Below are 113863 nucleotides of genomic sequence, written 5' to 3' on the forward strand. Positions count from 1 at the left end.
TGCGCGGAGAAAGGCGGACGGATGCCTGCTCCTGCGAAGCCGCTGTGCTCATCGCGCCAGTGTATCGGCGCGCTCGTCGCGCACCGCTACGGCGCGAACCTCAGATCAGTGCGAGTTCGCGCAGCTTCGCCTCGACGTCGGCGTTCGACGGCTCGACGTGGTGCGAGGAGTCCGGGTAGAGGACGACCGGGATGTTCATGCGGCCCGAGATGTCCTTCGCGATGTCGGCGGCGGCCGGGTCCTCGGCGAGGTCGATGTAGGTGTACTCGATCCCGAGTCCGTCGAGCTGCTTCTTGGTGCGGCGGCAGTCGCCGCACCACTCGGCGCCGAACATCGTGATCGTGTCAGAAGCGGGAGAAGTCATACTTCAAGGTTAGAGCCGTTCAGCAGGGTGGGCGCTGAGAGCGAGTGCGCGGGGCACAGCCAGACATGGAACGATGGATGCCGAGCATCGGCCGATCGGAGAGAGCACACGTGAGCACAGCGGTCACGGTCATCGTGCCGACCTTCAACGAGCGCGACAACGTCGCCGAGCTCGTCGCGCGTACCGCGGCCGCGCTGCACGGGTGGGATGCCGAGATCCTGTTCGTGGACGACAGCGCCGACGGCACGACCGCCGAGGTCGAGCGCATCGCCGCGGACGCGCCCCTGCCGGTGCGGGTCATCCATCGCACAGAGAACACCGGCGGACTCGGCGGCGCGGTCGCCGTGGGGCTCGCCGCTGCATGCGCCGACATCTGCATCGTGATGGACGGCGATCTGCAGCACCCGCCTGAGCTGCTCCCGTTGCTGCTGGAGCGGCATGCGCTGGGGGATGCCGATGTCGTCGGCGCCTCGCGCTACGTCGGCGGCGGGGACTCCCGCGGGCTCGGCACCGCGTTGCGCTTCGGAGTCTCGCGGGCGGCGACCTGGCTCACGAAGGCGATGTTCCCGTTGCGGCTCGCCCGCAGCACCGACCCGATGACCGGATTCTTCCTCGTCGACCGCAGCCGCGTCGACCTCGCCGGCCTCCGCCCCCAGGGCTTCAAGATCCTGCTCGAGGTCCTCGCCCGCTCCGACCTGCGCATCGCCGAGATCCCGATGGAGTTCGGTGAGCGCCGTCACGGCACCTCCAAGGCGAGCCTGCGTCAGGGAGCGACGTTCGTCGCGCACCTCGCCCGCCTGCGCTTCGGCAAGATGTCGTTGTTCGCCCTGATCGGGCTCGTCGGCGCGATCGCGAACCTCGGCATCATGTGGCTGCTCACCGTCGCGGGGATGGACTACATCTGGGCGGCGATCTTCGGCGCCGCGGCCACCATCGTGGGCAACTTCATCCTGCAGGAGCGGTTCGTCTTCGCCGACATGCGCACCGATGCTCGCGGACTCGGCATCCGGTTCGCCACCTCGGTCACGTTCAACGGTGTCGAAGCGGCGCTGCGCATCCCGCTGATGGCGCTGATGGTCGAGACCTGGCACATCTCGAGCGTCGTCGCCACAGGGATATCCCTCATCGTCGCGTTCTTCGCGCGGTTCCTCTTCCATTCCCTCGTCGTGTACGCCCCTCGCGGGCGGAGGACGACGGATGCCGCGGCAGAGCCGCCCGTCGACACGGCGGCGCAGCGCATCATCCGCGCGATCGACGCGGAGGCGATGCGCCCGGGGGAGCTCTAGATCCGGCGCCCGTGCGGCCAGGCGCTAATTGTTGCTGGCCATGAGGTTATTGACGGCGTCGCCCCGACTGCGGTATCTCTCCGACCCTGTGCCTTGGTGGTGGCGTCTCAGACGAATGCTCGTCGAAGTGCATCGGCCTCTCCGCGGAGTTCACCTGCATCGAGCGCTTGGTCGACGGTGAGCGCGCCGGCGACGAGGCCCACGACGGTATCGGCCTCGGCCGCCAGAACGGTCTCCGGCAGGTGGTCGTTGCCGATGCGCGTGCTCGGGCCGTCCGCGTCGATACGGAGAACGATGAGCAGGCCCTCCACCTCGAAGCCGACCTCCACGGGCGTCGTTGTCGTTCTGCCGCGGAGGATGGCGGGCAGGGCAAGAGTCAGCCATCGGGGCCGGAACTCGTCATCACCCCGCCCGGTAGCCAGGAGGGGGACGCCCCATCGCCCCAAAGCCTCCATTGGCTCCTGGAGTTCCGCTCCCCAGCGCGTCAGCCCGTAGAGGATGCCCGCGTCTCCCAGCACTCGCTCCACGACGCCGGTGTCTTCCATCGTCCGCAGTCGTTCGGCTAGGAGGTTGCTCGCGACTCCTGGCAGGGAGGCTTTCAGCTCGCCGTATCGGAGGGGCCCGGGCAGAAGCTCTCGCACGATCAGGAGATTCCAACGGTCTCCGACGATGTCGAGCGCGCGTGCCAGTCCGCAGAACTGGCCGTAGCTTCGACGCGACATGGGATTGACAGTTTCAACCATGCTTGATTATATCAAGTGATGATCGTCGTTGCCAGGGCTGACCGTGCCCTGGGTATCAGGGAGGTAAGTGGCATGGAGATCAACTGGATTGGTGTACTCCTCGCATTCGTCGCGGGGATGGTCGTTGCGATGGTCTGGTACTCAAAGGGTGCCATCGCCGACGCCTGGGAAGCTATGACTGGCATTACGCCGGAAAAGAACAAGCCCGTCCGAACGCGCAACCTGATCCTGCTCGCCGTGTCCAACGCCGCAACCACTGTCGGGCTCGCGTTCGCCGTCGGGCTCGCATCCGCGGCGACCGGCAACGACTCCGTGTGGATGGCCGTGACGGTTGGGGCCGTCGCGTGGATGACGCTGTCGGCATCGACCCTTCTTCAGCACAACTCGTTCGAACAGAAGCCTCTGAAACTGACGATCATCAACACTGGCTATCAACTGGCGCTGTTCCTGGCCATCACGCTGGTGCTGGGGCTGTTCTAGGCATGTCGATCCGTGACGGGATTAGCGCATCCTTCCGCTGAGCATGAGTTCGAGTCCGAGTTCGTCGATCCGCGACAAGCCACGCAGGCGTAGCCACAAGAATGCGCCACTCACTCCCGAAGGCCGCCAGCGGCTGATTGAACGCTGCCGTACCCGTCCGATCGCACACGTCGCGGCCGAGATGGGCATATCCCGCGCAACTGCATCGAAGTGGGTGAACCGATACCGTAAGTTCGGCGAAATCGGCCTGCTTGACCGCTCGTCTGCTCCAGCCCGGCAGCCAGGCGCGATACCTGGCGAGACAGTAGCGCGGATCGAGGAGCTACGGCGCGAGCACAAGTGGTCGGCATCCCGCATCGCCTTCGAACTGCATGCGGACGGTGTTGTGGTCAGCCGGCGCACCATCACCCGGCACCTGGCACAGCTCGGCCTGAACCGCCGCCGATTCATAGACCCGAGTGGTGAGACAAACCGTGAGGTCAGGACGATCACCGCGAAGTATCCCGGGCACATGGTGCACCTTGACGTGAAGAAGGTCGGACGGATCCCCGACGGCGGCGGTTGGCGCGTGCATGGCAAAGGCAGCCCCGAAGCCCGTGCTGCCGCCCGGGCGAAGGCCCGCGGCGCACGTGCCGGATACGCATACCTGCACTCCGCCATCGACGGGCACACCCGCCTGGCATACACAGAATCGCTCGAGAACGAACAGGCCGCGACCGCCGTCGCATTCCTGAACCGCGCCCGCGACTGGTTTGCTGCCCACGGCATCACCCGGATCGAGCGAATCATCACCGACAACGGCGCTTGCTACCGTTCCGGGGCGTTCGCTGCCGCTCTGGACGGCGCGGAGCACCGCCGCACGAAGCCGTACACGCCCAAGCACAACGGGAAAGTCGAACGCTACAACCGCATCCTCGCTGAAGAGTTCCTCTACGCAAGGACCTGGACCTCAGAAGGCCAGCGAGAGAGAGCGTTGGAAACCTGGAACGTGCACTACAACTACCACCGGCCCCACGGTGTGCACGGCGGAAAGCCGCCCGCATCCGCGACGCCGTCACGCGTCAACAACGTCCTAGCCTCATACAGCTAATCTGTCCCGGTGACTGACACCGCAACAGCCCCGCGCTTCCGGCTGACCCGCATGCACCCGCGCGACCCCCATCAGGGACACCGTGCGGCGACCCCGCTCGAGCTCTTCTTCGATCTGGTCTTCGTCGTCGCGGTGAGCACCGCGTCGGCCCAGCTGCACCACGAACTGTCGGCGGGACATGTGCAGAACGGCCTCATGTCCTACGTGTTCATGTTCTTCGCCATCTGGTGGGCGTGGATGAACTTCACCTGGTTCGCGACGTCGTTCTCGACCGACGACTGGCTCTACCGCGTCCTCACCTTCGTGCAGATGGGCGGGGTCCTCGTGCTCGCGGCGGGAATCCCCGGCGCATTCCACGGCGACTTCACCGTCACGGTCATCGCCTACATCGTGATGCGCGTCGCGATGATCGTGCAATGGCTGCGTGCATCCCGGTCCGCGGGCACAGCGCGCACGGCGACGCTGATCTACGCTGCGGGCATCGCGGTCGTCCAGGTCTTCTGGGTGGCCTTCCTCTTCGTCCCCGCCGAGACCAAGCCGGCATTCTTCGTCGTGTTCCTCGTCTTCGAGCTCCTCGTGCCGATAATCGCCGAGACGCGCAGTCAAGGAAGGACGCCCTGGCATCCGCATCACATCACCGAGCGTTACAGCCTGTTCACGCTGATCGTGCTCGGCGAGAGCCTGCTCGCCTCCTCCAACGCGATCATCGAGGCGCTCGACGAGGTCGAATCACTCGGACCGCTCATCTCCATCGCGGTGCTCACGCTCGTCGTCACCGCGTCGCTGTGGTGGATCTATTTCTGGCCGCCGCACCACCGCGCCATCACCACCTTCGCGCGCTCGCTGCGATACGGCTACACCCACTTCTTCGTGTTCGCCGCCGCCGCGGCGTTCTCCTCCGGCATCGAGGTCGAGATCGACCGATTGACCGGGCATTCCGAGCTCGATGCAGTCCAGGCCTCCTTCACCGTCACCGTGCCGATCGCGGTGTTCCTGCTCGGCATCTGGTGGATCGCGATCCGCGACAACGCCGACAGGGTCGTCAACACCGTCATCCCGATCGCTGCCCTGCTGGTGCTGCTCGATCCGCTGCTGCCGACTCCCGTCGTGTTCACGGCGATCGTGCTGGTGGCCGTCGTCGTGCTCCTGGTCGTGCGGCCGCCGGTGGCCCAGGAGGCGGCCAGATCTCAGTCCTGAGTATCAGAAGGATCACCCCTGCGTATGCCCGAACTCGCATACGCAGGGGCGTAGCCTGACGTGAAGCCTTCGGCATCCGCCATCGGCTTCTCGCAGCTCCAGGGCTCCGCACGGGAAGGAGAGCATCATCTCCATCACCCAGGTCGCATCGACCACCAGCACACTTGGCCCGGTACGCCAGACGTACGCGGGTACGGCCGACATCCCGCCCATGGCCCAGGCATTCAAGCAGGTTTCGCAAGTTGTCCGTGAGACCGGGCTTCTGCGCCGCGCGACCTGGTTCTACATCGCTGTCGCCTCCGGCATCGCCGTCGCCCTCGGCGGTTTGATCACCGGCTTCATCCTGCTCGGCGACAGCTGGTTCCAGCTGCTCATCGCCGCCGGACTCGGCATCGTGCTCACGCAGATCGCCTTTCTCGGACATGAGGCCGCGCACCGCCAGATCCTGACGTCGGGGCCGGCGAACTTCAAGCTCGCCCGCATCGTCATCGCCAGCATCGGCATGAGCTACTCCTGGTGGGACTCGAAGCACACCAAGCACCACGGCAACCCGAACCAGGTCGGCAAGGACCCCGACATCGAAGTCGACACGATCTCGTTCCTCGAAGAGGATGCCGCGAAGGCCAAGGGCCTGATCAAGCTGATCACCCGCAAGCAGGGGTGGTTCTTCTTCCCGCTGCTCACGCTCGAGGGGCTGAACCTCCATTACCTCGGCCTGAAGTACCTCATGACGACGAAGAACGTCAAGGGACGCTGGATCGAGCTCAGCATCATCGCCGCTCGTTTCGCGCTCATCCTCATCCCGGTGTTCATGATGCTCCCGCTCGGAATGGCGTTCGCCTTCATGGGCGTGCAGTTCGCCGTCTTCGGCGTGTACATGGGTGCCGCGTTCGCGCCGAACCACAAGGGCATGCCGATCATCGATCCGAACGCCCGCCTCGACTTCTTCTCCAAGCAGGTGCGCACCTCCCGGAACGTCACCGGTGGATGGCCCACCACCTGGCTGATGGGCGGCCTGAACTACCAGGTCGAGCACCACCTCTTCCCGAACATGCCGCGCCCGCATCTGTCCAAGGCGCGCGAGATCGTCCGTGACTACTGCGCCGCGAACAACGTACCGTACACCGAGACGACCGTCCTCCAGTCGTACAAGATCGTCATCGAGTACCTGAACCGCGTGGGCCTCGCCGCGGGCAGCGACCCGTTCGACTGCCCCGCAGCCGGGCAGATGCGCCGGGCGTAACCCCACGCAGAATTCAAAGAGCGCAAACGGCTCCATCCCTCGGGGATATCGAGCCGTTTGCGCTCTTTGAACGTTAGGCAGTCGTCAGATCGACGACGAAGGCGCGAACGGAAACCCGTTCGCGCCTTCGTCTGAGAACGGCGTTCAGCGCGCTGCGTGCTCTTCGTCGGCCTCGACGACCTCGATGGTGATCTTGTTGTCGACGATGGACTCATCGTCGCTCAGCTCGTCCTCGAGAGCCTCGTCGCCGAGGAAGTCGTCATCGCCGGCGAGCGGATCCGGAGCGGTGGTCTCTGCCTCGACCGTGTCGTCGGCGTTCGCTGTCGCGGACGCGCCGGCCACTGTCGGCTCGGGCGCGAGGATGCCGTCGGGGCGGATCAGCTCGCGCACCTCCGACATGAAGCTCGACAGCTGCTGCTGCTGCCAGCGCAGCTGACGGGTGCGGTCCTCGGCGTCGTGCAGCACGCTCGTCGCGTGCTCCATGACGGTGTCGACGATCTTCTGCGACTTGAGCCGGGCGCGGTCGAGGGTCTCGCGGGCTCGCACCTGCGTGTCGGCTTCGATCGCCGCGGCCTGCGCGCGCATCAGGCGCTCGTAGTCGTCTGCCTTGCCGGAGATGCGCTGGGCGTGCTCCAGCGAGGCGGCGACCTGCTCGTTCGCGTCGGTCGTGATGCGCTCGGCGTGCGCCACCGCCTGGTTGTGCAGCACCAGGAACTCCTGCTGCGCGTCGTCCTGACGGCGCGTGAGCGTCTCCTCGAACTCGAGAACGCGGGCGTTCATCTCGCGGACCTCGCGCTCGGCATCCGCCCGCAGCTGTGTCGTCTCCCGTGTCACCAGCGAGCGCAGTGCGGCGGCGCCCTTCTCCGCCTCGGTGCGGATCGCGGTGGCCTCCTGAGCGGCCTGCGCGACCTTCTCGTCGGCGTGCGCTGCTTCGCGCTGGATCCGTGCCTCGTGCGCGGTGTACTCGGTCTCCATCTTCAGGCGCACCTGGTCGGCGTCGCGCTGCGCCTGGGCGGTGATGCGGGTGGCGTCGGCCTCGGCCTCGGCGCGCTGGGCGGCCACCTCTTCGCGAGCGGCTGCCATCAGCCGGTCGGCCTGCACGGCGGCGTTCTGGATGAGCACGTTGGCCTGCTCCTCGGCGACCCGGAGGATCGCCTCGAACTGCTGACGCGACGGTGCCTCCGTGCCTTCGGGGCGCGGTGCGTCGACGAGCTCGGAGGTGAGGGTGCTGACCTGCTGCTCGGCATCGGCGGCCTGCGCCTTGGCGGCGGCGATCTGCGCCTCCAGGGCTTCCTTGACGGCCTGTTCCTCGGCGCGCACGGCCTCGAGCTCGGAGGCGTGGCGTCCGTTGACGTCTTCGAGGTCGGCCGTGACCTGCTGCAGCTGCTGCCGCAGAGCCGCGAGTGCGGCCTCGACCTCGCCCTTGTCGTAGCCGCGGAAGCCCACGGTGAACGCGGACTGCTCGCGGGCGTTGCCCTGGGGGTTGCTCTGGACCAGCTGGTCGAAGAAGTCGTCTCCGCGATCGCCGGTGCCGGGGGAGTCGCTCATGTGCTCAGGCCTTTCTGGGGTAGCCGCATCCGCCGAACTCGGCCCGCCCGGATCAAGCGGCAGGGACGGAGCGATTTCGCGGGGGCCAGAGGATGTCGTGGGGGAACACCGCCGCGTCGTCCTGCCTGAAGCCGGTCGGAGCGATGGCGCGCACTCAGCTTATCTTCGCGCGCCGGGATTCGGGAGGGAGTCTTCCCACGGGCTTGCCGGCTGGAAGCTAGTTAGCACTGGTGCTATATTGCGAACATGGACGACGCAACCACGGTCTTCGAGGCACTGGCACATCCGACCCGCCGGCAGATCCTGCAGGACCTGAAAGAGGGTGAGCTCGCCGCCGGTGAGATCGCCGGGCGGTTCGCGGCGACGGGGCCGACCATCTCGCGCCACCTCCGCGTCCTCCGAAGCGCGGGGCTGATCAGCGAACGGCGCGAGGCGAACCGCATCCTCTACTCGCTCGTCAGCGGGCGGCTCGCGCTCACGGTCGGGGACTTCCTCTCCACGGTGTGCCCAGAGCAGATCGTCGTGCGCGAAGTGCGCAAGCGGCGTTCGGCGAATGCGGCGAACAATGGGGCGATCGCATGACGCTCGTGCGCGAGGTGCGGGCGCACCTGCGCCGGAGGCTCCTTCTCAGTTATCGACTCGACCCGGTGGTCGCACGTGGGCTGCTCCCCGAGCGGTTCCGCCCGCAGCTCGTCAACGGATATGCGCTGGCCGGGGTGTGCGTCCTCGGGATCGAGGACATTCGTCCGAGGTGGTTCCGCGGCCGGTGGGGCCTCCGCTCGGAGAACGCGGCGCACCGGATGGCCGTGGAATGGGACGAGAACGGCGAGATCCACCGCGGCGTGTACATCTTCGAGCGGCACAGTTCCGCGTGGAGCCCAGTGCTGCTCGGAGGGCGGCTGTTCCCCGGGGTGCATCGGAAGGCGCGGTTCACGATCGACGAGTCCGGCGACAGGTACGCGTTGACGATGGACGCGAAGGGTGAGAGCCTCGCCGCCGATGTCGAGATCGGCGGCGAGTGGCGCAGTGGCGTCTTCGCCACCGTCGAGGAGGCCTCGGACTTCTACCGCGCCGGCCGGATCGGCTGGTCGCGACGGCACGACGGCGAGACCTTCGAACCGGTGACGCTCACGTCTGAGGAGTGGTCTGTGGAGGGCGCGCGGATGCTGAGTCTGCGCTCGTCGTTCTTCGACGCACTGCCGCCCGGTGCGGCCGAGTTCGACAGCGTCGTCGTGATGCGCGACCTGCCGCTGACGCTCTCGGCGCCGCCGCGCCGCTGATCAGTCGAGCCGGAACACCCGACCGGTCTGCACTCCCTCGACCGACTTCGCGAATGCCTGGCCGACGGTGGCGGCCGACACCGGGATGAACCCGGGGAACGCGTCGTGGTAGCCGGTGGCCTCCTCGAGCACGGTGGGGCTGACGGCGTTGATGCGGATGCCGCGGGGCAGTTCGGTCGCGGCGGCGAGCACGAACGACTCCAGCGCACCGTTCGCCATCGAGGCAGCGGCGCCGGTGGCGATGGGTTCCCGCGCCAGGATGCCGGTGGTGAGGGTGAACGAGCCGCCGTTGGACACGTAGGGCGTGCCGATGCGGACGACATCGATCTGGGAGAGGACCTTGCCGGCGAACGCCTGGCGGTAGTCGTCGGCTCCCAACTCGGCCAGCGGCTTGAACGGAACGGATCCCACGGCGACGACGACGGCATCGATCTGGCCGACGGCCTCGAACAGCGCGGCGATCGATGCGGCATCCGTCACGTCCACGCCCGGCGATGTGGAGCGCCCTGCCGGGATGACGGTGTGGCGGGTCTCGAGTGCGCGGGATGCGCCGACGCCGACGTGTCCGCTCGCGCCGATCAGCAGAATCTTCATGTGGTCCTTCTCGTCGGTGCTTCCGGTCGCTCGCTGCAACCGGCGACGAGTCGGAGCTATTCCGGGGTCAGGTCAGCCCCGATGGGGGTCCAGGCGGATCCGCCCGCGGAGGAAAGGCAGCATCGGTGCGCGGTACACGAGGGCCGGCGCGTGGTCGGGCTGCAGCTCGAACTCGGCCTGGCCGAAGCGCCACAGCCGATTGAAGAGGAACACCCCGATCGTCACGGTGCGATCGGACGGAACCTGCCATGTGCCGAGGCCCCACTGGGTCGGCTGGCCGCGTCCGCCGATGACGAGCGTCGGCTTGATCCCGGCGTAGAGCGCGAACCACGGCTTGACGAGCGTCAGCTCGATGCGGCGGGAGACCGGGGCGTCATCGCTCACTGGTGCGTCGACTCTCGGGCGATGGATGTCGGGAGGGCAAGTGCCACGTTGTGCTCATTCCTCGCGTGATTCCGGGGGCGGAAACCCGACCGTGCGCTGAACGTTCGATGCCGGCGCCGGAAAAGCAAAACCCCCGCCATGTAGAAGCTAGGCGAGGGTTTCTGGGATGACTGTAATGATCATCCGTGTGGCTCCGACGGGCGTCGATCCCGTGACCTCTCGATTTTCAGTCGAACGCTCTACCAACTGAGCTACAGAGCCGCGCGACCGGCGAACCTGTCGCGTCCTAGACGAAGAGCCTCCTCGAAAGAAGGCTCAACGCGTGGAGCGACCCTGACGGGACTTGAACCCGCGACCTCCGCCGTGACAGGGCGGCACGCTAACCAACTGCGCTACAGGGCCATACTTGTATTCAATTATATCGGTGTGAGTGACCCCAACGGGATTCGAACCCGTGCTACCGCCGTGAAAGGGCGGCGTCCTAGGCCGCTAAACGATGGGGCCGTTGCGCTTCCCAGAGGAGCACTCCTTGCCGACGCTCAAGCATAAACGACGATCGAGGCAAAACGCGAATCGAGGGCGAGTCCACCCCCGAACTGCCCCGAACAGGAGGACGATGAGAGCGTCACCATGCCACCTCTTCCGCATCCCACCCTGGTGTGGATGTGGTTGTTGTTGTTAGTGTGACATGTGTGAATCCGGCGAAAGGGGCCGCGTGAACGACAGGAACACGCTGGATGCTGCTGCTGCGGCATCCGCCGAATGCGGGTGCGCGCCCACTCCGGTGGAACGCAAAGCGCTCTGGAATCGCGGATCCATCAGCCGACGCGGCGTCCTTGGCCTCGGTGCACTCAGCGTCGTCGCGCTCAGCGCGTTCGGCGTCTCATCAGGTGTTTCCGCCGCTCATGCCGCCTCGTACCCCAGCTGGGACGACGTGCAGGCCGCGATGCAGAACGAGGGCGCCAAGGCTGCCGAAGTCACGCGCATCGAAGGCCTGATCCAGTCGCTGACGCAGAAGGTCGCCGACGCCCAGGCGGCTGCCAAAGTCGCCGGCGATGAGTTCTACGTCGCGCAGCAGGCCTTCTTCCAGGCCGTCACCGACGCCGAGGAACTGCAGGCCAAGGCCGACGAGCAGGCCGGCATCGCCGACGAATCGGCCCGCAAGGCCGGTCAGGTCGCCGCTCAGCTCTACCGCAACGGCGGCGACGACACGTCGCTCGAACTCTTCTTCGCCGGCTCCGCCGCGAACGCCGACCAGCTGCTCACGCGCCTCGGCACGATGGACAAGCTGCTGCAGTACAACCAGTCCATCTATGACGACGCCGTCGCCGCCCGCAACTCGTCCCAGTCGCTCAGCGATCAGGCCGTCGTCGCCCGCACCGAGCGCGACCGCCTGCAGCAGGTGGCCGAGCAGAAGATGATCGCGGCGCAGCAGGCGGCGCAGGCCGCGCAGGCCGCGCTCGACGAGCAGGCCGCGAACCTCACCACGCTGCAGGGACAGCTCGCTGCGCTGAAGGACGCCACGGCCACCACGGTCGCCGGCTACCAGGCCGGTGTCGCGGCGCGGGAGGCCGAAGAGCAGGCGCGGAGAGAACGCGAGGCTGCTGAGCGCGAAAACGGTTCCGGAGGCCAGAACGGCGGCGGTGGCGGTGGCGGTAGCGCTCCTTCGTCGAGCGGCTGGGCCCGCCCGCACGGCGGATTCAAGTCCTCCGACTACGGTCCCCGCGATTCGCAGTGCGGCTCGCAGGGATGCTCGTCCAGCTTCCACCGCGGCGTCGACCTCGCGAACGGCTGCGGCGCGGCGATCTACGCGGCCTACGCCGGGACCGTCGACGCGGCCTTCTACAACGGGGGCTACGGCAACTACATCCGCATCCAGCACGGCGGCGGCCTCGCCACCGGCTACGCGCACATCGACTCGTACGCGGTCGGCTACGGCCAGTGGGTGGAGGCCGGTCAGGTCATCGCCTACGCCGGCAACACCGGCGGCTCGTTCGGCTGCCACCTGCACTTCGAGGTGTACGAGAACGGCGGCACCATCAACCCCCAGTGGTTCATGGCTGACCGGGGCATCTACTTCTGAGCATCCGCTCGCTGAACACCGCCGGAAAGACCCCCGGCCGCTGAATCACTTCGAGGTCGAGGTCGGCTGCTCCCGAGTGAAGTAGGCCCTCGACGGCGGCGCGAAGATCAGGACAACGGCCGCACCGGTGAGCACGGCCGCAACGATGAGAGCCGGGAAGAAGCCTTCCCACGTGGACATCGCCACAGCGGCCGCCGCGAAGGAGACCGGGAACAATGGCGTCCCGTATCGAGCCCACGACTTGCGAATCATCACGAGGATGGTCACCGCTGCGTATGCGACGAGCAGCGCGAGTGGAAGCAGGCCACGCCACCCTCCCCAGGCGCCCATGAAGAGAGCAAGCCCGAGGAGGGGTGTCGCGATCAGCGCCGTGACGGCGCCCAGAATGGTGAAGGCCACGCGAAGGGTCAGCGGCATGCGATCCTCACCGGAGTCGGTGCGAACGATCAGTGACCCTGCTCGCCGAACCGCACGATCGCCTCGTCGAGGATGCGCTGCGCTTCAGCGGCGTCGCCCCACGCGTCGACCTTGACCCACTTGTTGGGCTCGAGATCCTTGTAGTGCTCGAAGAAGTGCTCGATCTCCTTCTTCGTGTACTCGGCGACGTCGCCGATGTCCTGGATGTGCGCCCAGCGCGGGTCCTTGGACAGCACGGCGACGAGCTTGTCGTCGCCACCGGCCTCGTCGCTCATCTTCAGGACCGCGACGGGGCGGACCTCGACGACGACGCCCGGGTAGATGGCGTGGTCCAGCAGCACCAGCACGTCCAGCGGGTCGCCGTCCTCGCCGAGGGTGTTGTCGAAGTAGCCGTAGTCGGCCGGGTAGCCGAAGGTCGTGTACAGGACGCGGTCGAGGTGGACTCGCCCGGTCTCGTGGTCGACCTCGTACTTCACGCGGCTGCCGCGCGGGATCTCGATGACGGCGTCGTGTGCGCCCATGCGTGTGCTCCTCAGAAAGACGGTTGGATGCCGCCGACCAGCCTACCGGGGCAGTCGCGTCAGAATCCTGGTGACGGGTCCGGTCAGCGCGATCAGCAGGAGGGCGTAGTACCCGATGGGATGCACCCAGGCCGCGATCGGCAGGGCTATCGCGAACAGGATGATCGCCGCGACGTCGCCGAGTGCGCCGTGGCGCATCTCTTCAGCCGGGAAATCGTGAAGCTCCGGATGCCGCAGCAGATAGAGCTTCGCGGCGAGGGTCGTCACCTGCGTCAGGATCAGGGTGCCGATGTAGAGCACGGCCTGCACGGCGTCGCCCTCCATCTGGCCGAGCATCGCCGTCGGCACCGGAAGCCAGACGATCGTCAGCAACCAGCCGGCGTTGATCCACAGCAACGGACCGGTCATGCCCTCGACCCGCGAGTACATGCGGTGGTGCTCCATCCAGAACGCGGCGATGAGGACGAAGCTCAAACCGAAGCTCAGCAGTTGCCCGCTGTGCTCGCCGAGGAATTCCGCCGTGCCGAGTCCTTCGCTCGCCGCTTCGGACACCGACTCCAGCAGCGGCAGGATGAGCAGCGTCATCGCGATCGCAACCACCGCGTCGACGAACGCCTTGAACCGCTCGGCCTTGAGCGGGTGGGGCGTTCTCTCGTCGGTCACGCGCTCAGAGTACGACTGCGCACCCGGCTCGCGCCACCTCTGGGCGCGGCGGTTCGCGGCGTCAGTGCTCCAGCGGCACGATGCCGAGGAGTGCGTCGTGCACGGCGGCCGTGCGGCGACGCAGCGCGTCGGCCACCGCCGCGACGGCAGGCTGACGCAGCGAGTCCGGTCGCAGCACCATCCAGTAGGGCAGGCGTTCGGCGAAGTCGTCGGGCAGCAGGCGCACCAGATCAGGATGCCGGCCCGCCATGAAGCACGGAAGGAAGCCGATCCCGGCTCCGGCGCGGGTGGCCTCGACGTGGACGAAGACATTCGTGGAACTGAGCGAATCCAGCATCCCCGGAACCAGACGCCGTGGTGCGTCGAGGTCGTCGACCTGCAGCATCGAATCGACGAAGTACACCAACGGATGCGCGCTCAGCTCTGCGATACCGGTGGGAGTGCCGAACTCGTCGAGGTAGTCGCGCGAGGCGTACATCCCCAGCGTGTAGTCGCCGAGCCGGATCGCCTCGGCGCGGTGCACCTGCGGCTCGCCGACCACGACCTCCAGATCCAGCCCCGAACGGTGCTGGAGGGCGCGGCGGGTGACGTTGACGATCTCGACGCTGAGCCTCGGGTGCCTCCTCCGCAGCTGCGCCACGGCCGGTGCGACGATGAATGCGCTGAATCCGTCGGTGGCGGAGATGCGCACGACGCCCGCGATCTGATCGGCCTCCCCGTCGCCTTCGTGGATGGTGGCGACCGCGGTCTCGACGTCTTCGGCTGCGCGCACGGCCCGGCGTCCGAGGTCGGTCAGCTCCCACCCGCCGGGTGTGCGGGAAAGAGTGCGGCCGCCGAGCGTCGTCTCCAGGGCGGTGATCCGGCGCGACACCGTGGTGTGGTTCAACCCCAGGCTCTCGGCCGCGGTCGTGAAGCGTCCGGAGCGTGCCACGGCGAGAAGGATGAGGAGATCGTCGGGGTTCGCGGCAGCGGCGCCACGGAGCGGGATGTTCATATCTGCAATTGTGCACACGATCTCTGCTCGACTGGTCATTGATGCACACGCTTGGGCGTGCCCATACTGACTGAGGCCGCCCGGCCGGCGAGTGCACGGGCGCCGCACGCCGACGTCAACGCGGACGTCGGCAGGACACGAAGGAGTGAGCGTGAGCGCCGAGAAGACGACCAGCGTCCCGGAGACGAAGACATCCGGACTCAAGAAGATCGTGGCCGCCTCGATGGTGGGCACCGTGGTGGAGTGGTACGAGTTCTTCCTCTACGCCACCGCCGCCTCACTGGTGTTCGGCACCTTCTTCTTCCCGAACGCCGGTACCGAGCTGGACGGCATCATCGCCGCATTCCTGACTTATGCCGTGGGATTCGTCGCCCGGCCGCTCGGCGGCATCGTGTTCGGCCAGATCGGCGACAAGCTCGGCCGCAAGCACACGCTGCAGGTCACCATCATCCTCGTCGGCGTCGCCACCTTCCTGATGGGCTGCCTGCCCGGCTTCACGTCGATCGGCTACTGGGCACCCGCGCTGCTGGTGATCCTGCGATTCGTGCAGGGCTTCGCCGTGGGCGGCGAGTGGGGCGGAGCAGTGCTGCTGGTGGCCGAGCACAGCCCGGACAAGTCACGCGGTTTCTGGTCGAGCTGGCCCCAGGCCGCTGTTCCGGTGGGCAACCTGCTGGCGACGCTGGTGCTGCTGGGCATGTCCTGGATGCTCCCCGCGGACCAGTTCCTCAGCTGGGGCTGGCGCGTGGCCTTCTGGGTGTCGGCCATCGTCGTCATCATCGGCTACTACATCCGCACCCACGTCAGCGAGGCGCCGATCTTCCTGGAGGCCCGCGCCCAGGCGGAAGCCGAGAAGGCCGTCAGCTACGGCGTGCTGGAGGTCGTGAGGAAGTACCCGCGCGGCATCTTCGGAGCGATGGGACTGCGCTTCGCCGAGAACATCCTCTACTACATCATCGTGTCCTTCACCATCGTGTACCTGAAGACCGTGCACGCGTACGACACGAGCCAGCTGCTGCTGGCGCTGCTGGTGGCCCACGTCATCCACTTCATCGTGATCCCGCAGGTGGGGCGGCTCTCCGACGCTTTCGGCCGCAAGCCGGTCTACCTGGCCGGCGCGGTGCTCGGAGCATCCTGGGCGTTCTTCGCCTTCCCGATGTTCGACACCCTGAACCCGTTCATCATCACCGCGGCGGTCGCCATCGGCCTGTGCTTCCACGCTCTGATGTACGCGGGGCAGCCGGCCATCATGGCCGAGATGTTCCCCACCCGGATGCGCTACTCCGGTGTCTCCCTCGGCTACCAGGTCACCTCGATCGTGGCGGGCTCGCTGGCGCCGATCATCGCGACAGCTTTGCTGCAGGACTTCGGCTCCTGGCTGCCGGTGGCGCTCTACGTCGCGGCCGCCTGTGCCGTCACAGCGGTCGCGGTGATCACCCTCAAGGAGACCCACGGCATCTCCCTGCACGACATCGATGACGCCGACGCGCGCAAGCACGGCCTGAACACCGCACGGGTACGCAGTTGAGTACGGCAGCGGAGCCCCTCTCCGGGATGCGGGCACTGGTGACCGGCGGTGCCAGCGGGATCGGCGCGGCCGCCGTGCGGGCGCTGGCCGCGCGTGGTGCACACGTCATCGTCGCGGACAAGGACCGAGCCGGTGCGGAAGCACTGGCGGCGGCGGTGGGCGGGTCCAGCTGGGTCGTCGACCTGCTGGACCCCGCCGCCCTCGCCGACGACCGGCTCTCGGAGGCGCTCGCCGGAGTGGACATCCTCGTGAACAACGCCGGCATCCAGCACATCAGCCCGATCCAGGACTTCGATCCTCAGGACTTCCGACGGATCATGTCGCTCATGCTCGAGGTGCCCTTCCTGCTGATCCGGGCGGCGCTGCCGAGCATGTACGCGCGGGAGTTCGGCCGGATCATCAACATCTCGTCCGTGCACGGCCTGCGCGCTTCGCCCTTCAAGTCGGCCTATGTCACCGCCAAGCACGGACTCGAGGGTCTCTCGAAGGTCACCGCGCTGGAAGGCGGCGAGCGCGGGGTGACCAGCAACTGCATCAACCCCGGGTACGTCCGGACCCCGCTGGTGGAGAAGCAGATCGCGGACCAGGCCCGGGTCCACGGGATCCCGGAGGCGGAGGTGCTGGCGAGGATCATGCTCACCGAGAGCGCCATCAAGCGGCTCGTCGAGCCGGAAGAGGTCGCCGCCCTGGTGGCGTGGCTGGCCGACGCCGAATCCGCGATGGTGACCGGTGCCAGCTACACGATGGACGGCGGCTGGTCCGCCCGGTAGTACTACCGTTGTGCTGTGCCTTCCCTGTCGCCGGCCATCGCCGAGATCCGCCTCGCGGTGCGTACCGCGCTCGCCGCACTGCCCGACGGCGCGACGGTGATCGTCGCCCTCTCCGGGGGCGCCGATTCGCTCGCGCTCGCCGCGGCCGTCGGCTTCGAGGCGCCCAAGCGGGGTCTGCGTGCTGCATCGGTGACCGTCGATCACGGACTGCAGGAGGGGTCGGATGCGGTCGCGGCCCGTGCCGGTCGAGCCGCCGCCGGCCTCGGCGTCGACCCGCTGATCGTGAAGGTCAAGGTCGGTACCGAAGGCGGTCCCGAGAACGCGGCGCGTGAGGTGCGCTACGGCGTGCTTCGCGATGCGGCTCTCGACGTGCGCGCGTCCGCGGTACTGCTGGGGCACACCCTCGACGACCAGGCCGAGACGGTGCTGCTGGGCCTCGCCCGCGGCTCGGGCGCGGCCAGTCTGCAGGGCATGGCGCCGGTCCGCGAGGATGAGGACGGCATCCGCTGGCTGCGTCCGCTGCTCGGCGTGCGACGTGAGACGACCCGGGCCTTCTGCGCAGCATCCGGTCTCGAGGCGTGGGAAGACCCGCACAACCTTGAGGATCGTTTCGCCAGGGTGCGCGTGCGCGAGCGGGTGCTGCCGGTGCTCGAGGCCGAGCTCGGCCCGGGGATCGCCGAAGCTCTCGCACGCACGGCGGAACAACTGCGCGAAGACGCCGAAGCCTTCGACGAGATGATCCACGAGACCATCGAAGACATCGTCGAGCATGCCGAGGCGGGCATCTCCGTCAGCGCGGCGGCGCTCGCCGCGAACCCCGCCGCGTTGCGCAACCGCGTCATCCGCCTCATCGTCGACAGCGAGTTCGGAGTGAGCCTGACGCGCTCGCAGACGCTGGAGGTCGCGCGCCTCGCCACCGACTGGTCCGGTCAGGGGCCGATCGATCTGCCCGGTTGCTCAGCGCAGCGCCACGGCGGACGGATCACCTTCACGGCCCGCCGTTGACGCACGCCGTCTGACTACTTCTTGCCGCCGAGCAGGCCGCCCAGGAGGTCTCCGAGGCCGCCCCCGCCGGAGCCGGAGCCGCTGCCACCGCCCAGGATGCCTCCGAGCAGGTCGCCGATTCCGCCGCCGCTCTTCCCCGAGCCGGTGCTGTCGCCGCCGCCGAGCAGCCCGCCGATGAGGTCGCCGATTCCGCCGCCGGACTGCTCCGGTGCAGCCTCGGTCGTGCCTGACTTGCCCTTGGTCGCGTTGGCGATCAGGCCCATCACGATCGGGGCGAGGATCGGCAGGAGCTTGCCGAAGTCGATACCGGCGGTCTCCTTGGACTCGGTGAGCGTGGTGGTGACCTCCTTCTCCTTCCCGCCGAGGATGTGCGAGACGATCTTTCCGCCGTCGGCCTGATCGATGTCGTCGACCTTCGTCGCGCCCTTCGCGCCCTTGTGCTTCTTGAGGGCGTTCTCGATCGCGGTCGATCCTTCCGGGGTCTCGGCGTTCTTCGCGAGGCCGCCGAGCAGCACTGCTCCGCCCTGTTCCACCGCCTTCTTCGCGACGTCGGGCGAGACGCCCAGCTTCTTCGCGATGTCGTCGATCGGCACCTGGTTGAGGATGTCGTCAAGAGCCATGGGTGAGTCCTTCCGTCGGTGGGCGTCAGCGCCTCTCTCCCGATCACAGTAGTGCGGATGCCGGCCGCGGAGGAGGGTTCGCGGAATGCGTTCATCCGGGCTGTGACCGAGCATCCGGTCAGGTCACCTAAAATCGATCCATGCGCGCCGCGGAAATCCAGGATGACCTTGCCCAGATCCTCGTCACCGAGGAGGAGATCCGCGCGAAGCTCGACGAGCTCGCCGCCCGCGTCGCCGTCGACTACGAGGGCAAGGACCTGATCCTCATCGGGGTGCTCAAGGGCGCGATCATGGTGATGGCGGACTTCTCCCGCGCCCTCCCCTTCCACGCTCCGATGGACTGGATGGCCGTGTCCAGTTACGGCGCCAGCACGAGATCCAGCGGCGTGGTGCAGATCCGCAAGGACCTCGACGTCGACATCAACGGCAAGCACGTCCTGATCGTCGAGGACATCATCGACTCGGGCCTCACCCTCAGCTGGCTGCTGGAGAACTTCGAATCCCGCGGGGCGGAGTCGATCGAGGTGCTGGCGCTGCTGCGCAAGCCCGAGGCGGCGAAGGTCGAGATCGACTGCCGCTACGTCGGCTTCGACATCCCCACCGATTTCGTCGTCGGCTACGGGCTCGACTACAACGAGCGCTATCGCAACCTGCGCGACGTCGCGGTGCTCGCCCCGCACGTCTACAGCTGACGCCCCGACGAGCTCAGCGATCCGACTTTCGAAGGGTACGCCGTGGGTGAACGCACAGCGCCACCAAAGAAAGCCCGCGATACGCTGAACGGATCATGGATGTGAAGAAGATCACCCGGAATCCGCTGATCTACGTGGCGCTGATCGGAGTGCTCCTGTTCGGCGGCTTCCTGCTGATCTCGAACCTCGGTGCTCCCAAGCAGATCTCCACGCAGGAGGGCCTCAAGCTGCTCGCCGGCAGCTCGGTCACCGAGGTGGTGAACACCGACGGCGACCAGCGCGTCGACATGACGCTGTCGAAGCCGTTCAAGGGCGCCGAGAACGTGCAGTTCTACTACGTCACCGCACGTGCCGACGAAGTCGTCACGGCGATCAACGAGGCCGACCCGAAGGACGGCTTCAACGATGCCGTGCCGCGTGCGACCTGGTTCGACGGCTTCCTCTCGCTGCTGCTCCCGCTGGTGCTGCTCGGGCTCCTGTTCTGGTGGCTGCTGTCGTCGATGCAGGGCGGCGGCAGCAAGGTCATGCAGTTCGGCAAGTCCAAGGCGAAGCTGGTCAACAAGGAGACCCCGACGGTCACCTTCGCCGACGTCGCCGGCGCCGACGAGGCCATCGAGGAGCTCCACGAGATCAAGGAGTTCCTGCAGGATCCGGCGAAGTTCCAGGCCATCGGCGCCCGCATCCCGAAGGGCGTGCTGCTGTACGGCCCTCCCGGAACCGGTAAGACCCTCCTCGCCCGCGCCGTCGCCGGCGAGGCCGGAGCACCCTTCTACTCGATCTCGGGTTCGGACTTCGTCGAGATGTTCGTCGGCGTCGGAGCGTCCCGAGTCCGTGATCTGTTCAACCAGGCCAAGGAGAACTCCCCGGCGATCATCTTCATCGACGAGATCGACGCCGTCGGCCGTCACCGCGGCGCCGGCATGGGCGGTGGCAACGACGAGCGAGAGCAGACGCTGAACCAGATGCTCGTCGAGATGGACGGCTTCGACCCGAACGCCAACGTCATCGTGATCGCGGCGACGAACCGCCCCGACATCCTCGACCCCGCGCTCCTCCGCCCCGGCCGGTTCGACCGGCAGATCGGCGTGGACGCCCCCGACCTCAAGGGTCGCCAGAAGATCCTCGAGGTGCACGCGAAGGGCAAGCCCCTCGCGCAGAGCGTCGACCTCGAGATCGTCGCCCGCAAGACTCCTGGTTTCACCGGTGCGGATCTCGCCAACGTGCTCAACGAGGCCGCGCTGCTGACCGCGCGCTCCAACGCGCAGCTCGTCGACAACCGTGCGCTCGACGAGGCCATCGACCGCGTGATCGGCGGCCCGCAGCGCCGCACCCGCGTGATGAAGGACAAGGAGAAGCTCATCACGGCGTACCACGAGGGCGGACACGCGCTCGCGGCGGCGGCGATGAACTACACCGACCCGGTCACGAAGATCACGATCCTGCCCCGTGGCAAGGCCCTCGGCTACACGATGGTGCTGCCGCTGGATGACAAGTACTCGGTCACCCGCAACGAACTGCAGGACCAGCTCGCCTACGCCATGGGCGGCCGCGTCGCCGAGGAGATCGTCTTCCACGACCCGACCACCGGAGCGTCGAACGACATCGAGAAGGCGACGTCGATCGCACGAAAGATGGTCATCGAATACGGCATGACCACCGAGGTCGGTCCGGTCAAGCTCGGCCACGAAGGCGGCGACATGTTCGTCGCCCGCGACGTCGGCCGCGGCCGCGAGTACTCCGAGAGCGTCGCCGAGCGCGTCGACGCCGAGGTGCGCGCTCTCATCGAGCAGGCGCACAACGAGGCCTATCAGGTGATCAGCGAGAACCGCGACATCCTCGACCGGCTCGCGCTGGCGCTGCTCGAGCAGGAGACGCTGGACCACAACCAGATCGCCGAGATCTTCACCGAGGTGCGCAAGCTCCCGGAGCGTCCGCTGTGGTTGAGCAGCGAGGACCGTCCGGTGTCGAAGCTGCCTCCGATCGAGGTGCCCAAGCGCGATGTCACGCTCGCCGCCTCCGTCGAGGCGCCGGCGGATGCGGCGCCGTCGCGCACCCAGGCCGGAACAGCGAACGCGACGGGTCACAGCCGGCCAGCGACGGCGTGACTGTGACCGTCGACAGGGCGCGTGTCGAACGGCTCACCCGTGAGCTGCTCGAGGCGATCGGCGAGGACCCGGACCGCCCCGGCCTCAAGCAGACGCCTGCCCGGGTCGCCGAGCTGTATTCCGAGTACTTCGCCGGCGTCGGACAGGATGCCGCGGCACCTCTCGCACACACGATCAGCGTGACCCGCGGCCCCGCCCCGAGCACGCTTCCGTCGGGCGCCGTGCTGCTGCGCGACATCCGCTTCCGCTCCGTGTGCGAGCACCACCTGCTGCCCTTCGCCGGTCACGCGCACCTCGCCTACCTTCCCGGCGAGCAGGTCGTCGGCCTCGGCGCGCTGGTGCGCGTCGTGGAGACCCTCGCAGCCCGGCCGCAGGTGCAGGAGCGACTCGGCGAGCAGATCGCGGACACGATCGCGGAGCACCTCGACACCCGCGGCGTGCTCGTCGTCCTCGACGCCAGCCACGGATGCGTCACGATGCGCGGTGGCCGTCAGCCCGAGGCATCCACCCTGACCATCGCGGCCCGCGGCGAGTACACCGATCCGGTCGCCCGTGCGGAGCTGATCACGCTGATCGGCAGCCGATTCGGCGCACCGGCCGGATCGGGGGCCCAGATCCGATGACGGCGATCTGGGGCATCCTCAACGTCACGCCGGATTCGTTCAGCGACGGCGGGCGCTATCTCGACGTCGAGCAGGCCGTCGCCCACGGCCTGCTGCTGCGCGACCAGGGCGCGTCCATCCTCGACATCGGCGGCGAATCGACCCGCCCCGGAGCGGAGCGCATCGGCGCCGACGTCGAGCAGCAACGCGTCATCCCCGTCATCGAGCGGCTCGCCGAGGCCGGTGTGCCGATCAGCATCGACACGCTCAATGCCGCCACCGCGACCGCTGCGGTACGCGCCGGAGCGCGCATCGTCAATGACGTATCCGGCGGACTGGCCGACCCCGGGATGCTCGCGGCCGTCGCCGACTCCGGCGCCGACTTCGCGATCGGCCACTGGCGCGGCCCCTCCGCCGACATGTACGCGCGGGCCGCATACGTCCGCATCGCGCGCGAGGTCGCGGGGGAGCTGCAGGAGCGGATCGGCGACGCTGCGGCGGCCGGCATCGCGCCGTCCCGCCTCATCGTCGATCCGGGCATCGGGTTCTCCAAGGCCGGTGCGCAGAACTGGGACCTGCTGCGCGGCCTCGACGATATCGTCGCGCTGGGCCCGCGAGTGCTCATCGGCACATCACGCAAGCGCTTCCTCGCCGAGACCCTGCAGGCGGATGCCCACGACGACGTCTCGGAGGCGCGCCGCGATCTCGCCACCGCCGTGACCAGCGCGCTCGCCCTGCGGGCGGGAGTCTGGGGCGTGCGGGTGCACGATGTCGCCGGAACCCGCGATGCCCTCGCCATCGCTCACGCCTGGGAAGGATAGGACTCATGTTCGAGCTCGATCAGATCGTCCTCACGGGACTCACGGTGTTCGGACGCCATGGCGTCTACGCACACGAACGCGAGAACGGCCAGGAGTTCACCATCGACCTGCGCCTGACGGTCTCGCTGCAGCGGGCCGCGGAGTCCGACGACGTCACCGATACGGTGCACTACGGCGAGCTCGCGGAGAAGGTCGCGGCGGTGGTCGCGGGCGAACCGGTGAACCTCATCGAGACGCTCGCCGCGCGGATCGCCGACGTCGCCCTCGAAGACCCGCGCGTGCAGCACGCCGCGGTGACCGTGCACAAGCCGCACGCCCCGATCCCGCTCACGTTCGCCGACGTCGCGGTGACGCTGCACCGCGGCCGCACCTCCGACAGCGCATCGACGTCGGAGTGGCCCGCATGAGCCGCAACCTCACCATCCCGCCGCCGTCACCGGCCGTACGCCCTGGGCGACCGGATGCCGTCGCCGTCGTCGCGTTCGGGGCCAATCTCGGCGACCGGCAGACGACCATCCGGCGCGCCGCCGAGCGCATCGGGCGTCTGCCGCTGGTGAGCGATGTGCGCATGTCCTCGCTCTTCGAGACCGTCGCGGTGCGCCTCGACGGGCCGGATCCGGATGCTCCGGGCTACGTGAACGCGGTCGCTCTGGTGACCACGCGTCTCGCGCCGGAGATCCTGCTCGGCATGCTGCACGCGATCGAGGACGAGAACGGCAGGGAGCGTCATGAGCGCTGGGGCGACCGCACACTCGACCTCGACCTGATCGCCTACGGCGAGGTCGCCTCCGACGACGAACGCCTGCAGCTGCCGCATCCGCGCGCCGCTGAACGGCTGTTCGTGCTCGAGCCGTGGCTGAGCCTCGACCCGGACGCCGAGCTCGCCGGCCATGGCCGCGTGGCGGACCTGGCGATGCGACTGCGCGCAGAGGGCACGGAATGAGACGCACCTCGGCCGGTCTTCTGGCGGTGCTCGCACTCCTCGGAACCGGCGCCGGGTTCGTGCTCGACCAGGTCCTCACGGCGACGGGCCGCGTGACCTTCACCCCGTCGCTACTGCTGCCGGTGCTCCTTCTTCTCGTCGGCGCCGCATCGCTCGGGGTGGCCTGGCCGGTGCGGCGCAGTGTGCGCGGAGCCGGACGCATCGACCCCTTCCGCGCACTGCGGGCGGCGACTCTCGCCCGTGCGTCGAGTCTGCTCGGCGCGATCATGGCCGGGTTCGGCGCAGGACTGCTCGTGTTCCTGCTGACCCGTCCGATCGATCCCCCGGTAGGGTCGACAGTGGCGATGCTGGCGCTGATGGGGAGCGCGATCGTCCTCGTGATCGCCGGCCTCATCGCCGAACAGTTCTGCACCCTGCCGAAGGATCCTGATGACTCAGAACCCAGAGACCGCGCCCCTGAACCCTACGGAGGGCGCTGACCGCACGGCCCTGGACCAGGGCACGTACGAGCAGCTGCGCACGGTGCGCAGTGAGAACCGGCTCGAACTCGACGGCACCTGGCACCAGATCTCGCCGCGCTATGTCGTGTCGCAGGTCGTGCAGAACGTGATCTTCATCGTGGTCGTCGCGATCGCGGCATCCGTTCTGGCACTCGGATTCGAGCAGACGTGGGCATGGATCCCCGCCGGTGCGATCGTGCTGGTCACGCTGATCACTCTCATCATCCTGCCGCGTCAGGCGAAGGCGATCGGCTACATGCTCCGTGCCGACGACATCGTCTTCCGCAAGGGCATCCTCTGGCAGCGCATGATCGCCGTCCCCTACGGGCGGATGCAGCTGGTCGACATCACCCAGGGCCCGCTGGACCGCGCGTTCGGGGTCAGCCAGCTGAAGATGGTCACCGCCGCGGCGACGACAGGCGTGCAGATCCCCGGACTCACGCAGGCGGCCGCCGAGGCCCTCCGCGACACCCTCATCCAGGTCGCCGAGACCCGCCGGACCGGCCTGTGAGCGAGCCGCAGTTCCCGCAGCCTCCCGCCGTGGCGTCGGCGCCGCCTGCCATGGAATCGTCGTCGCTCGCCGACGGCGAGTGGCACCGGATGCATCCGCTCACCCCGCTGTTCAAGGGCGGCCTGGCGCTGCTCATCATCGCCGGCATCGTGATCACGAACATGCGCGACCGGGTCATCGCCTGGCTCGTCGGCCTGTTCACGCCCGAAGAGGCGCACTACGACTATAGCGGCGGCGACCCCGTCGACTGGGTGCTTGAGAACAACCTGATCCTGATCGTGCTGCTCAGCGTGCTGGGACTGGTCGTCGTGCTGGTCGCCGCATTCTGGCTCGTCTGGCGTTTCCAGGAATTCCGCATCACCGGCGAGCACGTCGAGGTGCGCAAGGGCATCATCTTCCGTTCTCATCGCCGCGCACCGCTCGACCGGGTGCAGGGCGTCAACCTGACCCGCCCCTTCCCGGCGCGCATCATCGGGCTCGCCAAGCTCGAGGTCGTGGGCGCCGGCACCGATGCGAACGTGCCGCTCGAGTACCTGGCGACCCCGCGGGCGGAGTCGGTTCGCGCCGACATCCTGCGTCTCGCCTCGGGGGCGCGTGCGGCTCGGCATGCGGCGGCGGATGCTGCGAGCGGTATCGCGGGTGCGCCCGTGGTTCCCGGTGCTCCCGCCGTCCCCGGCTCGGCGCGGGCGCAGCTCGTCGGATCGGTGAACGCCGGCGTGACCGGCCTCATCGAAGGCGTCGACCTCGCCGATGTGGCGCCGGAGAGCGTCGTCAAGATCCCCACCGGCCGGCTGGTCGGATCGCAGCTGATCGCCGGCGTGCTCTGGCTGCTGTTCTTTGGAGCCATCTTCGCGGTCGCCATGGGCAGCGCGGTCATCGGGAGCATCGCCGACGGCGATGGTGAGACGGGGGTCGTCGTCCTCGCCATCGGTCTGGGAATGGGAATCCCCCTGATCATCGCCGCCGTCGGTATCACCTGGGCGCAGATCTCCAAGTCGCTGCGGTACTCGATCGCCCCCACGCCCGACGGCGTGCGCATCACATACGGCCTGCTGACCACGGTGACCGAGACGCTGCCCCCCGGCCGCATCTTCGCCGTCGAGGTGTCGCAGTCGCTGCTGTGGCGTCCGTTCGGCTGGTGGACGATCAAGATCAACCGGATGAGCGGCAAGAGCGTCGCGCAGCAGTCGTCGGGGAGTGCTCAGCAGTTCAACATCGTGCTGCCGGTGGGCAAGCGCGCCGATGTCGAGCGCGTGCTCGCGCTGATCCTTCCGGATGCTCCGGTCGCCGACATCCCGCTGGTCTGGGAGCACGGCATCCTGGGGCCGGTCGAGGGCGACCCCTATCGCACGATGCCGGCCAGAGCCGGGTGGCGCCGTCCGCTGTCGTGGAAGCGTCACGGGTACGTGCTCACCGAGTTCGGGCTCGTGCTGCGCCGGGGATTGGTGTGGCGGAAGCTCGCCGTCTTCCCGCTCGCACGACTGCAGGGGGTTTCGCTCTCGCAGGGTCCGATCGACCGCGCGCAACGTGTGTCCGGCGCTCAGGTGCACACGGTCCCCGGCCCGATCCACGGGTACCTCTCCGGTCTGGAACGCGATGACGCCCTCGCCCTCATCAGCGCCGTCGGCCGCGCTGCGGCTGAGGCGGCGAACCGGGACCACACGCACCGCTGGGGCGAATACGCACCGCAGGTGCAGGCGCCGGCATTCGCTCCCGCCCCGCCGGCCTTCCTGCCCCCGCCTCCGGCGTTAGCTCAGCCGCCCCAGGCGTTCGCTCAGCCGCCGACGCCGGCCGGATACAGGCAGCCGCCGGTCGCGCAGCATCCGGTTCCGCCGGTGTACGCGCCCGCGCCGCCGGTGTACGCGCCTGCGCCTCCGGCGTACGCGCCCGCGCCTCCTGCACCGCCCGTGGTGGCGCAGCCTCCCGCTCCTCCCGCGTCCACGCAGGCACCTGCGGTGACGCCTCCCGCGTTCACGCCGCCAACCGCGCCGCCCGCCAGGGATCCGGATACCGCGGCTCGGCCGACGTCGGAGCCCGCGCCGCCGATCACGCGCCCGCCGGCTCCGCCTGTCGCCCCGCCTTCGGGGGAGTAGCCGTGCCGCGGGACGGACGCCTCGGCGTCGGCATCATCGGCGCGGGCCGGGTCGGACCGGTCATCGGCGCAGCCCTGGCGGGCGCCGGACATGCGATCACGGGAATCACCACCGGATCCGATGACGATCGCGCATCAGCCGTGCTTCCCGGCGTGCCCGTGCTGGACGTGCTGGAGGTCGTCAGACGCAGTGAGCTCGTCGTGATCGCCGTCCCGCATGACCAGCTTCCGTCGCTCGTCGCCGGCATCGCCGAGATCGGCGGCTGGCAGATCGGGCAGCTCGTGCTGCACACCGACCCTGCCTACGGCATCGAGGTGCTGCGTCCTGCGGCCGAGCGCGGCGCGATCCCGCTCGCGGTGCATCCGGCCATCACGTTCACCGGTACGTCGATCGATCTGCGTCAGCTGCAGGCGGGTTTCGCTGCGGTGACCGCCCCGGCTGCCGTCCTGCCGATCGGTCAGGCGCTCGCCGTCGAGATGGGCTGCGAGCCGGTGGTGATCGCGGAGGCTGATCGGGTGGCGTACGCCGACGCGATCCAGACCGCGACCGAGTTCTCCCGCTCGATCATCGGCCAGTCGACGAGCCGGCTGCGTGAGATCGGCGTGGAGAATCCCGGGAGCTATCTCTCGGCTCTCGTGCAGTCCACGGTCGAACGCGCGCTGCGCGAGGCATCCGGGCCCATCGATCCGCTCCTCGGCATCTGAGCGCGTCGCCGATCCGATGGAAGAAGGAACTCGTCGGTCATCGGACCGCATTCTCGACGTCTTCCTCCTTCCACGGGGCCGCCGTCGGCCGACGGCTCCATCCGGAGAGCTGCGCTCACCGCCCGCCTGAGAACCCGCCGCCTCCGCCGCCCCCGGAGAACCCGCCGCCGGACGATCCGCCGGAGCTCGAGGAACTGCTCGAATAGGTGGCGGCCGCGTGCGACGACACGGCGAACGCGGCGAGATGGGTGCGGAGGTACGGAGAAGAGGGATCCCCGATCCACCCCGGCCCACGTTGCTCCCGTACGTAGGCGGATTCGAGCACGCCGCCCCACTCGTCCTCCTGCCCGAACAGCATCGCGTAGGGGAGCAGGCGCTCATAGAGCAGGACGACGTTCACGCTGCCGTCCTGCCGCCGCTCGGCGCCGGTGTACGACTGCAGCATCTGCAGCCGGTCGGCTTCGGCGACGCGGATGAACTCGCGCACGCCGAGGAGGTACTCGTGTGCAACGGCTCCCTCTGGGGTGAGGACGGTGTGCTTCGAGAAGGTGTACAGGCTCGAAGCGAGCACGGCCAACGCGCCGAAGCAGACCGCGACGAGGGCTGGGATGGCCGTCACCCGACCGGATACCGCACCCCACAGGCTCAGACCGAGCCCGGCGGCGACGACGGCGATGGCGCACCACTGCAGGATCATCGCCCCGCGGCTGCGCGCCTTCGTGGTGAGGCCGCGCGACGTCGCCGCGCTCTTGCCGCTCTGGATGAGGGCGTTCATGCGCCCGGCGAACGCGTCGTCGGTCAGAGGGAGGCTCACCACGCCCGCGGCATCCGCCCCGAGGAACAGCGCATCGAGCGACTCCACGTCCAGCTGATCGGGAATCCGGCCTCCGGGTGTGCGCCGCAGTTGCGGCTGCCCGGCGGTGCCGGGCTCTTCGCCGCCTCCGGATTCCTCGATGCGCAGGGTGCCGCGCACCGCGAGGTGCACGATCTCGGCGGGGATCGGGTCCTTCGCATTCGGCGTGATCGCGGCCGCGAGCAGCGGCGGCATCCAGTCGGGGACGTCGTACTGTGCGATGACCAGGCCGGTGGCGGTGCGGCGACGGCGCTTCAGCAGGGTCACGGCCAGGCATCCGCCGGCCGACAGGCCGAACGCGCCGACCGCCGCGAGCGCCGGCACGGTGTCGGTCACGGTGTTCGGCTCGCGCGCGGAGGGCTGCGCGGCGGTGCCCGGCTCGAAACCGATCGCGACGGTCACGCCGTCCCCGGCGGCCCGTTCGCCGGACTCGACACGGAATACGGCCGCATCGCCCTCCGCGTCGGGCCCCTGCAGCGCGCACTCCTCGGTGGAGCCCGAGAAACCGGTGTAGCACCGTGCGGAGCCCGTGAGCCGCGCGGCCATCGCCGCGTCGAACGTGATCTCGGCCTGGAACGACTCGATCGCCTGGGAGCTGTCCAGCGGCAGCAGATCCCAGTAGAACTCGTCGGCGCGGCCGTCGTCGCGGTGCAGGATCACATCCGACATCTCGTACTCGATGACGTAGGTCGTGAGCCCGCGCACATAGTCGTCGTCTCCGGTGAGGACGAGGAGGAAGCCGTCTTCCTGCTCGGTCTCGAACGGGACGGCCGCGCCGGTCTCGTCGGTCACGGAGAGCACACTCGTCTCCAGGTGCGCGTTCTCATAGGTGAGGGGGAGGCCGCGGACGATGCCCCGGTTCTGGTCGAAGTCCGGGAAACGGGCGACGAGGGTCTCGGTGACGCGCAGCTGCGACCGGCCGTCCTCGTCGAGCCCGACGTCGTAGTGCGCATCCCACGACGCGTAGGAGAAGTCGTCCACATCGGCGGTGGAGGCCACGGGCGCCGTGTGATGCGTATCGGCGGCGGATGCAGCGGCGGGAACGAGCAGAACCGTGCCGGCGACGGCGACCGCGGCGAGGGCGTGGAGCATCCGTGTGGCGAGCATTCTCCGAGGCTACCCAGCGGCCGCCATCGTCGGCGGAAATCGCCCCGGTAAACTGGGACCGACTTTCCAAGGAGCCCCGAATGACTGACGCGTCTGCCGCGCCCGCTGAGAACCCCGCCGAGACCCTCGAGGACGACGTCTTCGAGCAGAAGGCGGTGCGCCTGGCGAAGCGCGAGCGCCTGATCGCGCAGCGGACGGATGCCGGCGGCGGGGCGTTTCCCGTGGCTGTTCCGGTGACGCACACCATCCCTGCCCTGCGCGCCGAGTACGGCGAGCTCGAGCCCGACACGGCGACGGGCCTCATCGTCGGCGTCGCCGGCCGCATCGTGTTCAGCCGCAACACGGGCAAGCTCTGCTTCGCGACACTGCAGGCCGGCGACGGCTCGCGCATCCAGGCGATGATCTCGCTCGCGAACGTCGGCGAGGAGTCGCTCGCGGACTGGAAGGCGCTCGTCGACCTCGGCGACCATGTGTTCGTGCACGGCGAGGTCATCTCCAGCCGCCGCGGTGAGCTGTCGATCATGGCCGACACCTGGACGATCGCATCGAAGGCGATCCTCCCCCTGCCGAATGCCTACTCCGAGCTCAGCGACGAGGGGCGCGTGCGCAGCCGCTATCTCGACCTCATCGTCCGCGAGCAGGCCAGGACCACCGTTCGCGCTCGGGCCGCGGTCAACGCCAGCCTGCGTGCGACGTTCACCGGCCACGACTACCTCGAGGTGGAGACGCCGATGCTGCAGGTGCAGCACGGCGGAGCATCCGCCCGGCCGTTCATCACCCACTCGAACGCCTTCGACACCGAGCTGTACCTGCGCATCGCGCCGGAGCTGTACCTCAAGCGCGCCGTCGTCGGCGGCATCGAGCGGGTGTACGAGATCAACCGCAACTTCCGCAACGAGGGCGCCGACTCCACCCACAGCCCCGAGTTCGCGATGCTCGAGGCCTACCAGGCGTATGGCGACTACAACCAGATGGCAGAGCTCACGCAGGAGCTCGTGCAGCAGGCGGCCATCGCGGTGACCGGTTCGACGACCGTGACCTGGGCCGACGGCACCGAGTACGACCTGGGCGGCGAGTGGGACCGCGTCTCGATGTACGAGTCGCTGTCCGCCGCATCCGGCCGCACCGTCACCCCGCAGGACGACGTCGCCGATCTCATCGCGTTCGCCGAGGCATCAGGTGTCGACCTGCCGCCGCACCCCACCCACGGCAAGCTCGTCGAAGAGCTCTGGGAGCACTTCGTGAAGGGCGATCTCGTGCGCCCGACGTTCGTGATGGACTTCCCCGTCGACACCTCTCCTCTCGTACGCGAGCACCGCTCGATCGCCGGCGTCGTGGAGAAGTGGGACCTGTACATCCGCGGCTTCGAACTCGCCACCGGATACTCCGAGCTCGTCGACCCCGTCATCCAGCGTGAACGCTTCGTCGAGCAGTCGAAGCTCGCTGCGCGTGGCGACGTCGAGGCGATGCCCGTCGACGACGAGTTCCTGCGGGCGCTCGAGCACGGGATGCCGCCGTCCGGTGGCATGGGCATGGGCATCGACCGGCTGCTGATGGCGATCACCGGCCTCGGCATCCGCGAGACCATCCTCTTCCCGCTCGTCAAGTAACAGCCTCACCCTCGCTGGAACGCCCATTCCGGCAGCATGGCGGCGCTGATCATCGAGCCCAGAAGTGCGGCCAGCCCGTATTCGGGATCGATCTCGCGCACGAGGTCGAGGTAGTGCGCGGCGTGGCTGGAGCGTCCGAGCGCCCAGGACAGCCAGGCTGCAGCGGTGAGCGGGCCCGGTCGTGAGTCCCGTGGTGCCCGGGCGGCTGCATGGCGGGCGATGGTGAGCGCGCGCTGCAGGCGGGAGGGGTCGGGCTTCGGCCCCTGCCCGAGGAACACGGCGCCGAGGTCGTCCGGGATCGCCGTGCCGCTGTGCGAGTACGCGAGCTGCGCCTCGAGGGTGCCGATGCCGTGACCCACGTCGGTCGCCCACTGGGTGAGCGCCACGTCGCGGAAGATCGGTCGATCCAGGCACCACAGCAGCGCCGCGGTCGCGAACGGAGGGAGATTCTCCGGCTCAGCCAGGAGCATCTCGAAGAAGGCCGGGATGTCGTCGAGGAGTACGGCGGCGGCGAGCGCCTGCGGATGCTCGCCACCGGTCAGCCGGCCGGCGGCATCGTGGGCGAGAACCTCGTCGAGACCGCGGAGGGCGGTGCCGACACGTTCCTTCTCGGCCAGGTCGACGTGCGGAAGCTCTGCGCCGGCGAGCTGGTCGACGGCGACGTCGCCCGCGCGCGCGGCAGCCGGTGGCGCAGGGATGTCTCCGAGCGGGGCGAGCGCCGGCTCCGCATCCAGATAGCTCGCCCACCCCTCCGGCGTCACGCAGAGCGCGTCGACGATGCGCAGCCCGACGTCTTCCGCGCAGTCGAGGAGATCGTCGACGGCTACAGCCACCGGGAGCACGAGCCCGTCACGCGTCGCCAGGGCGCGCTCGTCGGTGTAGACGACGACGGCGACCGCATCCATCGCCGTCACGCGGGAGACGAGGGCGATGGCCGTCTCGACGTACCGGTCGAGGTCGACCTCATCGGAGGGAAGGTCGAGGCGCATCGCGCCATGGGCGCGTTTGCCCCGGAACGGAAGCAGGACGATGCTCTCGTGCGGGGTGAAACCGGCGAGGGCGGGGACGAGGCCGAGGAACTCGGCGGAGCCTGAGGCGGTGAGAACTGTGGTCATCACGTGAGTGTGCTCGACCGCTTCACCGCGCGGGGGCCGAAAGGCTCGATGTGGATGGATTCTCGAGGAAGCCCCGATTGTGCAGGAGGAGTCGAGGCCGCGCGCGGCCGCGTACCATGGAGGCATGGAGAACTTCTGGCTCGCCGCGGCATGGTCGATCCTGCCGACCATCGGTGTCAGCGCCGTCTTCTTCATGGTGATCCGCGGCATCCTGCGCTTCGACCGCACCGAGCGCAAGGTGCACGCGCAGATCGAGGCCGAGGAGCGCGCTGCGCGCGGCCTCCCGCCCCGTCTCTGACGCACCGGCATCCGCTACTGTGAAGCGAAGCGCCGCGTATGGCGCGACACCGTGGCGACCGCCGTCGTGGCGAGGAGAGGTCGAGGGGACGCGATGATTCCGGAGGCCTGGCCGTGGTGGGTCATCGCCTTCCTGCTGATCCTCGACATCGCAATCCGTGTCACGGCGATCATCGTCATCCCGCGCAATCGCCGGCCCACATCTGCGATGGCCTGGCTGCTCGCGATCTTCTTCATCCCGTATGTCGGAGTGTTCCTCTTCCTGCTGATCGGAAACCCGCGACTGCCGCGCGCCCGTCGTCGCAAGCAGGACCAGATCAACGAGTACATCAAGGAGACGAGCGAGAATCTGCACTTCGGCACCCTGCGGCCGAATGCTCCGGAGTGGTTCCAGGCTCTCGTGCAGATGAATCAGAACATGGGCGCGCTGCCGTTGTCGGGCGACAACGGCGCCCGGCTGATCTCCGACTACCAGGAGTCGCTGGATGCGATGGCCGACGCCATCCGCAGGGCCGAGACCTATGTGCACGTGGAGTTCTACATCCTTCAGACGGATGCCGCCACCGACAACTTCTTCCGTGCACTGGAAGAGGTCGCGGCGAGAGGCATCCCGGTGCGCGTACTGCTGGATCACTGGGCGAACCGGTGGAAGCCCCGCTACCGGAAGACCATCGCACGGCTCGACGCGATGGGCGCACGCTGGCACCTGATGCTGCCGGTGCAGCCGCTCAAGGGCCGGATGCAGCGGCCCGATCTGCGCAACCACCGCAAACTCCTCGTCGTCGACGGACGCGTCGGGTTCCTCGGTTCGCAGAACGTCACCGACTCGACCTACAACCTGCCCAAGAACATCAAGCGCGGCCTGCACTGGGTCGACCTGATGGTGCGCGTCGACGGTCCGGTCGTCGCGAGCGTGAACGCGGTCTTCCTCGCCGACTGGTACAGCGAGACCGGCGAGGTCCTGACCGACCTCGACATCACCAAGGTCGAGACCGGTACCGGCGATCTGGACTGCCAGGTCGTGCCGTCGGGGCCGGGGTTCGAGACCGAGAACAATCTGCGCCTCTTCCTCGGCCTGCTCTATGCCGCCAAGCAGCGGATCATGATCGTGAGCCCGTACTTCGTGCCGGACGAGGCGTTGCTGATCGCGGTCTCCGCGGCGTGCGATCGCGGCGTCGCCGTCGAGCTCTTCGTCTCGGAGGAGGGCGATCAGGCGGTCGTCTACCACGCGCAGCGCAGCTACTACGAGGCGCTGCTGAGGGCCGGCGTGCGCATCTGGATGTACCGCCAGCCGTACATCCTGCACACCAAGAGCCTCACCATCGACGACGAGACGGCGGTCATCGGCTCCAGCAACATGGACATGCGCTCGTTCGGCCTGAACCTCGAGGTCTCCATGCTGGTGCGCGGCGCGGAGTTCGTCACCGGGATGCGGAAGGTCGAGGATCGCTACCGCGCGCTGAGCCGCGAGCTGACGCTGGAGGAGTGGATGCAGCAGCCGCTGCGCTCCACCGTGCTCGACAACCTGGCCCGGCTCACCTCGGCATTGCAGTGAGCGAGGGTACCCTGGGGGCATGACCTCCCCCCAGCGTCTCGCCACCGCACTCTCCGCGCTCGCCGCCACGGCGCTGCTCATCGCCGGCTGCACGGCGACACCCGGTTCGGCAACGCCGACCAGCACCGCCACGACGCAGCCGTCGAGCTCGCCGGATGACGACTTCGGCGACATCGAGGGCACGCTCCTGGACGGCGGGCGCATGTTCGCCGTCGTCACCTGGGGATCGTCCACCTGCGTGCCGGCCGTCGACACCGTCACGGCCGAGGGGCAGACCGTCACGGTCACGCTCGTGGACACGGACGCCGATGCGGTCTGCACGAAGGACATGGCGCCGCGAGCGAGCGCCGGAATGCTGCCGGAGGGCGTCGATCCGACGCAGGACATCACGCTGAACGTCACCTACGGCGACGTCGTCGACGACGTGGATCTCGACGGCGACCCCGCGCTGGCGGGCGCGGCCGGAACGCCGACGGACTACCAGCCCTCCGCCGGCTGGGTCGGCGACGGCGGACTCGTGCTGCTCACCTGGGGCTCGTCCGGCTGCCCGCCGGTCATCGAGTCGGTGCAGGGTGCGGGCAACGCCGGCACTGTGACGTTCTCGACCGATCCGGACCAGATCTGCACGATGGACATGGCGCCGCGCGCGACGCTGATCAGCTTCGGCGATGACGCCGTCGAGGAGGACGGTTTCACCCTCACGCTCGTCGGAGACAACCTCGACGGCACCGTGGCCGTCATGGGCGACTGACGCCCGAGCCTCAGAGCGCGTCGACCGGGTGCCCGGCGGGCAGCGCCAGCAGGAGCGCCTTCGGCTCGACACGGCAGCGGATGCGGATCGCCAGCCCGAACTCGTCGCCGTCGAGCTCGATGGGGGTTGGCCCGTTCCCGGCCACCTCGGCGCTCAGCCCGCGCAGGTAGTGAACGGATGCGTCCTTGCCGCGCCGCTGCAGCACGAGCCGGCCGGCACGGAATCGCCGGAGCACGGAATTGTCCCACCAGATCTTTCGCCACACGCCCAGCCAGCCGAGCACTCCGGTGGGCTGGATCACGGCGATGTCCATGATGCCGTCGGCGATCGAGGCATCCGGGATGAGCGCGATCCCGGCAGGGAGGGTGCCGCAGTTGGCGAACAGGATGCTGTGCACCTTGGTCGTGTGCAGGCGGCCGTCGTCGATCTGATACATCGCTCGGAACGGCTTCGCCCCGGCGAGGGAGCGCGCAGCGCCGTCGACGTAGGCGATCCAGCCGACGGACTTCTTCAGGTCGGAACGGGTGTTCGCGATCATGTCGGCATCCAGCCCGATGCCGGCCAATACGACGAAGGCGTGCTCCGAGGTCTCGCCGCCGGTGCGGGTGAGCGCCGCCCAGCAGACGTCGATCGGGTGCGTGAAGTCGCCGAGTGCCGCCCTGATCATCTCGGCGGGGTCGCCGAGGGGCAGGCCGAGGTTGCGGGCGAGGAGGTTGCCGGTGCCGCTGGGCAGGATCGCCAGTGGCACGCCGGTGCCGCTGATCGCCTCGGCCACGGCCCGGACCGTCCCGTCGCCACCGGCGACGAGCACCACGTCGACGTTGCGGGCGAGCGCCTGTGCGGTCGCCCCCTGGCCGGCGTCCTCGATCGTCGTCGGATAGAAGGCGGGGTGGGCCCACCCGGCCTTCTTCGACTGGTCGCGGAGCAGGGCGCGCAATCGCTTCTCGTCGACCTTGACCGGGTTGTAGACGAGGGCCGCCTGGCGCTGTGCTGCGGCAGGCTTGGTCATGGCGCTACTCTAATCCCGGCATCCGGTCCGTACTCGCGCGCGCCCTAGACTTGACGGATGATCGACCTCGCACTCCTCCGCGACCAGCCCGAGATCGTCCGCCGTTCGCAGGCCGCGCGCGGCAACGACCAGGGATCCGTCGACGCAGCGCTCGAGGCCGATCGATCGCGCCGCGCGGCGCTGGCCGCATTCGAAGAGCTGCGGGCCGAGCAGAACGCTTTCGGCAAGCAGGTCGCGAAGGCGCCGAAGGATGAGAAGGCCGCGCTCGTCGCGCAGGCGAAGGGACTCGCCGATCGCGTCAAGCAGGCCCAGATCGCCGCGAACGAGGCGGCGGATGCCGCATCCGCCGCTCTCGGCCGCATCGAGAACGTCGTCATCGACGGCGTGCCCGCAGGCGGCGAGGCGGACTTCGTCGAGCTGCGCCGGGTCGGCGACGTGCCCGCGTTCGACTTCGAGCCGCGCGATCACCTGGAACTCGGCGAGATCCTCGGCGCGATCGACATGGAGCGCGGCGCGAAGGTCTCCGGCGCGCGCTTCTACTTCCTCCGCGGCATCGGCGCCCGCCTCGAGATCGCACTGATGAACCTCGCACTCGACAAGGCGCTGCAGAACGGCTTCGTGCCGCTGATCACGCCGACGCTCGTGCGCCCGGAGATCATGCAGGGCACCGGCTTCCTCGGCGAGCACGCCGATGAGGTCTACCACCTCGACAAGGACGACGACCTCTACCTCGTCGGCACCAGCGAGGTCGCGCTCGCCGGATACCACAAGGACGAGATCGTCGACCTGTCCAAGGGCCCGCTGCGCTACGCCGGGTGGTCGACCTGCTACCGCCGCGAGGCCGGATCGCACGGCAAGGACACCCGCGGCATCATCCGCGTGCACCAGTTCAACAAGCTGGAGATGTTCGTCTACACGACGGCCGAGGAGGCCGAGGCAGAACACCTTCGCCTGGTCGCGCTGCAGGAGGAGATGCTCACCTCGCTCGGGCTCGCGTACCGGGTGATCGACGTCGCCGCCGGCGACCTCGGCTCGAGCGCCGCCCGGAAGTACGACATCGAGGCGTGGGTGCCGACGCAGGGCGCGTTCCGTGAACTCACGTCGACCTCGAACTGCACGACCTTCCAGGCCCGCCGCCTCGACATCCGGCACCGGCCGGAGTCCGACGCGTCCACGGCCTCGGGCGCGAAGACGCAGCACGTCGCGACGCTGAACGGCACGCTTGCCACCACCAGGTGGATCGTCGCGCTGCTGGAGACCCACCAGCGCGCCGACGGCTCGGTGCGCGTGCCGGAGGTGCTGCAGCCGTATCTCGGCGGCCTCGCCGTGCTGGAGCCGGAGGCGTGACCGCCGCTCCGGTCGGCACCGGAACCGCGTGGCTCGTCGGGCTCGACGTCGACGGCACCATCCTGCTGCAGGACGAGACGATGAGCCCCGGCGTGCCCGAGGCGGTCGCGCGGCTCCGAGACGGCGGCCACGAGGTCACCATCGCGACGGGACGCAGCTGGATGGGTACGCAGCGCTACGTCGAGGAGCTCGGGCTCACCGCGGAGTACGTGGTGTGCTCGAACGGCGCGGTGACCATGCGACGCGCAGGTGACGGGTGGGAGCGGTGGCACGTGGAGACGTTCGATCCGTCGACGGTGCTGTCGCTGCTGCGCGAGCGCCTGCCGGATGCGCGCTACATGGTCGAGCTCGGCTCCGGGCAGCGGCTGTACACCGCCCAGCTCGACGACTGGACGCTCGACGGCGGGCGTCAGGTGCTCTTCGAGGAACTCGCCGCGGCGCCCGTCTCGCGCATCGTCGTGGTCTCGCCCGGGCACGATGAGGAGGACTTCCACCGTCTCGTCGCGGATGCCGGACTCAACGAGGTCTCGTATGCCATCGGCTGGACGGCCTGGCTCGACATCGCCCCGCAGGGCGTCGACAAGGGCACGGCGATGGAACGGGTGCGGGCGCGGCTCGGCATCGACGGCCGGCAGGTGCTCGTCGCCGGCGACGGCCGCAACGACATCGGCATGTTCGGCTGGGCGCTCGGCGTCGGCGGCCGCGCGGTGGCGATGGGCCAGGCGCCCGATGTGGTGAAGGATGCCGCGGGTGAGACCACCGGCGACGTGGTCGACGGTGGGCTCGCGACGGCGCTGGACACCGTTCCCGCGCCGATCGACGTCGGCGCCGGCGAGGTGGCGTCCGCCTAGATCGATCCGCGCAGGACGCCCGTCCACGAGCTCGGCGGGCTAGATCGTCGTCATCCCTCCGTCGACGGCGAACAGCGCACCGGTCGCGAACTCGGCGTCGTCCGACGCGAGGAACACCATGATGCCCTCGACGTCCTCCGGTCGCCCCGCGCGGCCCAGAGGAATGCGGCCGATGATCGCCGCCCGGGTCTCCGGGTCCTCAGAGATCGTGCTCACGAGCGCGGTCTCGGTGTACGCGGGCACCACGGTGTTCACGCGGATGCCGTCGCCGGCGTATGCCGCGGCGACGGTGCGGGCGAGTCCGTGGATTCCGGCCTTCGAGGCCGAGTACGCCGTGAAGTCCCGGCCCTCGCCGTTCACGCCGGTGGGACTGCCGGTGAGGATGATCGACCCGCTGCCGGTGGCCAGCATCGCCCGCACCGCATGTTTGACGGTGAGGAACGTGCCCGTGAGGTTCACGTCGATCGTGCGGCGCCACACCTCCAGATCGAGATCGGCGGCCCTGGCATCCCGACCGAACAACTGCACGCCGGCGTTCGCCACGACGACGTCGGGGCTCCATCCTGCCGCGACCACCTCGGCGAAGCCTGCTTCCACGGATGCCTCATCCGAGATGTCGACGATGACGGCGCGCCCGGCGTCTCCGATCGCCGACGCGACCGCGGAAGCGGCATCCGCATCTCGATCGGCGATGATGACGCGGGCGCCCTCACGAGCGAAGCGCTCAGCCACGGACCGGCCGATTCCCGCGCCCGCGCCGGTCACCAGGGCGGTCTTCCCGCGCAACCGCGTCATCTCGATGCTCCATCGACGCGCGTGGCCCGCACCGCCATGAACTGCCTGCCCGGCAGCTCGACGCGCAGCGATCCTTCGGAGTGCGTTCCGGGCACCGGCTCTACGCTCATGTTCCAGGTGTCGATCACGTCGATCGCCCACTCGCCCTCGCCGAGCAGGATGTTGCGGAAGCGCGGTCGGTTGAAGCCGAAATAGCCCACGCGCACGCGCCCCTCGACGCCGCCCCAGGGGACGTCCCAGTCGCTCGGCAACGGATCCCACACCCCGTCCGGAGCCTCGGCGAGGAGCTGGTCGAGGAAGCGGATGCGGTGAGGGGAGGTGCCGTGCAGTTCGCCGCCCTTGGACCACCACAGGATCTCGTCATCCCTCCCCGCTGCCTCCGGGTAGTAGGTCTCGCCGTGACCGACGTACCCGCCGCGGACGGCGCCCTCCCAGAAGCGGCGGATCATCTCCTCCCCGGTGATGTTTCCCCAGCCCTGGTCGATGTCGCCCTCGTACGCGCATTCGTCGATGACCACCGGCTTGCCCCAGCGCTCACGCCAGTCGTCGGTGTTCTCGGCCGTGCGATAGACGTCGACGCGCTGGATGCTCACGTGGGTGATCCAGGGTGCCGAATAGTCGTAGAAGGGACGGCAGTTGTGGATCGAGTTGAGATGGCCGACCGCGTCCTCCTCGCCGACGATCGCGGCGAGACGCTCCCAGTCGGCCACGTCCTTGGCCCAGAGCAGGTCGTACTCGTTCGCCATCGACCACCACACGTTCGCGAACGCCGAGAGGCGCCGCACCACGTAGCGCAGGTAGCGCTCGTCGACGGCGGGCCCCAGGTCGGCGAATCCCCACCGGTCGTAGGCATGGAACAGGATCAGGTCCGCTTCGATGCCGAGCTCGGCGAGCTGAAGGATCCGCCGTTCGAGCCTGCGGAAATGCTCCGGGTCGAACCGTTCGAGATCGAATCCATCGGCGAGCGATCCGGGGAAGGGGAAGTCGGCCGGCTCGTTGGCGTTGTACAGGTACGACTTCGGGAACACGCACATGCGCATCTTCGTGAAAGGAGCCGCCGCGAGAGTGGCGAGGGTCTGCTCCTGCAGGCCCTCGGGCTGATGCGTCCATGCGTACGCCGTCGTTCCGAGCGGGCGGTGCCGGGTGCCGTCGGCGTGCCGGAAGTGGAAGCCGTCCACCCGTACCGGACCGTGCGTTCCTTCCAGGGGAGCCCCCACGGTGACCGTGCCGGAGAGACCGTCGAGCGAGCGTGCCGTCGAGCGGGTCTCGAAGGTCCAGTCGCCCTCGACGTCGGCGAGAGCGCGGATGAGGTACACGCCGTCGCCGTCGTAGAACCCGCCGACGCGCAGCTGCTCCCCGGCGCGGGTGAACACGGCATCCAGCTCGACGTCGACGAAGGGGTTGCCGTGCGACGGGCCGGCGATGCGCACCTCCAGCACACCCCATCTCGGGGTCGACTCCGGCAGGATGACCGTCGCGGACGCGCGCGCGACCGTGACATCCTCGTAGGCGGCGTCCGGCTCGATCGCCGGAGCATAGGGTGGGCGCTGCACGTCGGATTCGACGGCGGCGAGCTCCTCCCACAGCGCCTGCCGTGCCGTCTCATCCTCCAGCGCAGGCACCAGCGCGACGAGCGAGCCGAGGTGCCCGTCCCGGAACTGAGCCGCCATGGGCGACGCGGCGATGCCGGGCATCAGCCGCTCGAGGACGGCGCGCGCCCCGGCGTGATCCAGGGCTTCGCCGAAGGTGGAGCGTCGATCGAACATGAGGGTCTCCCGTGGGGTCAATCGGCTGTCGCCGAGCGGATGGCCGCATCGACGTCGGCCAGGATGTGCGGCGGTGTGAACATGAGGGCGTTCGCCACGCGCCGACCGCGGCCCCAGAGCGTTTCTGTGCGCAGGGCCTCAGCGCGGTCGGTGTCGAAGGCCGAGACGGTGTCGAGCATCGCCCGGTACGCCCGGGGGTCGTCGATGACGTCTGCCAGGGAGGCGTCGAGGCCGGCCAACTGCGGTCGGGCCGGCGGTGCTTCCGCGGTGAAACGCCACTCGAAGGTCCCCGAACCGATGACGAACTCGTCGCGACCCGGGAGCGCCACCGTCGCCGTCGTGTTCGCCGGCACCGTGGCCGTGACGACGATGTCGGCGCCTTCTCGCCGCCACCCCGATGACGCCGAACCATAGGGGGTGAGGTGCCGCGCGGATGCGTGCTCGAGCTCCGTGATCGGCCTCGGAGCGATGCGCAGTTCGCGGTAGCCGGGTGATGCCGTGGCCAGACCCGCGACCGAACGATGCAGCCAGTCGGCCACTGCCCCGAGCGCGTAGTGGTTGAACGACGTCATCTCGCCGGGGTTCACGGTCCCGTCCGGAAGCAGGCTGTCCCAGCGCTCCCACACCGTGGTCGCGCCCATCGTGACCGGGTACAGCCAGGACGGGCATTCGGTCTGGGTCAGCAGACGGCCGGCCTCCGCCAGACGACCGCCGCGGGTGAGCGCATCGGCGACGAGCGGAGTGCCGACGAAACCCGTGCCGATCCGGTAGCCGCCCTCGCGGACGAGATCGGCGAGTCGGTCGGCGAGCGACTGCCGCAGGGCGGTGTCAGTCACGAGATCGAACTCCAGAGCCAGCGCGTATGCGGTCGGCGCATCGCTCATCATCCGCCCGGCCGGTGTCACGTACTCGTCGACGAAGGCGCGGCGGCTCCGCTCCGCGAGTGCCGAGTAGACCGCCGCATCCCGGTCATGGCCGAGGACGGCCGCGGCATCCGCCACCAGCCGGAGGGACCGGGCCAGATACGCGGTCGCGACGATGTCCCCGTCGACCTTCGCAGCTCCCGGCTTGTCCGGCGGTGCCGCGGGGTCGAGCCAATCGCCGAGCTGCATCTGCCCTGCCCAGAGGCCGCTGTCCCCGGCGACGTTCAAGACCGCGTCGACCCAGGCCCGCATGCTCGGGAACTGATCGCGCAGCAGGCCGAGATCGCCGAAGCGCTCGAACAGCACGCTCGGCACGACGGCCGCCGCATCGCCCCACGCCGCGATCGGTCCGCCCCCGCCGAACCCCGGCAGGGCTGCGGGAATGACCAGGGGCACGTCTCCGTCTCGCCGCCCCTGTTCGACGGCGAGGTCGCGCAACCACGACGTGAGGAAGCCGTCGCAGTCGTAGAGGAAGCTCGCCGTCGGTGCGAACACCTGGATGTCGCCGGTCCAGCCGAGCCGTTCATCGCGTTGCGGGCAGTCGGTGGGGATCGAGAGGAAGTTGCCTCGCATGCCCCAGACGACGTTCTCGTGCAGGCGGTCGATCAGAGCGTGGGACGACGCGAACCAGCCCGCGCGCCGCATGTCGGTGTGCAGCACGACGGCTTCGACATCGTCCGGATCGACGTCGAGGCCGGTGAGCTCGGCGTAGCGGAAACCGTAGAAGGAGAACCGGGACTCGAGCACGTCGTCGCCGCCGGACAGGTCGAAAGTCGCGGTCGCCGCGGCGTTGCGCAGTGGACGCAGGGCCAGTTCGCCCACCTCGAGCACCTCGGCGTGGCGGATCACCAGCCGGTCACCGGCGCGTCCGCGGACGCGGATGCGCAGGCGCCCCACGAGATTCTGCCCGAAGTCGAGGATGCGCCCCCCGGAGGGGGACTCGAAGACGGATGCGACCGGGATGCTCTCGATGCGCCGCACCGGCGGGGCGATGCGGGCCTCCGGCACCGGCACGTGCTCGTATCCCGGGAGAGCGGCCGCGCCGGCGCGGGCCGGCGCCCAGGTCGATGGGATCCGGCGCAGGTCCTGATGCTCACCCGCATAGACGCCGCTGTCGACGATCGGGCCGTCTCCCGCGGCATCCCAGCCTTCGCCGGTCGCTGCGAGCGTCTCGACCGTTCCGTCGACGTAGGTCACCCGCAGCTGGGCGAGGAACGACGGCTGAGTGCCGTACAGCCGGTCGGTGAAGGTGAAGAACCCGTATTTCTCCGTGTACCAGGCGCCGGCGATCGTCGCCGACAACTCGTTGTCGCCTTCGCGGACCAGGGCGGTCACGTCGACGGTCTCATGCACGAGGCGGTCGCGGTACGCGGTCCAGCCCGGTGCCATGACGTCGTCGGATACGGGAGTGCCGTTGACCTCGGGTTCGGCGACGCCCAGCGCGGTCCAGAACAGCAGCGCCCGCCGGGCAGCTCGGTCGAGGCGGAACGCCGTGCGCACCACGGCGGGCTGCGCTTCGCGCTCTGCATCCGCCAGCCCGATCGGCTGCGCGACCCACTCGTCCACCTCGAGGAAACCTGCCTCCACCCGCAGGGGCGCGCTCCAGCCGGTTCGGCCTCCGTCTGCCGACAGCGCCCGCACCGTGATGTCGCGCGTTTCGCCGGCTGCGAGCGGCTCGAACGGCCAGGGCACGAGCACACTGTCCCGCCCGGGGAGCGCGATCGTCGTGGAGCCGTCGCTGAGCTCGGCGGATCCCTGGATCCAGCCGTGCGCGTCCCCGGCCACCGTCCAGGTCAGCCGCGGCTCCGGCGTCGCGACGAACGCCGTGTCGTCGCGGAGCTCGGCGCGCAGCGTGTCGATGCGCCATTCGGCGCCTGCGGCATCCGTCATTCGTCGTTCCCTTCTGCCGTCCAGCTCTCGACCGCCACGTCTCCGGAGCGGGCGTACACCCCGATGACCCGGCCGGTGAACGATTCGCACGTCTCCGAGGAAAGGAATCGCCCGTCGACCTCGGCCAGTTCGACGCGCGCCCGATCGACCGTCGCACCGAGACGGAACACGTCACTCGTGCGGGCGAACCCGGCTTCCGCCTCGGGCTTGACCGAGTCGATGTGCAGGAGCAGGACATCGGACGACAGTGGAGCACTCCACTCCTGCACGAGATCGCCGACGACAGCCCGCGCGGTGACCGCGCCGCCCCCGGCCTCGACCTCGACGTGGAACCTCTCGTCGTAACGCACCGCCAGCCCTCCGATGCCGGCGCTGACGTCGATGCGCACCGTGACGGAGTTGGTCAGGTGCTCCTGTCTGCGGCCGACGAACACCGGACGGGGGTCGTCGAGAGTCGTGCCCCGGCCGTGCAGCACGAGTGCGCCGGGTCGGGAGGTGAGGTCGGCGAGCGAACCGGGAGTGGCGCGCACGGCGATCCACTCGCCGTCGAGAGGCCGGTCCTCGGCGAAAGAAACCTCGACGCGGGTCCCCGGTCGCGGATTGAGCAGGACGGGGGCGATCGCCGGCCATCCGTCGTCCTGCCAGCGCACCGGGGTCACGAACGTCTCCCGGCCGAGAGCCGAGAAAGCGCGGGTCATGCTCCGCGGACGCACCCCGAGCAGCACGCACAGCCAGTCGTGGTCCGGGCCGATCACGAGGTCGCCATGACCGGTGTTCTGAACCGGGCGGATCGTCGATCGTGCGGACACCAGCGGATTCTGCGGCGCCGTCTCGAACGGCCCGCGAGGCGAGTCGCCGCGCGCGATGGAGACGGCATGGCCGCGCTCGGTCCCCCCTTCCGCGATCATCAGATACCAGCGTCCGTCCACCGCGTACAGATGAGGGGCCTCGGGGAACTGCCCTCCGGAACCGGACCACACGGACCGCGGCTCCTCGAGCGCGACGTGGCGATCGAGGTCGACGGCCACCTGCTGGATGCCCAGGTGCGTGCCGGCATCCGGCCCGTCGAGGATGAGACCCGAGAACGTGATGTACACAGTGCCGTCATCATCCCAGGCGATGTCGGGATCGATGCCGTCGAGCGAACCGGATCCGTCCTGCTTCAGGATCAGTTCACCATCGCTCCAGCGGCCCGCGGGGTCCGTCGCGGTGAAGTGCAGCATGCCACGGCCCATGGCATCGGTGATGACGAGATGGAAGACGCCGTCGCGGTGGCGGATCGTCGGAGCCCACGCACCACCCGCCGTCCGGACGCTCTCCACGCCGAGCTGACCCTGGCGCGTGGCGACGTGCCCCACCAGCTCCCACGTCTCGAAGTCACGGGATCGATGGATCGGGATGCCGGGGAGGTACTCGAAGCTCGAGGTCGCGAGGTACCAGACGTCTTGGCCCTCCTCGCTCACTCGTACGACCGAGGGGTCGGGGTGGAAGCCGTTGATCAGCGGGTTGTACAGCGTGGTCACGATAGGCGCCACTCCACGCTGAGCGGGAGGTCCATGACCGACGAGCCGATGCGCAGCGTGTACTCGCCCGGTTCCACCACCCACTCACCGGCCCAGTGGGCGAGCCGTCGTCGCGGGACGGGGATGGTGACCTCGACGGCCCGGCCCGGCTCGGCGTGCACGGCGGCGAACCCGACGAGCCATCGCGTGGGTCGCTCGACCGTCGAGTCCGCGCGCTCGGCGTAGACCTGCACGACCTGCTTGCCCGCCCTGGATCCGCTGTTCGAGAGGCTCACCTGAACGATGTCGTCGTCGCGCCGGGCGCCGTCCCACGACCAGGTGGTGTAGCCGAGACCGTGGCCGAACGGATACGCGGGTGTCACGGCATCCTTCAACCAGGCCCGGTAGCCGATGTGGAGGCCCTCGCGGTACACCAGCCGGCCGTCCGCCGGCATCACCTCCGTCACAGGGACGTCTTCGAGCGACGCGGGCCAGGTGGTCGGAAGCCGCCCGCCGGGCTCGACGGTGCCGGTGAGCACGTCGGCGATCGCATGGCCGAACTCCTGCCCGCCGAAGTAGCCCTGCACGATCGCGGCGACGTCGCCGGCCCAGGGGAGCACCACCGGAGAGCCGGCGTTCACGACGACGACGACCGGAGTGCCGGTCGCGGCGACCGCGCGCACGAGGTCGTCCTGACGGCCGGGCAGATCGAGGTCGACGCGGTCGTAGCCCTCGGACTCGACCCTCGAGTTGGTTCCGACGACGACGACCGCGACCTCTGCCCCGCGCGCCGCGTCGACGGCGCGGGCGATCAGGGCATCCGGATCTGTGCGCTCCGGGGCGATCCCGAGCGTCACGCTCAGTGCGCCGGCCAGCGCTCCGTGCCGACTGCGCGCGAACTCGCCGCGGATGTCGATCGGGCGGCCCGCCTCGACCCGCACACCGGTGGTCAGCGACGGCGGGTTCAGGAATGCGGCGCCGAGGTCCGTCCCCTCGAGCTTCGGGGTGTCGTCGAGCACCAGCCGCCCGTCGACGAACACCTTGCCCGGGTTGGCGCCGGCGAAGCCGAGCTGGATCTCACCGGTTTCGTCGGGCGTGAAGCGTGTCTCGAGGACGATCGTGCTGCTCGCCCCGATGGGGGCATCGCCGCCGAACCAGACCAGGGCTGTGGCCCGGCGATCCTCGGTGAACAGCGCGGTGCCGTCGGCGTCGCGGAAGGTGACGCGCAGACCGGGCGTCCCCGTGGCCGGGTTGACGATCGAGTGGAGCGGGATCTCGGCGACGCCCTCCTGCACGATGGCGCCGATCTCGTAGCGCACGCCGGCGCCGGGCAGCGCGGCCCGGATCGCATCGAGCGGCGAGACGACCTCCTCCGGCAGGACGGTGGCCGATCCGCCGCCCTGGGTACGGGCGTCGCGGGCGTTGTGCCCGATGACGGCGACAGTGCGCAGCTGCTCCGCCGCCAGCGGAAGGATGCCGTCGTTCTGCAGCAGCACAGCGCCCTCGGTCGCGGCCGACCGCACGAAGGCGGGCCCGTCGATGGGTGCGGGCTCGGCCGCCGTCGACCCCTCGAGCGCGCCGACGCGCTCGGCGAGCAGCAGGATGCGCAGCACCTTGCGGTCCAGATCGGCTTCCTGCACGCGTCCATCGCGCACCGCCGCGACGAGCTCCGCCCACGCCGGAGCAGGCCCGGGCATCGCGAGGTCCTGGGCGGCGGCCACGGCACCGAGGGAGCGCACGGCGGTCCAGTCGCTGACCACGACGCCGTCGAAGCCCCACTCGCTGTTGAGCGGAGACTCCAGCAGGTCGTTCTCCGTCATCGTCACGCCGTCGACCGAGTTGTACGCGCTCATGAGGGACCAGGCGCCGGCTTCGACGGCGCGCTCGAACGGAAGCAGATAGAGCTCGCGGAGAGCGCGCTCACCGACCTCGACGTCGACCGTGAACCGGTCGGTCTCGGAGTCGTTCGCCACGTAGTGCTTGGGAGTCGCGGCCACGCCGTTGTCCTGAAGTCCGCGCACGTATGCTGCGGCGAGTTCGGCCGTGAGCTCGGGGTCTTCGCTGAAGCACTCGAAGTGGCGGCCGCCGAGGGGGGAGCGATGCAGGTTGATCGTCGGGCCGAGCACGACGTCGACACCCTTGCGGCGGGCTTCGGACGCCGCAGCCGCACCGTAGCGGTACGCGAGGTCCACGTCCCACGACGCTGCCAGAGCAGAGCCCGAGGGCATGTTCAGTGACGGCTCGCGTTCGTCCCATCGCGGGCCCCGTACTCCCGCAGGACCGTCCGAGAGCGTGAGGGCGCGCAGGCCGATCTCCGGCAGCGGCACCGTCGTCCAGAAGTCGGCGCCCTGCACGAGAGACGCCTTCTGCTCGAGCGTGAGGCGGTCCAGCAGCGGCAACAGGTGCGTGGCCGCCTCGGGATGGGCGGCAGTCTCGGGGTGGGCGGCGGTCATGCGACGGCTCCTTCAATGCTCTTGTGCGCATCGAGAAGAGCGCGACGATCGGCCCGGCGCTGTTGTTGCGCGTCGGGGTCGGGCACAGGGGCTGCGAGGAACAGCCGCTGCGTGTAGGGGTGCTCGGGACGGGCGGTGACCTGGTCGCCATCGCCGGTCTCGACCAGCTCGCCGCGGTACATCACCGCGACGCGGTGGCTGATGTGGCGGACCACGGCGAGGTCATGGGAGATGAAGAGGTAGGCGACGCCGGTGCGCTCCTGGATCTCGATGAACAGGTCCAGCACCCGGGCCTGCGTCGACAGGTCCAGCGCCGACACCGGCTCGTCGCAGACGATGAGCCGGGGATCCAGCGCCAGCGCGCGGGCGATCGCCACGCGCTGGCGCTGCCCGCCCGAGAACTCGCGGGGCAGCCGGCGGGCAGCATCCGCCGGAAGACCGACGCGGTCGAGCAGGTCGGAGATACGGGCGTTCGCCTCTTTGGCGGCCGTGCCGCGTGCGGTGAGCGGCTCCGCGAGGATCTGAGCGATCGTCATCGACGGGTTCAGCGAAGAGTAGGGGTCCTGGAAGACGACCTGGATCTCACTGGAGAGCCCCCGGCGCGCGCGGCGGCCGAGGTGGCCGATCTCGCGGCCGTCGTAGCGGATCGAGCCGCCGGTGACCGGGGCCAGTCCGAGCACGGCTCGCCCCAGCGTCGTCTTGCCCGAGCCGGATTCCCCGACGAGGCCGACGGTCTCGCCGGGGCGGATGTCCAGTGAGACGCCCTTCAGCGCGTGGAACGGCTGAGCTCGGAATCCCTTGCCCGGGTACGTGACGTGGAGGTCCTCGACCTCGAGGAGCATGTTCATGACCGGCCTCCTTCGGCGGTGACGAGTGCGCCGCGGGCTGGACCCTCATCGAGGATCGCATCCAGCAGCGACTGCGTGTAGGGGTGCGACGGGGCGCGCAGGATCGTGCGGACGGGGCCCTGCTCCACGAACAGCCCCTGCTGCATGACCGTGACCCGGTCGCAGAGGTCGGACACGACGCCGAAGTTGTGCGTGACCAGCAGCATCGCCATCTGCCGTTCGCGCTGCAGATCGCGCAGCAGGTCGAGAACCTCGGCCTGAACGGTGACGTCGAGGGCGGTGGTCGGCTCGTCGGCGATGATGAGGTCGGGATCGGTCGAGACCGCCCCGGCGATGAGTACGCGCTGCGCCATGCCGCCGGAGACCTCGAACGGATATGCCTCGAACGTGCGCTTCGGGTCGGGGATGCCGACCCGGTCGAGCAGCGCCAGCGCCCTCTCCGTGGCGTCCTTCTTCGACAGCCCCAGGTTCTTGCGCAGCGGCTCGACCAGCTGGTAGCCGATGGTGAAAGACGGGTCGAGGTTGCTCATCGGCTCCTGAGGGATGTACCCGATCCGCTTGCCCCGGATGCCGGCATACGCCTGCTCCGAGGCGTCGGCGAGCTCGGTGCCCTCGTAGTCGATCGACCCGGCGGTCACCCGTCCTCCTCGCGGCAGCAGGCCCAGCACGGCGAACGCGGTCTGCGTCTTTCCCGAACCGGACTCACCGATCAGGCCGTGCACCTCGCCCTTGCGTATCTGCAGCGAGACGCCGTGGACGACCTCGATGTCCTCGCCCTGCGCCTGCTCGTAGGCGACGCGGAGGTCGGAGACCGTGAGGATCGGGGATCCGGAGATCCGCGCGGTGCGCTCGTCATCCGGATGCACGATCGTGTCGCCCACGACGGGAAGAGGAGCGGAGTCCTCCATGGCGTCGAGATCCCCGCCGGACAGGCTGAAGGATGTGGTCACCGCAGCGATCGAGCCGGTCGCGGTCGTGACGGCGCGGCGGCGGCGCCGACGGGCGGGGGTCGTGCGCTCGAGTGCATCGCGCATGCCGTTGGCGAGCAGTGTCAGGGCGATCGCGGTGAAGGCGATGGCGAGCGAGGGCCAGAGCATCAGCAGCGGCTGCTTGTAGATGTTTGTGAATCCGTCGTTCAGCATGCCGCCCCAGGTCGGAACGCTCATGTCGCCGAGTCCGAGGAACTCGAGGCCGGACTGGATGGCGATCGCGATGCCCGTGATGATGGCGGACTGGATGATGATCGGCGCCCGCACGACTGAGAGGATGTGGCGGCCGATGATGCGCAGGTCGGAGAGCCCTGACACCCGCGCGGCGTCGACGTACAGCTCGCCGCGCACCGCGCTCACGGCCGCGTACACCAGCCGGAAGTAGGCGGGGGCGAGCATGATGCCGAAGATGAACATCGCCAGCCATACGCTGGGCCCGAGCACCGCGCGGGCCGCCAGCAGCACGACGATGCTCGGCAGCGCCATCACCAGCGAGGTCACCCACGAGGCCACCGAATCGAACCATCCCCGGTAGTACCCGGCGATGAGTCCGGAGATGACTCCGATGAGGATCGCCGTGACGACGGCGACCAGCGCCGCGGCCAGGGTGATCTGCGTGGCGGCGAGCAGCCGTGAGAGCACGTCGCGGCCCGCGCTGTCGGCACCGAGCAGGTGCTCTGCGCTGGGCTTCGCGAGCACCAGCTGCAGCGAGGCGAAGTTCGGATCGTAGGGAGCGATCCAGCGACCGGTGATCGCGATGGCCGCGATCACCGACAGGAAGATCAGCGAGACGAGGGACACCGGGCGGCGGACCAGCCGGCGCAGCAGGGAGGTCCCCACCACGGGGCTCGGCACCGTCACCGGAACATCGATTGCGGTCATGAGAGTCGCACCTTCGGGTTGAGCGCTGCCTGCGCGAGGTCGATGACGAGGTTCACGATGAGGACGATCAGGGCGAAGACGATCACGAGCCCCATCACCACCGGGATGTCACCCTGCGTGGTGGCCGAGACGGTGAGTTGACCCATCCCGGGAAGGGCGAAGACCTGCTCCACGACGACGGCGCCGCCGAGCAGGCCGATGAACTGCACCGCGAGCACCGCCAGCGCGGGCCCGCCGGCGTTGCGGAGCACGTGCTTGTAGACGACGCTTCCGCTGGAGAGACCGCGGGACCGCAGCGTGCGCACATAGTCGCGGGACATCGCGTCGAGGACCGAGCCGCGCACCTGCTGCGCCACGGCAGCGATGGCGCCGATGGAGAGGGCGATGATCGGCAGCGTGACCGACGTCAGCCATCCGGCGAACGACTGGGTGATCGGGATGTACCCGGTCGCCTTGAACCAGTGCAGGTTGATGGCGAAGAGCAGCACGAGATAGAGCGCGATGAGGAACCCGGGGATCGCGAAGCCGATGACCGAGACGAACTGGACGACGGCGTCGACCCAGCCGCCCCGGCGGGCGGCGAGCACGCCGAGGACGATCGCCAGGACCGCCGAGATCACGGTCGCCCCGATGACCAGCGACAGGCTCACGCTCAGACGACCGCTCAGGCTCACCGAGACGAGCTGGCCGTTGAACCACGACCGGCCGAGATCTCCGGTCAGAGCGGAAGTCAGCCAATCCCAGTACTGCGCGGCCAGGGGCTTGTCGAGGCCGAGTTCGACGGACTTCTGCGCGACGAGCTCGGCCGTCGCGTTCTGTCCGAGGATGCGACGCGCGATGTTCGCGCCGTCGAGGAAGAGGAGCCCGAACGTCACCACGGAGATGACGAAGAGCAGGACGATGCCGGCGAGGACCCGGCGCACGATGAACATGAGCATGCTGCGCTCCTGTGTTGAGAGGAATGTGGATCCGGCCCGCCCACCGCGGCGGGCGGGCCGGGGAACCGGATCAGGCCTTCGGAACGAAGTCGTAGATCGCGGGGTACACGTTCGTCGGGAGCATCTCGACAGTCGTGTTCGCGTCGGTGGCGAAGCTGCCCTGCACGCGGTAGAACGGTGCGAACCAGGCTTGCTCGACGAGGTAGGTGTTGAGTTCCTTGGCGACGGATTCCTGCGTCGCCTCGTCGCCGAACTGGATCTGCGCGATGAGCTCGTCGACCTTCGGGTCCTCCGACTTGAACGGGTTGAAGATCGCCGTCGGGGCCAGCATGAACTGCACCAGCTGCCAGTCCGGGTTCTGCTCCAGTGCCATGAACGCCGCCGGGAACTTCGGGGCCAGCATGTCGGCGATGAAGTTGGTGCCGGGGTCGGTGTACTCCGCCTTCACGCCGATGTCGGCGAGCTGCTGCTCCACCAGCGTGTACGTCGTGGCGCCCAGCACGGTCGACGACGGCATCGAGAGCGTGAATCCGTCGGCATAGCCGGCCTCGGCCAGCAGCTCCTTCGCCTTCTCGGGGTCGTAGGTGTAGTACTCGTCCAGCTCCGGGTCGTACGCTGCGGACGACTCGGGGAAGACCTGAGTGGTCACCGATCCGTTGCCGGACTGCAGGGCTTCCAGGAGCCCCTCTCGGTCGAAGGCGTAGTTCAGTGCCTGGCGCACGCGCACATCGGCGAGGGCGGGGTTCATCGTGCCCGCGCGGTCCAGGAGGAGCAGGCCCTGGAAGTCGAGCTCGTTCGCGTTGACGGTCCAGCCTGCGCTCTCCACCTCGGCCAGGTTGTCGTTGCTGGCGAGCTTCACGCCGTTGGCCTCGCCGGCCTTGATGGCGTTGAGGGACGCGGTGGCGTCGGCGAGCACGTTGATGACGAGCTTGTCGTAGTGCTGGACATCGGGGTTCCAGTACTCCGGGTTCTTCGTGTACGTGTAGCTCGTGCCGCTGACGGTGGCCGCGGTGTCGAGCATGTACGGGCCCGATCCGATCGGGTTCGTCGCGATGTCCTCGTTGCCGAGGGACTCGCCGCTCGCGACGAGGCCCGGGTCACGGGTGAGGTAGTTCAGCAGTGCCGGGTTGGGAGCAGCGAGTGTGATCACCACGGTGCTGTCGTCGGGTGCGGTGAAGCCGGTGACATCGGCGAAGTAGCTCGCATCGGGGGAGGTGCCCTCTTTGAACCGCTGCAGGTTGTCGACCACGACCTGGCCGGTGAGGGCCGAGCCGTCGGTGAAGGTGACATCGTCGCGGAGAGTGAGGGTGAGCTCGGTGTTGTCGTCGTTGTACGACCATTCGGTCGCCAACCACGGCTCGATCGTGCCCTCCGGGGTGGCGAGGAGGAGGGTGTCGAACACGGCCTGGTAGAACGGCGCGCGGTTGCCCCACTCCGAACCCGCCGGGTCGAACGTGGTGGGCGGAGTGATCGCCCCGAGGGTGAGTGTGCCGCCACCGGCGTCGCCCGTGCTGCCTTCCGTCGCACCGGCGCAGCCGGTGAGAACGAGAGCGGCGATGGCGATGGTGGCTGCTGTGGCCTTCCAACGGAACATCCTTGGTCCCTTCATCGGGAGGCGATACCCCTGCGGATCACCTCTGACGGGAGAAGCTAGCAGCAAAAGCGAGCGAGCGCTAGGTTTTTGAAGCAAAAAGCTAGCGGAGGCTCGGAATTGGTGTAGAACGGTAGCGAGACGGTTGCACTCGCGCCCGATGGTGGTCGCGAGAGACGGGGGATACGGTGACACTGATGACGAACACGACGAAGAAGAGCCCCCGGGTCGTCCGGGGGGCGCGCGGCGAGTACGCCAAGACCCGCGAACGGCGCAAGGCCATCCTGGATGCGGCGCTGGAGGTGTTCGCCGAGGGAGGCTATCGTTCGGGGTCTCTCCGGGAGATCGCGCAGCGCGTGGGAATCAGCGAAGCCGGGCTCCTGCATCACTTCTCCAACAAGGTCGCGCTCCTGGAGGCCGTGCTCGATCATCGCGACGACAGGTCGCGGGAGATGGTCCCGCTCGGAACCGATGACGGTGCCGCCACCCTGCGCGGCCTCGTGCGGCTCGCGGCCTACAACGCTTCGGTCCCCGGCGTCGTCGAGCTCTATTGCACCCTCTCGGCCGAGGCCACGTCCGCAGACCATCCTGCCCACGACTACTTCGTGCGCCGCTATGCGTTCACGCGCACGAACGTCGAACTCGCCTTCGCGAACCTCGAGGCGGAGGGCCGTCTGCGGCCGGGGATGACGCCCTACCGCGGGGCTGTCATCCTCATCGCCATGATGGACGGACTGCAGGTGCAGTGGCTTCTGGACCGATCCGCGGTGGACATGGCGGAGGAATTGCGGGTGCTGATCTCCGGCATCGTCGACATCGACTGGGACGTGATCGACGAATCGCTCGACGACGAGGCCGTCGGGCCGTGACGCGCGTCCCGTTCGGCGACGGCTGGACCGTCGGGGCCAAGCTCGGTGCGTTCGAGGCGCGCGACTCGTCGACCGCGGCGGTGCCCGTGCGAATCCCCCATGACGCGCTTCGCGACCTGCCGCGCTCGGCCGACAGTGTTCAGGGTGTGCACAGCGGATACATCCCGGGCGGTGTGTTCGAGTACACGAAGCTCTTCGACGTGCCTGCGGATTGGCGCGACAAGACCGTGCGCATCGAGTTCGAGGGCGTCTACCGCGACGCGACCGTGTTCATCAACGGCGACTTCGCCGCGCACGAGGCGAACGGATATTCCGCCTTCGTCATCGACGCCGATCCCTTCCTGCGCTTCGGCGAGACCAACACGATCGCGGTGGAAGCACGTGTGCACCGCGACAGCCGCTGGTACACCGGCGGAGGCATCTACCGCCCGGTTCACCTCATCGTCGACGAGCCGGTGCACATCGCTCTCGACGGCACTGTGGCGACGAGTTCCGACATCGACACGGAACGGGCGATCGTCGAGATCGCCAGCCGCATCGAGAACCGGACGAGGCACACCGCCACTCGCCGGATCGCCTGGGCCATCGTCGATGACGAGGGCGCCGAAGTCGCGTCCGGAGCCGCGCCGGTCACGGTCCTTCCCGGCGCGACCGCCGTCGCCCGTATCCGTCTCGCCGTTCGGTCGCCACGACTGTGGGGGCCGGATTCTCCGCACCTGTACGGGGTGCGCACCGTTCTCGCCGACGCCGAAGGGGTCGATGCCGGTGGGCAGACGACCGTCTTCGGCATCCGCCGCCTGCAGCTCGACCCGGTACGCGGGCTGCGGATCAACGGTGTCCGCGTCGACCTCAGGGGCGCCTGCATCCATCACGACAACGGCCCACTCGGGGCGGTGTCGACGGCGGATGCCGAGGAGCGGCGCATCCGCCTGCTCAAAGCCGCCGGCTTCAACGCGATCCGCAGCGCGCACAATCCGGCCAGCCGCGCGCTGCTCGACGCCTGCGACGCGCACGGCATGATCGTGATGGACGAGCTCTCGGACGTATGGACGAAGTCGAAGACGGCGTTCGACGGCTCGCTCGGATTCGACGAACGCTGGCGACGCGACGTTGCCGCGCTCGTGCGGAAGGACGCCAATCACCCCAGCGTCGTGCTGTACTCGATCGGCAACGAGATCCTCGAGCTGGCCACCCCGCACGGGGCCACGTGGAGCAGGCGCATCGCCGAGGAGTTCCGCACGCTCGATCCGCACCGCTTCGTGACGAACGGCATCAACGGGGTCATCGCGAACCTCTCCGCCATCGCCGGCACGATGGCGGAGAACGAGGCATCCGATCCGAACACGATGATGGCCGGCATGGGCGAGCAGATGGCGCTCCTGAACGCGTCGTCGCTGGTGACGGATTCGACCGAGGAATCGGCGGCCGTTCTCGACGTCGTCGGGTTCAACTACGCCGACTCCCGTTACGATCTCGATGCGGACCTCTTCCCGAACCGGATCATCGTCGGATCGGAGACCTTCCCCGATCGCATCGCGTCGCTGTGGGCCGACGTGCGCCGGCTGCCGCACGTGATCGGCGACTTCACCTGGACCGGCTGGGACTACATCGGAGAGGCCGGCATCGGCCGGGTGGACTACACCGACGTCGACGGCTATCACCCAACCGGCACCTCCGGACCGTTCCCGTACCTTCTGGGCGGATGCGGAGACCTCGACATCACCGGTCATCGCCGTCCGGCGTCGTACTACCGCGAGATCGCGTTCGGGCTGCGGGCCGAGCCGGCGATCGCCGTGCACCGGCCGCAGCATCATGGACGCCCGACGGCGAAGACGCCCTGGTCCTGGGACGACGTGGTCAGCAGCTGGACCTGGGGCGTGCCCGAGGGCTCTGCGGTGACGGTCGACGTGTACACGGATGCGGAAGAGATCGAGCTGCTCCTGGACGGCGTCCTGATCGCACGCGCCGCCGTCGGGGCTCCGCGACCGCTGATCGCCCGCTTCGAGACCGAGTACCGCGCCGGTGCGCTCACCGCCGTCGCCTACGACAGTGGCGCCGAAGTCGCCAGGACCACGCTGCGCACGGCCGGGCAGCCGAGACTCGTCGCTCGTGCAGAGCGACCCGAGATCACCGGCCGGGACGGGCTCGGCTACGTGGTCGTCACGATCGAAGACGACGCCGGCATCGTCGTCTGCGATATGGATCGTGCGGTCAGCGTCGAGGTCTCCGGCGGCACGCTCGCCGGGATCGGCTCCGGGAGGACACGCACCGAGGAGAGCTTCGCCGGCCCGCGCTGCACGACGTACGACGGACGCGTGCTCGCCATCGTGCGGCCCAGCGGGCCGGGCGAGATCCGTGTGACGGCGACGGCCGATGGCTTCGTTCCGGCAGAAGCCGTCATCGTCGCCGGATAGACAGCGCAGCTTCAGCGCCGGTGCGCCGAGGATCAGCGCCGCGGGTCGTATCGTGCGGGCGGGTGCGTGGCGGCGACGAGCGCACGCAGCTCATCCAACGTCGCCGGCGCGGCGCCCAGCGCACGCGCCTGCACGAGCACGTTGCCCAGAGCAGTCGCCTCGACGGGACCCGCCAGCAGAGGAAGCCCGGAGCGATCCGCCGTGGCCTGGCAGAGCGGCCGGTTCAGCGATCCGCCGCCGACGAGGTGGATCGCGTCGATGTCGCGGCCCGACAGCCTTCCGGCTGTGCGGATCGCGTCGGCGAACGCCTCGGCGATGCTCTCGACGATGCTCCGGACGAAGCGGGCTCGAGGCGCCGGGACCGGGCTGCCGGCCGCCTGCAGCAGCGCGGTGATGCGCGCGGGCATGTCGCCCGGTGCGCTGAGGGTGGAGTCGTTGGCATCGAAGAGAGGGATGTCGCCGGTGACCTCCGATGCCGCGGTCAGGAGCTCGGGCAGATCGATCGCGGACCCGTCCTCCGCCTCCCACGCCCGTACGCTCTCGCTGAGCAGCCAGAGACCGGTGACGTTGTGCAGGAAGCGGATGCGCCCGCCGACGCCGCGTTCATTGGTGAAGTTCGCGTCGCGCGCAGCATCCGACAGCACCGGCTCCGCCAGCTCGACGCCGACGAGTCCCCAGGTGCCGCAGGAGATGTACGCCGACTGCGGGGAGGAGAGAGGTGCGGCGACGACCGCGGATGCGGTGTCGTGCGAGCCCACGGCGATGACGGGAAGCGACGCGCCGATCCGAGCGGCGACCTCGGGGCGCAGCATTCCGAGCACGGTTCCCTCGTCGACGAGGGTGGGAAGCAGTCGCTCCGGGATGCCCAGGCGCTCGGCGAGCTCGAGATCCCACTCGCCGGTGCGGACCCCGAGGAGCCCCGTCGTCGAGGCGTTCGTCCGCTCGGCGGCACGGGTTCCGGTGAGCAGGAACGTGATGAGATCCGGGATGAGGAGCGCGGTGTCGGCGTCGTGCGAACGCCCGTCTGCCCGGTACTGGTACAGCGTGTTGAACGGCAGGAACTGCAGGCCGTTGCGGGCATAGAGCTCGGCGAACGGCACGGCCCCGTGCACGTCCGCGGCACCCCGCTCGGTGCGCCCGTCGCGGTAGTGGAACGGTTCCGCGAGCAGTTCGCCGTCGCGGAGCAGGCCGTAGTCGACCGCCCACGAGTCGACGCCGATGCTCTCGATCGCAGGTTCCCGCCGCACCGCTTCGGCGAGACCGTCGAGGACGTGCTCGTACAACGCCGCGAAGTCCCAGTGCAGGCCGTCGTCGCGCTGCACCGGACCGTTCGGGAACCGTGAGACGAGTTCGAGATCGAGCCGGTCCGCACCCACGCGGCCGATCATGACCCGGCCGCTCGTGGCGCCGAGGTCCACCGCCGCGACGGCGCGCATCGTCACGAGCGTCCCGCCGCCGTCGAGTGCACGGCATCGCCGCGAGTGCACGGCCTGTCGGCGTCGACGACCCGTGCACTCGGCGACATGCCGTGCACTCGGCGGTCCGCCGGTGCGCGGGTCATCGCAGGAACGCGGCGGCGACGCCGGAGTCGACCGGGATGTGCAGGCCGGTGGTGCGGCTCAGCTCGGGGCCGGTCAGCACGTACACGGCATCCGCGACGTTCTCCGGCACGACCTCGCGCTTGAGGATGGTGCGGTTCGCGTAGAACTGGCCCAGGTCCTCTTCGGCGACGCCGTAGGTGGCGGCGCGGTTGGCGCCCCAGCCGGAGGCGAAGATCCCGGATCCGCGCACCACCCCGTCGGGGTTGATGCCGTTGACGCGGATGCCGAACTCGCCCAGTTCCACAGCCAGCAGCCGCACCTGGTGGGCCTGGTCGGCCTTGGTCGCGGAGTAGGCGATGTTGTTCGGGCCGGCGAAGACGGAGTTCTTCGACGAGATGTAGATGATGTCACCGCCGAGCTTCTGGTCGATGAGCACCCGGGCGGCCGCCTTCGACACCAGGAACGAGCCCTTGGCCATCACATCGTGCTGCAGGTCCCAGTCCTTCTCGGTGGTCTCCAGCAGCGGCTTCGAGAGCGAGAGCCCGGCGTTGTTGACGATGAGGTCGACGCCGCCGAAGGCGAGCACCGCCTCATCGAGCGCCGCCTGCACGGCACCGGCGTCGGCGACGTTCGCGGCGACGCCGATGGCGACATCGGTGTTGCCGAGCTCGGCGGCTGCGGCCTTCGCCTTCTCGAGATCGAGGTCGGCGATGACGACGCACGCCCCCTCGGCGGCCAGGCGAACGGCGATGGCCTTGCCGATGCCGGACGCCGCGCCGGTCACGAAGGCGATGCGTCCCTGGTGGGACTTCGGCTTCGGCATCCGCTGCAGCTTCGCCTCCTCCAGCGCCCAGTACTCGATGCGGAACTTCTCGGCGTCGGAGATGGGGGAGTACGTCGACAGCGCCTCGGCACCGCGCATCACGTTGATCGCGTTGACGTAGAACTCGCCCGCGACCCGGGCGGTCTGCTTGTTCGCGCCATAGGAGAACATGCCGACCCCCGGAACGAGCACGATGAGCGGGTCGGCGCCGCGGATCGCCGGGGACTCGGCCGTGGCATGCGCGTCGTAGTAGGCCTGGTAGTCGGCGCGGTACTCGGCGTGCAGCTCGTGCAGTCGGGCGATCTGCTCGTCGACGGATGCCGTGGTGGGCACGTCGAGGATGAGCGGCTTCACCTTGGTGCGCAGGAAGTGATCGGGGCAGCTGGTGCCGAGGGCGGCGAGCTCGGGGGCGCGCTCCGATGCGAGGAAGTCGAGGACGACGTCGGAATCGGTGAAGTGGCCGATCATCGGCCGGTCGGTCGAGGCGATGCCGCGGATCGTGCCGGCGAGGGAGGCGGCGCGCTCGCGGCGCTCGGCCTCGGGGAGCGCCTCGAAGCCGACGCGGGTAGCGCCGAACGGGTCGGCCGCGCCGTGCTCGGCGATGTAGGCCGCAGCCGTGTCGATGATCCACAGCGAATTCGCCTCGGCCTCCTCGGACGTGTCGCCCCACGCGGTGATGCCGTGGCCGCCGAGGATGCAGCCCACGGCCTGCGGATTCTTCGCCTTGATCGCCGCGATGTCGAGACCGAGCTGGAAGCCGGGTCGCCGCCAGGGCACCCAGACGACCTTCTGTCCACCGGCGCCGTCGCCGAAGATCTCGGCCGTGAGCTCCTCGCCGTCCGCGGCGGTCGCGATCGCGATGCCGGAGTCCGGGTGCAGGTGGTCGACGTGCGCGGCATCGACGAGCCCGTGCATGGCCGTGTCGATGGAGGGGGCGGCGCCGCCCTTGCCGTGGAGGCAGTAGTCGAACGCGGCGACCATCTCGTCCTCGCGGTCCAGGCCGGGGTAGACGTCGACGAGGGCGCGCATGCGGTCGAGGCGCAGCACCGCGAGCCCCTGCTCGGTCAGCGTGCCGAGGTCGCCGCCGGACCCCTTGACCCACAGCAGCTCGACGGGCTGCCCGGTGACCGGGTCGGTGTCGGTGCCCTTGGCAGAGGTGTTGCCGCCGGCGTAGTTCGTGTTCTTCGGATCGGCGCCGAGGCGGTTGCTCCGCGAGATCAGCGCTGCGGCTGTGTGGTTGGTCATCGGTGATCCTCGGGTCAGGGGGTGAGAGTCTTCAGGCGGGCAGCGATGCGCGCGGTCGTGCGTGTCGCCGCCTCTTCGTCGGGCCGGTTGAGGTGGCCGTGGTGCGTGCCGGGCTCGGTGACGACCTCGATGTCACGGCCGGCGGAAGCGAGGGTCGCCGCGAAGTGCTCGCCCGACACCCGGAGTTCGTCGACCTCGCCGTTGATCATGAGCGTCGGCGGGAAGTCCGTCAGGTCGGACGCGGTCGCAAGTCCGGGGATGGCGGTGAGAGGTGCCCCGTCGACCGGACCGCCGAGATAGTTCTCGTACATCCACAGCACGGCGGCGGGGCCGAAGCGATCCGCCTCCGGATCAGCATCGAGGGCCGCGCGCAGCGCCGCGTCGGGAGCGGGCTGCACCGCGAGCAGGGTCGGATAGGCGAGCACGACGAGCGCGGGCGCATCCGCGCTGCCGGACAAGCGCAGGGCGGCACCGGCGGCGAGGTTGCCGCCGGCGCTCGTGCCGCCGATCGCGAGGGCGTCGGCGCGAATACCGAGGTCGTGTGCGTGCGCGTGCGTCCAGCGGAAAGCGGCGACCATGTCGTCTGAGCCGGCCGGGAAGTGTTCGCCGGGACGTTCGGCGACGTCGTCGAGACCGGCCGGAACAGGCGCGAGTCGGTAGTCGACCGACACGACCGTCGTTCCGCGCGCTGCGAGCTCGCGCGCGACCCGGTCGGATTCGGGCATGTCGAGGTCGCCGAAGGCGAAGCCGCCTCCGTGCGCCCAGACGAGTCCGGCGCCCCCGGCATGTGCGGCCGGGTACACACGGACGAGTCCGTCCGCCGCCTCGTACGGCTCGCTCACCGCATCCGCTCCACTCCTGCGAAGACCCTCGCTCACGCGCCCCAGCCCGCCTGCACGCCGCCGACGCGGTCGACCGCGATCGTCTGCTGGTAGCCGGATGCGGCGTACGCCGCCATCGGGTCGCCGGCGAGCCCGCGGGCTTCGCGCCACTCGGCCAGTGCCGGGCGCACGTCGGTGTAGAACGCGTCCATGAACACGGCGTTGGCCGCGAGCACATCTCCCGACTTCTGCGCCGCGGCGAGGGCATCGCGATCGACGAGCAGCGCGCGCGCCGTCATCTCCTGCACGTTGAGCACCGAGCGGATCTGGCCGGGGATCTTGTCCTCGACGTTGTGGCACTGGTCGAGCATGAAGGCCACGTCGGGGTTGTTGAGGCCGTCGCCGCGGATGACCTCGAAGAGGATGCGGAACAGCTGGAACGGATCGGCGGCGCCCACGATCAGGTCGTCATCGGCGTAGAAGCGCGAGTTGAAGTCGAACGAGCCCAGCTTTCCGAGGCGCAGCAGCTGCATCACGATGAACTCGATGTTCGTGCCGGGTGCGTGGTGGCCGGTGTCAAGACACACCATGGCCCGGTCTCCGAGGGCGCTCACCTGGGCGTAGGACGTGCCCCAGTCCGGAACGTCGGTGTGGTAGAACGCAGGCTCGAAGAACTTGTACTCCAGCACCAGGCGCTGGTCGCCGGTGAGGCGAGCGTAGATCTCCTGCAGCGACTCCTGCAGCCGGTCCTGGCGGCCGCGGAGGTCGGCCTGCCCCGGGTAGTTCGAGCCCTCGGCGAGCCAGATCTTCAGGTCTCGCGAGCCCGTGGCATCCATCACGTCGATGCAGGCCAGGTGATGATCGATCGCCTTCCGCCGCACGCCCGCATCTTCGTGCGTGAGCGCGCCGAACTTGTAGTCGTCGTCCTGGAACGTGTTGGAGTTGATCGTGCCGAGAGAGACACCGAGGTCTTCGGCATGCGCACGCAGGTCGGCGAAATCGCACATGTCCCACGGGATGTGCAGCGCCACGCTCGGGGCGAGTGCGGTGTACCTGTTGACCTGCGCGGCATCCGCGATCTTCTCGAACGGATCGCGCGGGGTGCCGGGAGTGCCGAACACCTTGAAGCGGGTGCCGGAATTCCCGAACGCCCAGGACGGGAGCTCGATCGCCTGCTGCTCGAGAGCTGCCAGGGTGTCGGGGGAGAGGATGCTCATGGGGCACTGCCTTCGTCGTCGATGTCGGATGCGGTGAAGCCGCCGGCGGCGGCGAGTTGGTCTTCGAGGTGGAAGACCTCGGAGAGCGGAGTGGCGGCCTGATCGGGACGGCCGTCGAGATCGACGAAGAAGCGGGCCATCTCGGCCTCCCACCGCGTGGCGACCTCGGAGCCGGCGAGGTACGCGCGGGCGGCCGCGTCGTCATCGGTCTCGTAGTAGCCGATGAGACGGCCCCCTTCGGCGAGGAAGAGCGAGTAGTTGCGGCGGCCGGCCGCCGCGATCTCGGCGAGCATCTCGGGCCGGACCGGGGAATGGCGAGCGACGTACTCCTCGAGCAACTCAGGACGGACCTGGAGCTGGAAGACCACGCGGATCATTGGATGCACCTCATTTGAATCGTTTCACTACGTTGAGATTAGGTCGCGCAGCGCCCGCGTGTCAAGCGCGGTCAAGGCGATCCCCGATGAGCGCGAGGTTCTGTATCGCGGCCAGTCCGTATTGCGCGGCATCGTTGGTGGATACGGTCGGCACCTCGTCGACCGGATGCAGCGACTGGGGCGGGGTGATCCGGATGAGACGGAGATCGCGGCGATGCACCAGCCACTCGCCCGTCCCGTCGAAGGCGCGCCAGGCGTCGTCAGCCAGCTTCGCATCCTGCGTCGCCGCTGCCGCATACGCGGCCAGCCGGCTGTGCGCCTGCTCCAGGTGGATGCCGGTGAGCGGCCTGCCCACCGCGCGCTGCTGCTCGTCCGGGGTGGCGAGGTACAGGCGGCAGTACTGGAGCCAGGCGTCGCGGAACCCGGGCATGTCGACGAGCGTGATCAGCTCACTGCAGATCTCGGCAAGCCCGAACACAGCACTGAGATGCGACACGGCGATCTGATCCCGTCGGCTGTCCAGGCGACCCGTGTCGATGTCGTACAGCGCCTCGCCCGTGAGGAATCCGTTCGGCAGCGCTGCGATGTCGGCCATGGTGCCGAGCAGCCGGTCGCGGGAGCGCTCGTTGCCCGTGCGCTCCCAGTCGCACAGCCACGTCGCGGCGAGCGATCCCCAGTCCGTCCCCAACCCGATGGCGAGGGCGTTGCGGGCCGGACGGTAGGTGGCCGCGTCCGGGCGGACCTTGCGCGTGGGGTCGGTGTCGAGGAACCGCGTATCGCTGTCCCGCAACTCGGTCAGCAGGTCACCCACACGCTCGTCGGCGGTGAGGTAGTGGAAGAAGCGCCGGTATGCGGGCGTGCTGATACGCAGCTGCTTCGCGCTGCAGCCCCAGTGCTGGACGTTGTGCCGCGACCCGAGCCCCTTCCATCGCCCGAGGTGGTACACGTCGACCTCACCGGTGTGGCGGGTCATCGCCTCGGCGAACCGGAAGATGTCGGCTCGGCCGCTGCGGAGATAGGAGTACCAGAGCCAGAGGTCGGGGGACAGCTCGCTGTTGTCCCATGCATATCCTCCGACGTCGTACCGCCACACATGGCGGTCGCTGTCATAGGCGTGCATCACGTCGCCGTAGTTCCAGAACCCGTACCAGCTGCGCTGGTCGACCTGATCGAGATAGAAGCGGGTCAGGAAGTCCAGGCTGCCCTCGATCTCGGCGCGCGCCGGCGTGGACCGGTCGATCAGGTCCCAATCGCCGAACACGCCGACGGAGCGGAGGTACTGCGGTGTCGGCTGCAGCAGCGCCGGTCGCTGCACGTCATGCACGCCCGAGGAGATCTCGGTCGGAGACGGCGTCGTGGCGTAGGCGAACAGGGTCAGCTCGTGGGTCCGGGCGATCCCACGCGCATCTCCGTATCCGGGCTCGTAGTCCTCGTAGGTGATCTCGAGCGCTTCGAGCTGTGCGGCGTAGTCGTCCTGGCCGAGGCCATCGTGGTAGAACCGCATGTCCATCGGCGGCGCCTGAGGCGAGTAGAGCCAGGCGGTCAGTTGCGCCCGGTCCGACGCGGCATCCCGGATGTCCAGCTGTGCCGGATGCGACTCCCAGAACGATCTCATCCCGATGCCGAGGCCGCCGTCGGGCGAAGACAGCGAGACGAATCCCTCAGACCGCGCCCCGGCGGCCGCATCGATCCAGCTGTGTCCCGGCTTGGTTCTCTTGCGGATCGTGAAGCCGTCGGCGCTGAGCTGCGCGAGCGAGAAGTCCGCCCAGGACGGGATGAGCGCCAGGCGGCCCGAGACCGCCGGATCCCAGTCCTCGAGGGGCGGTGTGGCATGTCCCGCGATCTGTGCGGCGCGGACCTCAGCGCCGGGGTCGCGGCGCAGACCGGTGATGCCGCGCACGGCTTCGGCGAAGAAGCCGTCGTCGGCACCGCTGAAGCGCACATGCCGGTCGTGGAGTGCGGAGGACTGCGGAGCGTCGATCCGCAGGCCGAGGCCGGCGAGGAAATCCTGTGACGCATCCCCGTCCCAGATGAAGGAGTGCACCATCCGGACAGAGCCCGAGCCCGCCATCGCCACGAAGCGCACGGCGAACGGGAGCCAGGTGCGGTCTCCATCCTCGGCGCGGTGAACGCCCTCGACCCGGATGACCGCGCGAACGGGGCCGCTCTGCTCGACGTGTACGGTGTGCACCTCGGAAGTGTAGGAATGGCGCTCGGATCGGCCGTCCTCTTCGACGATCTCGTGCTGGAGGAGACTGATGAGCCGGGCCCGTTCTGCGACGATGCGTCCGTCGCGGAGCAGACGATGGAAGAGCACCGGCGAGACCTCGCCATCTCGCAGGGCGGGGAACTCCAGACGCATCGGCCCCGTGTCGACCGCGATCACTTCGTTCTCGACGTCGACGCGAACAGCCGCATCACCGGGACGTGGTGCGCGTGCCTCCGCCCCCACGACGACGGCGTACTCTCCGGGATCGGACCCGCGGGCGCCGAGCGCCGCCCCGACCCATTTGAGGGAGCCGTCGGGCCAGGTGGCAAGAGGCCAGAACTGCGCGGGCTCATTTGAATCCGGAAGGCGGCGCAGGCGCAGCGAGGAGATGTCTCGTACGCGCCCCCGCGTGAGCGGGAAACCCCAGGTGGTCCCGTTCGGCAGCGTGCCGGGAGTCTCGTCATCCAGCCATCGCAGGGGAACCAGATCATCACTGTTCACAGGGCGTGCACCTCCAGGTTGCGGTAACAGGCGACCAGCGGCGACATCTGCCGGAATCCGATGCGTCCGGATCCGACCAGCGGGCCGGTCGAGCGGTCGTCCTCCCACGTGAACAGGAGGAGGTCGTCGATCGCGAATTCCACGCGGCTCTCGTCCTTGACGACGCTGATGCGGTAGAAAGCCTCGCGGGCGTCGACCACCGGCGGCAGAGGATCCGCCCCCTGTGCGACGAGATGGAAGCCGGGTGATTTACGCAGGTTGCACGTGTGGAACGCGCGCTCCTCCTCCCACCGCCGACGGAAGTACGAGACGTGGAGGGTGCGGATGTCACCGGAGTGGTACTGCGGATACGCGCCGCTGCGGGTCGCCAGGCTGGGATCGAAGATGTCCCCGCCCTCGTGCGAGGTCGAACCGAAGAAGAGCATCGCGAGTCCCGGCTCCGCACGCGGTGAGAACTCCCAGGTGATGCGGATGCGGTCGGGGAAGGTCTCCGGGCACCACATCGTCCAGTGGTCGTCGAAGCCCCCCGCCGAGGACAGGATGAGCCCGTCACTCGCGGTCGTCGCATCCACGGGGCCCTCCTTCACCCATCCGTCGAGGTCGTCGGGAGTGCGCAGCGGGTTGCTGTAGATCAGCATCCGGGTCATCCCTTCACAGAGCCGATGAGCATTCCCTTGGCGAAATGCTTCTGCAGGAAGGGGTAGAACAGCACGATCGGCAGAGTCGCCACGATGATCACGGCGAACTTGATGCCCTGCGCCGGGGGCAGTTCGGTGGCGCTCTGGTCCACGACCGAAAGGTCGGATGCCGCCGTCACCTGGCGCAGGAACATCTGCAGCGTCCACATCGAGTTGTCGTTGAGGTACAGCAGGGGCGACATGAAGTCGTTCCAGATTCCGACGGCGTAGAACAGTGCGAACGTCGCGAGCACCGGTTTCGAGAGCGGGAGGATGATGCTCCAGAGCGTCTGAAGTTCGTTCGCGCCGTCGATGGTCGCGGACTCCTCGAGCTCGTTGGGCAGCTGCTGGAAGAAGTTCTTGATGATGATGAGGCTGAACGGGTTGATCGCGGCGGGCAGGATCAGCGCCCAGTAGTTGTCCAGCAGCCCGAGGTCCTTGACGACCAGGAAGGTCGGGATCATGCCACCGGAGAACACCATCGTGAACACGACGAGCGTGATGATCACACGGCCGCCCGGGAGCTGCGCCTTGCTGAGCGGATACGCCATCGTGGCGGTCAGGAAGAGCTGCACCGCGGTGCCGACGGCGGTGACCAGGACGGTGGTGACGAGTGCGCGCACGAACGAGGGGCTCGTGAAGATCGCTTCGTAGGCGTCGAGGGAGAACGTCTCGGGCCAGAGGAAGAACGATCGGCTCGCGAGTTCCGCCTCGGTGGCGAACGAGCCTGCGAGCACGAAGACGAACGGGATGAGCGCGATGACGCCGACGATGACCATCAGCGCGACATTGAAGACGTCGAAGACGCGTCCGCTCGGGGTGTTGAATCGGTCCTTCGGTCGAGTCATCAGAAGATCCCCGTCTGGTTGGTGCGTCGCGCGAGCCAGTTGGCCCCGAAGATCAGAACGACTCCGACGACGGCTTTGAACAAGCCGACCGCGGTCGCGTAGCTGTACGAGCCCTGCGTGATGCCCATGAAGTAGACGTACGTGTCGAAGACATCGGCGACCGAACGGTTCAGCGCGTTGGTCATGAGATAGATCTGCTCGAAACCGGTGTTGAGCACCTGGCCCATCTGCAGCACGAGCATGACGATGATGGTCGGCATGATCGACGGGAGCGTGATGTGCCACACGCGCTGGAACCGTCCGGCGCCGTCGATGATGGCGGCTTCGTACTGCTCCTGGTCGACGGTGGCGAGAGCCGCGAGGAAGATGATGGTTCCCCAGCCGGTGTTCTTCCAGATGTCCTGCAGCACGATGATCGGGCGGAACCAGGAGGGGTCGGCCAGGAAGTCGACGTCTGTGCCCAGCACCCCGTTGATGAGCTGGAAGAGCGGCCCGACGTCGAGGGCGAAGAGCAGATAGGTCAGCGAGGCGACGACCGTCCAGGACAGGAAGTGCGGCACATAGAGCAGGGTCTGCACCGTGCGCTTGAGGACGATCACGCGCAGTTCGTTCAGCAGCAGCGCCGCGACGATCGTCAACGGGAAGGCGATCACGAGGCTGAGCAGCGCGAGGATCAGCGTGTTCGTGAGCAGGCGGGGGAAGTCCGGACTGGAGAAGAAGTCCTCGAAATGACTCGTGCCGACCCAGGGGCTGTCGTTCACCCCGAGGAACGGGATGTAGTCCTTGAACGCGATGAGGGCGCCGTACATGGGCCAGTAACGGAAGACCAGGAAGTAGGCGACTCCCGGGACCAGCAGCAGGTACAGCCACTTGTATCTGCGGAAGTGCGCTGCGCTGGATCGTCGTCGTTGCTTCTTCGGCAGGACGAGGGTTTCGGTGACGGTTGCCGCCTGCAGCGTCGAGGTATCAGGGATTGCCATGATCTTCTCTTCTCGAATACGTCGGGCCGGCAGTGACCCTGCCGGCCCGACCGGACTCAGGAGCCGGCTTCGGCCAGTTCGTTGATCTCCTTGATCACGTCGTCACCGCCGCTCGAGCGCCAGAGCTCGATGGCCTTCTCGACGTCACCGAGGGTGATCTGGCCCGCGAGGAACTGGATCCGGGCATCCGCCACGATCGTGTCGAGCTGCGCGCCCTTCGAGATGTACGTCTCGGACACGAACGGAGCGGACGGGTCGAACTCCGCATGCTCGAGGTCGGCCGCCTCGATCTCCTTGCGCTTGTCGTACATCTGCTGCTCGTACTCGGACGGCTGCTTGGGGAGGTAGCCCTTGAACCCGTTGACGTTCATGCCCAGCTGCGAGTAGCTCAGCACGGCGTCTTTCAGCTCCTGCGGGACGCCGTCGACGGCGACAGCGAGATCGCCGTCGAGCGTGTAGGTGGTGCCTTCGATGCCGTTGTTGAGGATCGGCCCGGCCTCATCCGAGTTCAACTTGTCGAGCACCTCCAGGACACCGCGGAGTTCCGCCTCCGTGCGCACCGACGACTTCGGAATCGCGAGGAATCCGCTGTAGCCGGCGGTGGGCAGCGCGTGAAGCTCACCGTCCGGCCCTTCGAGGTTCCCCGTGATGTCGACGTACTCGCTGAATGCGTCGGGCTGCGACTGCTTCAGCAGGGAGATCAGCTGGCCGGCGCGCGAGTGCACGTCGAGGATGATGCCGCCCTTGCCATTGAGGAAGGGCTCGTTCCAGGTCGCGGAGTCGAAGGTCGCGAAGTCCCGGTTCACGAGTCCCTCATCGACGAGCCGGCGCTCGAACTCGACGGCTTCCAGCCATTCATCGGTGGTGAAGTTCGGCACGAGTTCGCCATCGCGTTCCGTCCAGCGGTTGCCTGCGCCGTACCAGGTCTCGATGGCATCCCATGGGCTGTTGGTGCCGATGGTCCCCGGCCACTTCGGGACGATGATCCCGTAGGTGTCGTCGACGCCGTTGCCGTCCGGGTCGTTCTGGGTGAACGCCTTCGCGACCTCGTACAGGTCTTCGGTCGTCTTCGGAAGTTCGAGGCCGAGGTTCTCCAGCCAGTCCTTGCGGACGATGACCGCTTCACGCATCACGTCTCGCGCACGGAAGATTCCGTAGACCTTGCCGTTGACGCTGGCCGCCTTCTGAACCTCGGGGAGGTTCGTCTTCAGGTTCGGGTAGTCGCCGAGATAGTCGGTGAGATCCCAGAAGGCACCCGCCTCGGCGTTGCGGACGAAACCCGGGTCCTTGCCCTGCACGACCATCACCTGAGGGAGGTCGTCGCCGGCGAGGGTGATGTTCACCTTGTCGCCGTAGGACGCGTTCGGGACCCAGTTGAGCTTGAGGTCGACCCCGGCGACCTCTTCCAGTGCCGTCTCGATCTCGTTGCCCTCGGTCGGTGCATTCGTGACCAGGTACGGAGCCATGATCGAGAGGGACTCGAGCTCGGCGCCCTCCTCGGGCGCAGCGGCTCCGGAGCCGCAGCCCGTCAGAGCGATCGTGATCGTGGCGGCAAGCGCAGTGGCTGCAAGGGGTGTGCGTTTCATGGGGGAACTCCTTCGTCGGGGTGCCGGATCGGTGGTGTCGGATGGCTCTGCCGGCCCGTGGACGGATCGGCTGATGCCTCGGTCAGTGGGTCAGGTCCGCATCGATGCGTTTGTCGTTGGCGGTGAAGAAGCCGACGGCGAGCACGGTGTTGATGACGATCCACGCGCCCATCGTGAGGAAGGGGACGATGCCGGGCACCGCGCTGCTGACGGTGACGATCACGACGGCGCTGAGTAGCAGGAGGAGCACGTGCGGGATGTTCCGCAGCGACCATCGCCCGGCCACCGAGATGTAGGACCCCAGGGGAACGTCGTAGTGCGCGTAGAGGGGGATAACGACGCAGGCGTTGGCGAATGCCAGGACGAAAGCCGCCAGGAAGGTCACGCGCAGCGCAGGGTCCGTGGTGCCGGCTGCGGCGACGCCGAGCACGGTGCTCGCCCAGATGGCCGGGCCGGCGGTGGCGTTCGCGCGGAGGAACTCGCGTTTCCACGTGCGGGCGAAACCTCGGAGCAGCGGGACGGACTCACCGCGGAGTCGTTGCCGGGTCATCGTCGTCGCGGCCACGGAGGCCGGGGCTGCGCCGAGCACGCCGGCTCCGGCGAGGGTGAACAGCCACCAGAGCACGTTGATCCGGGCCACCCAGAAGATCCAGTCCATCGCGTCGTGGAGACGTATGGCCCAGCCGGCGGGTGCAGCGGTGGTGCTCATCTGCCCCTCCTTTGGGACGAATCATGGCGACGGCGGTACTGGTCGCGCTCCACAAGTAAGCGCTTTCCACGACAGTACGCGGACCATTGAATCGTGTCAATAGCGGGTCTGCTCAGCTGACGAGGGTGCCGCCTCGCGGGGCGCCATCGCCGTCCTTGCGCTCGACGGCACGCAGGGAGCGGGCGACGAACGCCGCGATCCGCTGCGCTCCCTCCCACCGGAAGTGCGTATCGTCGACGAGGCCGTCCGGCCACGCCGACGTCTCGCCGGGCGCGTAGTGCGACAGGAGCTTCGCCGAGCCCTCGTCGCCGAGGTCCTCGTACAGCCATGTCGTGAACACGGTGAGATCGATCAGTGGAGCGTCGAGTTCGCGGGCGAGGTCGCGCACCGCGTTCGGATAGTCGCCGTGCGTGGGGACGACCCGGCCATCGGCGAACCAGCGCCGCTCGCACGACGTGCACAGCACTGCGGTGGCGCCGTATTGGCGGGTCTCGGCGACGAAACGACGCAGTCGCTCGGTGTAGCCGCCGCGCGCCGCCAGCAGCTCCGGATGCTTCTGGTCGTTGTGGCCGAACTGGATGACCACGGTGTCTCCTGGTTTCACCTCGGCGATCAGGCGATCCCACGAGCCGGAGGCCAGGAAGGACTCGGTCGTCGCGCCGCCGAAGGCCAGATTCCGCACCGGGGCGTCCACGCGCTGCGCGAGCGCCTCACCCCAGCCGGACATCGGCTCCTCACCGGGCTTCATCGGCGCGACGGTCGAGTCGCCGGCGAGGTGATAGGTCATCGTGCCGTCCTCTCCGGCAGACGCAGCTCGCCGTTGCGGCGGTGCGGAAGCGAGGTGATGCTGTCGTCGCGCAGCGGCAGCGGGAGCAGGTGCTGCGGTGCGTCCTGGAAGGCGATCGGGCGCAGGAAGCGGCGGATGGCCGTCGCGCCGACGGAGGTGTGCACCGACGTGGTCGCCGGCCACGGGCCTCCGTGCTGCTGAGACCACGTCACGGCGACTCCGGTCGGCCATCCGGCGAACAGCACGCGGCCGGCGTGCTGCTGCAGCAGGTCGAGGATCTCCGAGACATCGTCGGATGCTTCGGAGTGCAGGGTTGCCGTGAGACTTCCGGGAACAGCGCGGAGTGCCGCGCGCAGTTCGTCCTCGCCGGAGTACCGCACCAGCAGCGTGACCGGGCCGAAGCACTCTTCGAGAAGCACCTCCGGGCGGGCCGCGACCGCGGCGGCGTCCGTGGTCAGCACGACGGGGCGGGCTCCCTCGCCGTCTGCGCCGAGCGCGACGATGGAGACGGAATCGTCGGCCTGCAGGTGTGCGATCCCCTCGGGGAAGGCGGCGGTGATCCGGTCGGTCAGCAGCCGCCCGCCCGCGGCGCTGGTGACGGCATCCGCAACGGCATCCTCGAAGCCGGCCTCAGCGGGCACGAACACCACGCCCGGCTTGGTGCAGAACTGCCCTGCACCCAGCGTGAACGATCCGACCAGGCCGGCGGCGAGGTCGCCGCCGCGCGCCCGGGCGGCCGCCTCCGTGATGACGACGGGGTTGACGCTGCCGAGCTCTCCGTAGAACGGGATCGGGTCGGGACGCGAGGACGCGAGATCGAACAGGGTCCGCCCGCCGGACAGCGACCCGGTGAATCCGGCGGCCTGAATCGAGGGATGCCGCACGAGGGCGTTCCCGGCTTCGCGGCCCTCCACGAGCCCCAGCGAACCCTCCGGTGCTCCCGCGGCGTGCAGCGCTGCGCGCACGATCTCGGCGGTGCGCTCGGAGAGGCGCGGGTGGCCGGAATGCGCCTTCACGACGACCGGATTCCCCGCCGCCCAGGCCGAGGCGGTGTCCCCGCCGACCACGGAGAACGCGAACGGGAAGTTCGACGCCGAGAACACGGCCACCGGCCCCAGCGGCACGAGCAGGCGGCGCAGCTCCGGCCGTGGCGGTGTCGCCGCGGCATCGGCGTCGTCGATCGTGAGTTCGAGGTAGGAGCCCTCCTCGACCACGGTCGCGAACAGCCGCAGCTGTCCGCTGGTCCGGCCGACCTCGCCAGTCAGCCGGGCTTGTCCCAGATGCGTCTCCTCGTCGGCGATCGCGACGAGTTCAGCCGCGTTCGCGTCCAGGGCGTCGGCGGCGGCGCGCAGCCACGCGGCGCGCTCGAGGGCCGTCGAATGGCGCCAGACGGGAGCGGCGGATGCCGACTCGGCGAGGATGGACTCGAGCTCTTCGATCGTGGTCATGGCAGTTCCTTTTCGGAGAGGACGGGGGAGAAGCGGATGCCGAGACCGGCGTGCGCGGTTTCGGTGAGGTGGCCGTCGGCGATCATGACCGGTGACGGATCGGCGAGCGCGCCGAGCGCACCGAAGCCGGCATCCTCGACGTCCTCGGCCATCGGGTCGCCGGCGAGCGTCAGCGCGAGCTGACCGGAGAGTTCGGGTAGCAGGTGGGGGTGCAGGGTCGCGCCGTACGAGGCCGCGATCTCGGCGATCCGCAGGAACGGGGTGATGCCGCCGACCCGGATGATGTTCGGCTGCACGATCTGCGCCGCGCCGGCCCGGAGGAAGTCGGCGAACCGGTGCGCGGTGTGCAGATTCTCTCCGAGCGCGATCGGCACCGTGATGCGCCGTGCCAGCTCGGTGTGCCCGGCCAGGTCGTCCGCGCGCAGGGGCTCCTCGATCCACGCCGGGTCGAAAGCCGCCAGCGCCTCGATCGACCGGCCGGCTCGTGCCAGATCCCAGCGCTGATTCGCGTCGAGCATCAGGGTGCGGCCGGGGCCCAACAGATCGCGCACCAGAGCCACGCGATCGACGTCCTCCGCGAGATCCGGCCTCCCGACTTTGATCTTGACGGCGTCGAAGCCGGCGTCCAGCCAGCGCCGGACCTGTGCCGTCAGCTCGTCCTCCGAGTAGTGCAGGTTCACCCCTGAGCCGTAGGCGTGCACGCGCTCCCGGCGCCGGCCGAGCAGAGCCGAGACCGGCAGCCCCCGGGCTCGGGCCTCGGCATCCCACAGCGCGAGGTCGAGCCCGGCGAGCGCGATCGTGGTGATGCCTCCGCCACCCGCCTCGTGCAGGTGCTCCCACACCCTCTGCCAGCAGGCGCCCGGACTCGCGGGCAGGCCGATGGCCGCCGCCGTGATGTCATGGGCGAGCAGCGCGTGCACGGCTTCGGCACCGATCTGCGGGGTCCACGAGAAGCCCCATCCCTCAGCACCGTCCGAGCGCACGACGTGCGTGGCGATGACGCCGACGGAGGTCACCTCGGCGGCCCACGGGCGTGTCAGCGGCACGCGCTGCAGTCGCGTCTCGAAGCGGGCGATCGTGCTCACAGCAGCGCGCGCCCCGCCTCCAGGATCTCCGCCAGCCGCCGTTCCTGCGCTGGTGTCGGGTCGACGAGGGGCGGCCGCACTGAGCCGACGGCGAGCCCGGAGAGTCGCAGTCCCGCCTTGATCAGCGAGACGCCGAACCCGGGGGTCTCGTCGCGGAGGGCGACGAGCGGGCGGTAGAAGCCGTCGAGGAGGGCGAGACGGCGCACCTCATCGTCGTCGGCGTACGCGCGGTAGTAAGCGTTCGCGACCTCGGGGATCATGGCGAACGCCGCCGAGGAGTACAGCGGAACGCCGATGCCGCGGTAGGCGGCCTGCGTCAGCTCGGCGGTGAGCAGGCCGTTGAAGAAGGCGAAGTCGTCACGGCCGGCCTCGGCGACGGCGCGGACGATCAGCTGGGTCGTGCCGATGTCGCCGGTGCCGTCCTTGAAGCCGACCACTTTCGGGTTCTCGGCCAGCCGCCGCGCCGCGGCGACGGAGTACTGGGCTGTGCCGCGGTGGTACACGATGACCGGGAGATCGGATGTCGAGAGGATCTGCTCGACGTAGGAGACGAGGCCCTGCTGCGTGCCTCCGACCAGGTACGGCGGCAGCACCAGCAGCCCGTCGGCACCGGCATCCGCTGCCGCCCCGGCGATGTCCCGCGCGTGCCCGAGCGGCCCGCCGGTACCGGCGACGACCGGAACCCGTCCGCCGGCCGACTGCACGGCGGTGCGCGTGACGGCGCTCGCCTCGGCAGCGGACAGAGCGTGGAATTCGCCGGTGCCGCATGCCGGGAAGACTCCTCCCGCCCCTGCCGCGACGCCTGTGTCGATGTGGGCGGCGAGCAGGTCATGGTCGACGACGCCTGCGTCATCGAACGGGGTGACGGGGAAGAACAGGATTCCGCGGAAGTCCATGCCGGTCCTTTCAATCGGTGTGGGTCGCCGAGCCCGGGGCACGAGTCGACACGGCGACGGCGAGTTCGGTGCGCCAGCTGCGGCTCGGATACCAGCCGAGCACGCGCGCGGCCTTCGCCGAGCTGAAGGCCGGGGCGTCACCGGTGAGGGCGAGCGCCGCCCTGGCTGCTCCGGGGTGGAACCGGGGGATCAGGTCGCTGAGCTGCTCCCGTGCAAGCGCGTCGTTGGCGCCCACGAAGAACACCTCGCCGTTGGGGATGTCCCCGATACCCCGCAGCAGCGTGTCGGCGAAGGCCGCGACGTCGCGGGCATCGACATAGTTGAACAGTGCGGGGGCGGCGAGCGCCGGGTCGTCGAGGCGCTCGAGCACGGTGTGACCCTGCTGGGTCGGCGCACCCGCCCATTCCTCGGGGGCGATCACATAGCACGGGCGGAATGCGGCGAACCGGGTGGCGTCGCCGGTCTGGCGCTGCAGCATTCCCAGGGTCTGCTCGATCACGAGCTTCGACAGGCCGTAGGCGTTCCACGGGTGCGTCAGCGACTCCTCGTCCAGCGGCAGACGCTCCGGAACCCAGCCCGCCGGTGCGCCGTAGCCGATCACGGTCGGGCTGGAGGCCGCGACGATGCGCGGGATGCCGGCCTGAACGGCACCGCCGAGCACGGACATGGCCAAGGCCGCGTTCGTGCGCATGATCACGTCCTCCGGAGCGCTGAACGGCACCGCGATGGCGGCGAGATGGATCAGCGCGTCGGCACCCGAGGTGGTCAGCGCGTCGAGGGCGGCCGCGGCATCCGTCAGGTCGACGGACACCTGCTCGATGCCGTCTCTGACGAGTTCGTTCGACGGCGTGCGATCGAAAGACACCAGCTCGTGACCGGCATCCGCCAGTTCCGCGACCAGCGATCTGCCGAGGCGGCCCGAACCGCCGGTGACGACGATCCTCATCGCCCGCGCCGTTCGGAACCCTGCAGCAGGGCGATGCCGAGATCGTCGACGGAGACCGGCATCCCGCTCTCCAGGGAAAGGTTGCCGGCGATGCCGACCGCGATCGAGCGGATGCCGTCCGTCCAGTCCGCTGGGCGCGCCAGCGGATCCTCTCCAGGGCCGGCGAAGACATCCGCGAGAAGCAGCGCATCGCCGCCGCCGTGGCCGCCTCTGTCTGACTCGATCGGGACGTCGTACGCCGGTTCCCAGTGCTTCTGAACGATCAGGCGCTCGCCCTCCGATCGCGGGCTCACCGGGCCGGTCGCGCCGGCGAGGCTCGGATCGACCGCGCGGTGGAGTCCGTCGCCCTCGAGCACTGCGCCGCGCTCGACGACGTCGAGTTCGGCGCGGCCGAGGGTGCCGTTCACGGCGACGCGGTACCCCTCCCAGGGGGCGTGCGCGTTCAGCGAATAGGAGAGCGTGGCTCCGGAGGCGTAGTCGACGACGAGGGCGAGATTGTCCTCGATCGTGATGCCGCCGCTGAAGACGTCGAGGTCGCGGCGGTATCCGTCGTGCTGCTCGGCGTCGAGGTAGAGCGCCGACAGGCGAGCGTCGGTGCGGAGGTCGAGTTCGAAGAGGTCGCCGCCGTCGTGTGTCCCGCGCTCGGGGCGCGCGCCGAGTCCGCGCGCCTCGGCGTTGGCTGCGCCGTAGAACCGCAGCCCGCCTGAGGCGTACACGCGCGTCGGTGTCGAGCGGATCCACCAGTTCACGAGATCGAAGTGGTGACTGGCCTTGTGCACGAGCAGTCCGCCGGAGTTCTTCTTCTCGCGGTGCCAGCGGCGGAAGTAGTCGGCACCATGGCTGGTGTCGAGCACCCAGGAGAAGTCCACCGATGTGACTTCGCCGATCGTGCCGTCCTGGATCACGCGGCGCAGAGCGCTGTTGCGGGGCGAGTAGCGGTAGTTGAACGTGAGCACCACGCGGCGGCCGGTGCGCTCGACGGCCTGTTCGATGCGGTGCGCGCTCGCCGCATCGATGGTCAGCGGTTTCTCGACCACGACGTCGGCGCCGGCCTCGAGCGAGCGGATGATGAGCTCGGAATGCAGGTCGTCACGTGCGCAGATGATGACACGGTCGACGCTCTCCTCGCGGATGAGCTGCTCGAGCTCTGCCGGGGCTCCGATGCGGGGAGCGGGGAGGCCGGCAGCGGTGACGATGTCGCTGTGATAAAGGGCGCGCGTCGGGTTGGGTTCGCAGATCGCGACGAGCTCGGCGCGGTCGCGGTGAGTGCCGATGATGGCGTCGACGTACATCTGCGCGCGGTGCCCGGCACCGGCGATGGCATATCTGGTCTTCGTCATCTCGCTGTCTCTTCATCGACTGCAGCAGGCGGGCATCGCTGCCCGGGAAACGTTTTCTCAGACAACATAGCACGACAGCCGGACGCGCGCGATCGAACGATCACGCGCAAGGATCACCTCATTCCGGCGCGTCTCCGGTGCTGCCGCGTGCGATCAGGGAGGGCACGAACGTCCGCATCTCGGTGGGTGCCTCGCCGGAGAGCTGGTCGTGCATGGCGCGCCACGCGCTCGCCCCGATCTCGGCGGCCGGAACGGCCGCCGTCGTCAGCGGCGGCGTGGTGTACGCCGCGAACGGGATGTCGTCGAATCCGGCGATCGAGATGCGGCCGGGCACGTCGGCGCCGCGCGCGGTGAGCGCCGAGAGGAGGCCCATCGCGACCAGATCGTTGAACGCGAGGACGGCGGTGGCGCCGGATGCCAGCACCGGATCGGCGGCGGCCGTGCCACTGTCGAAGTCCACTCCGGCCGCCAACTCTTCGACGACGAGGCCGTCCGTCGCCGCGACAGCCTCGGCGATCGCATCTCGACGGGCGCGGTTCGAGACGCTGCGGGGAGCGCCGGCGAGATAGGCCAGCCGTCGGTGGCCGAGTCCGACCACGTGGTCGATCAGCATCCGGAGCCCTGCGCGATAGTCCGCCGCGACGACCGGGGTCTCGGGCTGCGGATCACGGTTGATCACCACCGCGGGGCTGAGCTCGGGGAGCAGAGCCCGCAGTTGCTCCTCGGACATGCGGGGTGCGCACAGGATCACGCCGTCGGTGCGCAGCCGGGTGGTCCGCGCGAGTGCGAGCTCCTCGGCGTGGTCCTCAGCCGAGTCCGCGACGAGGATATGGAAGCCGTCGGCCGCCGCCGCGCGGCTGAGTCCGCGCAGTATCGCCTGGAATGTCGGATTCGCGAGATCGGGGATCACGACGGCGACCGTCTGGGTGCGGCCCAGGACCAGGCTGCGTGCGACGGGGTTCGCGGTGTAGCCGAGCTCCGAGGCCGCGGCGCGCACGCGCTCGACGAGCGAGGGATCGACGGTGGGATTGCCGTTCATCGCACGGGAGACGGTCGACAGCGAGACGCCGGCGAGGCGGGCGACGTCGGTGATGCCCGGTCGTGGAGAAGCGCGTGTCATCGCTGTACCTTCCGAGCGGTCATCCCGCAGGGGCTGCGGTGCTGCAATCCTACGGCGAGGGCTGCGGAGCCGGTGGCCTGGCGCGATCGCCCGGTTGAGGGGAAGAGGTGCCATACTGGCCGAGAAAACGTTTTATGGAGGATGGATGCCGGGCTCGGAGCAGGATCGAAGAGTGAAACGGGCGCGATTGGAACGGCTTCGCTCGAACCGGGGCCGGGATCTCGTGCTCACGTCCCACGAGGCTCTCGCGTGGTACCTCGAGGGGGTGCGCACGCATGTGTCGCTCGCGGGACCGGCCGCACTCGCCGTCCGAGTGCGACCGGACGGCGACGTGATCTACGTCGCGGACAACGAGGCCGACCGCCTGATCGCCGAGGAGTTCCTGCCCGATGACGCGGATCGCGTCATCCGGGTGCCGTGGCAGGTGTCGCCGGCGGTGGCGGCCGCCGAGCAGGATGCCGTGCCGGAGGCCTCTGTCGCCCGCGAGCTTCGCGCCGCCCGTGCGCCGCTGCTCCCGGGTGAGCGGGACCGGTACCGGAGGCTGGGTCGCGACTGCGCCGAGGTGCTCACGGACGTGCTGCGCGGGGCTCGGCCGGAACGGACGGAGCAGCAGCTCGCAGCGACGGTCGTGGGCGGATTGGCCGCGCGCGGGATCGATCCGCTCGTCGTACTGGTGGCGGGCGCGGGGCGACTCGCGTTCCGGCATCCGCTTCCGACTGCGGCGCCGCTGGGTCAGCGGGCGATGGTCGTGGTGTGCGGTCGGCGCAGCGGCCTGATCGCGAATGCCACGCGATGGGTCGGCGCTCCGGTCGAAGAGGCGCCGATCCTCGACGTGGAGCGCGTGTTCCTGGACGCCACGGTGCCTGGCTCCCGCCTCGACGACGTGTTCGAGGCCGGCGTCGCCGGGTACGGGCGCAACGGGTTCGACGCCGAGGAGTGGCGGCGGCACCACCAGGGCGGACCGGCCGGGTACGCCGGGCGTGACCCTCGGGCCATGGCGGGGGTGGACGACCTCATCGTGACGGATCAGGCCTTCGCGTGGAACCCGACAGCCCCCGGTGTCAAGGTCGAGGACACCATGCTGCGCACTGCGGACGGATGGGAGGTGCTCACCGAGGACCCGCGCTGGCCGTCGGTCGAGCACCGCGGGCTTCGGAGGCCGGTGACGCTGCCGTACGGCTGAGATTCACTCCCCGAGCAGCACGACGACCTCGGCGTCGGTGAGCCGGCCATCGGCCACGGCGCCGCGGAACGACAGCCTGACGTGCTCGCCCTCATCGAGCCGCACCGGTGCCGACCAGGCGAGAGCCGATCCGATTCCCGGATAGTCCGCCACGCGCACGAACCACGGGTCGCTCCGAGTGCGCAGGTCATCTCCGGCGACGGCGACGGTCGCCTCGCCGTCGGTGAAGCGGGCGCTGAACGCCAGCCACGCGGATACGGAGCCGTGCACGGATTCCTCGCCGTGAGCATCCGGGGTGCGCACGTCGACATCGGATGCCGTGGGGAACCGCCAGGTGAAGCCGCCGTAGCCGCCGCCCGATCGCCCGTTGCTGCCCGGGCTCCCGAGCTCGACGGGCCCGCCCGCTGCCCGCAGCGTCGTGGTCGTCCGGAACAGCCAGGCGCGCGGGTCGGATGACGGGCGCAGATGCCAGGCGGTCGTCTCCTCAAGCAGGACGCCGCCGTCGGGAGCGACCCATTCGGCGTGCACATCGAATCCGTCGTCGCGCGGTGCGAACGAGGTCACCCGGATGCGACCGGCATTGTCGAGCCAGCGATACCCCTGATCGCGGACGTAGGTGGGGCCGCCCCAGAAGTTCACGCCGTTGACGTGCTGGAGCGCCACCGAGGCGCCCAGGTGCCAGTCGTGATCGGCAGGGTGCGCGTCGGTCACGACGGTGCCGCCCGGCGTGCGCACGGGGTGCAGGAAAGGCCGCGGACCCGAGGTGCGCGCGACCGCGGAGCCGTCGTCGTGCACTGCGACGACGGATGATCCTGCGCGAAGCTCGCGTGTGCGGCCTGACTGCGGCGCGGAGGCGAACGGCGCGTGCAGTTCGCTGAACAGCGCCCCGGCCCGCGCGGTGCGTTCGGCCCAGAACGCCACGCCGTCGATGGTGGTGAGGGCGGCGGGACGATCCGTGAGCACCGTGCGCTCGGCGTCCGGCACCAGGATCGGGTCCGGCGCCGTGCGCACGGCCTCCATCACCGTCATGAACGCCCCGGCCTCGACGAGAGGAGAAGTCAGAGCGATGCCGCGGTCGCGGTGATCGAGCAGCTCTTCGAAGAGGTCGGTGCGCCCGGTGTCCTCCACCTGACCGTCGGGATACTCGAGTCGGTCCGTCGTGTAGGAGAAGACCACGTCGGCGCCGGGTGTGCGCACCTCGATCAGGGGGTCGGACTGTTCCGGCGCGGCGAGGGTGAGGGCCGCCGAGACGATGCGGCCGTCGCTGAGTGTGACCCGGACGCTCGAGGTGTCATCCGCCTCGATGTCGTTCGCACGGTAGAGCTCGAGCTCGATGAGCGCGACGTCTTCGCGGCGCCGGGCGCCGGCGAGACGCAGCGCCGTCGCTACGGCGTGCGAGAGCGGGTTCGTCACCACGCCGTCCACGACGGGGAGGCCGTCGAGGCTGCGCCTGCCCGCCCATGCGGAGCGCGTCCAGTACGCGGCATCCCTCGTCCAGGCGCCCCAGGCAGCGACCGATGTCGGTTCGCCGAGTTCTGCGAGGCGGGCGAACGCGTGCGAGCCGAAGCTCTGGAAGCCGATCTGCACTGCGCGGCCGGAGTGCTCCTGAAGGGCGAGCAGATCTTCGAACTGCTCCATGGTCGCGACCGGCGGCTTCTCGAGGTACAGGTCGCAGCCGTGCTCGAGGGCGAGCGCGGCCAGGGCGAAATGCGTGCCGGTGGGCGTCGCGACGATGACCACATCGGGACGGATTCCGGCGGCGAAGGCCTCGGCGAGTCCGGGGAACGCGGGTGCATCCGCGCCGAAGCCGTCCTCGGGTGCTCCACTCGGATCCGCGAGTGCGACCACGCGCACGCGGTCGCCGAGTCGTTCCAGATTGCGCAGGTGGACGGCGCCGAAGCCTCGCGCTCCGACGAGCAGCACGTCTGTGACCATCGCGAGATTCCTTCGGTCGGGGAGCGGATGCGGCGCCGCATCCTCCTCCAGTATACGGAAAGCGCTTCCCGAAGCGTGCTGTCGTTGCTCGCGGCGGCGGCGCGACCCCTCTACGCCGCTCTCACTCCACTTCGTGACCGAGATCAGGGCGAGGCAGGAAACGCGCGGTCGCGTCGGTCACCGCTTCGAGTTCGACGATCACGATCTCGTTCGCGCCGGTTCGTGTCACCGGGCCCGGAACGTACAGGGTGCGCTGCGGACCGCGCCGCCAGTACCGTCCGAGCAAGAACCCGTTGACCCACGCGTAGCCCTTGCCCCAGCCGGCGGTGTCGAGGAACAGGTCCGCGGTCTCGTGCAGGTCGAAGGTGCCGCGCAGGCCGACCGCGCCGCGGGCGCGGCCGCCGACGATCAGCGACTCGTCCGACGAGGCATCCGACACGGCCTGCCCGAGGGCGGCGACGTCGAACGTGCGCACCCGCCACAGCCCGGAGATCGGGCTGCCGTCGAGAAGAGGCGTGCCGATCAGCCCCTTCGCCTCGCCGAGCTTCGCGTCGTAGTTGACGCGGCCGGTCTCTTCGACGAGGAGGCGCAGCGACCCTGCGGCAGGGAGGCTCAGTGACAGGTCGCCGAGCGTGCGCTGCATCCTTCCCACCGGCACCCCATCCAGGTCGACCCAGGCGTAGTCGCGCACCTCGGCCTCGAGCAGGCCGCCGCTCGCGGCATCCGCGGTGTACTCCGCCAGCACCACATCGGAGCCGAGTTCGTCCATCGTCGGCGGCGAGTCGAATGCGCCGCGATCGTGGGCGACCAGCGAGAGCGGATCGGCGATCGCGTCGAATGCCACCGAGAACGCCGGTGCCTCCACGACGGCCGGGGCCTGCTCGTCGGGCACGGGCGCATGCCTCGCGATGACCTCCCGGAACGCATGGAACTTCGCCGTGACGTCGCCGGACTCCGTGAGGGGGGCGTCGTAGTCGTAGCTCGTCACCATCGGCAGGTAGCGCCCGGAATCGTTCGCTCCCGCGGTGAGCCCGAAGTTCGTGCCGCCGTGCACCATGTAGATGTTCACGGATGCTCCCGCCGCGAGCAGGCGGTCGAGGTCCGCGGCACTGTCGGCGAACGTGGTGGTGTGATGCTTCTCGCCCCAGTGGTCGAACCAGCCGCACCAGAACTCCATGCACATGAGCGGGCCGGTCGGCTGATGCTCGCGCAGCACCGCCAGCCGCTCATCGATGCGTCCCCCGAAGGACCCGGTCTTGTGCAGTTCAGGGTGTGCGCCGTTGTCGAGCATGTGCGGGATCGGCTGGTCGACCTGAGTGAGCGGCACCGTGATGCCCGAGGCTCGGGTCTGCCGCACCAGAGCCTCGAGATAGTCCTTGTCGGCTCCGTAGGCTCCGTACTCGTTCTCGATCTGCACGAGGATCACGCTGCCGTCGCGGTCGATCTGGCGCGGCGCGATGATCGCGTTGACCTTCTCCAGGTACGCGGAGACCTCGGTGAGGTAGGCGGGGTCGCTGGTGCGCAGCTTCATGGTCTTGTCTGCGGTGAGCCAGGTGGGCAGGCCGCCGTTGTGCCACTCGGCGCAGATGTACGGGCCGGGTCGCACGATCGCGTGCATGCCCTCTTCGGCCACGATATCGAGGAACCGCCCGAGGTCGACATCGCCGTCCTCGCGCCACGCGCCCTTCACCGGCTCATGGGCGTTCCAGGCCACGTAGGTCTCGATGGCGTTCAGCCCCATCAGCCCCGCCGTGCGGATGCGGTCGCGCCAGAGGCCCGGGTGCACGCGAGGGTAGTGCATCGCGCCGGAGATGATCTGGTGCGGTTGTCCGTCGAGGAGGAAGGCGGTTTCGCCGATGTGGAACCGGGATGCCGTGGCCGTCGTCATGGGCGACAGTGTAACGGGAAGCGTTTTCCCCGGTGCGCTGGCAGCGGTCGATCGTGCGCGACATGCATGGGGTCGGTCTCGGCGGTCACTCGACATCTCCTTCGAACAGGTGCTGCTCCGTCGGTGACAAGACGAGGAAGAGGGGGCCGGCGATGGTCTGCACTGCGGCGGCCGCGATCAGAACCGGAATCGTGCCGATGAACTCGGCCGTGAGGCTGGCCCCTGCTGTCGCGAAAAGGGAGGCGGCGGCATAGACGCCGCTGACCGTGCTGACGGCGGTGCCCCGGAACGACGGCGTCACTGTCAGCAGTAAGAGCGTGTTGGCGCTGACCCAGGAGACCGTGAAAGGAAATCCGCTGAGGAGGAAGACCGCCAGGGCGGTCCACGGAGTCGGGTGGAGCGCCAGCACCAGCAAGAGCACTCCTGACAGCGACGCACCTGCCGCGATGGGTATCCGATATCCGAGTCGTGTGACGATGGCGGGTATGAGCGGCGTGGCCAGGACAGCGGTGATCGCGAAGGCGCCGTTGACCGCACCCATCCAGCTTGCGGATGTCCCGATCACCCCCAGCATGAGAACGGGAAAGAGCGGGGTCAGCGCTCCTTCCTTCACTGGGTCCGCAAGCTGCAACACGGTGATGGCGCGTGTCGGCCTGTTCCGCCGGAGATATCGCAGCCCCAGACGCCACGAACCGAACAGCCCATCAGCGTGGAGGTCGGCGTTCGCCGTGCTGCGGAGAGGGAGAAGCATCAGGGCGGATGCCAGCAGCAGCCCTGTTGCGACAGCGATGGTCGGTGTGAAGCCGACGAGCCCCATCAGAGTGCCGCCCAGGACGGGGCCGGCGATGCGAGCGACGTTGTTCGCCGCTGAGTTGGCCGACATCGCGGTGGGCAGATCGGCGGCCGGCACGATCGTTGCCACCGTGGCTTGCTCGGCGGGAGCGTAGAACTGCATCGCTGTCGACTGCAGCAGCGAGAGCACGAACAGGATGATGACGTTGTCGGGCGAGACGGCGACCAGCGCGAGGAGCCCGACCCGCGCCCAGCTGACGAAATGCAGCAACCGGGTGCGGTCGACCCTGTCCGCGATGACTCCCCCGAGACTTCCGAGGGCGATCGCGGGCAGCAGGCCGGATACGACCAGCGCACCCGTGGCCACCGGGGAACCGGTCGCCGTGTAGACGTGGACCGACAGCGCGAGGCCCACTGACCAGCCGGCCAATGACGCGCACAGGTTCGAGGACCAGAGCACGCCAAACTGCGGTTGAGCGCGAAGGAGGTTCATTCCGAAACAGTCGCGCGTAACCTACTGAAGGTGTCAGTATCTTCCTTCAGTAGCCCAGGGCTGCAACTTCTCGACGACGCCGAGGCCGCCACGTTCGTGAGCCTCTCCGCGACGTCCCAGTACTTCCTGCCGTTCCTCGCCCGGGAACGGTCCGCTGGCCAAGTGGCAAGCGAACTCGGAGTCGACATCGGCTCCGTCGGCTACCGCGTCCGGCGGATGATCCAGTTGAATCTGATTCGGGAATCGCGAGTGGAGAAGCGCGCCGGTCGCGCGGTCCGCTACTACCGCTCTGTGGCCGATCGGGTGTTCGCCCCGCTGGCATTGACTCCGATCGGCAACGTCCGCGACCTTTTCGCCCTCGGCCGCGCGAGCAGTAGCAGCGCCATCGAGGTCAGCCTCGAGAAGGCGTGGCTGGAGATCGCCCGGGTTCAGCAGTGGGGGACGCACCTGTACCGACCCACTCCGCACGCTTCCCCCAACCGCGATTTCGCTCCCGAGAACCTCATCGACAGTCCGCTCGACTTCTGGGACGTCGTGCTTTCGCCCCGCACACCGCCCGTTTGGGACCAGCACACGACCCTGCACCTGACTCGCCAAGAAGCGGATCAGCTGCAGCGGGAGCTCAGCCTGATCGTCGATCGCTATTCGCACCGGCGCGGCGACGAGCAAGTCGCTCCCTATGTACTCGGACTCGCCTTCGCGCCATCCGTCGAGCCGATGAGGTGAACGATCGTCGGTCGTCACTGACCGTGTGGCACCAGCACCTCGAGGCGATTGCCGAAGCCGTCACGTGCGTGGAAGCGCAGGTACCCCTCGAAGGTGCCGCGCTCTGCGTGCGACACCTCGAATCCCGCTTCGGCGATGCGGGCGGCCAACTCGTCGAGCTTGGCGACGTCGTCCATGACGAGCGCGGGGTGGGCCTTCATCGCAGGTACGAACGGATCGTCGACGCCGAGGTGGATCTCGGCCGTCACCGTCTCCCCGCTGTACCACCGGAACCAGCACCCGCCGCGCCCCGCGAGCGAGGGCGGCTTCGCGACTTCGGTGAGCCCGATGGCGTCTGCATAGAAGCGACGAGCGAGCTCTTCCCCTCCTCGGGGCATCGAGACCTGAACATGGTGCAGCCTCATCTGGACTCCAAACTATCTTGACGTCGAGATAAATCTAACAGGGTCACGACCGATGGCAAGTCCAACCCCAGTGGCCCACAAGCACCATTTACAACGTTTACCTTACAATCCAGGTTCAAGGTGCACGAGATCTTGTGAAACGTGTCAATCGGGAGTACATTGCGGGGAAGCGCTTTCCATTCGGCGCGAACCACAGCAGATCCCGGTCAGAGACGTCCGGCCCACCGGTCGACGAAGACGTTCTACCAAGAGAGGACAACGATGTTCATCAAGAAGCGAATCGCCGCGGCGACCGCCCTCGTGACAGGCGCGGCACTCGCCCTCGCCGGCTGCGCCGGAGGCGCCGCCCCCGATGCGAAACCCGCGTACGACGCTGACGAGAAGGTCACGCTGACGTTCACGTGGTGGGGCAACGACGACCGGGCCAGCCGCTACGAGGCGCTCATCGAGGCTTTCAACGAGGAGTATCCCAACATCACGATCGAGGGCAGCTTCACGGACTTCCCCAGCTACTGGGAGAAGCGTCAGACCGAGGCAGCCGGCAACGGACTCCCGGACGTCTGGCAGTTCTCCGACTCCTACCTGCGTCAGTACGGCGAGCCGGGCATGCTGCTCGACCTCGGCGAGTACCAGGACTTCGTCGACACCTCCACCTTCGACGATTCACTGCTCGGCACGGGGCAGCTCGACGGCAAGCAGTACTCACTGCCCACCGGCTACAGCGCCTGGGCGGTCTTCCAGAACGACGACCTGCTCACGCAGGTCGGGGTGGAACCGTACGAGGGCGGCACCTCCTACGAGGATCACGACGAATGGATCGCGAGCGTCAGCGAGGCTTCCGGCGGCGCGGTCTACGGCGGCACGGACTACACGCAGCGCATCCAGAACCTCGAACTGCTCCTGCGCCAGGACGGCGGGAACCTCTTCACCGACGACGGAGAACTCGGCTTCGACGAGGACCAGCTCCGCGACTTCTGGGAGTCCGGCGCCCCGGTCCGCGACGGCGTCGGCATCCCGCAGTCCCGGCTCGAGGAGATCACCCCGACGTCCGGACTCGGCGCCAAGCTGACCGCGAGCGAGATGAGCTGGTCGAACTTCCTCGGCGGCTACCTCGCCGAGACCGGCAACGCGAAGCTCTCGATGGTGGCACCGCCGACCAGCGACGAAGACGCCAAGGACCTGTACCGCCAGGCCGGCCTGCAGGTCGCCGTCTCGGCGAACACCGAGCACCCGGAAGCGGCAGCGATCTTCCTCGACTTCCTGGTCAACTCCCCGGAAGCGGGCGAGATCTTCGGCACCACTCTCGGGTTCCCCGCCTCGTCGAGCAAACTCGACGGAGCGAAGCTCGAAGGCGCCGACAAGCAGGTCGCCGACTACCTCGAGTCCGTCGCCGACCGCATCGGCGACGCGCCTCCGGTGCCGGTGAAGGGATACGGCTCGATCGAGCAGACGTTCTGGGACCTCGGCAAGTCGATCGGTCTGGGGGCGATCAGCGTCGACGACGCGGTGACCCAGTTCTTCGACGAGGCCGAAGTCATCCTCGTGGGCTGACCCGGAAAGGATCACCGTCATGTCCACCGAATCGGCGATCGCGCCGAATGCTCCACGCGTCGCCGATTCCGGTGCCCGCCCCTCGGCCGACGGCCGAGGGGCGGGGCCCCGACGTCGCGGTCCCCGTCGGGACACCGTCGCCGGCTACATCTTCCTCTCGCCGTGGCTGCTGGGCTTCATCGGCCTGACGGCCGGCCCGATGCTGTTCTCGCTGTATCTCGCCTTCACCTCGTACGACATCTTCAGTTCGCCGCAGTGGATCGGACTCGGCAACTTCGAGCGCATGATGGGCGACCAGAAATTCTGGGGCTCAGTCCAGATCACGCTCACCTACGTGCTCGTCGGCACGCCGATCAAGCTCGCCGCGGCGCTCGGCGTCGCGATGCTGCTGAACGCGCGCAGCAAGGGGTCCGGGTTCTTCCGCTCCGCCTTCTACGCGCCGTCGCTGATCGGCGCGAGCGTGTCGATCGCGATCGTCTGGCGAGCGATGTTCGCCACAGACGGCCCCGTCGACGGCACCCTGAGCTTCTTCGGCATCGAGATGGGCGGGTGGGTCGGCATCCCGACTCTCGTGCTGCCGATGATCATCCTGCTGGCCGTCTGGCAGTTCGGCGCTCCGATGGTGATCTTCCTCGCCGGGCTCAAAGGCGTTCCCACCGAGCTGTACGAAGCGGCATCCGTCGACGGCGCAGGCCCCTGGCGGAAATTCTTCAACGTCACGCTCCCGATGCTCTCGCCCGTGATCTTCTTCAACCTGCTGCTGGAGATGATCCACGCCTTCCAGATCTTCGCCTCGGCGTACATCATCGGATCCGGCACCGGCGGACCCGCCGGCGCCACCAACTACTACACCGTCTACCTGTACACGCGTGCTTTCCGCGACGGTCAACTCGGCTACGCCTCGGCCATGGCCTGGGTGCTGCTGATCGTCGTCGGCATCATCGCATTCCTGATGTTCCGCACCTCCAGAAGCTGGGTGCACTACGGAGGTGACTCCCGATGAGCGAGACCAGAACTCTGCTCGCGATCGACGAGCGTCGGGCGGCACGGCCCGTTCGCACTGGACGCGCCCGCACCAGAGCGAGGATCATCACGATCGTCTGGATCGTGATCGCCGTCGCGCTCGCCGCGATCGTGCTCTATCCGCTGGTGTGGATGTTCGCCGCATCCTTCAAGCCGCACTCCGAGTTCGGATCGAACCAGGGGCTGCTTCCGCAGAATCCGACGTTCGACAACTACCTCACCGTGCTCGGAGGTGTCGCGGGAGTGCCGCTCTGGCAGTTCTTCGCGAACTCCCTGTTCCTGGCGGTCGGCTCGGTCATCGGAATCGTGATCTCCTCGTCCATGGCGGCGTACGCCTTCGCGCGCGTCGACTTCAAGGGCAGAGCGGTCCTCTTCACGATCATGATCGGCACGATGCTGCTGCCCTTCCACGTGCTGATCATCCCGCAGTACATGCTGTTCCGGAATCTCGGCCTGGTCGACACGTTCGTGCCTCTCCTGATCGGGAAGTTCCTGGCCACGGAGGCGTTCTTCGTCTTCCTCATGGTGCAGTTCATCCGCGGCCTGCCGCGGGAGCTCGATGAGGCCGCGCGCATCGACGGAGCGGGCCACCCGCGGGTGTTCTTCTCGATCACGCTGCCTCTCATCAAGCCGGCGCTGATCACCTCGTCGATCTTCGCGTTCATCTGGAGCTGGAACGACTTCCTCGGACCGCTCCTGTACCTCAACTCGCCGGACAAGCAACCGGTGCCGCTCGCACTGCGCATCTTCAACGACCAGACCTCCACCTCCGACCTCGGCGCGACGATCGCGGTGTCGGTGCTGGCGCTGCTGCCGGTGCTGGTGTTCTTCATGATCTTCCAGCGCTTCCTCGTCGAGGGCGTCGCGACACAGGGATTGAAGGGGTGACGCGCTGATGGCCAGGCGGACGCCGAGGGCGCAGAAGCGCAAGCCGGAGATCGACGGCAGCATCCTGCGCTGGCCAGGGGCCGTGAACCGGTTCGCGCTGTTCGGCGAGGTCATGTGGGTGGGCATCCTGGTGGTGGCGTGCTCGCTGCCGCTCGTCACGGCCCCGGCCGCGCTCGCCGCAGGCATCCGGCATCTGCGACGCCACCTGCAGGCGGAGGCATCCGGCGTCGGGCTCTTCCTCGGCGACCTGCGACGGGCGATCCCCGCGGGACTGGTCGTCGGCGCGGTCGCGCTCGCGGTGAGCGCGGTGCTGGTCTGGGACATCCTGCTGGCCGCCGGCGGGGCACTGCCCGGTGGTCCCCTCGTCGGCGGGGTCGGCATCGTCGGGCTGATCGTCGTCTGGCTCGCCGTCCTCGTCGTCGCCGCCGGATGGTCGCCCGAACGCGGCTGGCGCGCCACCGTGCGGGTCATGCCAGCGAGGATCCGGGCGGATGCCGTCGGCTCCGCGTATCTGGTGGTCGCGCTCGTGCTCACCGCTGTCATCACCTGGCAGCTGCTCCCGCTGCTCATCCCCGGCGTCGGATGCCTCGTCTTCGCGACGGTGGCCGTCGGGGAACGGAGGCGCTGACCCCGTGCGACACTGGACAGCGTTGCGAGAAGGGCACAGGTGAGCATGTCGGTGAGCGTCAAGGATGTCGCGGCCACTGCGGGCGTCTCGGTGGGCACCGTCTCGAACGTGCTGAACCAGCCGGAGCGGGTCGCGCCTGCCACCGTGGACAAGGTGCAGCGGGTGATCCGCGAACTCGGATTCGTCCGCAACGATGCGGCGCGGCAGCTGCGCGCCGGCCGCAGTCGCAGCATCGGACTCGTCGTGCCCGATGTCGGCAACCCGTTCTTCGCCGAGGTGGCCCGCGGAGCCGAGGAACGGGCGTCCGCAGCGGGGCTCACGGTTCTGCTCGGCAACAGTGATGAGAACCCGCAGCGGCAGGATGCTCATATCGAGCTGTTCCGCGAGCAGCGGGTGAACGGGCTTCTGGTCACCCCCGTCTCCGATGACCTGGAGTCGTTGCGGGCCCTGAAGGATGCCGGCGTGCCGGTGATCTTCGTCGACCGCGAGGACCCCGATCACGAGTTCGCCTCCGTCGCGGTCGATGACGTCGAGGGCGGGCGCCTCGCGGTCGCTCACCTGCTCGAGAGCGGGCGCAGGCGGATCGCGTTCCTCGCCGGACCGACGTCGATCCATCAGGTCGCAGACCGCCTGCAGGGGGCCCGCGATGCGGTCGCAGCGGTCGAGGGGGCGACGCTCGAAGTCGTCGAGCGCGGCGGACTCACCGTGCTCAACGGGCGGTCGGCGGGCGAGGAGATCGTCGCGCGCGCGCCGCACGATCGCCCCGACGCCGTGTTCGCGGCTAACGACCTGCTCGCCGTCGGCGTTCTCCAGGCGTTCGCCCTCGGTGGCGGCATCCGCGTGCCGGAGGACATCGCCCTGGTCGGCTACGACGACATCGACTTCGCCGCAGCCACGGTGGTGCCTCTCACGTCGGTGAGCCAGCCGGCGCGCATGCTGGGCTGGACCGCGGTGGACCTGCTGCTCAAGGAGACCTCGGGCGATTCCGAGGGGCATGAGCGTGCGATCCGCTTCCAGCCCGAGCTGGTCGTGCGGGACTCGAGCGGCTGAGAACTCCCGGCTCGATCGAACAGTGCACGACGCAGCATCCAGGACCCGCCCAGGTCGGCACGGGAGAATGGAACTCGGCTAGACTCACGCCTGGTCGACAGAAGCGTCTGTCGGGAGGGTTGTCCGAGCGGCCGATGGAGCTGGTCTTGAAAACCAGTGGGCAGAGATGTCTCAAGGGTTCGAATCCCTTACCCTCCGCAGTACTGAGCACGGTGTAACCCCCGGCACACCGCAGCAGAGCCGAAAGGTCCCCGATTGAGCGAGAACACCCGACGCCGTCGCACCATCGCGCGGCATGGTCAGCTGCGCACACCCAGCTCGGCCTCTCAGCTGCTCAAGCTCATCGGCATCGCGATGGCCGTCGTGCTAGTCAGCGGCGTCGGCGTCGCGGCCTACGTGTTCTACGACCTCGCCAGCACGGTCACGGCGAACGCCGTCGAGCTCGACGGCCAGGAGGACCTCCCGCCGGACATCGGCGCATACAAGGGCGGCTTCAATCTGCTCCTCACCGGTGTCGACACGTGTGAGGACGCGTACAAGCAGTACTTCGGCGAGCGTTGCGAGGGCCCGGATTCCGGGGGGACGCTCAACGATGTGAACCTGCTCATCCACGTCTCCGAGGAGCCCCGGCGCATCACGGCCGTCAGCTTCCCGCGCGACCTGATGATCCCGATCCCCGAGTGCGTGGATGCCGACGGCGACCTCCGCTCCGGGATGACCAAGCAGCCGCTGAACACCGCCTACACCGACGGCGGCCTCAACTGCGTGGTGAAGACGATCTCCGAACTCACCGGCCAGGAGATCCAGTTCGCGGCATCCGTCACCTTCGGCGGGGTGATCGAGATCACGAACGCGATCGGCGGCGTCGAGGTCTGCCTCGCCAACCCCATTCAGGACGATCACACCGGCCTCGACATGGCGGCGGGAAACCACACCATCCAGGGGATCGAGGCGCTGCAGTTCCTCCGCACCCGCCACGGCGTGGGCGACGGCAGCGACCTCGGCCGCATCGGCAACCAGCAGCAGTACATGACGAGCCTGGCCCGCAAGATGATCAGCGGCGAGACGCTCGGCAACATCCCGGTGATGCTGAAACTCGCGACCACCGGCGTCAAGAACCTTGAGCCCAGCCAGTCGCTCGCCGACCCGATGAAGATCGTGCAGATCGCACTCGCGGTGAAGGACGTGCCGTTCCAGGACATCGTCTTCCTGCAGTATCCGAACGTCACCGACTACGACGACCCCAACAAGGTCATCCCGGACGACGAGGCGGCCACCGCGATGTGGGACGCGATCAACGCCAACGCACAGCTGCAGATCACGCACGTGAACACCGAGAACGACGGTGTCGTGGTGACGGATCCCGCTCCCGTCGAGACCGATCCGGCGGCGACGCCGGACCCGACGCAGACCGTGGTGGCGCTGCCGGATTCCATCAAGGGGAACTCCGCGGCTCAGCAGACCTGCTCGAACGGCAACGTCCGCGAGTAGGAGCGGTCTCGGCGGTCAGCCGAGCCGGGTACGGGTGATCGACGCAGGAGCGAGGCACACGGTCTCGCTGCCACGCGAGGTGACGACCTCCACAGAGCGATCGCGGTCGGCGACGTTCGCGATCAGGATGTCATCGCGGTCTCCGACGCGGCATCCGATCGCCCAGACGAGCCCATCCGGGCTCGGGCCGGTGAGCATTTCGGCGCCGTCGCGAGCGGAGAGGTCGGCGAGCTGGCGCAGCGCGTCGGCGACGGGGAGCGCGGTGCCGTCGGTGTCGCGGATGCCGCGGGGCCCCCACTCCTCGAACCACACGAGGGAGGCGACGCCGGGAACCGCGAAGGCGGCCGCGCTCGCGATCGTCCACGCCGCAAGCTCGGGGGCGGACTGCCGGGCATCGTCCACGCCGGTGAACTCGGGGCCGTAGCCGTCGCGGAGGTCGGCGTGCGGTGAGAGCGGTTGCGGCACCGCGGCCACGTCGTTAAAACGGGGGCGCAGCGTGAGGGGGCCGATGTGCACCGGCTTTCCTGCCGCGCGCTGCACGGTCTCCTCGGCGACGAGCCGCTGTATCGCGAGGGATTCGACGAGCTGCTCGGTGTCGACGCTGTGGAAGAGCGGCGTGACCGTGACGGAGATGCCGTCGAGGTCGTGCGGCAGTCGGTGCAGTTCGCGGTTGAGTTCCGTGAAGTGCGAGCGGCTTCCGCCGACGACCGGAACGCGGACGCCCTTGGCGTCGAGCGCCGCCCGTAGCAGCCCGATCGATTCGACGTCGGAAACGTGGCGGGCGTCGCCGTCCCGGTGGAAGGCGCTCATCCGCACGACGTTCTCGCCGCGGAGGGCGGCGACGGCATCCGACACCTTGTCGGGTGCGACCGGATCCAGGATCAGGCGCACGTCGAGTGGCAGACCCACGGAGGCGGCGCGCGCGAGCGCCGCACGCCAGTCGAGGCCGGCGAGGTCGGCCTCGACGAGCAGTACCGATCCCACCGGGTCGACGGCGGGCGCGGGATCGGGGGCGGAGGACGCGGCCACGCCGATCGCGGGGAACGGCCCGCCGGGGTGCAGGGAGATGGTCGCCGTCTGTTCCGAGGGCACATCGCCGGTTTCCGTCTCCGTCGCGCGGATGCGCACGGACTGCACGACGCGCTGCCCGGCGCCGACGGCGTACGGGAAGGGGAGTGCCAGCGGACGGCTGTACGTCTTGTACGACGCGTCGGTCCAGTTTCGCTGGTCCTCCATCTCGAACACATCGCCCGCGAAACGCAGGTCGAGCCGCACGCCGTCGCCGTCCCAGGCGAGGGCGGTGATGTCGCGCACCGGCTGCTGCGCGCTGATGCGCTCAGGGAACGCCGTCTGTGCCCTGCTGCCATCGGGATGCTGCGCCTCAAGGGAGCGACCCGCGACCTGCGGCGGATGCAGCACGACGAGCCCCGTGCGATTCGTGTCGACGTCGCGGGCCGCACGCAGGTCCATCGTGACGACCAGCTCCGCGTCGTCGACCGCGACCCGGACGATGCCCGAGAAGGGCGCCGGCTCACCGGAGTGCACCGAGAGTTCGAGCCCGCTCTCGTGGACGGTCACCGAATCGACCACGAGCGGAACCGTGTTCCAGTCGCGGTCGCGCACGACGGCACGGATGCTCCGCAGCACCGACCGTCCGCGCCAGCGCAGGTCCGCGATCTCGTCATCGCGCCGCTCGAGGCTCCAGTCGCCCAGGGTCCGTCGATCGCGCTCGGCGCGGCTCCACGTCATCGCGTGTCCTCTCGGAGTGAATCCGGCTCAGCGCTGGATCGCGTCCAAGTGCAGCATCCGGGCCAGGTTCTTGTCGAGCTCGTCATCGCGGAAGATCTTCTTCCAGTCGTCCTTGATGATGCTCTCGCGGCCGTAGTCCATCGCGATCAGGCAGGCGTCGGAAAAGGGGTTGTCGCCGCGCAGGCCGTTGGCGAGTGCCACCTGGGTGTGACCGTACAGGATGCTGCGCGCCGCCGCCTCCGGTACGCCCATGGTGTGCACGGTCTCGTGCAGCGCCTCGTTCAGCAGGGCGCCGATCATGCACGCGACGGTCTCGACGAGCGTCGGCTCGAGCTGCGCGAGCTGCTTGACGCTGACCCAGTGCACGTCGATGACCGGCGCGTAGATGGCGCGGACGGTCGCCTCGACGATGGCCTTCTTGGCCTCGTCGTCGCTCTCGATCGCGGCGATCGCGTCCTGCGGCGCGGCGATGCCGCCGAAGGTGTCGGCCCACTGCTCCGGCGTCTCGCGCTGCAGGAAGATCGACGGATGGCAGGGGTGCGCGACCGCCTGGATCACGTCGTCGCGGGTGGTGAGGAGCCCGGCATAGGCTGCGGCCGGGTCGAGCGTGAGCACGATGGCGCCGGAGCGCAGCTGCGGCACGAGGTCGGCGGTGACGGGTCCAAGGGCGAGGTCGGGCACGGCGAGCACGACGATGTCGGCGCCGGCGACGGCGGTCGCAGCGTCGGTCAGCTCGCGGCCCGCATCCGTCGTGCGCTGCTGGCCGGCGGGGGAGTTCTCGACGTACCAGACCGTGTGGTCGGTCTTCACGAGATTGTCGGACACGCGCATGCCCATCTTGCCGCCGGCGCCGATCACGGCGATCTTGTACGTGCTGGTCATGGTGTGCTCCTCAGCTGTTCCAGGGTGATGCGGGTCCAGTCCCGCTCGGTACGGATGGTGGTGTCGGCGTCGCCCTGCCAGGGCAGCCAGTGCTCGACGATCTCGTTGATGCCGCGTTCCCGCGGGCGGACGGTGGCCGTCAGGTGGGCGTAGTCGTGCAGTCCGGAGCCCATGGTGGTGCCGGAGTACGTGAAGCCGACCCAGCCGGGCTGGCGGTCGAACGCGAAGTCCTTCACGTGCACGTTCCGGGTGAGGGCGGCGGTCTGCTCGACACAGGTGCGCGGGTTCTCCAGCCGCGCGACGACGTTGGCCGGGTCCAGGCAGATGCCGAGGTGCGGGCTGCCGACGCGCTCGATCAACCCGACGAGTTCATCGGTCGCGACCTGCTCGTAGGTCTCCAGCGCCAGGGTCACGCCGGCGGATTCGAAGGCGCGCATGCTGCTGAGCAGCCACGTCTCGGCCTCTGCCAGGGCGGGACGGCTGTCGGGGCCGAACAGCATGCTGCGGACGAGCCGTGCGTCGAAGACATCGGCGAGGCGCAGGAAGTGGTCGAGGTGCTCGGGGACGATGCCCTTCGTGCCGAGCTCGATCGTGAGGCCCAGGTCGCGGGCGGCGCGGGCGGCGTCGCGCAGCTCCGCGTCGCTCATGGTCGTCAGCGGCGCATAGTCGCAGATCTGGAAGAGATCGACGCTCTGTGCGCGGGTGTCCTCGAACGCGCCGATCAGGCTGAGCGGCGTGACCGCGCGCTCGGAGTGCTGCCAGAAGTAGGCATAGGTGCCGAGGCCGATCATGGGGTGCCCCCACTGGAACCCCGAGTCCGTCGCAGGGCGGCGAGGGCGGATGCCTCGTCGAGGACTGTGGCCAGTGCGGTCGGGTCGTGCGCGAACCGGCCGAGGAACACGCCGTCGACCGCATCGCCGAGTGCCGACAGGAGTCCTGGACCGGCGGCGCCCCCGTAGATCGTCGCCGAGCCGGCGCGATCGGGATCGGCGTCGAGGGCGGCGCGGAGAGCGGTCGCGACGGTGCGGATGTGATCGTGCGGCGCGGGCTCAGGAGCACCGATGGCCCAGACCGGCTCGTAGGCGACGATGACGGGACCTGCCCCGGCGCCCTCGAGCGCCGAGCGCAACTGCGCGACGGAGGCGTCGGATGCGGCATCCGGATCCAGGCGTGCGGTTTCGCCGATGCAGAGCAGAGGGGAGAGTCCCGCCCGCAGTGCGCAGCGGGTCTTCGCGGCGACCACGTCGTCCGTCTCGCCGTAGAGACGGCGGCGTTCGGCGTGACCGATCTCGGCGATCGACGCACCGACTTCGGCGAGCTCTGACGCGGCGACCTCGCCCGTGAACGCACCGGACTCCTCGGCGGCGGCATCCTGACCGCCGATGCGGACGGGCGTGCCGGCGAAGGCGGAGATCGCGGGGAGCACCTGCAGGTACGACGGGGTGACGAAGAGCTGCACCGCGCCGCTCTGCACGCCGGGATGGGCGCGCGCGATCGCCGCGACATCGTCGAACCAGGCGCGTGCGCGGGCGTGCCCGAAGTACATCTTCAGGCTCACCCCCACGATCACCGGCGACATCAGCAGGATCCGGTGGTCTCGTACTCGCCGATGACCGCGACCTTCTCGGCCGAGGCGCTGGTCTCGTCGAACCGGTATGTGAGCCACTCGCGCACGAGGCGGCGGGCGAGCTCGATGCCGATGACGCGCTGACCCATCGTGAGCACCTGGGCGTTGTTGGAGAGCACCCCTCGTTCCACCGAGAACGAGTCGTGCGCGGTGACGGCGCGGATGCCGGCGACCTTGTTCGCCGCGATCGCGACGCCGAGGCCGGTGCCGCAGATCAGCAGCGCGCGGTCGGCCTCGCCGCGGGCGACGAGTTCCGCGGCGGCGATCGCGACGCGGGGATAGGCGGTGTGGCCGTCGGCGTCCACGCCCACGTCGACGACGCTCGCGACGACGCCGTTCTGCTCAAGGTCCTTCTTCAGGATCTCCTTGTAGTCGAAGCCGGCGTCGTCGCAGCCGATCACCAGGCGCAGGGGTTCAGTCATCGGAGTTCCTTTCGAGGTCGGCGAGAAGCTCGCCGACGGCGGTCACGATCAGCGCGAGGGAGTGCGCGCCGGGGTCGGGTGTGCCGACGCTGTGCTGCCCGTGGGCGCGGGCCCGGCCCATGCGCGGGAGCAGATCGGCGGTGGCGGCGGCCGCACGGGTGGCGTCCGCGGCGGCGGTGCGCCAGGCATCGGCGAGCGAGGAACCCGCGTCGACCTGATCGGTCAGCGTGGCGCCGAAGGGCACGAGGGCGTCGACGAGCGTCTTGTCGCCGATCTCGGCCTTTCCGTACTCCATGACGCCTCGGGCGCCGGCGTCGACTCCGGCCGCGATGGCAGCGGCATCCGGCCGACCGGCGTCGCCGAGGCGCGCCGCGATGGCGTTCAGGATGACGCCCCACAGTGCGCCCGAGGTGCCGCCCGCCCGGTCGGCCCAGGCGTCGGCCGCACGGGTGAGGGTGGTGGCGGCGCCTGCGCCGGCCTGGACGGCCCCGGTCGCGGCGGCGAGGGCTGCGTGCGAGCCGCGCTGCATCCCGATGCCGTGGTCGCCGTCGCCGGCGACGGCATCGATGCGGCCGAACTCCTCGACGTGCTCGTCGACGGTGTCGACGATGCGCTGCACGGCGGCGTGCACGACGGATGCGGCGGCGGCCGAGTCCTCGTCGCCGGGCTCGATGGCGGCTGCGGCTACCGGGTCGGAGTCATGGACCTCGGCCCGCGCGGCCGGAGCCACCGATCCACGGCGGTACGCCGGGGTGTCGACCGGGGTCTCCCAGAGCTGCTCGAGCTCGTCGTCCAGCCAGAACAGTGTCAGCGAGGTGCCGGCCATGTCGAAGCTCGTGCAGTATTCGCCCACGTGCGGATCCACGAGGACCAGCCCTGCGTCGGTCAGCAGCCGCGCGATGCGGCGGTAGACGACGAACATCTCCTCGTACTTCAGCGACCCGAGTCCGTTGAGGATCGGCACGACGTGAGCGCCAGCCGGCTCGATGCCGTCCGGGATCTCCTCGAGGAGCCGGCTCACGAGCAGTTCGGCGAGGCCGTCGGCGGTCGGGATGTCCGTCTCGTCGATGCCGGGTTCGCCGTGGATGCCGAGGCCGATCGCCATGCGGCCGGCGGGAACGGTGAACAGCGGCTCGGGGGCGCCGGGGAGCGTGCAGCCGCTGAACGCGACGCCGATGGAGCGTGTGCGGTCGTTCGCCCGGCTCGCGACGCGAGTGACGCCGGCGAGGTCGTAGCCGGCCTCCGCGGCGGCCGCGGCGGTGCGGAACACCGTGAGGTCGCCGGCGATGCCGCGGCGCTTGTGCTTCTCCGCGGGCGAGGCGCTGAAGATGTCGTCGGTCACCGCGACCGTCTCGCACGCGATGCCCTCGGCGCGGAGTCGCTCCTGCGCGGCGTCGAAGTTGAGCACGTCGCCGGCGTAGTTGCCGTAACTCAGGAACACGCCCGCACCGCGGTCGGCGGCCTTCGCAACGGTGTGCACCTGCTGTGTCGACGGAGACGCGAAGAGGTTGCCCATCACGGCGCCGTGGGCGAGGCCCTGGCCGACGAGTCCGCCGAACGCGGGGTAGTGCCCAGAGCCGCCGCCGATCACGACGGCGACCTGTCCCTCCGGGACGACCGTGCTGCGCACCACGCCGCCGGGAACCCCGCGCACCGAGCGCTCGTTCGCGGCGAGGAAGCCCGCGATCATCTCGTCAGCGAAGTCGGCCGGGTCGTTCCAGAGCCGGGTCATCGGATGTCACCGACCGGGGCCGCCACTGTGGCCTCGGCAGAGGGGAGACGCACCCGGTTGCTCCGGGCGAGCAGGATCATCAGCATCGCGGAGAGCAGCATGAAGCCGCCGACGATGAACATCGGCACCTCGTAGCCGCCGGTCCAGTCGTGCACCGCTCCGGTGATGTAGGGCGCGCTGAACCCGGCGAGGTTGCCGACCGTGTTGATGAGCGCGACGCCGGCCGCGGCGGCCACGCCGGTGAGGAACTGCGTCGGCAGCGTCCAGAAGTTCGGCAGGGCGGCGAAGATCGCGCAGGCGGTGATGGTGATCACAGCGATGGTCGCGACCGGGGAGCCGGTGAACAGTGCGACCGGGATCGAGGCGGCGCCGGCGAGGGCCGGAATCGCGATGTGCCAGGTCTTGAGCCCGCGCTTTCCGGCATCCCTCGACCAGAAGTACATGACGAAAGCGGCCGGCAGATACGGGATCGCGGTGATCAGGCCCTTCTGGAAGACGTCGTAGGTGGTGCCGGTCTGCGCCTGGAACCCCTCGATGATCGTGGGGAGGAAGAACGCCAGCGCGTACAGGCCGTAGATGAAGCCGAAGTAGATGAACGACAGCATCCACACCCGTCCGCTGGTGAAGGCGAAGCGCACCGAGACGTGCTTCTGGTTTCCCGCGGTGGTCTGACGCTCGGCCTCGAGAGCCGAGGTGAGCCAGGTCTGCTCTTCGAGCGTGAGCCACTTCGCATCCGACGGCTTGTCCTTGAGATAGAACCAGGCGATGATGCCGACGGCGATCGCCGGGATCGCGACGCCCATGAACATGAAGCGCCAGCCCTCAAGGCCGAAGAAGACGCCGTGCTGCTGGATGAGGGCGCCGGCCAGCGGAGCCCCGATGACGGTGGTCAGCGGCTGAGCCAGATAGAAGAGCATCAGGATGCGGCCGCGGTACTGCGAGGGCACCCACAGGCTGAGGAAGAGGATCGCGCCCGGGAAGAAGCCGGCTTCGGCGACACCGAGCAGGAACCGCAGGGCGACGAGCTGCTCGAAGTTCTGCACCCAGGTGAACAGGAGGGCGACGATGCCCCAGCTGATCATGATGCGGGCGAGCCAACGGCGGGCACCGAAACGGTGCAGGGCGAGGTTCGAGGGGATCTCCAGCAGGATGTAGCCCACGAAGAAGACGCCAGAGGCGAAGCCGAACTGCGCGGCGCTGAGCGCCAGGTCGTCGTTCATGCCGTTGGGGGCCGCGAACCCGATCGCGGTGCGGTCGAGGTAGTTGATGAAGAACATCAGCGCCACGAACGGCACGAGGCGGAACGCCACCTTGCGGATCGCTGATCGGGCGACGGGTAACTCGCTCTGGGTGGTGTCCACGATGACTCCTGAATCGACGGTGACCGTGCCTCGTGGTCGAGGCGCTCCGTCTATATTGGCGAACCGGTTGACCAATTTCAAGTCGGAACCGATATTCGCGGCCGGTAAGTTGGCATGCATGCCTGCTTTTCCCGGCGAACCGGTCGACGACATCACCGCTGCACTGTCGTCGATGCCCTCGGGGACGCCGGCGTCGGAGGTGGCGCGGCGCCTGCTCGACCTCTTCACCGGCGGGTCGATCGCTCCCGGGACGCGACTCCCGCCCGAGCGGCAGTTGTCCGCCGCGCTCGGCGTGGGTCGCTCCGCCGTGCGCGAGGCGCTCGCCGCATTGGAGATCCTCGGCATCGTCGACGTGCGGCCGGGGTCGGGAACCTACCTCCGCGGAACCGCGAGCGAGCTGCTGCCGCAGACCCTGCGCTGGGGGCTGCTGATCGGCGAGCGCAACACCGCGCAACTGCTCGAACTGCGCGAGGGGCTCGAGATCTTCGTCGCCCGACTGGCGGCAACCCGCGCGGATGCCGCGACCGTCGACCGCCTCGAGAGCAGCGTCTCGCGGATGCGCGAGAGCGTCGGCGACCTCGCCGCTTTCGCCAAGGCCGACCTGGAGTTCCATCGCGTGCTCGCCGAAGCCGCCGGCAATGAGACGCTGACCGATCACGTGCACGTGGTGCGCTCACTGCTGCAGGTGTACGCCGACCGTGCGGTGCACGATCAGGAGCACGCCGAGCGGGCCGTCACGGAGCACGAGGCCGTATCGGCGGCGGTGCGCGCCGGGGATCCGGATGCCGCGGCATCCGCCATGGCCGTCCACATGGCCACCGCGACCGCCCGCCTCCTTGAGGCCTGAGGCATACATTCCGCACTGATTCGTCACGGCCGGAACGACCCGTTATGATGGCAAGGTGCATCCGTGCTTTCGGGTCGGATGCTTGGAGACGTCGCATAGTCCGGCCTAGTGCACCACCCTGCTAAGGTGGAGACCTCGCAAGGGGTCCAGGGGTTCAAATCCCCTCGTCTCCGCCGACTGAAATCCCCGCTCTGGCGGGGATTTCTTGGTTCCAGGAGGGTGGGATCAATCTGGCGTGATTACCGCGTCTCGACCGTCAGGTGTCCCCCAGGTGTCCCCCCACCGATTTGGGCAACTCCGCGTCTGATTGCCGGGCGGGGGAGCGTCAGGTGCCGAGCCCCGAAAGGCGATCATCGGGGGAGCGTCGCGCACGGTGTTCGAAGGGCTGGCCCTCGGCCACCGTGAGGCGTCGCAGGTGCGTACGACGCTGGTCGTCTCCGAGTACGTGCGCGTACACCGCAAGCACTGTGCGGGGGTCGTCGCCGAGGTATTCGGCCACTTCGTTCACGGGTGTCCCCAGCCGTAGCCAGGTGGATGCTGCGTAGTGGCGCAGGGCGTGCCGGCGGAAGCCGAGTGGGAACTTTCGGACGACGCCGACGCTGAGCTGCTCACCTCGGCGGTTGGTGAACAGGTAGGCCTCGGGTCGCTTTCCGTGGGCGTGGGCGCGGAAGATGGCCACAGCTCGAGGGGAAAGTGGGATCAGACGTGTGCCGCGCCAGGATTTCGGCTCCTTCTCCTCGTACCGGTCGGAGTGTGAGCGCTCAACGATCAACTGTGGGAATGGAACGTCAGACAGCGCATCCGTGCGGAGGGCGCGAAGCTCACCCCAGCGCAGTCCAGTAAGCGATAGGAACTCGAAGACGTCAGCGATGTCCGAGCGGCGCCGCCGGAGATCGGTGAGAGCCGATGCAACGATTCGCGGCGTGGGGATGGAATGGGGGCTGACGGGACGGAGCGCGGGTGCTCCGAGCTCGGGGATTCGCGCCATGGTGCGCACGGGATGCTGTTGATGCAGAAGGCCTTCGGCAGCGGCGAAGGTGAATAGGGCGCTCAGCGTGGTCTTTGCCCGCGCGACGGTGGATGGCATCTTTCCGGCGCGCAGTTGGTCGAGCAGATGGGCGCGGATGTCGCGGGCATCGATCGAAGCGAGCGGGCGATCGAGCAGGTCCGCTGGCAGCGCGTTCAGGTTGTTCACGTCGGTATCGACACTGTGCGGGTTCCCGCCCGCGCGTGCAATCTTGAATTGTGTCACAAGCTTTCCGAGCGTGAAGGTCCGAGGAGGAGGCAAAGGGCGACCTGTCTCGACGAGGTACTTCTGTGTCCGTTCCCAGATCTCTGCGTCTCGCTTGATATCGAACGCCTTGGATGCCACCAACCGGCGACCGGACTTGACGCGAACGAAGTAGTAGGCCTTTCCGGCCTTAGTCCGACGAATCTCGATGCTCACTCCACTACCCCGCCCAGCCGTTCGAGATCGCGGAGGCGGTAGATCCGCTTATGCGCGGTTAGATTAACTGGCTCGATAGGGGAGCGGCCATCCAGGGCCAACGCACGCAGCGTGGTGCGGTGGATGCCGAGCTGCGCTGCCGCCTCTTCCTCGGAAAGGAACAACCGGGGCGAGTCCCTGGTGTGGTCCGCGCTCATCGCGCTCTCCTATCTCGTGCGACGTCTTTTGTGGTCTGCACTGCGATCCGCGCAGGGTTCGCAGTTGACAAAAATCTCCTGCGACGGACAGGTGCACGCACAGCTCCTATGTCGAGCGCGCTGCAGATCGTGTGCCGGTTCGCCGTGCGAGTCGGCGTTTGGCGCTGCCGGTTACCGAGAGGGACCGGGCTGAATTTTGAGCCGCTTGGGCGTATTCTGAGACTGACATGGAGAGCGCCCCGCCGCTAATGCTCAGGGTTCTGGTGGCGACTCGACGGTGCGGGATATTTTCCCGCACCGTCCCTTGCTCTCGGACCGTTGCCACGCGACCCGAGCCGCTCCGCGCGATCGACAGGGAGATCAAGCCAGTTCCTGTAGTCAGATGCGGCAGGCGCGGCCTTGGCTCCCCCGTGATTACCCGCATCACGGTCTCATCCGATCGTGTCGGCGTCTGACGCGCATGAGTCTGCGGCCACCGCGGGAGGAGATCGCAATCGTGGAGCGCCTCAGGACAAAGAGGCCACACGTCTTTCAGAAGAGGAATGACCCTCCTCGGATCGGCCGCTGAGCGTGCCGCGCTGCAGTGCTCAGGCGACTCCCGATGTCCTTGCGCACCTTCTTGCCGGAGGTGGAATGTGACGGCGCCCGTCCGGTGAGGTCGGCTGGAAAGCTACCAACATCTCATAACCCATCGATACTGGCGCATCGCGCCTCGCGCCCTGAGACGGTTGCCGCAGACCATCCTCGGAACCTTCATGTGGCAAAAACTTTCGGGCTTCGTTTCGTTGTCCTCGTCCTCCGGTCCAGGACCACGTTGCCCGGAACGAGGCGTCTTATCGGGATGGTGACAGGCGGCTCAACCCTCGATCTATCGCCACATAAACGTAGCCAACACCGATGAGTGCGACGCTCAAGCTGAGGATCCATAGTGCCACGCCGCCGAGCCCCAAGGTGTCGAGGTTCATGAACGGGTACGGGTACTTCTGTCCCGGTCTGAACTCGCCGCCGAGGGCACCGAAGGTGAAGCCGAACACGAGGTAGGCGTAGGGGATCAGGGTCCAGAGCAGAGGGTCGATCCAGCGGAAGGCTCCTTTGTGGACGAAGAGCAACCAGTCGCCGATGAGCAAGCATGGCGTGATGATGTGGATGAGGTTGTCGGTGAAGGAGAAGGGGACGTAGTCGCCGGCCTGTTGGAAGGCGAACGGCACCAGGATGACGAGGTAGATGAGCAGAGTGACCGTAATGGCCATCATGACCGCGCCGCTCCACCTTGGGGACGGTGTCGAGGTGCCTCTCGCCCCGTCGCGCTTCAGGTCTTGGATGGTGCGGATGCTGAGCAGCACCATCCAGACCAGGCAGAGGATGTTGCTCAGCACGGTGTAGAAGAGGAGGCTGTTCCACTCGGGAGTGCCGGAGAAGATCCCGATGATGCGAATCAGGCCCGTGGCGATCAGAGCGATTGTAATGAGCCGGTAAGCGAGCGCTATTGGTCGGACGCTGATCGTGGCACCTTGAAAGAATCGGGTGCCCGGCGCGCCCGAATCTGATGATGAGACAGAGCGCACACGTTCAAGTTCGAGATCTTCCGGCATATATCGAGGGTATCGGTGCGAGACGCCGCGTCCGGGCGCCGCTTAACGGCAGTGTAAGTGCACCAATCCGGCGTGGCCACGTCCCGCCTGAAACGATCGTTTCTGAACCGGTCGAGTTTCACGTCTCAAAAGGGCCTCCGCTAACGTGCCCCGAAACCCCGTTACGGCAGGGGTTTTCGGCGCTCGTCTGGCATTCGGGTTGTGGTCCTGATCGTCAGTGGCCGGCGCCGAGGTTTCCGGTCAGGCGAGCGTGGAGGGCCGCGGCGGTGTCGTTGAGGCCGACGATGGTGACGGTTTTGCCGTGGTTGTCGTACTTGGTGACGATCGCGTCGAGTGCGGCGACGGTGGAGGCGTCCCAGACGTGGGATCGGCTCATGTCGATCACCACGGTGTCAGGGTCGTCTGCGTATTCGAACTGGGTGGTCAGGTCGTTGCTGGATGCGAAGAACAGTTCGCCGTTGACGGCGTAGTGCGCTGTTGTGCCGGTGTCGTCGATGGTGCGGGTGACGGTGACGAAGTGAGCGACGCGACGGGCGAACATGATCATCGCGGCGACGACGCCGAGGATGACTCCCACGGCGAGGTTGTGGGTCCAGACGGTGGCGATGACGGTGATGAGCATGACAGCGGTCTCGCTCTTCGGCATCCGCTTGAGGGTGCTGAGGCGGACGCTGTGCCAGTCGAACGTGGCGATCGACACGAGGATCATCACAGCGACGAGGGCGGCCATGGGGATGATTGCGACGACGTCTCCGAGGGTGAGGATCAGTACGAGAAGGAACACGCCGGCGAGGAAGGTCGAGATGCGGGTGCGCGCACCGGATGCCTTGACGTTGATCATCGTCTGGCCGATCATCGCGCAGCCGCCCATGCCGCCGAAGGCACCGGAGAGTACGTTGGCTGCACCCTGGCCGAGAGCTTCGCGGGTCTTGCGTGAGTGCGTGTCGGTGATGTCATCGACGAGCTTCGCGGTCATGAGCGATTCGAGCAATCCGACGACGGCCATTGCGAGGGCGTACGGGGCGATGATCTGCAGCGTTTCGAGATTGAGGGGCACGTTCGGGATGAACAGCTCCGGCAGGCTCTGCGGCAGTTCGCCCTGGTCTCCGACATTGGGGACGTTCCAGGCGAACACGACCACCGCTGCCGTGAGCAGAACGATTGCGACCAGGGGTGCGGGGATCACTTTCGTCAGTCTAGGCATGAGATACATCACCAGCAGGCCGACGGCGACGAGCGGGTAGACGAGCCAGGGGACGCCGATGAGCTGCGGGAACTGCGAGGTAAAGATGAGGATCGCCAGTGCATTCACGAATCCGACCATCACCGAGCGGGGGATGAACCGCATGAGCTTGGCAACACCGAGCAGCGCGAGGATGACCTGGATGACTCCGCCGAGTAGGACGGTGGCGATGAAGTAGTCCATGCCGTATTCGCGGGCGACGGGGGCGATGACGAGTGCGATCGCTCCGGTGGCGGCGGTGATCATCGCGGGGCGGCCGCCGAGGAACGCGATCGCGACGGCCATGATGAACGACGAGAACAGGCCGACGCGGGGGTCGACGCCGGCGATGATCGAGAATGCGATGGCTTCCGGGATCAGTGCGAGGGCGACGACGAGGCCGGCGAGGACTTCGCGGGTGAGCAGGCGCGGGTTGCGCAGCGCCTGCATGACTGTGGGTTCGATGCGGTAGCGGGACGCGGCATCGCGGGTGGGGGTGACGGCAGTCATGTGCCCTCCGAGTGTTGGGCTCTCTCGTGAGAGCGGGGATAACGAGTGGGGGCGCGCAGCGGCGCGCCGGCGTCGATCAGTCCGACGCGGGAAGATAGGGGGTTCGAGCGCGAGAGCCGCGCCGATCCCGACTCTAACGTAACGTGAGTGTTGTGAGGAAATCGACAGAAGGTTGGATTGTGGCCAACGACGAAACCATGCGCATCGGTGAGGTTACCGAGCGCACGTCCCTGTCCCTGCGCACACTCCGACACTGGGAGGACGCAGGGCTCGTGGCGCCATCCGCGCGCACCGAGGGTAACTTCCGGCTCTACACGGAAGAAGACGTTGAGCGGCTGTTGCTCATCCGACGGATGAAACCACTCGGATACACCCTCGATGAGATGCGCGAGCTGCTGGACGTCGTCGACGCACTCGCCGTCACCCCTAATGACGCTCTGCTGCGCGCCCGTCTCGATGACATCCGAGAGGCCGCCGCGCTCCGACGCGAGAAGCTCACCGAACAGCTCGCCATGGCCGACGAATTTGTCGGGCTGCTCGGCCGTCTGTAGTGAGGCGAACGTAGAACGATCCGCTGCCGAAACGATCGTTTCCGATTGGTGCGCCCTGGAAGCGTCAAGGACGAGTGCCGGAGACGCTCGCCGCAGCTGGGTTCGGTGTGTGTTTGGCGAGATGTTAGACGGGTACGGAGAGTCGTTCGTGTTCCGCCGCGGCTACGTCTGTCGGTTCGGGGACGAGGTAGAGTCCGCTGGGTGCGTTGGAGGTGAATGCCAACGCGTCGACCCAGTGGCGGTTGATTGCGGGTTGCCGGCTGCCGGAGTACTTGAACACGAGCGAGCTGCCGCCGTGAACCCACACGGTGGTGCGTCCGCCGCCGATGCTTATGTCTTCTCTCCAGGTGAACCCGAACGGTTCTCCCCGTCGGAGCTTCGCCGTCATCACGAGTTGAAGGTGGGTGAGCGCCCGATCCTCGATCTCTGTTTTGACGGAGCCTTCATAGATGAACTTGCCCATGTTGGACGACCTCTGTTCGCCACGGAACCCGTGCCAAGAGGCGCGATCGAAGTGATCGCTGGTGGTATTGACAGTGTGGCACGTTCTGGTCCGCTGTGGTCCCCAGTTGTCAACAGGGGGACGGCTTCCGCGAGGCGTGTAATGCCGAGGCGGGGACGCGTCGGGTCAGAGGAGGTCGTAGTGTCCGCCGTAGGGGAAATCGACGTCTCCGGTGTCGCGGGGGTCGAACTGCACGGTCGACACCCTGAAGACCACTCGGGTCCTCGGCGTCACTAACGCGATCACGGTCCGGTTCCCGACCACGACGAAGTCGACGAAGCGCCCGGTGGTCGCGGTCGCTTCTTCAATGCGTCGCCGAAGATCATCGAGGTCCTGATCCTGCGCGAGCACACTGCTCTCCCCGTCGATCATCACTTCGGTCTGCACCATCGTTTCCATCTCACCCATGTCAGGACTCTACTCATCTGTGTCCGAGGGGAAACGGGCTTGCGTGCGCACCGCGCCCTATGGCAACCCGCCTTCGCGCATGGTGGTGAGCGGGTCCGGCGGGCAGGGGGCGCACAGCTAGGGTTTTGTCATGGGATCAATCCAGTACGGCGGCAGTGATGACTCGATTCATATCGAGGACCGGGCGCTCGCACACCTGAAGGTCGTCATCGCCACCAAGCTGCGACGCAACGAGAGCTTCACCCTCTCCTGGAAGCACGCGGACGGTGATCCCGTCGGGCGCTCCACGATTTGGCTGCACCCGTCGATCCCGTTGCGGTTTACGTTCGATGACGCTGAGGCACCGCAGTTGAACGCGAAGTGGATTGAGAGCCTGATGCACTCCGCGAACAGTAGCGGTGGCATAGCCCTCGTGGACGAGATCATCGACGCCCCACCCGAATGAAGTAGCGGCAGCCCAGCCTGGTCGTTGCAGACGACCGGGCTGGGCGACCGGACTCGTGTCTTGGTGCGGCTTCGAGTTACCGCCCCAAACCGCGTTAGGGCACGGGCTTTCGGTTGCTTCGTTCGGCGTTGACGACAGTTGGTCTCGACTGTTAGTTCAGACCCGACTGGTCCTGACCGTCGAAAGTAACCGGAAGGTCTTCGGGTCGGATTGCGGGCGGGTTGCGTAATTGATCGATTCGCTCACGCATGTGCTCGATGGCTGTCGTGTTATCGGGTTCGGTCATGTCGCTGGAGGAGCTCTCCACGAGCATGACGGTGCTGGGGGTGAGGAGGAAGGAAGCTTCGACCGTGTTGCCGTGGTCGTCGACGGCCATCAACGTGACCGTGTCGCTATGGGTGGCGTTGCTGAGCGCGGTCGCGTACTCCAGGAGCGTCCCCGCTGCGTCGTTTCCGAGGAAGTGGGCCTTTTCGCCGTACGTTACGTGCTTCATACGTGCACGCTCTCCGCAGAAGCAGTAGGCGCACAGGGGGTTGACACCGGGTGCCCGCCCGGGAGGGGGCTGTGCTCGCATCGCATCTAGGTGTTCGTGAGGTTGGGGCCTACCGTGAGGTATGGGAAAACTCCGCTATGACAGCACGGTCCCCCCGATCGTGGTCGACGACACTGAGCTTGCACATTTGAAGGTCGTGATGGGGACCAAGCTCCGCCGTCAGGAGTGCTTCATGATGACCTGGCATCCGCCCGGTGGGGATCCCGGTCGGACGTGCAGCGCATGGATCCACCCCGCGATCCCGCTCCAGTTCTACTTTGACGGCGAAACTATCCCGCAGGTCACTCCCTCCCACATCGCCGAGTTGATGGAGAGGGTGAACGCGACCGGCGACCTGGTCCTCCACCTCGACTGATCACCGCGTCGGGACGCGACCGCTCATGCCGTCGTAACCCGCCCACGGGATCCTGTCAATCCCTGCACCCGGTTGAGCGGCCACCCCTATGTTGAGAGAACGAGGGTCGGAGAGGCGCGAGGACGCGGCCCACCGGAACAGCCTTCAATAAGGCTGGCGGCCCTCAACAGGCTTCGTTGAGTGGTCTGCCAGCCGCCCATCTTGCTCGGCCATACGAAAGATCTAGGCCCGCCTACATCGCACGCTTGTGGGCGTCCCGCCCACCTCCTTGCGCCTTCCCCGCACGCCCCGCAGCCGGACGGCCACACTCCCCGCGCCACTGCATGGACACCGCCCGGGAGTCTGCGAGGACACATGGCCGTCCGCACGGAGTCGGACGCGACCGACGGAACGCAAGGGGGTTCCACCGTGGCGTTCCGCATGATTATCTCGGGGCTTGGTTGGGACATCACACCCGAGACGTCCCCCACCACAGCAAGGAGATCTTTCATGAGCAACTCCAACTCGAACTCGCGTGTCTCTCGTCTCACGACGGAGACCAAAGCGGCATTCAAGACCACAGAATTCATCGCATACGTTGTCATACTCATCGCGATGTTCATCGCTTCCGCAGTCGTCGACAACAACGAAGACGGTCAAGGATTCGGCGCCTCGCAGGTCTGGCTCTACGCCACCATCCTCACCGTCGGCTATATGGTCAGCCGTGGCCTCGCCAAGTCCGGAAGCCGTGAGCGTTACGACCACGACAACCACGCTGGCGATCGCCACTGATCCACGCACCGCCAACCGGTCGAGCACGCGCTCGACTCCGGGTCGACCGGAGCTCCTCGCTGAGACGAGAAGCCCCGGTGGTTTGCTTGTGACAAATTCGCTCCCGAGGGATCCCGAGACGAAGCCCAGAGCTGCCAGCACCAGTGGTGCCACAGCAACCAAGTCATGGGAATCGCCGCGCATCACGGGCAGCCGAAATCGATCGTTTTCGACAGGCTGGTCGACGCCGACAGCCAGGAGCGCGACACGCCGAGAAGCGATCCGCCGAAACCCCCTGCCGAAACCAAAACGCGCCGGAATATCGGTTTCACCGTTTTCGGCGCCGTCGTGGGTGCCAGTGCCACAGTCGCTTTCACGCGTCACGTTTCGACTGTGAAGGGGTCAGTCGGCGAGGGCTCGAGATCGTCGGTAGAACGTCGCTCGAGACATGCCGAGGTCTCGAGCAACCTGGGCGGCGGGTTGGCCAGATTCGACCAGATGGACAGCGCTGCGGATCTGGCTGTCGGTGATCCGTTGTGGCCGGCCGCCGAGGTCGTGGCCGGCAGCCCGTCGCTTAGCGATGGAATCGGTGACGCGTTCGCGTTTGATCTCGTGCTCCATCTGAGCGAGCGCGGCCATGATGGTGAAGAGCATCGAGCCCATCGGGGTGGATGTGTCGACGTCGCCGCCGCCAAGGTTGAGGACCCGGAGGCCGGCGCCGCGGCTCCGGAGCTCGTCCGCGAACGCAAGCATGTTCTGCGTGGAGCGGCCGAGCCGGTCGAGGGTCGTGATGATCAACGTGTCACCGGGCTCGAGCGCGGCGAGAGCGAGGTCGAACTGTGGCCGCGAGGCGCGGGCACCGGAGACACCTCGGTCGACGTAGAGATCATCTCGACGTATGCCGGCGGCGAGCAGATCTGCCTCTTGCCGGTCTGTGGACTGCTGCCGCGTCGACACCCGCGCGTATCCAATGAGCTTCGTCATGTACGCCGTCCTTCCTGTCTCATAACTAACCTCGCGTACCGGTTCGTGAACCAGTGGTTGCGACACGTAGTTCTGAGAATCTGATCGGCGCGGGATTACGGCGCGTTCTCTCCTTCGCCTCTAGCCTTGCGAGACGCCTCGCAAGGCTACGGTTGCGAGACGAGTGTCAGGGTCACACCCAGGGCAGTGTCATCGAAAGCTCGTGGCCGGATCATCCCCACCGCTCTCAGCAGCGTCTCGACCACTGCCAGTGTCGAGTCAGGCCGAGATCGGGTCCAGGATGTCGCATAGTTTGCGAATCAGTTTGATCACGTCGGCGCTGTACTGCTTCATGGTGAGGAGCGTGATCCCAGCATCGTTTCCATGCGAGATGTTGTCCCGCAGTTTGCCAACGCTCTGGAGACTTGAGATCTCCTGCTCCATCCCGCTCGTCAGAGTCGGATACCAGCTAAGGTCGAAACCGTCGAGAGCATCCTTGAGCTTGACCTGGTTGATGCCCCACACTCGGTTGACGTTCTGTTCGACGTAACGGTGGACAGACGAGCTTGCCTTTGTGCGTGCATGCTCAGTCAGAAGTGCTTTCAGAGACTGCTCCGCGAACCCTGCTACGAGGACGCAGAGGTAGCGCGCGTAATTCGCGCTCAGTTCCCCGTCGAGCTTGGCCCCGTCGATGATGTCAATGCGTCGTTGCAATACCTGTTCTAGCCGACGGACCTCGCCGCGACCATACAGTCGCGTACCTGCCGCCACCGCTAGACCCCTGCAAAGAAAGCGGTCGCCTTGTCGATCCGGGTGTCGACTGAATCTTCCGATGATGTGGCGTAGAGCGTTGCCATGCGGAAGTCATCGTCGGATTTCAGTTCTGCAAACGCAGCGGCAAACTTCAACGGATCGATGTCACCCCCTGAGGCGAGGCGCCGCATGACGGCAATGGTGATCGAGTCGACATACGCGGCGTTCACCGCCCTCTCTGGTCGGAACGCCTGTTTGCTAAGGCCATTGTCGATCAGCTCCATGGCGCGGACGAAAAGCAAGCCCAGGCCGCTGTCTGGCGTGAGGGCGTCTTCCCGTCGCTTTTCGAGAAAATCATTGAGGAAAGCCTTGAGAGGGCGGTAGTACTCAGCCTGGTTCTCGTATAAGGCGAGTATTCGGAGGATTAGCTCGTGATCGCGGAACCGGGGGGACTGCGGACCGTAGAGGTTGCGCCAGTGCTGGTCTTGGTTAAGGCGGCTGATTCCGGCGAGGAACGAGCCCGCGAAGAGGGCGATCCGGATTTCCTGAGGCTGGAGCGGGCTTCCTCCCGTGTTCAGACGCTCGTAGATCGAGTAGACGGCGTTCTGCGCGCCAGTCTCGGACTCCTGCCGCAGGACGGTCGCATGGATGATGCTGTCGTCTAGTCGGCGTCGATCCTCCGGTTCTAGATCGTCGTACGAGAGATTATTGAACGGAGCTTGGACGTTAGTAAGGCGAAACTTCTTGTCATTGGCGATGCCGTCGTAGAACATGCGAAGCGTTCGAAGTCGCTGCTGACCGTCAAGAACGAGTAGCTTGTTCGCTCGATCCCGTACCAGGAAGATTCCAGGCACCGGCAGCCCAAGGAGAAGGCTCTCGATGAACCGGCTCATCTGGGTCTGGCGCCAGACGAACGCTCGCTGGAACGCGCGGACCTCGCCTGTGCCCTGATACTCCGGATCGAAGGACGGGACGACGATGTCTTCGAGGTTCATGCGCCTTACGAGCCCGTGCACGTCGTAGTCGGCACCGTAAGAAGTGATCTCGTAGGACGTGGTGATGACCTCTGTGTCTGGGTCGACGTCTTGGATCTCATTGTCGCCCTCCGTGAAGGTTATGTCATCCTGCAATGGTTCTTCGATCGATGTGTCGTCGGGGTCAGCCATAACTGAAGCCTAGGTCTAGGGGGCGAGTTCGACCATGGACCCGTTCTACATCTACCTTGCAGCCCTGCACGCCATGGATGTCATCCAGACCATCGCTACCGCGGTCGCGTGAGGCCGAGCCTTGCCATCCCCACGTCGCGACTGATGTTCCGCTATCGTCTGGATCAGCACGAGTTCAAAGATGAACGGAGCAGTAGTGGAGTTCTCAGAGCGTCTCGATTCCATCGCAACCAAGGTCAAGAATCAGGCGACCGCCATTGGGACCGAGGAGGCGACGAAGAACGCGTTCGTGATGCCCTTCATCTCGACGATCCTTGGGTACGACGTCTTTGACCCGCTCGAGGTGGTCCCGGAGTTCACGGCCGATGTTGGGACGAAGAAGGGAGAGAAAATCGACTACGCCATCATGCGTGATGGCGAAGTGCAGATCCTCATCGAGTGCAAGCCGTCGATGGGCTCTCTCAAGATCGAGCATGCCTCGCAGCTCTTCCGATACTTCTCGGTGACGAACGCGCGCATTGCCGTGCTGACGAACGGCGTGGTCTGGCACTTCTACACCGATCTCGATGCACCCAATCGCATGGACGCCAAGCCGTTCCTCGTCCTCGATCTGCTGGACATCGATGAGACGCTCATTCCTGAGATCCAGAAGCTCAGCAAGGAGAGCTTCGACCTTGAATCGATCATCAGCGCGGCTGAGGAACTCAAGTACATCGGAGCGCTCAAGCGTGAGATCGCGGCGCAGTTTCGTGAGCCGTCTGACGAGTGGATCAAGTTTTTCGCAACGCGAGTCTACGAAGGGTCGTACACGCAGAAGGTCCGTCAACAGTTCACGTCCCTTGTGGGCAAAGCCGCCCAGCAGTTCCTCACTGAGAGAGTAAACGACCGGCTCAAGACCGCGCTCGGCGTGAGTGGCATTTCTCACACAGCTACCCCGCCGGCCACCACCAGCGCCGAAGTTGCAGTCGCAGATCTCGAGCGTGACACAGAGATCGAGACGACTCTCGAAGAGCTCGAGGGATACCAGATCGTCAAAGCGATCGCATGCGGCGACGTCAAGCCGCAACGGATCACCCACCGCGACGCGAAGAGCTACTTCGCGGTACTGCTCGACGACAACAACCGCAAGCCGATCGCCCGACTCCACTTCAACGGCAAGCAACGATACCTCGGGCTGCTCGACGAGGGGAAGGTAGAAACTCGGCATCCCATCGGGGAGATCGACGAGATCTACACCCACGCTGACAGCATCCGCGAAGCCGTTCGCAGGTACAACGACTGAGCCTCTGCGGTTGTTGCCTCAGGAATCACGGCGACCTGACATAAGTACCCCTATCGGCATCGCCGCGCAACGGGCGCGCTGCCTCACGATGCTCGTCGCGTTCGCCCGCAGCCGAGACAACAGCTTCGCGATGACAGCGGGATCGATTGCCGGAACCCTCGCAGGCAGCCTGCTACCAGGCGTCAACCTCATCCTGCTCCTCGTCAGGGCGGCGTCGCGAGCGACATGCGATGCCCGATTCGAGGCGGCCCGGTCCGGAAATCCTCGTATGACGTCGTGGCTATCAGCTCAGTCCTGTGTATCGCCCTCGACAACGGCATCCTCCGCAGCGGCTTCGGCCGCAGCGCCCTCTTCCGGGGATTCCGCCCCTCCGCTCGCGGCGGATTCATCCGATGCAGCATTCTCACCCCGCCGTGCGGATCCGTTCGAGTTCATGACCTAACCTCCAGACGGGTTCTCTAGAGGCTTCCCGTTCTCGTCCGTCGTCTCCTCATCGAGAAGCTCCTGAACGTCGTCGGGAGTGTCGCCCGCTGGTGCGTCAGCCGCCTCGACCGGATCCGGGTTTTCATGCTGATTCTTCTGATCGCTCATCATCCGGCGACCTTATGCGCGCAGCTGGCGCGGACCGAGGGGGTTGACGATAATGCTCCCGAGTGAGTGACCGACGCGGATCGCTCAGTAGATGGACGGCACCACCAGCTCGTCACCGCATTGCTCGCGCCCTGCGTGCGTAGCGTGCTGTGGTCGAACAGCCGCGCCTCCTTCACGATCGCTCCCGGCTGCAGGCGTGAATTGGGAGCTGTGTGCGAAGTGCGTCATCTGCGCGACCGGCACCTTAACTGACATAATTACGACTATCAATGGCGCCGGCAGCTGGTCGCGGGGCAGCGATGCGGATTGCTCCTCCAGCGTGGTCGTAGCGACGCGATGGAGAACCGCGGCGGTGGTGTCGGATCTACGACACATGGAGCAAGTGAGCTGAGCATCCGCCGCTGGGGTGAGAAAATCGCTCCTCGACTTCGCCCGACTCGGCATTCTCCCGGGGCGAACATGAAGGTTTCGATGGAGATGGCGACTGGCTTGACGCGTTCCGCACCCGAACTTCGTACCCCGCCGCGGTCCTAGCGGGTCTCGCGCTGTCGAGGCGGCGACGGCTTCACCGTCGTGCTGGCGGCCGCGGTGAGCCCGGCATGAATTCGCGACAGG

The 113863-nt window shown here is 68.1% G+C and carries 106 protein-coding genes and 5 tRNA genes (1 of these 111 only partly in view); 45 read left to right on the top strand and 66 right to left on the bottom strand.

Annotation, left to right across the window (positions count from 1 at the left end):
* Positions 1 to 52 carry the start of an MFS transporter gene (locus tag CUR96_RS17335; protein WP_102194589.1) on the bottom strand. It extends 1346 nt beyond the left edge of the window, so the window shows 52 of its 1398 coding nt (coding positions 1-52); the start codon lies at positions 50 to 52; its stop codon lies off the left edge, out of view.
* A 48-nt stretch (positions 53 to 100) separates the two neighbouring features.
* The gene (locus tag CUR96_RS17340) at positions 101 to 364 is read right to left on the bottom strand and encodes a glutaredoxin domain-containing protein (protein WP_102194590.1); all 264 of its coding nucleotides are present in this window, start codon (positions 362 to 364) and stop codon (positions 101 to 103) included.
* A 77-nt stretch (positions 365 to 441) separates the two neighbouring features.
* Here CUR96_RS17340 and CUR96_RS17345 point away from each other — a divergent pair, with 77 nt between their 5' ends.
* The gene (locus tag CUR96_RS17345; RefSeq protein ID WP_102194591.1) at positions 442 to 1650 is read left to right on the top strand and encodes a glycosyltransferase; all 1209 of its coding nucleotides are present in this window, start codon (positions 442 to 444) and stop codon (positions 1648 to 1650) included.
* Between the two features lie 107 nt (positions 1651 to 1757).
* On the opposite strand, the gene CUR96_RS17350 is transcribed toward CUR96_RS17345, so the two are convergent.
* Positions 1758 to 2372 carry a winged helix-turn-helix transcriptional regulator gene (locus CUR96_RS17350; protein WP_219722015.1) on the bottom strand — a complete coding sequence of 205 codons (615 nt, stop codon included), beginning with the start codon at positions 2370 to 2372 and terminating at the stop codon, positions 1758 to 1760.
* Positions 2373 to 2465: 93 nt separating this feature from the next.
* On the opposite strand from CUR96_RS17350, the gene CUR96_RS17355 reads away from it, so the two are divergent.
* From CUR96_RS17355 to CUR96_RS17370, 4 genes are all read left to right on the top strand, one after another.
* Positions 2466 to 2873: a DUF1761 domain-containing protein gene (locus CUR96_RS17355; RefSeq protein ID WP_102194779.1), complete on the top strand. Its 408-nt coding sequence runs from the start codon at positions 2466 to 2468 to the stop codon at positions 2871 to 2873.
* Positions 2874 to 2916: 43 nt separating this feature from the next.
* The gene (locus CUR96_RS17360) at positions 2917 to 3963 is read left to right on the top strand and encodes an IS481 family transposase (protein WP_102194593.1); all 1047 of its coding nucleotides are present in this window, start codon (positions 2917 to 2919) and stop codon (positions 3961 to 3963) included.
* A 51-nt stretch (positions 3964 to 4014) separates the two neighbouring features.
* The gene (locus CUR96_RS17365) at positions 4015 to 5160 is read left to right on the top strand and encodes a low temperature requirement protein A (protein ID WP_102194594.1); all 1146 of its coding nucleotides are present in this window, start codon (positions 4015 to 4017) and stop codon (positions 5158 to 5160) included.
* 211 nt (positions 5161 to 5371) lie between these two features.
* The gene (locus CUR96_RS17370; RefSeq protein ID WP_432612431.1) at positions 5372 to 6403 is read left to right on the top strand and encodes a fatty acid desaturase family protein; all 1032 of its coding nucleotides are present in this window, start codon (positions 5372 to 5374) and stop codon (positions 6401 to 6403) included.
* A 144-nt stretch (positions 6404 to 6547) separates the two neighbouring features.
* Here the strand turns inward: CUR96_RS17370 and CUR96_RS17375 are convergent, their stop codons facing one another.
* On the bottom strand, positions 6548 to 7951 hold the full coding sequence (locus tag CUR96_RS17375; protein WP_102194596.1) for a cell division initiation protein: 1404 nt from the start codon (positions 7949 to 7951) through the stop codon (positions 6548 to 6550).
* A gap of 246 nt (positions 7952 to 8197) precedes the next feature.
* Here CUR96_RS17375 and CUR96_RS17380 point away from each other — a divergent pair, with 246 nt between their 5' ends.
* Together CUR96_RS17380 and CUR96_RS17385 are read left to right on the top strand one after the other, a co-directional pair.
* Positions 8198 to 8533: a metalloregulator ArsR/SmtB family transcription factor gene (locus tag CUR96_RS17380; RefSeq protein WP_102194597.1), complete on the top strand. Its 336-nt coding sequence runs from the start codon at positions 8198 to 8200 to the stop codon at positions 8531 to 8533.
* Positions 8530 to 9231 (top strand): DUF2071 domain-containing protein, encoded by a 702-nt coding sequence (locus CUR96_RS17385; RefSeq protein ID WP_102194598.1) that lies wholly within the window; start codon positions 8530 to 8532, stop codon positions 9229 to 9231. Before CUR96_RS17380 ends, CUR96_RS17385 begins: the two co-directional genes overlap by 4 nt.
* Here the strand turns inward: CUR96_RS17385 and CUR96_RS17390 are convergent, their stop codons facing one another.
* The 5 genes from CUR96_RS17390 to CUR96_RS17410 form a co-directional block, all read right to left on the bottom strand.
* Complete coding sequence (locus CUR96_RS17390; RefSeq protein WP_102194599.1) at positions 9232 to 9825, bottom strand: short chain dehydrogenase; 594 nt, start codon at positions 9823 to 9825, stop codon at positions 9232 to 9234.
* Between the two features lie 72 nt (positions 9826 to 9897).
* The gene (locus CUR96_RS17395; protein WP_102194600.1) at positions 9898 to 10209 is read right to left on the bottom strand and encodes a hypothetical protein; all 312 of its coding nucleotides are present in this window, start codon (positions 10207 to 10209) and stop codon (positions 9898 to 9900) included.
* 188 nt (positions 10210 to 10397) lie between these two features.
* Positions 10398 to 10470, bottom strand: a tRNA-Phe gene (locus CUR96_RS17400).
* Between the two features lie 67 nt (positions 10471 to 10537).
* Positions 10538 to 10611 (bottom strand) — tRNA-Asp (locus CUR96_RS17405).
* A gap of 29 nt (positions 10612 to 10640) precedes the next feature.
* Positions 10641 to 10713: transfer RNA gene (locus tag CUR96_RS17410), tRNA-Glu, on the bottom strand.
* Positions 10714 to 10924: 211 nt separating this feature from the next.
* On the opposite strand from CUR96_RS17410, the gene CUR96_RS17415 reads away from it, so the two are divergent.
* Positions 10925 to 12292 carry a M23 family metallopeptidase gene (locus CUR96_RS17415; RefSeq protein WP_245861449.1) on the top strand — a complete coding sequence of 456 codons (1368 nt, stop codon included), beginning with the start codon at positions 10925 to 10927 and terminating at the stop codon, positions 12290 to 12292.
* Positions 12293 to 12337: 45 nt separating this feature from the next.
* Here the strand turns inward: CUR96_RS17415 and CUR96_RS17420 are convergent, their stop codons facing one another.
* From CUR96_RS17420 to CUR96_RS17435, 4 genes are all read right to left on the bottom strand, one after another.
* Entirely contained in the window at positions 12338 to 12709 is a 372-nt protein-coding gene (locus tag CUR96_RS17420) for a hypothetical protein (RefSeq protein ID WP_102194602.1), read from the bottom strand.
* 29 nt (positions 12710 to 12738) lie between these two features.
* Entirely contained in the window at positions 12739 to 13230 is a 492-nt protein-coding gene (locus CUR96_RS17425) for an inorganic diphosphatase (RefSeq protein WP_053098719.1), read from the bottom strand.
* A 42-nt stretch (positions 13231 to 13272) separates the two neighbouring features.
* Positions 13273 to 13893, bottom strand: a complete 621-nt coding sequence (locus CUR96_RS17430; RefSeq protein ID WP_245861452.1) for a TMEM175 family protein — start codon at positions 13891 to 13893, stop codon at positions 13273 to 13275.
* Positions 13894 to 13954: 61 nt separating this feature from the next.
* A complete protein-coding gene (locus CUR96_RS17435; RefSeq protein WP_245861455.1) occupies positions 13955 to 14887 on the bottom strand; it encodes a LysR family transcriptional regulator in 933 nt (310 codons plus the stop codon).
* A gap of 151 nt (positions 14888 to 15038) precedes the next feature.
* Here CUR96_RS17435 and CUR96_RS17440 point away from each other — a divergent pair, with 151 nt between their 5' ends.
* The 3 genes from CUR96_RS17440 to tilS are packed head-to-tail and all read left to right on the top strand — an operon-like array spanning position 15039 to position 18187.
* The gene (locus CUR96_RS17440) at positions 15039 to 16412 is read left to right on the top strand and encodes an MFS transporter (RefSeq protein ID WP_281255079.1); all 1374 of its coding nucleotides are present in this window, start codon (positions 15039 to 15041) and stop codon (positions 16410 to 16412) included.
* Between the two features lie 26 nt (positions 16413 to 16438).
* Positions 16439 to 17182 carry a 3-hydroxybutyrate dehydrogenase gene (locus CUR96_RS17445; RefSeq protein WP_102194604.1) on the top strand — a complete coding sequence of 248 codons (744 nt, stop codon included), beginning with the start codon at positions 16439 to 16441 and terminating at the stop codon, positions 17180 to 17182.
* Between the two features lie 15 nt (positions 17183 to 17197).
* A complete protein-coding gene (gene tilS, locus CUR96_RS17450) occupies positions 17198 to 18187 on the top strand; it encodes a tRNA lysidine(34) synthetase TilS (RefSeq protein WP_102194605.1) in 990 nt (329 codons plus the stop codon).
* A gap of 14 nt (positions 18188 to 18201) precedes the next feature.
* Here tilS and CUR96_RS17455 read toward each other — a convergent pair whose 3' ends face one another.
* Positions 18202 to 18807 (bottom strand): DUF937 domain-containing protein, encoded by a 606-nt coding sequence (locus tag CUR96_RS17455; RefSeq protein WP_102194606.1) that lies wholly within the window; start codon positions 18805 to 18807, stop codon positions 18202 to 18204.
* A gap of 140 nt (positions 18808 to 18947) precedes the next feature.
* On the opposite strand from CUR96_RS17455, the gene hpt reads away from it, so the two are divergent.
* From hpt to CUR96_RS17505, 10 genes are all read left to right on the top strand, one after another.
* The gene (hpt, locus tag CUR96_RS17460) at positions 18948 to 19499 is read left to right on the top strand and encodes a hypoxanthine phosphoribosyltransferase (RefSeq protein ID WP_102194607.1); all 552 of its coding nucleotides are present in this window, start codon (positions 18948 to 18950) and stop codon (positions 19497 to 19499) included.
* A 95-nt stretch (positions 19500 to 19594) separates the two neighbouring features.
* The gene (gene ftsH, locus CUR96_RS17465; protein ID WP_102194608.1) at positions 19595 to 21604 is read left to right on the top strand and encodes an ATP-dependent zinc metalloprotease FtsH; all 2010 of its coding nucleotides are present in this window, start codon (positions 19595 to 19597) and stop codon (positions 21602 to 21604) included.
* Positions 21605 to 21606: 2 nt separating this feature from the next.
* Positions 21607 to 22227 (top strand): GTP cyclohydrolase I, encoded by a 621-nt coding sequence (gene folE, locus CUR96_RS17470; protein WP_102194609.1) that lies wholly within the window; start codon positions 21607 to 21609, stop codon positions 22225 to 22227.
* Positions 22224 to 23027 (top strand): dihydropteroate synthase, encoded by an 804-nt coding sequence (folP, locus tag CUR96_RS17475; RefSeq protein ID WP_102194610.1) that lies wholly within the window; start codon positions 22224 to 22226, stop codon positions 23025 to 23027. Before folE ends, folP begins: the two co-directional genes overlap by 4 nt.
* A gap of 5 nt (positions 23028 to 23032) precedes the next feature.
* Entirely contained in the window at positions 23033 to 23434 is a 402-nt protein-coding gene (folB, locus tag CUR96_RS17480) for a dihydroneopterin aldolase (RefSeq protein WP_102194611.1), read from the top strand.
* On the top strand, positions 23431 to 23970 hold the full coding sequence (folK, locus tag CUR96_RS17485; RefSeq protein ID WP_102194612.1) for a 2-amino-4-hydroxy-6-hydroxymethyldihydropteridine diphosphokinase: 540 nt from the start codon (positions 23431 to 23433) through the stop codon (positions 23968 to 23970). The genes folB and folK overlap by 4 nt, the downstream gene beginning before the upstream one ends.
* The gene (locus tag CUR96_RS17490; RefSeq protein WP_102194613.1) at positions 23967 to 24449 is read left to right on the top strand and encodes a DUF3180 domain-containing protein; all 483 of its coding nucleotides are present in this window, start codon (positions 23967 to 23969) and stop codon (positions 24447 to 24449) included. The genes folK and CUR96_RS17490 overlap by 4 nt, the downstream gene beginning before the upstream one ends.
* A complete protein-coding gene (locus CUR96_RS17495; protein WP_102194614.1) occupies positions 24400 to 24981 on the top strand; it encodes a PH domain-containing protein in 582 nt (193 codons plus the stop codon). The genes CUR96_RS17490 and CUR96_RS17495 overlap by 50 nt, the downstream gene beginning before the upstream one ends.
* The gene (locus tag CUR96_RS17500; protein WP_245861458.1) at positions 24978 to 27074 is read left to right on the top strand and encodes a PH domain-containing protein; all 2097 of its coding nucleotides are present in this window, start codon (positions 24978 to 24980) and stop codon (positions 27072 to 27074) included. Before CUR96_RS17495 ends, CUR96_RS17500 begins: the two co-directional genes overlap by 4 nt.
* A 2-nt stretch (positions 27075 to 27076) precedes the next feature.
* Positions 27077 to 27778, top strand: a complete 702-nt coding sequence (locus tag CUR96_RS17505) for a DUF2520 domain-containing protein (RefSeq protein ID WP_102194615.1) — start codon at positions 27077 to 27079, stop codon at positions 27776 to 27778.
* A 115-nt stretch (positions 27779 to 27893) separates the two neighbouring features.
* Here the strand turns inward: CUR96_RS17505 and CUR96_RS17510 are convergent, their stop codons facing one another.
* Entirely contained in the window at positions 27894 to 29738 is a 1845-nt protein-coding gene (locus tag CUR96_RS17510) for a DUF2207 family protein (protein ID WP_102194616.1), read from the bottom strand.
* 80 nt (positions 29739 to 29818) lie between these two features.
* Here CUR96_RS17510 and lysS point away from each other — a divergent pair, with 80 nt between their 5' ends.
* Positions 29819 to 31348 carry a lysine--tRNA ligase gene (gene lysS, locus CUR96_RS17515; RefSeq protein ID WP_102194617.1) on the top strand — a complete coding sequence of 510 codons (1530 nt, stop codon included), beginning with the start codon at positions 29819 to 29821 and terminating at the stop codon, positions 31346 to 31348.
* A 5-nt stretch (positions 31349 to 31353) separates the two neighbouring features.
* On the opposite strand, the gene CUR96_RS17520 is transcribed toward lysS, so the two are convergent.
* Positions 31354 to 32463 carry a DUF4192 family protein gene (locus CUR96_RS17520; RefSeq protein WP_102194618.1) on the bottom strand — a complete coding sequence of 370 codons (1110 nt, stop codon included), beginning with the start codon at positions 32461 to 32463 and terminating at the stop codon, positions 31354 to 31356.
* Positions 32464 to 32587: 124 nt separating this feature from the next.
* On the opposite strand from CUR96_RS17520, the gene CUR96_RS18660 reads away from it, so the two are divergent.
* From CUR96_RS18660 to CUR96_RS17530, 3 genes are all read left to right on the top strand, one after another.
* A complete protein-coding gene (locus tag CUR96_RS18660) occupies positions 32588 to 32761 on the top strand; it encodes a hypothetical protein (RefSeq protein ID WP_180969094.1) in 174 nt (57 codons plus the stop codon).
* A gap of 93 nt (positions 32762 to 32854) precedes the next feature.
* Positions 32855 to 34315 carry a cardiolipin synthase gene (gene cls / locus CUR96_RS17525; RefSeq protein WP_102194619.1) on the top strand — a complete coding sequence of 487 codons (1461 nt, stop codon included), beginning with the start codon at positions 32855 to 32857 and terminating at the stop codon, positions 34313 to 34315.
* 19 nt (positions 34316 to 34334) lie between these two features.
* Entirely contained in the window at positions 34335 to 35066 is a 732-nt protein-coding gene (locus tag CUR96_RS17530) for a hypothetical protein (RefSeq protein ID WP_102194620.1), read from the top strand.
* A gap of 10 nt (positions 35067 to 35076) precedes the next feature.
* On the opposite strand, the gene CUR96_RS17535 is transcribed toward CUR96_RS17530, so the two are convergent.
* On the bottom strand, positions 35077 to 36075 hold the full coding sequence (locus CUR96_RS17535; protein WP_102194621.1) for a diacylglycerol/lipid kinase family protein: 999 nt from the start codon (positions 36073 to 36075) through the stop codon (positions 35077 to 35079).
* Positions 36076 to 36132: 57 nt separating this feature from the next.
* Here CUR96_RS17535 and serS point away from each other — a divergent pair, with 57 nt between their 5' ends.
* On the top strand, positions 36133 to 37422 hold the full coding sequence (gene serS, locus CUR96_RS17540) for a serine--tRNA ligase (RefSeq protein ID WP_102194622.1): 1290 nt from the start codon (positions 36133 to 36135) through the stop codon (positions 37420 to 37422).
* On the top strand, positions 37419 to 38273 hold the full coding sequence (locus CUR96_RS17545) for an HAD family hydrolase (RefSeq protein ID WP_245861459.1): 855 nt from the start codon (positions 37419 to 37421) through the stop codon (positions 38271 to 38273). The genes serS and CUR96_RS17545 overlap by 4 nt, the downstream gene beginning before the upstream one ends.
* Positions 38274 to 38312: 39 nt before the next feature.
* Here the strand turns inward: CUR96_RS17545 and CUR96_RS17550 are convergent, their stop codons facing one another.
* From CUR96_RS17550 to CUR96_RS17590, 9 genes are all read right to left on the bottom strand, one after another.
* Positions 38313 to 39068 (bottom strand): SDR family NAD(P)-dependent oxidoreductase, encoded by a 756-nt coding sequence (locus CUR96_RS17550; protein WP_102194623.1) that lies wholly within the window; start codon positions 39066 to 39068, stop codon positions 38313 to 38315.
* Positions 39065 to 40834 (bottom strand): DUF5605 domain-containing protein, encoded by a 1770-nt coding sequence (locus tag CUR96_RS17555; protein WP_102194624.1) that lies wholly within the window; start codon positions 40832 to 40834, stop codon positions 39065 to 39067. The genes CUR96_RS17550 and CUR96_RS17555 overlap by 4 nt, the downstream gene beginning before the upstream one ends.
* Before the next feature lie 17 nt (positions 40835 to 40851).
* Positions 40852 to 43647: an alpha-L-rhamnosidase gene (locus tag CUR96_RS17560; protein ID WP_102194625.1), complete on the bottom strand. Its 2796-nt coding sequence runs from the start codon at positions 43645 to 43647 to the stop codon at positions 40852 to 40854.
* Positions 43644 to 45170, bottom strand: a complete 1527-nt coding sequence (locus CUR96_RS17565; protein ID WP_245861461.1) for a glycoside hydrolase family 43 protein — start codon at positions 45168 to 45170, stop codon at positions 43644 to 43646. The genes CUR96_RS17560 and CUR96_RS17565 overlap by 4 nt, the downstream gene beginning before the upstream one ends.
* Complete coding sequence (locus CUR96_RS17570) at positions 45167 to 47602, bottom strand: beta-glucosidase (RefSeq protein ID WP_102194626.1); 2436 nt, start codon at positions 47600 to 47602, stop codon at positions 45167 to 45169. Before CUR96_RS17570 ends, CUR96_RS17565 begins: the two co-directional genes overlap by 4 nt.
* A complete protein-coding gene (locus CUR96_RS17575) occupies positions 47599 to 48450 on the bottom strand; it encodes an ATP-binding cassette domain-containing protein (protein ID WP_102194627.1) in 852 nt (283 codons plus the stop codon). The genes CUR96_RS17570 and CUR96_RS17575 overlap by 4 nt, the downstream gene beginning before the upstream one ends.
* On the bottom strand, positions 48447 to 50321 hold the full coding sequence (locus CUR96_RS17580) for a dipeptide/oligopeptide/nickel ABC transporter permease/ATP-binding protein (protein WP_102194628.1): 1875 nt from the start codon (positions 50319 to 50321) through the stop codon (positions 48447 to 48449). The genes CUR96_RS17575 and CUR96_RS17580 overlap by 4 nt, the downstream gene beginning before the upstream one ends.
* On the bottom strand, positions 50318 to 51259 hold the full coding sequence (locus tag CUR96_RS17585) for an ABC transporter permease (RefSeq protein WP_102194629.1): 942 nt from the start codon (positions 51257 to 51259) through the stop codon (positions 50318 to 50320). The genes CUR96_RS17580 and CUR96_RS17585 overlap by 4 nt, the downstream gene beginning before the upstream one ends.
* A 70-nt stretch (positions 51260 to 51329) precedes the next feature.
* On the bottom strand, positions 51330 to 52853 hold the full coding sequence (locus CUR96_RS17590) for an ABC transporter substrate-binding protein (protein ID WP_102194630.1): 1524 nt from the start codon (positions 52851 to 52853) through the stop codon (positions 51330 to 51332).
* A gap of 194 nt (positions 52854 to 53047) precedes the next feature.
* On the opposite strand from CUR96_RS17590, the gene CUR96_RS17595 reads away from it, so the two are divergent.
* Together CUR96_RS17595 and CUR96_RS17600 are read left to right on the top strand one after the other, a co-directional pair.
* Positions 53048 to 53719 (top strand): TetR/AcrR family transcriptional regulator, encoded by a 672-nt coding sequence (locus CUR96_RS17595; RefSeq protein WP_102194631.1) that lies wholly within the window; start codon positions 53048 to 53050, stop codon positions 53717 to 53719.
* On the top strand, positions 53716 to 56133 hold the full coding sequence (locus CUR96_RS17600; RefSeq protein ID WP_102194632.1) for a glycoside hydrolase family 2 TIM barrel-domain containing protein: 2418 nt from the start codon (positions 53716 to 53718) through the stop codon (positions 56131 to 56133). The genes CUR96_RS17595 and CUR96_RS17600 overlap by 4 nt, the downstream gene beginning before the upstream one ends.
* A gap of 32 nt (positions 56134 to 56165) precedes the next feature.
* Here the strand turns inward: CUR96_RS17600 and CUR96_RS17605 are convergent, their stop codons facing one another.
* From CUR96_RS17605 to CUR96_RS17690, 18 genes are all read right to left on the bottom strand, one after another.
* Positions 56166 to 57569: a rhamnulokinase gene (locus CUR96_RS17605; protein WP_102194785.1), complete on the bottom strand. Its 1404-nt coding sequence runs from the start codon at positions 57567 to 57569 to the stop codon at positions 56166 to 56168.
* Between the two features lie 121 nt (positions 57570 to 57690).
* On the bottom strand, positions 57691 to 59742 hold the full coding sequence (locus CUR96_RS17610; RefSeq protein WP_102194633.1) for a bifunctional aldolase/short-chain dehydrogenase: 2052 nt from the start codon (positions 59740 to 59742) through the stop codon (positions 57691 to 57693).
* A 14-nt stretch (positions 59743 to 59756) separates the two neighbouring features.
* Complete coding sequence (locus tag CUR96_RS17615) at positions 59757 to 60584, bottom strand: alpha/beta hydrolase (protein ID WP_102194634.1); 828 nt, start codon at positions 60582 to 60584, stop codon at positions 59757 to 59759.
* Between the two features lie 32 nt (positions 60585 to 60616).
* A complete protein-coding gene (gene rhaI / locus CUR96_RS17620; RefSeq protein WP_102194635.1) occupies positions 60617 to 61780 on the bottom strand; it encodes an L-rhamnose isomerase in 1164 nt (387 codons plus the stop codon).
* Positions 61777 to 62157: an L-rhamnose mutarotase gene (locus CUR96_RS17625; protein ID WP_102194636.1), complete on the bottom strand. Its 381-nt coding sequence runs from the start codon at positions 62155 to 62157 to the stop codon at positions 61777 to 61779. Before CUR96_RS17625 ends, rhaI begins: the two co-directional genes overlap by 4 nt.
* Positions 62158 to 62218: 61 nt before the next feature.
* Positions 62219 to 64867, bottom strand: coding sequence for a Tat pathway signal sequence domain protein (locus tag CUR96_RS17630; protein WP_245861464.1), 2649 nt, complete (start codon positions 64865 to 64867; stop codon positions 62219 to 62221).
* A complete protein-coding gene (locus tag CUR96_RS17635) occupies positions 64864 to 65505 on the bottom strand; it encodes a DUF1961 family protein (RefSeq protein WP_245861466.1) in 642 nt (213 codons plus the stop codon). Before CUR96_RS17635 ends, CUR96_RS17630 begins: the two co-directional genes overlap by 4 nt.
* 5 nt (positions 65506 to 65510) lie before the next feature.
* Positions 65511 to 66392: a carbohydrate ABC transporter permease gene (locus CUR96_RS17640; protein ID WP_102194638.1), complete on the bottom strand. Its 882-nt coding sequence runs from the start codon at positions 66390 to 66392 to the stop codon at positions 65511 to 65513.
* Positions 66392 to 67372 (bottom strand): ABC transporter permease, encoded by a 981-nt coding sequence (locus tag CUR96_RS17645; RefSeq protein WP_102194639.1) that lies wholly within the window; start codon positions 67370 to 67372, stop codon positions 66392 to 66394. Before CUR96_RS17645 ends, CUR96_RS17640 begins: the two co-directional genes overlap by 1 nt.
* Positions 67373 to 67428: 56 nt before the next feature.
* Entirely contained in the window at positions 67429 to 68958 is a 1530-nt protein-coding gene (locus CUR96_RS17650) for an extracellular solute-binding protein (RefSeq protein ID WP_102194640.1), read from the bottom strand.
* A gap of 82 nt (positions 68959 to 69040) precedes the next feature.
* Positions 69041 to 69667 carry a YesL family protein gene (locus tag CUR96_RS17655; protein ID WP_102194641.1) on the bottom strand — a complete coding sequence of 209 codons (627 nt, stop codon included), beginning with the start codon at positions 69665 to 69667 and terminating at the stop codon, positions 69041 to 69043.
* Between the two features lie 112 nt (positions 69668 to 69779).
* On the bottom strand, positions 69780 to 70454 hold the full coding sequence (locus CUR96_RS17660) for a rhamnogalacturonan acetylesterase (RefSeq protein ID WP_102194642.1): 675 nt from the start codon (positions 70452 to 70454) through the stop codon (positions 69780 to 69782).
* Positions 70451 to 71902, bottom strand: a complete 1452-nt coding sequence (locus CUR96_RS17665) for an aldehyde dehydrogenase (NADP(+)) (RefSeq protein WP_102194643.1) — start codon at positions 71900 to 71902, stop codon at positions 70451 to 70453. The genes CUR96_RS17660 and CUR96_RS17665 overlap by 4 nt, the downstream gene beginning before the upstream one ends.
* Positions 71899 to 72987 (bottom strand): mandelate racemase/muconate lactonizing enzyme family protein, encoded by a 1089-nt coding sequence (locus CUR96_RS17670; RefSeq protein WP_245861468.1) that lies wholly within the window; start codon positions 72985 to 72987, stop codon positions 71899 to 71901. The genes CUR96_RS17665 and CUR96_RS17670 overlap by 4 nt, the downstream gene beginning before the upstream one ends.
* The gene (locus tag CUR96_RS17675) at positions 72984 to 73883 is read right to left on the bottom strand and encodes a 5-dehydro-4-deoxyglucarate dehydratase (protein WP_102194644.1); all 900 of its coding nucleotides are present in this window, start codon (positions 73881 to 73883) and stop codon (positions 72984 to 72986) included. The genes CUR96_RS17670 and CUR96_RS17675 overlap by 4 nt, the downstream gene beginning before the upstream one ends.
* A gap of 10 nt (positions 73884 to 73893) precedes the next feature.
* Positions 73894 to 74829, bottom strand: a complete 936-nt coding sequence (locus CUR96_RS17680) for an NAD-dependent epimerase/dehydratase family protein (RefSeq protein ID WP_102194645.1) — start codon at positions 74827 to 74829, stop codon at positions 73894 to 73896.
* The gene (locus CUR96_RS17685) at positions 74826 to 76169 is read right to left on the bottom strand and encodes a Gfo/Idh/MocA family protein (protein ID WP_102194646.1); all 1344 of its coding nucleotides are present in this window, start codon (positions 76167 to 76169) and stop codon (positions 74826 to 74828) included. Before CUR96_RS17685 ends, CUR96_RS17680 begins: the two co-directional genes overlap by 4 nt.
* A gap of 118 nt (positions 76170 to 76287) precedes the next feature.
* Entirely contained in the window at positions 76288 to 77289 is a 1002-nt protein-coding gene (locus tag CUR96_RS17690; protein ID WP_102194647.1) for a LacI family DNA-binding transcriptional regulator, read from the bottom strand.
* A gap of 223 nt (positions 77290 to 77512) precedes the next feature.
* Between CUR96_RS17690 and CUR96_RS17695 the strand changes: the two genes are divergently transcribed.
* Entirely contained in the window at positions 77513 to 78472 is a 960-nt protein-coding gene (locus CUR96_RS17695) for a M24 family metallopeptidase (RefSeq protein WP_102194788.1), read from the top strand.
* Positions 78473 to 78475: 3 nt separating this feature from the next.
* Here the strand turns inward: CUR96_RS17695 and CUR96_RS17700 are convergent, their stop codons facing one another.
* From CUR96_RS17700 to CUR96_RS17710, 3 genes are all read right to left on the bottom strand, one after another.
* Positions 78476 to 80407 (bottom strand): DUF6807 family protein, encoded by a 1932-nt coding sequence (locus CUR96_RS17700; protein ID WP_102194648.1) that lies wholly within the window; start codon positions 80405 to 80407, stop codon positions 78476 to 78478.
* A gap of 121 nt (positions 80408 to 80528) precedes the next feature.
* On the bottom strand, positions 80529 to 82295 hold the full coding sequence (locus CUR96_RS17705) for a glycoside hydrolase family 35 protein (protein ID WP_102194649.1): 1767 nt from the start codon (positions 82293 to 82295) through the stop codon (positions 80529 to 80531).
* A gap of 85 nt (positions 82296 to 82380) precedes the next feature.
* Complete coding sequence (locus CUR96_RS17710; protein ID WP_102194650.1) at positions 82381 to 83580, bottom strand: MFS transporter; 1200 nt, start codon at positions 83578 to 83580, stop codon at positions 82381 to 82383.
* 30 nt (positions 83581 to 83610) lie between these two features.
* Here CUR96_RS17710 and CUR96_RS17715 point away from each other — a divergent pair, with 30 nt between their 5' ends.
* Positions 83611 to 84306 (top strand): hypothetical protein, encoded by a 696-nt coding sequence (locus tag CUR96_RS17715; protein WP_146008178.1) that lies wholly within the window; start codon positions 83611 to 83613, stop codon positions 84304 to 84306.
* Between the two features lie 14 nt (positions 84307 to 84320).
* Here the strand turns inward: CUR96_RS17715 and CUR96_RS17720 are convergent, their stop codons facing one another.
* Positions 84321 to 84710, bottom strand: a complete 390-nt coding sequence (locus CUR96_RS17720) for a VOC family protein (protein WP_102194652.1) — start codon at positions 84708 to 84710, stop codon at positions 84321 to 84323.
* Between the two features lie 261 nt (positions 84711 to 84971).
* On the opposite strand from CUR96_RS17720, the gene CUR96_RS17725 reads away from it, so the two are divergent.
* From CUR96_RS17725 to CUR96_RS17755, 7 genes are all read left to right on the top strand, one after another.
* On the top strand, positions 84972 to 86261 hold the full coding sequence (locus tag CUR96_RS17725; RefSeq protein ID WP_102194653.1) for an ABC transporter substrate-binding protein: 1290 nt from the start codon (positions 84972 to 84974) through the stop codon (positions 86259 to 86261).
* 19 nt (positions 86262 to 86280) lie between these two features.
* Positions 86281 to 87264 (top strand): carbohydrate ABC transporter permease, encoded by a 984-nt coding sequence (locus tag CUR96_RS17730; RefSeq protein ID WP_102194654.1) that lies wholly within the window; start codon positions 86281 to 86283, stop codon positions 87262 to 87264.
* The gene (locus CUR96_RS17735; RefSeq protein WP_102194655.1) at positions 87261 to 88172 is read left to right on the top strand and encodes a carbohydrate ABC transporter permease; all 912 of its coding nucleotides are present in this window, start codon (positions 87261 to 87263) and stop codon (positions 88170 to 88172) included. Before CUR96_RS17730 ends, CUR96_RS17735 begins: the two co-directional genes overlap by 4 nt.
* Positions 88173 to 88179: 7 nt before the next feature.
* On the top strand, positions 88180 to 88800 hold the full coding sequence (locus CUR96_RS17740; RefSeq protein WP_102194656.1) for a hypothetical protein: 621 nt from the start codon (positions 88180 to 88182) through the stop codon (positions 88798 to 88800).
* Between the two features lie 45 nt (positions 88801 to 88845).
* Positions 88846 to 89850 (top strand): LacI family DNA-binding transcriptional regulator, encoded by a 1005-nt coding sequence (locus CUR96_RS17745; protein ID WP_102194657.1) that lies wholly within the window; start codon positions 88846 to 88848, stop codon positions 89848 to 89850.
* 113 nt (positions 89851 to 89963) lie between these two features.
* Positions 89964 to 90048, top strand: a tRNA-Ser gene (locus tag CUR96_RS17750).
* A gap of 57 nt (positions 90049 to 90105) precedes the next feature.
* Complete coding sequence (locus CUR96_RS17755) at positions 90106 to 91341, top strand: LCP family protein (RefSeq protein WP_102194658.1); 1236 nt, start codon at positions 90106 to 90108, stop codon at positions 91339 to 91341.
* A gap of 15 nt (positions 91342 to 91356) precedes the next feature.
* On the opposite strand, the gene CUR96_RS17760 is transcribed toward CUR96_RS17755, so the two are convergent.
* The 7 genes from CUR96_RS17760 to CUR96_RS17790 are packed head-to-tail and all read right to left on the bottom strand — an operon-like array spanning position 91357 to position 99114.
* Positions 91357 to 93090 carry a hypothetical protein gene (locus CUR96_RS17760; RefSeq protein ID WP_180969095.1) on the bottom strand — a complete coding sequence of 578 codons (1734 nt, stop codon included), beginning with the start codon at positions 93088 to 93090 and terminating at the stop codon, positions 91357 to 91359.
* A 27-nt stretch (positions 93091 to 93117) separates the two neighbouring features.
* Positions 93118 to 93972 (bottom strand): phosphogluconate dehydrogenase C-terminal domain-containing protein, encoded by an 855-nt coding sequence (locus CUR96_RS17765; protein WP_102194659.1) that lies wholly within the window; start codon positions 93970 to 93972, stop codon positions 93118 to 93120.
* Positions 93969 to 94763, bottom strand: coding sequence for a sugar phosphate isomerase/epimerase family protein (locus CUR96_RS17770; protein WP_102194660.1), 795 nt, complete (start codon positions 94761 to 94763; stop codon positions 93969 to 93971). Before CUR96_RS17770 ends, CUR96_RS17765 begins: the two co-directional genes overlap by 4 nt.
* The gene (locus tag CUR96_RS17775; RefSeq protein WP_102194661.1) at positions 94760 to 95551 is read right to left on the bottom strand and encodes a triose-phosphate isomerase family protein; all 792 of its coding nucleotides are present in this window, start codon (positions 95549 to 95551) and stop codon (positions 94760 to 94762) included. Before CUR96_RS17775 ends, CUR96_RS17770 begins: the two co-directional genes overlap by 4 nt.
* Positions 95551 to 96021, bottom strand: coding sequence for a ribose-5-phosphate isomerase (locus tag CUR96_RS17780; RefSeq protein WP_102194662.1), 471 nt, complete (start codon positions 96019 to 96021; stop codon positions 95551 to 95553). Before CUR96_RS17780 ends, CUR96_RS17775 begins: the two co-directional genes overlap by 1 nt.
* On the bottom strand, positions 96014 to 97753 hold the full coding sequence (locus tag CUR96_RS17785) for a dihydroxyacetone kinase family protein (protein ID WP_102194663.1): 1740 nt from the start codon (positions 97751 to 97753) through the stop codon (positions 96014 to 96016). Before CUR96_RS17785 ends, CUR96_RS17780 begins: the two co-directional genes overlap by 8 nt.
* Complete coding sequence (locus CUR96_RS17790) at positions 97750 to 99114, bottom strand: MFS transporter (RefSeq protein ID WP_219722016.1); 1365 nt, start codon at positions 99112 to 99114, stop codon at positions 97750 to 97752. Before CUR96_RS17790 ends, CUR96_RS17785 begins: the two co-directional genes overlap by 4 nt.
* Before the next feature lie 118 nt (positions 99115 to 99232).
* On the opposite strand from CUR96_RS17790, the gene CUR96_RS17795 reads away from it, so the two are divergent.
* Complete coding sequence (locus tag CUR96_RS17795) at positions 99233 to 99961, top strand: FadR/GntR family transcriptional regulator (RefSeq protein WP_102194665.1); 729 nt, start codon at positions 99233 to 99235, stop codon at positions 99959 to 99961.
* Between the two features lie 84 nt (positions 99962 to 100045).
* Positions 100046 to 100134: transfer RNA gene (locus CUR96_RS17800), tRNA-Ser, on the top strand.
* Between the two features lie 152 nt (positions 100135 to 100286).
* Here CUR96_RS17800 and CUR96_RS17805 read toward each other — a convergent pair.
* From CUR96_RS17805 to CUR96_RS17820, 4 genes are all read right to left on the bottom strand, one after another.
* Entirely contained in the window at positions 100287 to 101408 is a 1122-nt protein-coding gene (locus CUR96_RS17805) for a tyrosine-type recombinase/integrase (protein WP_102194666.1), read from the bottom strand.
* The gene (locus CUR96_RS17810) at positions 101405 to 101605 is read right to left on the bottom strand and encodes a hypothetical protein (protein WP_102194667.1); all 201 of its coding nucleotides are present in this window, start codon (positions 101603 to 101605) and stop codon (positions 101405 to 101407) included. Before CUR96_RS17810 ends, CUR96_RS17805 begins: the two co-directional genes overlap by 4 nt.
* 833 nt (positions 101606 to 102438) lie before the next feature.
* Positions 102439 to 103197, bottom strand: a complete 759-nt coding sequence (locus CUR96_RS17815) for a Pr6Pr family membrane protein (protein ID WP_102194668.1) — start codon at positions 103195 to 103197, stop codon at positions 102439 to 102441.
* A 214-nt stretch (positions 103198 to 103411) separates the two neighbouring features.
* Positions 103412 to 104929, bottom strand: coding sequence for a SulP family inorganic anion transporter (locus CUR96_RS17820; RefSeq protein ID WP_102194669.1), 1518 nt, complete (start codon positions 104927 to 104929; stop codon positions 103412 to 103414).
* Between the two features lie 197 nt (positions 104930 to 105126).
* On the opposite strand from CUR96_RS17820, the gene CUR96_RS17825 reads away from it, so the two are divergent.
* Positions 105127 to 105480: a MerR family transcriptional regulator gene (locus CUR96_RS17825; RefSeq protein ID WP_102194789.1), complete on the top strand. Its 354-nt coding sequence runs from the start codon at positions 105127 to 105129 to the stop codon at positions 105478 to 105480.
* 124 nt (positions 105481 to 105604) lie between these two features.
* Here the strand turns inward: CUR96_RS17825 and CUR96_RS17830 are convergent, their stop codons facing one another.
* Both CUR96_RS17830 and CUR96_RS17835 read right to left on the bottom strand, forming a co-directional pair.
* The gene (locus CUR96_RS17830; RefSeq protein ID WP_102194670.1) at positions 105605 to 105943 is read right to left on the bottom strand and encodes an ATP-dependent DNA ligase; all 339 of its coding nucleotides are present in this window, start codon (positions 105941 to 105943) and stop codon (positions 105605 to 105607) included.
* A gap of 165 nt (positions 105944 to 106108) precedes the next feature.
* The gene (locus CUR96_RS17835; protein ID WP_245861470.1) at positions 106109 to 106390 is read right to left on the bottom strand and encodes a hypothetical protein; all 282 of its coding nucleotides are present in this window, start codon (positions 106388 to 106390) and stop codon (positions 106109 to 106111) included.
* Between the two features lie 130 nt (positions 106391 to 106520).
* On the opposite strand from CUR96_RS17835, the gene CUR96_RS17840 reads away from it, so the two are divergent.
* On the top strand, positions 106521 to 106835 hold the full coding sequence (locus CUR96_RS17840) for a hypothetical protein (protein WP_102194671.1): 315 nt from the start codon (positions 106521 to 106523) through the stop codon (positions 106833 to 106835).
* A 151-nt stretch (positions 106836 to 106986) separates the two neighbouring features.
* Here the strand turns inward: CUR96_RS17840 and CUR96_RS17845 are convergent, their stop codons facing one another.
* Positions 106987 to 107328 carry a hypothetical protein gene (locus tag CUR96_RS17845; protein ID WP_102194672.1) on the bottom strand — a complete coding sequence of 114 codons (342 nt, stop codon included), beginning with the start codon at positions 107326 to 107328 and terminating at the stop codon, positions 106987 to 106989.
* Between the two features lie 199 nt (positions 107329 to 107527).
* Between CUR96_RS17845 and CUR96_RS17850 the strand changes: the two genes are divergently transcribed.
* Positions 107528 to 107743, top strand: coding sequence for a hypothetical protein (locus CUR96_RS17850; protein WP_245861472.1), 216 nt, complete (start codon positions 107528 to 107530; stop codon positions 107741 to 107743).
* Between the two features lie 489 nt (positions 107744 to 108232).
* Positions 108233 to 108514: a hypothetical protein gene (locus tag CUR96_RS17855; RefSeq protein WP_102194674.1), complete on the top strand. Its 282-nt coding sequence runs from the start codon at positions 108233 to 108235 to the stop codon at positions 108512 to 108514.
* Positions 108515 to 108895: 381 nt separating this feature from the next.
* Here CUR96_RS17855 and CUR96_RS17860 read toward each other — a convergent pair whose 3' ends face one another.
* The 3 genes from CUR96_RS17860 to CUR96_RS17870 all read right to left on the bottom strand — a co-directional run bounded on the left by CUR96_RS17860 (position 108896) and on the right by CUR96_RS17870 (position 111375).
* Positions 108896 to 109477, bottom strand: coding sequence for a recombinase family protein (locus tag CUR96_RS17860; RefSeq protein WP_102194675.1), 582 nt, complete (start codon positions 109475 to 109477; stop codon positions 108896 to 108898).
* 258 nt (positions 109478 to 109735) lie between these two features.
* Positions 109736 to 110227, bottom strand: coding sequence for a HEPN domain-containing protein (locus CUR96_RS17865; RefSeq protein WP_102194676.1), 492 nt, complete (start codon positions 110225 to 110227; stop codon positions 109736 to 109738).
* A 2-nt stretch (positions 110228 to 110229) separates the two neighbouring features.
* Entirely contained in the window at positions 110230 to 111375 is a 1146-nt protein-coding gene (locus CUR96_RS17870) for a DUF262 domain-containing protein (protein WP_102194677.1), read from the bottom strand.
* A gap of 196 nt (positions 111376 to 111571) precedes the next feature.
* On the opposite strand from CUR96_RS17870, the gene CUR96_RS17875 reads away from it, so the two are divergent.
* On the top strand, positions 111572 to 112657 hold the full coding sequence (locus CUR96_RS17875) for a type I restriction endonuclease (protein WP_102194678.1): 1086 nt from the start codon (positions 111572 to 111574) through the stop codon (positions 112655 to 112657).
* 438 nt (positions 112658 to 113095) lie between these two features.
* Here CUR96_RS17875 and CUR96_RS18665 read toward each other — a convergent pair whose 3' ends face one another.
* A complete protein-coding gene (locus CUR96_RS18665) occupies positions 113096 to 113251 on the bottom strand; it encodes a hypothetical protein (protein ID WP_180969104.1) in 156 nt (51 codons plus the stop codon).
* Between the last annotated feature and the right edge of the window lie 612 nt (positions 113252 to 113863).

It is taken from the genome of Microbacterium aurantiacum, from assembly GCF_002872075.1.
GTDB classification, from domain to species: domain Bacteria; phylum Actinomycetota; class Actinomycetes; order Actinomycetales; family Microbacteriaceae; genus Microbacterium; species Microbacterium aurantiacum_A.

Coding starts and splice junctions, on each gene's coding strand:
- CUR96_RS17350 (WP_219722015.1), bottom strand. CDS start 2,372: ATGTCGCGTCGAAGCTACGGCCAGTTCTGCGGACTGGCACGCGCGCTC.
- CUR96_RS18665 (WP_180969104.1), bottom strand. CDS start 113,251: ATGATGAGCGATCAGAAGAATCAGCATGAAAACCCGGATCCGGTCGAG.
- CUR96_RS17390 (WP_102194599.1), bottom strand. CDS start 9,825: ATGAAGATTCTGCTGATCGGCGCGAGCGGACACGTCGGCGTCGGCGCA.
- CUR96_RS17345 (WP_102194591.1), top strand. CDS start 442: ATGCCGAGCATCGGCCGATCGGAGAGAGCACACGTGAGCACAGCGGTC.
- CUR96_RS17380 (WP_102194597.1), top strand. CDS start 8,198: ATGGACGACGCAACCACGGTCTTCGAGGCACTGGCACATCCGACCCGC.
- CUR96_RS17425 (WP_053098719.1), bottom strand. CDS start 13,230: ATGGGCGCACACGACGCCGTCATCGAGATCCCGCGCGGCAGCCGCGTG.
- CUR96_RS17385 (WP_102194598.1), top strand. CDS start 8,530: ATGACGCTCGTGCGCGAGGTGCGGGCGCACCTGCGCCGGAGGCTCCTT.
- CUR96_RS17835 (WP_245861470.1), bottom strand. CDS start 106,390: ATGGGTGAGATGGAAACGATGGTGCAGACCGAAGTGATGATCGACGGG.
- CUR96_RS17770 (WP_102194660.1), bottom strand. CDS start 94,763: ATGATCGGCCTCGGCACCTATGCCTACTTCTGGCAGCACTCCGAGCGC.
- CUR96_RS17635 (WP_245861466.1), bottom strand. CDS start 65,505: ATGCTGATCTACAGCAACCCGCTGCGCACTCCCGACGACCTCGACGGA.
- CUR96_RS17730 (WP_102194654.1), top strand. CDS start 86,281: ATGTCCACCGAATCGGCGATCGCGCCGAATGCTCCACGCGTCGCCGAT.
- CUR96_RS17445 (WP_102194604.1), top strand. CDS start 16,439: ATGCGGGCACTGGTGACCGGCGGTGCCAGCGGGATCGGCGCGGCCGCC.
- hpt (WP_102194607.1), top strand. CDS start 18,948: ATGCGCGCCGCGGAAATCCAGGATGACCTTGCCCAGATCCTCGTCACC.
- CUR96_RS17780 (WP_102194662.1), bottom strand. CDS start 96,021: ATGACTGAACCCCTGCGCCTGGTGATCGGCTGCGACGACGCCGGCTTC.
- CUR96_RS17490 (WP_102194613.1), top strand. CDS start 23,967: ATGAGACGCACCTCGGCCGGTCTTCTGGCGGTGCTCGCACTCCTCGGA.
- folB (WP_102194611.1), top strand. CDS start 23,033: ATGTTCGAGCTCGATCAGATCGTCCTCACGGGACTCACGGTGTTCGGA.
- CUR96_RS17825 (WP_102194789.1), top strand. CDS start 105,127: ATGCGCATCGGTGAGGTTACCGAGCGCACGTCCCTGTCCCTGCGCACA.
- CUR96_RS17420 (WP_102194602.1), bottom strand. CDS start 12,709: ATGCCGCTGACCCTTCGCGTGGCCTTCACCATTCTGGGCGCCGTCACG.
- CUR96_RS17860 (WP_102194675.1), bottom strand. CDS start 109,477: ATGACGAAGCTCATTGGATACGCGCGGGTGTCGACGCGGCAGCAGTCC.
- CUR96_RS17745 (WP_102194657.1), top strand. CDS start 88,846: ATGTCGGTGAGCGTCAAGGATGTCGCGGCCACTGCGGGCGTCTCGGTG.
- CUR96_RS17700 (WP_102194648.1), bottom strand. CDS start 80,407: ATGGTCACAGACGTGCTGCTCGTCGGAGCGCGAGGCTTCGGCGCCGTC.
- CUR96_RS17820 (WP_102194669.1), bottom strand. CDS start 104,929: ATGACTGCCGTCACCCCCACCCGCGATGCCGCGTCCCGCTACCGCATC.
- CUR96_RS18660 (WP_180969094.1), top strand. CDS start 32,588: ATGGAGAACTTCTGGCTCGCCGCGGCATGGTCGATCCTGCCGACCATC.
- CUR96_RS17830 (WP_102194670.1), bottom strand. CDS start 105,943: ATGGGCAAGTTCATCTATGAAGGCTCCGTCAAAACAGAGATCGAGGAT.
- CUR96_RS17580 (WP_102194628.1), bottom strand. CDS start 50,321: ATGACCGCAATCGATGTTCCGGTGACGGTGCCGAGCCCCGTGGTGGGG.
- CUR96_RS17775 (WP_102194661.1), bottom strand. CDS start 95,551: ATGTCGCCGGTGATCGTGGGGGTGAGCCTGAAGATGTACTTCGGGCAC.
- lysS (WP_102194617.1), top strand. CDS start 29,819: ATGACTGACGCGTCTGCCGCGCCCGCTGAGAACCCCGCCGAGACCCTC.
- CUR96_RS17640 (WP_102194638.1), bottom strand. CDS start 66,392: ATGACTCGACCGAAGGACCGATTCAACACCCCGAGCGGACGCGTCTTC.
- CUR96_RS17655 (WP_102194641.1), bottom strand. CDS start 69,667: ATGAGCACCACCGCTGCACCCGCCGGCTGGGCCATACGTCTCCACGAC.
- CUR96_RS17535 (WP_102194621.1), bottom strand. CDS start 36,075: ATGACCAAGCCTGCCGCAGCACAGCGCCAGGCGGCCCTCGTCTACAAC.
- CUR96_RS17570 (WP_102194626.1), bottom strand. CDS start 47,602: ATGACCGCCGCCCACCCCGAGACTGCCGCCCATCCCGAGGCGGCCACG.
- CUR96_RS17685 (WP_102194646.1), bottom strand. CDS start 76,169: ATGACGAAGACCAGATATGCCATCGCCGGTGCCGGGCACCGCGCGCAG.
- rhaI (WP_102194635.1), bottom strand. CDS start 61,780: ATGAGCATCCTCTCCCCCGACACCCTGGCAGCTCTCGAGCAGCAGGCG.
- CUR96_RS17575 (WP_102194627.1), bottom strand. CDS start 48,450: ATGAACATGCTCCTCGAGGTCGAGGACCTCCACGTCACGTACCCGGGC.
- CUR96_RS17365 (WP_102194594.1), top strand. CDS start 4,015: ATGCACCCGCGCGACCCCCATCAGGGACACCGTGCGGCGACCCCGCTC.
- CUR96_RS17760 (WP_180969095.1), bottom strand. CDS start 93,090: ATGACGTGGAGCCGCGCCGAGCGCGATCGACGGACCCTGGGCGACTGG.
- cls (WP_102194619.1), top strand. CDS start 32,855: ATGATTCCGGAGGCCTGGCCGTGGTGGGTCATCGCCTTCCTGCTGATC.
- CUR96_RS17850 (WP_245861472.1), top strand. CDS start 107,528: ATGGGGACCAAGCTCCGCCGTCAGGAGTGCTTCATGATGACCTGGCAT.
- CUR96_RS17610 (WP_102194633.1), bottom strand. CDS start 59,742: ATGACCAACCACACAGCCGCAGCGCTGATCTCGCGGAGCAACCGCCTC.
- CUR96_RS17710 (WP_102194650.1), bottom strand. CDS start 83,580: ATGAACCTCCTTCGCGCTCAACCGCAGTTTGGCGTGCTCTGGTCCTCG.
- CUR96_RS17530 (WP_102194620.1), top strand. CDS start 34,335: ATGACCTCCCCCCAGCGTCTCGCCACCGCACTCTCCGCGCTCGCCGCC.
- CUR96_RS17625 (WP_102194636.1), bottom strand. CDS start 62,157: ATGATCCGCGTGGTCTTCCAGCTCCAGGTCCGTCCTGAGTTGCTCGAG.
- CUR96_RS17840 (WP_102194671.1), top strand. CDS start 106,521: ATGGGATCAATCCAGTACGGCGGCAGTGATGACTCGATTCATATCGAG.
- CUR96_RS17690 (WP_102194647.1), bottom strand. CDS start 77,289: ATGACACGCGCTTCTCCACGACCGGGCATCACCGACGTCGCCCGCCTC.
- CUR96_RS17605 (WP_102194785.1), bottom strand. CDS start 57,569: ATGCGCGCCGTCGCGGCGGTGGACCTCGGCGCCACGAGCGGCCGGGTC.
- folK (WP_102194612.1), top strand. CDS start 23,431: ATGAGCCGCAACCTCACCATCCCGCCGCCGTCACCGGCCGTACGCCCT.
- CUR96_RS17720 (WP_102194652.1), bottom strand. CDS start 84,710: ATGAGGCTGCACCATGTTCAGGTCTCGATGCCCCGAGGAGGGGAAGAG.
- serS (WP_102194622.1), top strand. CDS start 36,133: ATGATCGACCTCGCACTCCTCCGCGACCAGCCCGAGATCGTCCGCCGT.
- CUR96_RS17705 (WP_102194649.1), bottom strand. CDS start 82,295: ATGACGACGGCCACGGCATCCCGGTTCCACATCGGCGAAACCGCCTTC.
- CUR96_RS17735 (WP_102194655.1), top strand. CDS start 87,261: ATGAGCGAGACCAGAACTCTGCTCGCGATCGACGAGCGTCGGGCGGCA.
- CUR96_RS17810 (WP_102194667.1), bottom strand. CDS start 101,605: ATGAGCGCGGACCACACCAGGGACTCGCCCCGGTTGTTCCTTTCCGAG.
- CUR96_RS17590 (WP_102194630.1), bottom strand. CDS start 52,853: ATGTTCCGTTGGAAGGCCACAGCAGCCACCATCGCCATCGCCGCTCTC.
- CUR96_RS17645 (WP_102194639.1), bottom strand. CDS start 67,372: ATGGCAATCCCTGATACCTCGACGCTGCAGGCGGCAACCGTCACCGAA.
- CUR96_RS17355 (WP_102194779.1), top strand. CDS start 2,466: ATGGAGATCAACTGGATTGGTGTACTCCTCGCATTCGTCGCGGGGATG.
- CUR96_RS17765 (WP_102194659.1), bottom strand. CDS start 93,972: ATGACCAGCACGTACAAGATCGCCGTGATCGGCGCCGGCGGCAAGATG.
- CUR96_RS17520 (WP_102194618.1), bottom strand. CDS start 32,463: ATGACCACAGTTCTCACCGCCTCAGGCTCCGCCGAGTTCCTCGGCCTC.
- CUR96_RS17340 (WP_102194590.1), bottom strand. CDS start 364: ATGACTTCTCCCGCTTCTGACACGATCACGATGTTCGGCGCCGAGTGG.
- CUR96_RS17585 (WP_102194629.1), bottom strand. CDS start 51,259: ATGCTCATGTTCATCGTGCGCCGGGTCCTCGCCGGCATCGTCCTGCTC.
- CUR96_RS17510 (WP_102194616.1), bottom strand. CDS start 29,738: ATGCTCGCCACACGGATGCTCCACGCCCTCGCCGCGGTCGCCGTCGCC.
- CUR96_RS17455 (WP_102194606.1), bottom strand. CDS start 18,807: ATGGCTCTTGACGACATCCTCAACCAGGTGCCGATCGACGACATCGCG.
- CUR96_RS17725 (WP_102194653.1), top strand. CDS start 84,972: ATGTTCATCAAGAAGCGAATCGCCGCGGCGACCGCCCTCGTGACAGGC.
- CUR96_RS17675 (WP_102194644.1), bottom strand. CDS start 73,883: ATGGACTTCCGCGGAATCCTGTTCTTCCCCGTCACCCCGTTCGATGAC.
- CUR96_RS17550 (WP_102194623.1), bottom strand. CDS start 39,068: ATGACGCGGTTGCGCGGGAAGACCGCCCTGGTGACCGGCGCGGGCGCG.
- CUR96_RS17555 (WP_102194624.1), bottom strand. CDS start 40,834: ATGTTCGATCGACGCTCCACCTTCGGCGAAGCCCTGGATCACGCCGGG.
- CUR96_RS17785 (WP_102194663.1), bottom strand. CDS start 97,753: ATGACCCGGCTCTGGAACGACCCGGCCGACTTCGCTGACGAGATGATC.
- CUR96_RS17370 (WP_432612431.1), top strand. CDS start 5,372: ATGGCCCAGGCATTCAAGCAGGTTTCGCAAGTTGTCCGTGAGACCGGG.
- CUR96_RS17870 (WP_102194677.1), bottom strand. CDS start 111,375: ATGGCTGACCCCGACGACACATCGATCGAAGAACCATTGCAGGATGAC.
- CUR96_RS17375 (WP_102194596.1), bottom strand. CDS start 7,951: ATGAGCGACTCCCCCGGCACCGGCGATCGCGGAGACGACTTCTTCGAC.
- CUR96_RS17360 (WP_102194593.1), top strand. CDS start 2,917: ATGAGTTCGAGTCCGAGTTCGTCGATCCGCGACAAGCCACGCAGGCGT.
- CUR96_RS17595 (WP_102194631.1), top strand. CDS start 53,048: ATGACGAACACGACGAAGAAGAGCCCCCGGGTCGTCCGGGGGGCGCGC.
- CUR96_RS17815 (WP_102194668.1), bottom strand. CDS start 103,197: ATGCCGGAAGATCTCGAACTTGAACGTGTGCGCTCTGTCTCATCATCA.
- CUR96_RS17650 (WP_102194640.1), bottom strand. CDS start 68,958: ATGAAACGCACACCCCTTGCAGCCACTGCGCTTGCCGCCACGATCACG.
- ftsH (WP_102194608.1), top strand. CDS start 19,595: ATGGATGTGAAGAAGATCACCCGGAATCCGCTGATCTACGTGGCGCTG.
- CUR96_RS17560 (WP_102194625.1), bottom strand. CDS start 43,647: ATGACGGATGCCGCAGGCGCCGAATGGCGCATCGACACGCTGCGCGCC.
- folP (WP_102194610.1), top strand. CDS start 22,224: ATGACGGCGATCTGGGGCATCCTCAACGTCACGCCGGATTCGTTCAGC.
- CUR96_RS17435 (WP_245861455.1), bottom strand. CDS start 14,887: ATGAACATCCCGCTCCGTGGCGCCGCTGCCGCGAACCCCGACGATCTC.
- CUR96_RS17495 (WP_102194614.1), top strand. CDS start 24,400: ATGACTCAGAACCCAGAGACCGCGCCCCTGAACCCTACGGAGGGCGCT.
- CUR96_RS17855 (WP_102194674.1), top strand. CDS start 108,233: ATGAGCAACTCCAACTCGAACTCGCGTGTCTCTCGTCTCACGACGGAG.
- CUR96_RS17740 (WP_102194656.1), top strand. CDS start 88,180: ATGGCCAGGCGGACGCCGAGGGCGCAGAAGCGCAAGCCGGAGATCGAC.
- CUR96_RS17665 (WP_102194643.1), bottom strand. CDS start 71,902: ATGACCACGATCGAAGAGCTCGAGTCCATCCTCGCCGAGTCGGCATCC.
- CUR96_RS17680 (WP_102194645.1), bottom strand. CDS start 74,829: ATGAGGATCGTCGTCACCGGCGGTTCGGGCCGCCTCGGCAGATCGCTG.
- CUR96_RS17795 (WP_102194665.1), top strand. CDS start 99,233: ATGCCTGCTTTTCCCGGCGAACCGGTCGACGACATCACCGCTGCACTG.
- CUR96_RS17845 (WP_102194672.1), bottom strand. CDS start 107,328: ATGAAGCACGTAACGTACGGCGAAAAGGCCCACTTCCTCGGAAACGAC.
- CUR96_RS17660 (WP_102194642.1), bottom strand. CDS start 70,454: ATGACCTATCACCTCGCCGGCGACTCGACCGTCGCGCCGATGAAGCCC.